This window comes from Streptomyces sp. NPDC002640 (assembly GCF_053592575.1).
Genome location: NZ_JBSFVZ010000004.1, coordinates 227,830 through 340,676, shown reverse-complemented (window position 1 = coordinate 340,676; position 112,847 = coordinate 227,830). Strand labels below are relative to the sequence as shown.

The 112,847-nt window shown below is 73.3% G+C and carries 96 protein-coding genes, 2 pseudogenes and 2 riboswitches (1 of these 100 running past the window's edge); of the genes and pseudogenes, 50 read left to right on the top strand and 48 right to left on the bottom strand.

The annotated features are described in order from the left end of the window. Both ACWD3O_RS08120 and ACWD3O_RS08115 read right to left on the bottom strand, forming a co-directional pair. Nucleotides 1-242, bottom strand: the beginning of a protein-coding gene (locus ACWD3O_RS08120; protein ID WP_451410430.1) for a response regulator. The gene continues 412 nt to the left of window position 1, outside the view; 242 of the gene's 654 nt are visible here — the first part of the coding sequence; the start codon lies at nt 240-242; the stop codon falls past the left edge of the window. A 4-nt stretch (nt 243-246) separates the two neighbouring features. Then, entirely contained in the window at nt 247-1,449 is a 1,203-nt protein-coding gene (locus ACWD3O_RS08115) for a sensor histidine kinase (RefSeq protein ID WP_451415205.1), read from the bottom strand. A gap of 165 nt (nt 1,450-1,614) precedes the next feature. On the opposite strand from ACWD3O_RS08115, the gene ACWD3O_RS08110 reads away from it, so the two are divergent. Beyond that, complete coding sequence (locus ACWD3O_RS08110) at nt 1,615-2,280, top strand: hypothetical protein (RefSeq protein WP_451415231.1); 666 nt, start codon at nt 1,615-1,617, stop codon at nt 2,278-2,280. On the opposite strand, the gene ACWD3O_RS08105 is transcribed toward ACWD3O_RS08110, so the two are convergent. After that, a complete protein-coding gene (locus tag ACWD3O_RS08105; RefSeq protein ID WP_451415204.1) occupies nt 2,197-2,769 on the bottom strand; it encodes a cob(I)yrinic acid a,c-diamide adenosyltransferase in 573 nt (190 codons plus the stop codon). The two genes, ACWD3O_RS08110 and ACWD3O_RS08105, sit on opposite strands and share 84 nt — an antisense overlap. Before the next feature lie 144 nt (nt 2,770-2,913). Here ACWD3O_RS08105 and ACWD3O_RS08100 point away from each other — a divergent pair, with 144 nt between their 5' ends. The 3 genes from ACWD3O_RS08100 to ACWD3O_RS08090 all read left to right on the top strand — a co-directional run bounded on the left by ACWD3O_RS08100 (nt 2,914) and on the right by ACWD3O_RS08090 (nt 7,250). Then, nucleotides 2,914-3,762 carry a 3-hydroxyacyl-CoA dehydrogenase family protein gene (locus ACWD3O_RS08100; RefSeq protein WP_451415203.1) on the top strand — a complete coding sequence of 283 codons (849 nt, stop codon included), beginning with the start codon at nt 2,914-2,916 and terminating at the stop codon, nt 3,760-3,762. Nucleotides 3,763-3,941: 179 nt separating this feature from the next. Continuing rightward, nucleotides 3,942-4,265 (top strand): STAS domain-containing protein, encoded by a 324-nt coding sequence (locus ACWD3O_RS08095; protein WP_356130645.1) that lies wholly within the window; start codon nt 3,942-3,944, stop codon nt 4,263-4,265. Nucleotides 4,266-4,574: 309 nt separating this feature from the next. Then, nucleotides 4,575-7,250 carry an ATP-binding protein gene (locus ACWD3O_RS08090; RefSeq protein WP_451415202.1) on the top strand — a complete coding sequence of 892 codons (2,676 nt, stop codon included), beginning with the start codon at nt 4,575-4,577 and terminating at the stop codon, nt 7,248-7,250. A 95-nt stretch (nt 7,251-7,345) separates the two neighbouring features. Here the strand turns inward: ACWD3O_RS08090 and nucS are convergent, their stop codons facing one another. Beyond that, the gene (gene nucS, locus ACWD3O_RS08085) at nt 7,346-8,017 is read right to left on the bottom strand and encodes an endonuclease NucS (protein WP_451410436.1); all 672 of its coding nucleotides are present in this window, start codon (nt 8,015-8,017) and stop codon (nt 7,346-7,348) included. A gap of 255 nt (nt 8,018-8,272) precedes the next feature. Here nucS and ACWD3O_RS08080 point away from each other — a divergent pair, with 255 nt between their 5' ends. Next, on the top strand, nt 8,273-8,662 hold the full coding sequence (locus tag ACWD3O_RS08080) for an SCO5389 family protein (RefSeq protein ID WP_451410437.1): 390 nt from the start codon (nt 8,273-8,275) through the stop codon (nt 8,660-8,662). An 82-nt stretch (nt 8,663-8,744) separates the two neighbouring features. Here ACWD3O_RS08080 and ACWD3O_RS08075 read toward each other — a convergent pair whose 3' ends face one another. Next, a complete protein-coding gene (locus tag ACWD3O_RS08075) occupies nt 8,745-9,773 on the bottom strand; it encodes an LLM class flavin-dependent oxidoreductase (protein ID WP_451410487.1) in 1,029 nt (342 codons plus the stop codon). A gap of 266 nt (nt 9,774-10,039) precedes the next feature. Here ACWD3O_RS08075 and ACWD3O_RS08070 point away from each other — a divergent pair, with 266 nt between their 5' ends. After that, nucleotides 10,040-10,396: an ATP/GTP-binding protein gene (locus ACWD3O_RS08070; protein ID WP_451410438.1), complete on the top strand. Its 357-nt coding sequence runs from the start codon at nt 10,040-10,042 to the stop codon at nt 10,394-10,396. A gap of 13 nt (nt 10,397-10,409) precedes the next feature. Here ACWD3O_RS08070 and ACWD3O_RS08065 read toward each other — a convergent pair whose 3' ends face one another. The 7 genes from ACWD3O_RS08065 to mce form a co-directional block, all read right to left on the bottom strand. Further along, nucleotides 10,410-11,225 (bottom strand): ABC transporter permease, encoded by an 816-nt coding sequence (locus tag ACWD3O_RS08065; protein ID WP_451415201.1) that lies wholly within the window; start codon nt 11,223-11,225, stop codon nt 10,410-10,412. Further along, entirely contained in the window at nt 11,222-12,274 is a 1,053-nt protein-coding gene (locus tag ACWD3O_RS08060) for an ABC transporter ATP-binding protein (protein ID WP_451415200.1), read from the bottom strand. The genes ACWD3O_RS08065 and ACWD3O_RS08060 overlap by 4 nt, the downstream gene beginning before the upstream one ends. Nucleotides 12,275-12,387: 113 nt before the next feature. Beyond that, nucleotides 12,388-13,155, bottom strand: a complete 768-nt coding sequence (locus ACWD3O_RS08055; protein WP_451410441.1) for an ABC transporter permease — start codon at nt 13,153-13,155, stop codon at nt 12,388-12,390. A gap of 2 nt (nt 13,156-13,157) precedes the next feature. Beyond that, nucleotides 13,158-14,111, bottom strand: a complete 954-nt coding sequence (locus ACWD3O_RS08050; protein ID WP_451410442.1) for an ATP-binding cassette domain-containing protein — start codon at nt 14,109-14,111, stop codon at nt 13,158-13,160. Between the two features lie 148 nt (nt 14,112-14,259). Continuing rightward, on the bottom strand, nt 14,260-15,189 hold the full coding sequence (locus ACWD3O_RS08045) for a cellulose-binding protein (RefSeq protein WP_451410443.1): 930 nt from the start codon (nt 15,187-15,189) through the stop codon (nt 14,260-14,262). Nucleotides 15,190-15,371: 182 nt separating this feature from the next. After that, the gene (gene scy / locus ACWD3O_RS08040; protein WP_451415199.1) at nt 15,372-19,154 is read right to left on the bottom strand and encodes a polarized growth protein Scy; all 3,783 of its coding nucleotides are present in this window, start codon (nt 19,152-19,154) and stop codon (nt 15,372-15,374) included. A gap of 205 nt (nt 19,155-19,359) precedes the next feature. Then, entirely contained in the window at nt 19,360-19,800 is a 441-nt protein-coding gene (mce, locus tag ACWD3O_RS08035; RefSeq protein ID WP_451410445.1) for a methylmalonyl-CoA epimerase, read from the bottom strand. Between the two features lie 145 nt (nt 19,801-19,945). Here mce and ACWD3O_RS08030 point away from each other — a divergent pair, with 145 nt between their 5' ends. Further along, on the top strand, nt 19,946-21,142 hold the full coding sequence (locus ACWD3O_RS08030) for an acetyl-CoA C-acetyltransferase (protein ID WP_451410446.1): 1,197 nt from the start codon (nt 19,946-19,948) through the stop codon (nt 21,140-21,142). A gap of 84 nt (nt 21,143-21,226) precedes the next feature. Beyond that, the gene (gene meaB / locus ACWD3O_RS08025) at nt 21,227-22,186 is read left to right on the top strand and encodes a methylmalonyl Co-A mutase-associated GTPase MeaB (RefSeq protein WP_451410447.1); all 960 of its coding nucleotides are present in this window, start codon (nt 21,227-21,229) and stop codon (nt 22,184-22,186) included. Between the two features lie 69 nt (nt 22,187-22,255). Here the strand turns inward: meaB and ACWD3O_RS08020 are convergent, their stop codons facing one another. The 4 genes from ACWD3O_RS08020 to ACWD3O_RS08005 form a co-directional block, all read right to left on the bottom strand. Then, a complete protein-coding gene (locus ACWD3O_RS08020) occupies nt 22,256-22,732 on the bottom strand; it encodes a MarR family winged helix-turn-helix transcriptional regulator (protein ID WP_451410448.1) in 477 nt (158 codons plus the stop codon). A 71-nt stretch (nt 22,733-22,803) separates the two neighbouring features. Further along, nucleotides 22,804-23,595 carry an AIM24 family protein gene (locus ACWD3O_RS08015; protein ID WP_451415198.1) on the bottom strand — a complete coding sequence of 264 codons (792 nt, stop codon included), beginning with the start codon at nt 23,593-23,595 and terminating at the stop codon, nt 22,804-22,806. Beyond that, a complete protein-coding gene (locus ACWD3O_RS08010) occupies nt 23,592-24,242 on the bottom strand; it encodes an AIM24 family protein (protein WP_451415197.1) in 651 nt (216 codons plus the stop codon). The genes ACWD3O_RS08015 and ACWD3O_RS08010 overlap by 4 nt, the downstream gene beginning before the upstream one ends. After that, nucleotides 24,242-24,874, bottom strand: a complete 633-nt coding sequence (locus ACWD3O_RS08005) for an AIM24 family protein (RefSeq protein WP_451410488.1) — start codon at nt 24,872-24,874, stop codon at nt 24,242-24,244. Before ACWD3O_RS08005 ends, ACWD3O_RS08010 begins: the two co-directional genes overlap by 1 nt. A 202-nt stretch (nt 24,875-25,076) precedes the next feature. On the opposite strand from ACWD3O_RS08005, the gene ACWD3O_RS08000 reads away from it, so the two are divergent. From ACWD3O_RS08000 to ACWD3O_RS07975, 6 genes and pseudogenes are all read left to right on the top strand, one after another. Next, on the top strand, nt 25,077-25,430 hold the full coding sequence (locus ACWD3O_RS08000; RefSeq protein ID WP_451410451.1) for a DUF3817 domain-containing protein: 354 nt from the start codon (nt 25,077-25,079) through the stop codon (nt 25,428-25,430). Further along, on the top strand, nt 25,427-25,723 hold the full coding sequence (locus ACWD3O_RS07995) for an MTH1187 family thiamine-binding protein (protein ID WP_361141230.1): 297 nt from the start codon (nt 25,427-25,429) through the stop codon (nt 25,721-25,723). Before ACWD3O_RS08000 ends, ACWD3O_RS07995 begins: the two co-directional genes overlap by 4 nt. Before the next feature lie 215 nt (nt 25,724-25,938). Beyond that, on the top strand, nt 25,939-26,703 hold the full coding sequence (locus ACWD3O_RS07990; protein ID WP_451410452.1) for a hypothetical protein: 765 nt from the start codon (nt 25,939-25,941) through the stop codon (nt 26,701-26,703). Further along, nucleotides 26,700-27,386, top strand: coding sequence for a DUF4166 domain-containing protein (locus tag ACWD3O_RS07985; protein ID WP_451410453.1), 687 nt, complete (start codon nt 26,700-26,702; stop codon nt 27,384-27,386). The genes ACWD3O_RS07990 and ACWD3O_RS07985 overlap by 4 nt, the downstream gene beginning before the upstream one ends. Beyond that, nucleotides 27,383-28,069, top strand: coding sequence for a TetR/AcrR family transcriptional regulator (locus ACWD3O_RS07980; RefSeq protein WP_451415196.1), 687 nt, complete (start codon nt 27,383-27,385; stop codon nt 28,067-28,069). Before ACWD3O_RS07985 ends, ACWD3O_RS07980 begins: the two co-directional genes overlap by 4 nt. A 271-nt stretch (nt 28,070-28,340) precedes the next feature. Further along, nucleotides 28,341-30,116: pseudogene (locus tag ACWD3O_RS07975) on the top strand (glycosyltransferase family 2 protein); the annotation flags it as partial. Nucleotides 30,117-30,817: 701 nt separating this feature from the next. Here ACWD3O_RS07975 and ACWD3O_RS07970 read toward each other — a convergent pair. The 4 genes from ACWD3O_RS07970 to ACWD3O_RS07955 form a co-directional block, all read right to left on the bottom strand. Beyond that, a complete protein-coding gene (locus tag ACWD3O_RS07970; RefSeq protein WP_451415195.1) occupies nt 30,818-32,125 on the bottom strand; it encodes a hypothetical protein in 1,308 nt (435 codons plus the stop codon). Further along, entirely contained in the window at nt 32,115-32,744 is a 630-nt protein-coding gene (locus ACWD3O_RS07965) for a DUF6114 domain-containing protein (protein WP_451410456.1), read from the bottom strand. Before ACWD3O_RS07965 ends, ACWD3O_RS07970 begins: the two co-directional genes overlap by 11 nt. Before the next feature lie 104 nt (nt 32,745-32,848). Continuing rightward, nucleotides 32,849-33,478, bottom strand: coding sequence for a DUF6230 family protein (locus tag ACWD3O_RS07960; protein ID WP_451410457.1), 630 nt, complete (start codon nt 33,476-33,478; stop codon nt 32,849-32,851). A 690-nt stretch (nt 33,479-34,168) separates the two neighbouring features. Next, nucleotides 34,169-35,149 (bottom strand): tetratricopeptide repeat protein, encoded by a 981-nt coding sequence (locus ACWD3O_RS07955; RefSeq protein WP_451415194.1) that lies wholly within the window; start codon nt 35,147-35,149, stop codon nt 34,169-34,171. 223 nt (nt 35,150-35,372) lie between these two features. Between ACWD3O_RS07955 and ACWD3O_RS07950 the strand changes: the two genes are divergently transcribed. The 4 genes from ACWD3O_RS07950 (at nt 35,373) to ACWD3O_RS07935 (ending at nt 38,758) form a co-directional block, all read left to right on the top strand. Beyond that, nucleotides 35,373-36,002: a TetR/AcrR family transcriptional regulator gene (locus ACWD3O_RS07950; protein WP_451410459.1), complete on the top strand. Its 630-nt coding sequence runs from the start codon at nt 35,373-35,375 to the stop codon at nt 36,000-36,002. 25 nt (nt 36,003-36,027) lie between these two features. After that, nucleotides 36,028-36,537, top strand: coding sequence for a MarR family winged helix-turn-helix transcriptional regulator (locus tag ACWD3O_RS07945; protein ID WP_451410460.1), 510 nt, complete (start codon nt 36,028-36,030; stop codon nt 36,535-36,537). Nucleotides 36,538-36,624: 87 nt separating this feature from the next. Next, nucleotides 36,625-36,966: a DUF3817 domain-containing protein gene (locus tag ACWD3O_RS07940; RefSeq protein ID WP_451415193.1), complete on the top strand. Its 342-nt coding sequence runs from the start codon at nt 36,625-36,627 to the stop codon at nt 36,964-36,966. Between the two features lie 91 nt (nt 36,967-37,057). Beyond that, nucleotides 37,058-38,758, top strand: coding sequence for an acyl-CoA mutase large subunit family protein (locus tag ACWD3O_RS07935; protein ID WP_451415192.1), 1,701 nt, complete (start codon nt 37,058-37,060; stop codon nt 38,756-38,758). A gap of 76 nt (nt 38,759-38,834) precedes the next feature. Here ACWD3O_RS07935 and pyk read toward each other — a convergent pair whose 3' ends face one another. From pyk to pta, 3 genes are all read right to left on the bottom strand, one after another. Continuing rightward, complete coding sequence (pyk, locus tag ACWD3O_RS07930) at nt 38,835-40,274, bottom strand: pyruvate kinase (protein ID WP_451415191.1); 1,440 nt, start codon at nt 40,272-40,274, stop codon at nt 38,835-38,837. 70 nt (nt 40,275-40,344) lie between these two features. Beyond that, nucleotides 40,345-41,574, bottom strand: a complete 1,230-nt coding sequence (locus ACWD3O_RS07925) for an acetate kinase (protein ID WP_451415190.1) — start codon at nt 41,572-41,574, stop codon at nt 40,345-40,347. Then, nucleotides 41,571-43,682 carry a phosphate acetyltransferase gene (pta, locus tag ACWD3O_RS07920; protein ID WP_451415189.1) on the bottom strand — a complete coding sequence of 704 codons (2,112 nt, stop codon included), beginning with the start codon at nt 43,680-43,682 and terminating at the stop codon, nt 41,571-41,573. The genes ACWD3O_RS07925 and pta overlap by 4 nt, the downstream gene beginning before the upstream one ends. Before the next feature lie 282 nt (nt 43,683-43,964). Between pta and ACWD3O_RS07915 the strand changes: the two genes are divergently transcribed. After that, nucleotides 43,965-44,990 (top strand): ATP-dependent 6-phosphofructokinase, encoded by a 1,026-nt coding sequence (locus ACWD3O_RS07915; RefSeq protein ID WP_451415188.1) that lies wholly within the window; start codon nt 43,965-43,967, stop codon nt 44,988-44,990. A gap of 130 nt (nt 44,991-45,120) precedes the next feature. Here ACWD3O_RS07915 and ACWD3O_RS07910 read toward each other — a convergent pair whose 3' ends face one another. Then, entirely contained in the window at nt 45,121-45,762 is a 642-nt protein-coding gene (locus tag ACWD3O_RS07910) for a helix-turn-helix domain-containing protein (protein ID WP_451415187.1), read from the bottom strand. Between the two features lie 204 nt (nt 45,763-45,966). Here ACWD3O_RS07910 and ACWD3O_RS07905 point away from each other — a divergent pair, with 204 nt between their 5' ends. Beyond that, on the top strand, nt 45,967-47,379 hold the full coding sequence (locus ACWD3O_RS07905) for a cation:dicarboxylate symporter family transporter (RefSeq protein WP_451415186.1): 1,413 nt from the start codon (nt 45,967-45,969) through the stop codon (nt 47,377-47,379). Between the two features lie 225 nt (nt 47,380-47,604). After that, complete coding sequence (locus tag ACWD3O_RS07900) at nt 47,605-49,836, top strand: HelD family protein (protein WP_451415230.1); 2,232 nt, start codon at nt 47,605-47,607, stop codon at nt 49,834-49,836. A 203-nt stretch (nt 49,837-50,039) separates the two neighbouring features. Here the strand turns inward: ACWD3O_RS07900 and glgB are convergent, their stop codons facing one another. From glgB to ACWD3O_RS07880, 4 genes are all read right to left on the bottom strand, one after another. Next, nucleotides 50,040-52,403 carry a 1,4-alpha-glucan branching enzyme gene (gene glgB, locus ACWD3O_RS07895; RefSeq protein ID WP_451415185.1) on the bottom strand — a complete coding sequence of 788 codons (2,364 nt, stop codon included), beginning with the start codon at nt 52,401-52,403 and terminating at the stop codon, nt 50,040-50,042. A 120-nt stretch (nt 52,404-52,523) separates the two neighbouring features. Continuing rightward, nucleotides 52,524-53,924: a maltokinase N-terminal cap-like domain-containing protein gene (locus ACWD3O_RS07890; RefSeq protein WP_451415184.1), complete on the bottom strand. Its 1,401-nt coding sequence runs from the start codon at nt 53,922-53,924 to the stop codon at nt 52,524-52,526. Nucleotides 53,925-54,019: 95 nt separating this feature from the next. After that, a complete protein-coding gene (gene treS / locus ACWD3O_RS07885; protein ID WP_451410471.1) occupies nt 54,020-55,720 on the bottom strand; it encodes a maltose alpha-D-glucosyltransferase in 1,701 nt (566 codons plus the stop codon). Further along, nucleotides 55,717-57,723, bottom strand: a complete 2,007-nt coding sequence (locus ACWD3O_RS07880) for an alpha-1,4-glucan--maltose-1-phosphate maltosyltransferase (RefSeq protein ID WP_451415229.1) — start codon at nt 57,721-57,723, stop codon at nt 55,717-55,719. The genes treS and ACWD3O_RS07880 overlap by 4 nt, the downstream gene beginning before the upstream one ends. A 1,045-nt stretch (nt 57,724-58,768) precedes the next feature. On the opposite strand from ACWD3O_RS07880, the gene ACWD3O_RS07875 reads away from it, so the two are divergent. Further along, a complete protein-coding gene (locus ACWD3O_RS07875) occupies nt 58,769-61,393 on the top strand; it encodes a glycosyltransferase family 1 protein (RefSeq protein ID WP_451415183.1) in 2,625 nt (874 codons plus the stop codon). A gap of 123 nt (nt 61,394-61,516) precedes the next feature. Here the strand turns inward: ACWD3O_RS07875 and ACWD3O_RS07870 are convergent, their stop codons facing one another. Beyond that, a complete protein-coding gene (locus ACWD3O_RS07870) occupies nt 61,517-62,029 on the bottom strand; it encodes a DUF1990 family protein (protein WP_451415182.1) in 513 nt (170 codons plus the stop codon). 82 nt (nt 62,030-62,111) lie between these two features. Next, nucleotides 62,112-63,775, bottom strand: a pseudogene (locus tag ACWD3O_RS07865) (M4 family metallopeptidase). Between the two features lie 485 nt (nt 63,776-64,260). On the opposite strand from ACWD3O_RS07865, the gene ACWD3O_RS07860 reads away from it, so the two are divergent. Then, nucleotides 64,261-64,884: a flavin reductase family protein gene (locus tag ACWD3O_RS07860; protein WP_451415181.1), complete on the top strand. Its 624-nt coding sequence runs from the start codon at nt 64,261-64,263 to the stop codon at nt 64,882-64,884. Between the two features lie 9 nt (nt 64,885-64,893). Here the strand turns inward: ACWD3O_RS07860 and ACWD3O_RS07855 are convergent, their stop codons facing one another. From ACWD3O_RS07855 to glgX, 6 genes are all read right to left on the bottom strand, one after another. Beyond that, nucleotides 64,894-65,460: a hypothetical protein gene (locus tag ACWD3O_RS07855; protein WP_451415180.1), complete on the bottom strand. Its 567-nt coding sequence runs from the start codon at nt 65,458-65,460 to the stop codon at nt 64,894-64,896. A gap of 142 nt (nt 65,461-65,602) precedes the next feature. Further along, entirely contained in the window at nt 65,603-67,390 is a 1,788-nt protein-coding gene (locus ACWD3O_RS07850) for an ABC transporter ATP-binding protein (RefSeq protein WP_451415179.1), read from the bottom strand. Continuing rightward, entirely contained in the window at nt 67,387-69,234 is a 1,848-nt protein-coding gene (locus ACWD3O_RS07845; RefSeq protein WP_451415178.1) for an ABC transporter ATP-binding protein, read from the bottom strand. Before ACWD3O_RS07845 ends, ACWD3O_RS07850 begins: the two co-directional genes overlap by 4 nt. Further along, nucleotides 69,231-71,135: an ABC transporter ATP-binding protein gene (locus ACWD3O_RS07840; RefSeq protein WP_451415177.1), complete on the bottom strand. Its 1,905-nt coding sequence runs from the start codon at nt 71,133-71,135 to the stop codon at nt 69,231-69,233. Before ACWD3O_RS07840 ends, ACWD3O_RS07845 begins: the two co-directional genes overlap by 4 nt. Continuing rightward, entirely contained in the window at nt 71,132-72,931 is a 1,800-nt protein-coding gene (locus ACWD3O_RS07835) for an ABC transporter ATP-binding protein (RefSeq protein WP_451415176.1), read from the bottom strand. Before ACWD3O_RS07835 ends, ACWD3O_RS07840 begins: the two co-directional genes overlap by 4 nt. Nucleotides 72,932-73,468: 537 nt before the next feature. Next, nucleotides 73,469-75,724, bottom strand: coding sequence for a glycogen debranching protein GlgX (gene glgX / locus ACWD3O_RS07830; RefSeq protein WP_451415175.1), 2,256 nt, complete (start codon nt 75,722-75,724; stop codon nt 73,469-73,471). Nucleotides 75,725-76,128: 404 nt separating this feature from the next. Between glgX and ACWD3O_RS07825 the strand changes: the two genes are divergently transcribed. From ACWD3O_RS07825 to ACWD3O_RS07810, 4 genes are all read left to right on the top strand, one after another. Next, complete coding sequence (locus ACWD3O_RS07825; protein ID WP_451415228.1) at nt 76,129-77,301, top strand: L,D-transpeptidase; 1,173 nt, start codon at nt 76,129-76,131, stop codon at nt 77,299-77,301. Between the two features lie 91 nt (nt 77,302-77,392). Beyond that, on the top strand, nt 77,393-78,160 hold the full coding sequence (locus ACWD3O_RS07820; RefSeq protein ID WP_451415174.1) for an enoyl-CoA hydratase/isomerase family protein: 768 nt from the start codon (nt 77,393-77,395) through the stop codon (nt 78,158-78,160). 212 nt (nt 78,161-78,372) lie between these two features. Continuing rightward, a complete protein-coding gene (locus tag ACWD3O_RS07815; protein WP_451412699.1) occupies nt 78,373-78,879 on the top strand; it encodes an ATP-binding protein in 507 nt (168 codons plus the stop codon). A 136-nt stretch (nt 78,880-79,015) separates the two neighbouring features. Continuing rightward, nucleotides 79,016-79,228: an EF-hand domain-containing protein gene (locus ACWD3O_RS07810; RefSeq protein WP_356136892.1), complete on the top strand. Its 213-nt coding sequence runs from the start codon at nt 79,016-79,018 to the stop codon at nt 79,226-79,228. A 112-nt stretch (nt 79,229-79,340) separates the two neighbouring features. On the opposite strand, the gene ACWD3O_RS07805 is transcribed toward ACWD3O_RS07810, so the two are convergent. Further along, entirely contained in the window at nt 79,341-79,901 is a 561-nt protein-coding gene (locus tag ACWD3O_RS07805; RefSeq protein WP_451412698.1) for a glycoside hydrolase family 25 protein, read from the bottom strand. 187 nt (nt 79,902-80,088) lie between these two features. Here ACWD3O_RS07805 and ACWD3O_RS07800 point away from each other — a divergent pair, with 187 nt between their 5' ends. The 3 genes from ACWD3O_RS07800 to ACWD3O_RS07790 all read left to right on the top strand — a co-directional run bounded on the left by ACWD3O_RS07800 (nt 80,089) and on the right by ACWD3O_RS07790 (nt 82,526). Then, nucleotides 80,089-80,628, top strand: coding sequence for a GNAT family N-acetyltransferase (locus ACWD3O_RS07800; RefSeq protein ID WP_451415173.1), 540 nt, complete (start codon nt 80,089-80,091; stop codon nt 80,626-80,628). Between the two features lie 51 nt (nt 80,629-80,679). Beyond that, nucleotides 80,680-81,270 carry a nucleosidase gene (locus ACWD3O_RS07795; RefSeq protein WP_451412695.1) on the top strand — a complete coding sequence of 197 codons (591 nt, stop codon included), beginning with the start codon at nt 80,680-80,682 and terminating at the stop codon, nt 81,268-81,270. 224 nt (nt 81,271-81,494) lie between these two features. Further along, nucleotides 81,495-82,526 (top strand): PP2C family protein-serine/threonine phosphatase, encoded by a 1,032-nt coding sequence (locus tag ACWD3O_RS07790; RefSeq protein ID WP_451412694.1) that lies wholly within the window; start codon nt 81,495-81,497, stop codon nt 82,524-82,526. A gap of 47 nt (nt 82,527-82,573) precedes the next feature. Here ACWD3O_RS07790 and ACWD3O_RS07785 read toward each other — a convergent pair whose 3' ends face one another. Then, nucleotides 82,574-83,350, bottom strand: a complete 777-nt coding sequence (locus ACWD3O_RS07785) for an IclR family transcriptional regulator (protein ID WP_451415172.1) — start codon at nt 83,348-83,350, stop codon at nt 82,574-82,576. A gap of 70 nt (nt 83,351-83,420) precedes the next feature. On the opposite strand from ACWD3O_RS07785, the gene ACWD3O_RS07780 reads away from it, so the two are divergent. The 3 genes from ACWD3O_RS07780 to dmpG are packed head-to-tail and all read left to right on the top strand — an operon-like array spanning nt 83,421 to nt 86,241. After that, nucleotides 83,421-84,224: a 2-keto-4-pentenoate hydratase gene (locus tag ACWD3O_RS07780; protein ID WP_451415171.1), complete on the top strand. Its 804-nt coding sequence runs from the start codon at nt 83,421-83,423 to the stop codon at nt 84,222-84,224. 32 nt (nt 84,225-84,256) lie between these two features. Beyond that, complete coding sequence (locus ACWD3O_RS07775) at nt 84,257-85,219, top strand: acetaldehyde dehydrogenase (acetylating) (RefSeq protein ID WP_451415170.1); 963 nt, start codon at nt 84,257-84,259, stop codon at nt 85,217-85,219. Beyond that, nucleotides 85,216-86,241, top strand: a complete 1,026-nt coding sequence (gene dmpG, locus ACWD3O_RS07770) for a 4-hydroxy-2-oxovalerate aldolase (protein ID WP_451412690.1) — start codon at nt 85,216-85,218, stop codon at nt 86,239-86,241. Before ACWD3O_RS07775 ends, dmpG begins: the two co-directional genes overlap by 4 nt. Nucleotides 86,242-86,312: 71 nt before the next feature. On the opposite strand, the gene ACWD3O_RS07765 is transcribed toward dmpG, so the two are convergent. The 6 genes from ACWD3O_RS07765 to gcvT form a co-directional block, all read right to left on the bottom strand. Beyond that, entirely contained in the window at nt 86,313-87,548 is a 1,236-nt protein-coding gene (locus ACWD3O_RS07765) for a hypothetical protein (RefSeq protein WP_451415169.1), read from the bottom strand. A gap of 150 nt (nt 87,549-87,698) precedes the next feature. Further along, complete coding sequence (locus ACWD3O_RS07760) at nt 87,699-88,415, bottom strand: histidine phosphatase family protein (RefSeq protein WP_451412688.1); 717 nt, start codon at nt 88,413-88,415, stop codon at nt 87,699-87,701. A gap of 138 nt (nt 88,416-88,553) precedes the next feature. Beyond that, entirely contained in the window at nt 88,554-89,921 is a 1,368-nt protein-coding gene (locus ACWD3O_RS07755) for an L-serine ammonia-lyase (RefSeq protein WP_451412687.1), read from the bottom strand. 177 nt (nt 89,922-90,098) lie between these two features. Next, nucleotides 90,099-91,370, bottom strand: coding sequence for a serine hydroxymethyltransferase (glyA, locus tag ACWD3O_RS07750; protein WP_451412686.1), 1,272 nt, complete (start codon nt 91,368-91,370; stop codon nt 90,099-90,101). Between the two features lie 5 nt (nt 91,371-91,375). Further along, on the bottom strand, nt 91,376-91,753 hold the full coding sequence (gene gcvH / locus ACWD3O_RS07745) for a glycine cleavage system protein GcvH (RefSeq protein ID WP_451412685.1): 378 nt from the start codon (nt 91,751-91,753) through the stop codon (nt 91,376-91,378). Between the two features lie 76 nt (nt 91,754-91,829). Then, the gene (gene gcvT / locus ACWD3O_RS07740) at nt 91,830-92,963 is read right to left on the bottom strand and encodes a glycine cleavage system aminomethyltransferase GcvT (protein ID WP_451415168.1); all 1,134 of its coding nucleotides are present in this window, start codon (nt 92,961-92,963) and stop codon (nt 91,830-91,832) included. Between the two features lie 42 nt (nt 92,964-93,005). After that, nucleotides 93,006-93,113, bottom strand: a riboswitch (glycine riboswitch). Continuing rightward, nucleotides 93,114-93,222, bottom strand: a riboswitch (glycine riboswitch). A 294-nt stretch (nt 93,223-93,516) separates the two neighbouring features. Here gcvT and ACWD3O_RS07735 point away from each other — a divergent pair. The 11 genes from ACWD3O_RS07735 (at nt 93,517) to ACWD3O_RS07685 (ending at nt 105,214) form a co-directional block, all read left to right on the top strand. Next, entirely contained in the window at nt 93,517-94,203 is a 687-nt protein-coding gene (locus ACWD3O_RS07735) for an AAA family ATPase (protein WP_451415227.1), read from the top strand. A gap of 80 nt (nt 94,204-94,283) precedes the next feature. Further along, nucleotides 94,284-95,057: an enhanced serine sensitivity protein SseB gene (locus ACWD3O_RS07730; RefSeq protein ID WP_451415167.1), complete on the top strand. Its 774-nt coding sequence runs from the start codon at nt 94,284-94,286 to the stop codon at nt 95,055-95,057. Nucleotides 95,058-95,212: 155 nt separating this feature from the next. Next, a complete protein-coding gene (locus tag ACWD3O_RS07725; RefSeq protein ID WP_451415166.1) occupies nt 95,213-95,989 on the top strand; it encodes an enhanced serine sensitivity protein SseB C-terminal domain-containing protein in 777 nt (258 codons plus the stop codon). 228 nt (nt 95,990-96,217) lie between these two features. After that, nucleotides 96,218-97,885 carry an ABC transporter substrate-binding protein gene (locus ACWD3O_RS07720; protein ID WP_451415165.1) on the top strand — a complete coding sequence of 556 codons (1,668 nt, stop codon included), beginning with the start codon at nt 96,218-96,220 and terminating at the stop codon, nt 97,883-97,885. Between the two features lie 108 nt (nt 97,886-97,993). Next, nucleotides 97,994-98,998 carry an ABC transporter permease gene (locus tag ACWD3O_RS07715; RefSeq protein ID WP_451412680.1) on the top strand — a complete coding sequence of 335 codons (1,005 nt, stop codon included), beginning with the start codon at nt 97,994-97,996 and terminating at the stop codon, nt 98,996-98,998. Nucleotides 98,999-99,006: 8 nt separating this feature from the next. Next, nucleotides 99,007-99,957 carry an ABC transporter permease gene (locus ACWD3O_RS07710; RefSeq protein ID WP_451412703.1) on the top strand — a complete coding sequence of 317 codons (951 nt, stop codon included), beginning with the start codon at nt 99,007-99,009 and terminating at the stop codon, nt 99,955-99,957. Nucleotides 99,958-99,963: 6 nt separating this feature from the next. Next, nucleotides 99,964-101,001, top strand: a complete 1,038-nt coding sequence (locus ACWD3O_RS07705) for an ABC transporter ATP-binding protein (protein WP_451412679.1) — start codon at nt 99,964-99,966, stop codon at nt 100,999-101,001. Beyond that, nucleotides 100,998-102,107 carry an ABC transporter ATP-binding protein gene (locus tag ACWD3O_RS07700; RefSeq protein WP_451415164.1) on the top strand — a complete coding sequence of 370 codons (1,110 nt, stop codon included), beginning with the start codon at nt 100,998-101,000 and terminating at the stop codon, nt 102,105-102,107. Before ACWD3O_RS07705 ends, ACWD3O_RS07700 begins: the two co-directional genes overlap by 4 nt. A gap of 203 nt (nt 102,108-102,310) precedes the next feature. Continuing rightward, nucleotides 102,311-102,988, top strand: a complete 678-nt coding sequence (locus ACWD3O_RS07695) for a trimeric intracellular cation channel family protein (protein ID WP_451412677.1) — start codon at nt 102,311-102,313, stop codon at nt 102,986-102,988. Between the two features lie 63 nt (nt 102,989-103,051). Beyond that, nucleotides 103,052-103,918 carry a thioesterase family protein gene (locus ACWD3O_RS07690; RefSeq protein ID WP_451412676.1) on the top strand — a complete coding sequence of 289 codons (867 nt, stop codon included), beginning with the start codon at nt 103,052-103,054 and terminating at the stop codon, nt 103,916-103,918. Nucleotides 103,919-104,044: 126 nt separating this feature from the next. After that, nucleotides 104,045-105,214, top strand: a complete 1,170-nt coding sequence (locus ACWD3O_RS07685) for a cysteine desulfurase family protein (RefSeq protein WP_451415163.1) — start codon at nt 104,045-104,047, stop codon at nt 105,212-105,214. Nucleotides 105,215-105,286: 72 nt separating this feature from the next. On the opposite strand, the gene ACWD3O_RS07680 is transcribed toward ACWD3O_RS07685, so the two are convergent. Beyond that, on the bottom strand, nt 105,287-105,961 hold the full coding sequence (locus tag ACWD3O_RS07680; protein WP_451412674.1) for an N-acetylmuramoyl-L-alanine amidase: 675 nt from the start codon (nt 105,959-105,961) through the stop codon (nt 105,287-105,289). Between the two features lie 61 nt (nt 105,962-106,022). Between ACWD3O_RS07680 and mnmA the strand changes: the two genes are divergently transcribed. Then, complete coding sequence (gene mnmA / locus ACWD3O_RS07675; protein ID WP_451415162.1) at nt 106,023-107,144, top strand: tRNA 2-thiouridine(34) synthase MnmA; 1,122 nt, start codon at nt 106,023-106,025, stop codon at nt 107,142-107,144. A gap of 266 nt (nt 107,145-107,410) precedes the next feature. On the opposite strand, the gene ACWD3O_RS07670 is transcribed toward mnmA, so the two are convergent. Beyond that, on the bottom strand, nt 107,411-107,860 hold the full coding sequence (locus ACWD3O_RS07670; RefSeq protein ID WP_451415161.1) for an SUKH-3 domain-containing protein: 450 nt from the start codon (nt 107,858-107,860) through the stop codon (nt 107,411-107,413). Nucleotides 107,861-107,885: 25 nt separating this feature from the next. Here ACWD3O_RS07670 and ACWD3O_RS07665 point away from each other — a divergent pair, with 25 nt between their 5' ends. Together ACWD3O_RS07665 and ACWD3O_RS07660 are read left to right on the top strand one after the other, a co-directional pair. Further along, a complete protein-coding gene (locus ACWD3O_RS07665; protein ID WP_451415160.1) occupies nt 107,886-108,011 on the top strand; it encodes a hypothetical protein in 126 nt (41 codons plus the stop codon). After that, entirely contained in the window at nt 108,008-108,661 is a 654-nt protein-coding gene (locus ACWD3O_RS07660) for a class I SAM-dependent methyltransferase (RefSeq protein ID WP_451415159.1), read from the top strand. The genes ACWD3O_RS07665 and ACWD3O_RS07660 overlap by 4 nt, the downstream gene beginning before the upstream one ends. A 45-nt stretch (nt 108,662-108,706) precedes the next feature. On the opposite strand, the gene ACWD3O_RS07655 is transcribed toward ACWD3O_RS07660, so the two are convergent. Together ACWD3O_RS07655 and ACWD3O_RS07650 are read right to left on the bottom strand one after the other, a co-directional pair. Further along, nucleotides 108,707-109,237: an SRPBCC family protein gene (locus tag ACWD3O_RS07655; protein ID WP_451415158.1), complete on the bottom strand. Its 531-nt coding sequence runs from the start codon at nt 109,235-109,237 to the stop codon at nt 108,707-108,709. Between the two features lie 125 nt (nt 109,238-109,362). Further along, a complete protein-coding gene (locus ACWD3O_RS07650; protein WP_451415157.1) occupies nt 109,363-110,289 on the bottom strand; it encodes a ketopantoate reductase family protein in 927 nt (308 codons plus the stop codon). Between the two features lie 180 nt (nt 110,290-110,469). Between ACWD3O_RS07650 and ACWD3O_RS07645 the strand changes: the two genes are divergently transcribed. The 3 genes from ACWD3O_RS07645 to ACWD3O_RS07635 all read left to right on the top strand — a co-directional run bounded on the left by ACWD3O_RS07645 (nt 110,470) and on the right by ACWD3O_RS07635 (nt 112,805). After that, the gene (locus tag ACWD3O_RS07645) at nt 110,470-111,447 is read left to right on the top strand and encodes an ABC transporter ATP-binding protein (RefSeq protein WP_451412669.1); all 978 of its coding nucleotides are present in this window, start codon (nt 110,470-110,472) and stop codon (nt 111,445-111,447) included. After that, nucleotides 111,444-112,190 carry an ABC transporter permease gene (locus ACWD3O_RS07640; RefSeq protein WP_451415156.1) on the top strand — a complete coding sequence of 249 codons (747 nt, stop codon included), beginning with the start codon at nt 111,444-111,446 and terminating at the stop codon, nt 112,188-112,190. Before ACWD3O_RS07645 ends, ACWD3O_RS07640 begins: the two co-directional genes overlap by 4 nt. Nucleotides 112,191-112,265: 75 nt before the next feature. Beyond that, a complete protein-coding gene (locus tag ACWD3O_RS07635) occupies nt 112,266-112,805 on the top strand; it encodes an LOG family protein (protein WP_451412667.1) in 540 nt (179 codons plus the stop codon). Nucleotides 112,806-112,847 lie beyond the last annotated feature (42 nt).

Genomic DNA, 112,847 nt, shown 5'->3' with positions numbered 1-112,847 from the left:
GTCAGGACCAGCACGTCGGCCAGGTGCTCGGCGGCGATCCGCCGGGTGGCGCCCACCCCGTCGAGCAGCGGCATCTGCACGTCCATCAGTACGACGTCGGGCCGCAGTTCGCGGGCGAGCTCCACCGCCCGCTCGCCGTCGGCGGCCTCCCCGACCACCTCGACGTCGGGGGCGCTGCGCAGGATCAGCACCAGTCCGGCCCGCACGGCCGACTGGTCCTCAGCGACCACCACCCGGATCACAAGATCACCCTTCCCCTTCCGGCACGGGAAGATGCGCCCGCACCACCCAGCGCCCGTCCCGCGGCCCCGCCTCGAACGTCCCGCCCACCAGCTGCGCCCGCTCCCGCATCCCGATCAGCCCGGCCCCGGCCCCCGGAGCCCGGGCGGGCTGCCCGTCCGGCGCGCCGTGGACGTTGGAAACCCGGATGTCGAGCGCGCCCGTGTCGAGCGAGAGCGCGATCGTCACCGGGCCCTGCGCGGCGTGCTTGAGGATGTTGGTCAGCGACTCCTGGACGATCCGGTAGGCGGCCAGCTCCACCGGCGAGGGCAGCCGCCGCGCCGCCCGCCCCTCGGCGGTGTCCGGACCGTGCCAGGGCCCCAGGTCGAGGTGGACCGGGAAGCCCGCCGCCCGCACCCCCTCGGCCAGCGGCGCCACGCCCTCCAGGGAGGGCGCCGCCGACGGCTCCAGGTCGTCGCCGCCGGCCCGCAGCAGGCCGATCAGCCGGCGCATCTCGGTCAGCGCCGCCACGCTGTTCTCCCGGATCACGCCCAGCGCCTGGCGGGAGGTGTCCGCGTCGTCCAGCGAGAGGGCCGCCGTCGAGTGCACCGCCACCGCGGACAGGTGCCCGGCGATCACGTCGTGCAGCTCCCGCGCCATCCGGGTCCGCTCGGCGGTGACCGCCTGCGCCCGGTCCAGCTCGGCCAGCCGGGCGGTCTGCTCGGCCTCCCGGCGCGCCGACCGGGCCGCGTCCCGGTGGTGCCGGACCAGCGCGCCGGTGGCGGCCGGGCTGAAGGCGGCCAGGCTCACCCCCAGGCCCAGCATCAGCGAGTACGCGTTCTGCCAGGTGAGCACGCCGAAGCCGATCGCGACCAGGCTCAGCGCGCCGGTGACCACCGGCAGCCGGCGGGCCAGACGCGCGCCGCCGTAGACGGCCGCCGCGTACATCAGGTCGGTGAAGAGCAGCACGGTCGCCAGGCTGCCGGTGGTGAACTGGTCCGCGACCAGGGCGACCGTGCCGCCGGCCAGGGCCGCGCGCGGGCGCACCCGGCGCAGCGGCTCCAGCGCCGAGATCACGGCCAGCGGCACCAGCACCCACCAGCCCGGCACGTCCCGCGCCGGGTACACGTCCAGGCCCACCGCCCACAGCAGCAGGCCCAGCGCCAGCCCGCCCACCGCCGCCGCCACGTCGAACGGGCGGGGGCGCCGCGGGGAGGTCTCGACGGTCATGGGTCCATCCAACACGTCACGGCCGCCCCGCACATGCGGCCGGACGCCACCTCCTCACGGCGCGCCTACATCGAAGGATGCAGACCGTTCTCGTCGCCTGGGGCGATGTGCGCGGACCCGCGCGGGAGGAGGGTGGAAGGCGACACCGAGGACGGAGGGACCGACGTGATCCTCGCACTGATCATCGCCTGTGAGGTCGGCTTCTGGGTGCTGCTGGCCGCCGGACTGGCGGCCCGGTACCTGCTGCGCAGGCAGCGGCTGAGCACCGTGCTGCTGCTGTGCGAGCCGGTGCTGGAACTGGTGCTGTTCGTGGTGACCGTGATCGACCTGCGCGGCGGGGCGGAACCCGACTGGCAGCACGGGCTGGCCGCCCTCTACATCGGCTTCACCGTCGGCTACGGGCACTACACCATCCGGTGGCTCGACGGCCACGCCGCGCACCGCCTGGCCGGCGCCCCGCCGCCGCGGAAGCCGCCGAGGTACGGCATGGCCCGCGCCGCCCACGAGGGCCGGCTCTGGCTGCGCACGGTCCTCGCCGCCGCCGTGGCCGCCGCGCTGCTCCAGGGCGGCATCTGGTACGTCGGCGACGCCGGCGACACGTCCTCGCTGCGGTCCTTCCAGTGGGGGGCGCTGAGGGTGGTGGGCATCCACGGCCTGATCGCCCTCAGCTACGCGCTCTTCCCCAAGAAGGACCCCGGCCAGGACGCCGGGAAGGGCCCCGGGCAGGACGCCGGGTCGGGCCCCGGGTCAGCGCTCCCCGCCGGGCACCCACAGGACGTCCCCGGTGGACAGGTTGGCCACCCGCGCAAGGATGAAGAGCAGGTCCGATAGGCGGTTGAGGTAGGTGGCGGTCAGGGGGTTCATGGTCTCGCCGTGGACCTCCATCGCCGCCCAGGTCGAACGCTCCGCGCGGCGCACCACCGTGCACGCCTGGTGCAGCAGCGCCGCGCCGGGCGTGCCGCCGGGCAGGATGAACGAACGCAGCTTCTCCAGCCGCTCGTTGAACCGGTCGCAGTCCTCCTCCAGCCGGTCCACGTAGAACTGCTCGACCCGCAGCGGCGGGTACTGGGGGTCCTCCACGACCGGCGTCGACAGGTCGGCGCCCACGTCGAAGAGGTCGTTCTGGACGCGGGTGAGGACCGCGACCACGTCCTCCTCGAGCCCGCCCAGGGCGACGGCCGTGCCGATCACGGCGTTGGCCTCGTTGGCGTCGGCGTAGGCGGAGATGCGGAGGTCCGTCTTCGGGACCCTGCTCATGTCACCGAGGTTGGTGGTGCCCTTGTCCCCGGTACGGGTGTAGATGCGCGTCAGATTGACCATGCGCACAGCCTAGGGAACGCCGTGTCCGCGGGCGCCGCGGGTGTGATGTCCGTCAAATGAGACGTGACGCGCGTTACTTAGCGGTCACGAGCGTCCTCGCGGGCGCTAATGTCCGGCCAGAGGACACGAGAACAGGGAGTGGCAGTGGCAGGAAAGCTCGCCGTCATCGGAGCCGGCCTCATGGGTTCCGGCATTGCCCAGGTCTCCGCGCAGGCCGGCTGGGACGTCGTCCTGCGGGATGTCACGGACGAGGCGCTCGACCGGGGTCTGGGCGGCATCCAGGCCTCCTACGACAAGTTCGTGAGCAAGGGCAAGCTGGACGCCGCCGACGCCGAGGCCGCGCTGGCCCGGATCACCGCCACCACCGACCTGGACGCCGTCGGGGACGCCGACGTCGTCGTCGAGGCGGTCTTCGAGAAGATCGAGGTCAAGCACGAGATCTTCCGCGCGCTGGACAAGATCGCCCGCGAGGACGCGGTGCTCGCCTCCAACACCTCCGCCATCCCGATCACCAAGATCGCCGCTGTGACGGCGCGGCCCGAGCGGGTCGTGGGCACGCACTTCTTCTCGCCGGTGCCGATGATGCAGCTGTGCGAGCTGGTCCGCGGCTACAAGACCAGCGACGAAACCCTGGCGCGTGCCCGGGAGTTCGCCGAGTCGGTCGGCAAGACCTGCATCGTGGTCAACCGCGACGTGGCGGGCTTCGTCACCACCCGGCTGATCTCCGCGCTGGTCGTCGAGGCCGCCAAGCTCTACGAGTCGGGCGTCGCCAGCGCCGAGGACATCGACATCGCCTGCAAGCTGGGCTTCGGTCACGCGATGGGCCCGCTGGCCACCGCGGACCTGACCGGCGTCGACATCCTGCTGCACGCCACCGGCAACATCTACACCGAGTCGCAGGACGAGAAGTTCGCGCCGCCGGAGCTGATGCGCCGAATGGTGGACGCCGGTGACATCGGCCGCAAGAGCGGGCAGGGCTTCTACAAGCACTGATCGAGGACGACCGCGGGTGAACACCCGCACGCCGTACCGAGATCACCCTTCGGGTCACCCGAGAGGGTGATTTCGGTATCGGTTCACTTACAGACGGCAACTTCTGGTTCCCCCACGGCGTCAGAAGTGGCATCACCGTACGCAGACGGTGATAGAAGACGCATTCCCGGGGAGCGCTTATGTTCATCAGGGGCGACCACGCCGAGCTGGTCGTCGGGGGCCGCCTCGACGTCCGCAGCGCGGCGGACGCCCGTACGGTCCTGCACTCCGCCGTCGACGACGGCGTCGGCGACCTGGTCCTGGACCTCTCGGAGCTCCACTCCTGGGACGCCACCGGACTGGGCGTGATCATGGGCGTGCACCGGCGGGCCGGGCGCGCCGGCCGCCGGCTCGTCCTGCGCGGCGTGCCGCCGCAGATGCAGCGCCTCCTGGTGGCCACCCGGCTGCACCGCATCCTCGCCATCGAGGGCGGCCTCGCCGCCGACAGCCTGCCGCGCGTCTGAGCGCGCCCGGCTGACGCGTCCGGCTGAGGCTTTTACGAGGCCCGGCAGCCCCTCGGACCCCCCGGTCGCACGCCGGTCCCACCCGTAGCGGGGCGGTCTGTCGCCCGCCGCGAATCCACATCAGACTGTGATGTCGCGGACGGACCCGTACCCCGGCTGTTCGGTGATACTGAGCGAGGTTTAAGGTTCGGTCGCCTGCCGACCCGACATCCGAACCATCCCTGCGGCGGCCCGGACCAGTGACGACTGCGCGGTGTGCGGCAAGGCCGGGAGGGGCTCGGCACACGACGCATGGGGGGCATTGGACCTATGGACCCGAACAGCCGTGGACCCGAGGAGCGCGGCCACGGAGGCGGCGGCCGTCAGCCGCGCCCCCGTCCGCCCCGGGACCCGCTCACGCCGGACTTCGGCCAGCACGCGCCGTCGGTGGCCCGCACCACCGAGGTGTTCACCGACGACCTGCTGCTGACCGTCAACCCCGTCGACGGCAGCGAGATCGAACTCTGCCCGCCCGAACGCACGCCCGAGCGGCCGGCGAAGCTCACCGTGGAGCAGCGCGCCGAGGCCGAGCGGGCCGCCGTCCGCGCCGCGGCCCTGCCGGCCGACGCGAGCGGATCCGGCCTGCCCGCACTGCCGCTGCTGGAGCGTCAGGAGGCGCGCGAGGAACTCGTCCGCCTGCTGGCCCGCGGCCGCTCCGTCCGCCTGGTCGGCCCGTCCGGCTCCGGCCGCAGCCGTCTGCTCGACGTCGTCGCCGAGGACTGCGCCGACCTCGCCCCCGACGGCGTGATCCGCCTCGGCGGCCTGGGCCGCAGCGCCGACGAACTCCTGGGCGACCTCTTCCACGCCGCCTACGGCGCCCAGCGCCGCCGCCCCTCCGAAGAGGAACTGCACCACCTCCTCGGCGAGATCGGCGCCGTGGTCGTCGTCGACGACATCACCTTCGGCGGGGCCGACCTCGCCCGGCTGCTCGAGGCCACCCCCGAGTGCGCGTTCCTGATATCCGCCACCCCGGACGTGCCGGAGCCCGCCGCCGAGGCGCTCACGGAGACGGTCGCCCTCGACGGCCTCACCCGCGCCGCCGGGCTCCAGCTCCTCGCCCACGCCGCCGGCCGCGACCTCACCGAGGAGGAGACGACCTGGGCGGGCGACCTCTGGTTCGAGTCCGAGGGCCTGCCGCTGCGGTTCGTCCAGGCCGGCGCGCTGCTGCGCCAGCGGGACCGGCTGCGCGCCGCCACCGACGCCGTGGACGAGGTCGGCGTCTTCGAGGACGCGGTGTCCGTCCCCGAGACCGGCCTGCCCTTCGACACCCGCGAGGATGCCGCCCCGCTGCCCTCGCTCGCCGAGGGCGCCGCGCCCGCGCCGCTGCTCGCCTCCCGGCTGTCCTCCTCCGCCCGTGACGCGCTGCGGTTCGCGGTCGCGCTCGGCGGTGAACTCCCGCACCCGGCGCACCTCCCCGCCCTGGTGGGCGACACCCACGCCGACGGCGCGCTGGGCGAACTCCTCGGCTGCGCCCTGGTGTCGTCCGCCGGCGGCCGTCACCGGCTGGCCGCCGGGGTGCTGGCCCAGCTGGAGGCGGCCGGCTACCAGGAGGGCGCCGAACTCCGCGTCCGTACCGCCGCCGAGCACTACGCCTGGTGGACCGGCCACCAGTCCGTCACCCCCGAGCGGGTGAGCGCCGAGGCCCCCGCGGTGCTGGCGGTGCTGGCCGCGCTGCCGCCCGCCGACGACGGGCTGGTGCTGCGGCTCGCCCGCAACGCCGCGCCCGCCCTCGCCGCCGGCCTTGCCTGGGCCGCGTGGGAACAGGTCCTGCGCAGCGGCTCGGAGGCCGCCCGGCTGCTCGGCGAGGTCGCCGAGCAGGGCTACTTCCACCACGAGCTGGGCGTGCTGGCGCTCTGTCAGGGACGCCACGAGCGGGCACGCACCGAGCTGGACACCGCGGTCGCGCTGCGGGCCACCGCGGGCGACAAGCGGGGACTGGTCGCCGGCCGCCGCGCGCTGGCCCTGGTCGCCGACCGCACGGGCGACCTGCCCGGCGTGGACGGCGCCGCCCCGGCGGACGGCGGCGCCACCGCGGCCGCGGGCGCGGCGTCACTCGCGGCCCTCGCCGCCTTCGAGGCGTTCGGCTCCGGCGACGGCGACCGGGACACGCGCCGCGACGTGCCCGCCGCCCTGGCGCAGCCGGGCGCGAGCGTCTTCCCCGGCGACACCCCGGTCACCCGGCGGCCCGGACCCGCGGCCGGCAAGGGCCGCGACGGCGGCGTGCTGGGCGGCGCCCGCAAGAACCTGGTCGCCGCCGGCGCGGGCGCGCTGCTGGTCGCCGTGCTGGGCACGGTGGTGACGCTGGGCGCGGCCGGCGGCGACAAGGACGTGCCCACCGAGGGCACCGGGCCCAACCCGTCGGCCAGCCAGGGCTACGGCGACGAACTCGGCGCCGACGAGGCCGCGGACGACGGCGACACCGGCAGGGCCACCAGCCGCCCGACCGACCCGGGCCCCGACGGGGTGCTCGGCACGCCCGACGACGTCGCGCCCCCGCCCGCCGACGACGACGCCCCCGCCACGGGCGGGGACGAGGACGAGGACGAGGAGACCACGTCCGGGGGCGGCGGCAGTACGTCCAAGCCGCCGACCTCCAAGCCTCCGGCCTCGAGCAAGCCGCCGACGGGCGGTTCGGGCAGCCCCAGCGGCGGTTCCGGGGGATCGGGCACGCCGGGCAGCCCGTCGGGCGGGACCGACGCGGGCACCACCGACGGGACGACCGGCGGCCCCACCGACGGCGGCACGACGGACGGCGGCGCCACCGACGGCGGCACGACCGACGGCGGGGCCGACAGCGGCGGTACCACCGAGGGCGGCGCGGACGGCGGCACCACGGACGGCGCCGACGGCGGTGCGAGCACCACGACCTCCGGCGGCCAGGGCTCCTCCCCGTCGCTGACGAGCGCCCCCGAACCCAGCGCCTCGCCGGCCCCCACCGTGGCCTGACGCGCCGCGCGGGCCGCTGGGGACCGCGACACCGGACCGCCCCCACGGCGACCTGGCCGTGGGGGCGGTGGCGTCCCGCGGGGCGGGGCGGAGGGTCAGAACAGGCGGAGCTTGTCGTCCTCGATGCCGCGCAGGGCGTCGTAGTCGAGGACCTGGCAGGCGATGCCGCGGTCCGTCGCCAGCACCCGGGCCTGCGGCTTGATCTCCTGCGCCGCGAACACGCCCCGCACCGGCGCGAGCAACGGGTCGCGGTTCAGCAGTTCCAGGTAGCGCGTCAGCTGCTCCACGCCGTCGATCTCGCCGCGCCGCTTGATCTCCACGGCCACCGTCCGACCCTCGCCGTCCCGGCAGAGGATGTCGACCGGGCCGATCGCCGTCATGTACTCGCGGCGGATCAGGGTGTAGCCCTCGCCCAGCGTCTCGATGCGGTCCGCGAGCAGCTCCTGCAGGTGTGCCTCCACGCCGTCCTTGATCAGGCCGGGGTCCACGCCGAGCTCGTGCGAGGAGTCGTGGAGGATCTCCTCCATCGTGATGATCAGCTTCTCGCCGGCCTTGTTGGTCACCGTCCAGACGCCGGAGTCCTCGCCCGTGCCCTCCTTGAGGGCGCACGGCGGCGACATCCAGTTCAGCGGCTTGTAGGCGCGGTCGTCCGCGTGGATCGAGACGCTTCCGTCCGCCTTGACCAGGATCAGGCGGGGAGCGGACGGCAGATGTGCGGTGAGGCGCCCCGCGTAGTCGACGGAGCAGCGGGCGATGACAAGACGCATGGTCCGCAACGCTACTCGACCCGCGGGACTCCACGCGATTCGCCCCTGAAGCCGGTTGTTCGGTTCTGGCTGATTGTGAGCGGAACCGAGCGATGCGAAATCGGTCAAGTACGCAGTCTCCTGGTGCGCGGGACCTTCGGATGCCTACCGTAGTGAACGGGCGGTCGTGGCACGGGTACGGAGCGTGTCCGTCGTCCGCGACGTCCCGTTCCCGTCCGGCAACCCCCTCGACGAGGGGGTGCGAGAGGAGTACTCATGTCGCTCGACGTCTCACCGGCCCTGCTCGAACAGGCCGAGCGAGGCGAGGTCGACGAAGCGGCTTTCGTCGACTGCGTCCGGACCTCCCTGCCCTACGCGTGGGAGATGATCAGCTCCCTGGTGGCCCAACTGAAGGTGGACGGCGGACCGTTCGCCGACAACCAGACGCCGCCGCCGGACGAGCAGGCACGGGGTCAGCTCCTGCGCGCGCTCGCCAGCGACGCGATCCGGGGCGCCCTGCAGCGCCACTTCGGTGTGCGCCTCGCGTTCCAGAACTGCCACCGCGTCGCGGTGTTCCCGCTGGAGGGGAGCGACGAGAGGCTGGCCCGCTTCACCTCGGTGCGCGGCCAGCTGCTCAACCAGTCGCCCGAACTGAGGGACTGCTGACCCGATGGGCCGGCATCCGGCGTCCCGGCGGGGGTGCACATCTTGCACATCCCCTCGCCGGGACGCCGGACCGCCTCCCGGCTCACACCAGGCGCGGCAGCACCTCGCCGCCGAGCCGGCGCAGGTTCTCCTCGGTGGCCGCGAGATCCCCCGACCCCTCGGTGAGCAGGGCGAACCGCCTGATCCCGGTCCGCTCCGCGGTGGCCGCGAGGCGGTCGGCGCACAGCCGGGGCGTGCCCACCGGGTGCAGACCGCAGAGCATCTCCGTGTACGCGTACGGATCGCGCATCGCGCGCGCCCGGCCGTCCACCGTGACGTGCGCGGCAAGGCCCTGATCCAGCCAACCCGGCATCGCCTTCAGCAGCGTCTCCCTGGCGTCTTCCGGCCGGTCGGCGATCTGGCAGACGCCCGCCGACACATGGGCCGCGGAACGCACCTCCTCCTCGGGGCGGCCCGCCGCCCGCGCGTGCTCCCGCCAGGAGCGCACCATGGCGGCCTTCTCCTCGTCCCCCACGTGCATGCCCAGCAGCATCGGCAGCCCCCGCGCCCCGGCCAGCCGGACGCTCGCCGGAGAGGTGCAGGCGACCACGACCTCGGGGCCCGGACCGCCCTCCAGCGCCTCCGACGGCCGCGGCACCACCGGCACCTCGCGGAAGCGGAAACGGCCGTCGTCCGACCCCACGGACGGCTCGCGCAGCCAGCGCAGCAGCAGGTCGAGGGAGCCGGGGAAACCGCTCTCGTACGCCTCCAGGCCCGCGCCGAAGACCTCCAGGTCCACCCACGGGCCGCCGCGGCCCACGCCCAGCGAGAAGCGCCCGCCGGAGGTGACGTGCAGCAGGGCGGCCTGCTCGCCGAGGGCGACCGGGTGGACGGTCGGCAGCACGCTCACCGCGGTGCCCACCCTCAGCCGCCGGGTGCGGCCCAGCAGCGTCGCGGCGAGCGTCACGGCCGACGGGCAGACCCCGTACGGCACGAAATGGTGTTCCGCCAGCCAGACCTGGGCGAGCCCCGCCTCCTCGGCGACCTCCGCGGACCGGACGGCACGGTGCAGCGCCTCCGCGTGACCCTGGCCCGGGAACTGGGCGGCGACGACAAAACTTCCGAGGTGCATGGGCACTTCCTGCTTTCCTGGCTCCCGAATCGGAGCTCCCCCACGCGGCATAACCGCCTGACACGTGCCGAAGTCACGGCCGGGACCAGGACTTTGCCGATTGTCTGCTGAATGGGAGACGGTGTGGACCCGAGGTGGAGGAGAAGTGTCGGAGTCCGGTCGGGGCGCGTGCCTCCCGGCGGCCCTGCCAGGAGGCCGGCGCGGGTCCGCGTAGGCTTGGTGCGACCCCCGCTCGTCCCCGCCCGCCCGTCCTCGTGAGGTGAACCGTGTCCCCGCGCCGTAACCGACCCAAGGGTCCCTCGGGAGGGAACGGGCGAGGCGGTTCGTACGCCCACCAGGGGGACGAGGAGGAGCGCGGCGGCCGGTACGGCGGCTGGCAGTCGTCGGAGAGCTGGCAGGGCGAGGACTGGAGCGTGCGGCACGTCGCCGGGGCGAGCGCCGCCGGGAAGACCTACCGCTGCCCGGGCTGCGACCAGCTGATCCCGTCCGGGGTGCCGCACGTGGTGGCCTGGCCGTCCCACGGCGGTGTGGACGAGCGCCGCCACTGGCACAAGGCCTGCTGGAACGCCAGGGACCGCCGGACCTCGCGGGTCCAGCGGTCCCGTAACGCGCCGCGGTTCTGAGAGACCTCGGGGCTCAGACGTCCCGGTTGGCCTGGATGGCGAAGGCGCCGGCGCAGGCCACGGCGGTGACCACGGCGAGCAGGCCGATCTGCGCTCCGCCGGTTCCGGTGGACCGGTCGCCCTCGAAGATCAGCGACAGCGCGTTGATGGCGTTGTAGTCGCTCATGAACTGGGCCACCTCGACCAGGCCCTCGTTGAAGAGCAGGAACGCCGGCATGATCGCCGGCAGCAGCAGCACGCCCAGCATGGTGGTGATGGCGCCCGCCGAGTGCCGCATCATCGACCCCACCGCCAGCGCCAGCACGCCCATCAGCGACACGTACAGCGCGCCCTTGAAGACCGTCGGCAGCCAGGCGGCGTTGGTCCGGGCGCCCACCGTGGTCTGGGCGTAGAGGCCGACGACGGCGATCGCCACGGCCGCGGTCGCGAAGGCCACCGCGAAGAACACCAGGATCTTCGCCGCCAGCACCCGGTGCCGCTGCGGGGAGGCGGTGAAGGTGGTGCGGATCATCCCCGTGCCGTACTCCGAGGAGACCACCAGCACGCCGAGCGTCACCAGGCACATCTGGCCCAGCAGCAGACCGAAGAACGCGGGCATGGTGTACGGCGTGTTGAGGTAGGTGTCCGGGCCGACCAGCCCGGCCATCATGCAGCCGATCACGACGACCAGCGCGAGGAAGACGCCCAGCGTCCACAGCGTGGACCGCACCGAGCGGATCTTGGTCCACTCCGAGGCGAGCGCGTGCCCGAGGTGCGTGCCGCGGATCGCGATGGGCGAGACGTAGGAGGGGGTCCGCGGAACCTGGTCCGGGATCTGCTGGGTGCTCATCGGGCGTCCTCGGTGAGGGTCGGGCGGTCGGCGGCGGGGACGGGCTGCGGGGGAGCGGACCGGGCGGGCCCCGGGTCCCAGCCGTCCGCCGGGCCGGGCAGCGGCTCGGGCCGCATGCCCACCTGCGGGTCGGCGCTGGAGCGGTAGTCGACCAGGCCCTGCGTCAGGCGCATGTACGCCTCCTCCAGCGAGGCGTGGTGCGGCGACAGCTCCCACAGCCGGACGTCCGCCTCGTGGGCGACGTCGCTGATCCGGGGGAGCGGCAGACCGGTCACCCGCAGCGCGCCGTCCTGCTCCGGCAGCACCCGCGCGCCCGCCCGGTTCAGCGCCGAGGTGAGCCTGTCGCGCTCCTCGGGCCCGGTGTCCGGCACCCGCACCCGGGCGAAGCCGGCCGAGTTGGCGGCGATGAACTCCCGCACGCTCATGTCGGCGAGCAGCCGGCCCCGGGCGATCACGATCAGGTGCTCGGCGGTCAGCGCCATCTCGCTCATCAGGTGCGAGGAGACGAACACCGTGCGGCCCTCGGCGGCCAGCGACTTCATCAGGTTCCGCACCCAGAGGATGCCCTCCGGGTCGAGGCCGTTGACCGGCTCGTCGAAGAGCAGCACCTGCGGGTCGCCGAGGAGCGCGGCGGCGATGCCCAGGCGCTGGCCCATGCCCAGCGAGAACCCCTTGGTGCGGCGCCCGGCCACCTCCGACAGGCCGACCAGCTCCAGCACGTCGTCCACCCGGTGGGCGGGGATGCCGGAGAGCTGGGCGATGCACAGCAGGTGCCGGTAGGCGTCCCGGCCGCCGTGCACCGCCTTGGCGTCGAGCAGAGCGCCGACGTGGCGGGGGGCGTTCGGGAGCTGCCGGTACGGACAGCCGTTGACCGTGACGTGCCCGGAGGTGGGGGTGTCCAGGCCCAGGATCATCCGCATGGTCGTCGACTTGCCGGAGCCGTTCGGCCCGAGGAAGCCGGTGACCACCCCTGGCCGCACCTGGAAGGACAGGTCGTCCACGGCGGTCTTGTCGCCGTAGCGCTTCGTCAGGCCAACTGCCTCGATCATGCTCCACCCATCGTTCGGCCCCGCGTCGTGGCGGACGGGGACGCCGTGTCCCCCATCAGGGTTAGGAGAACATCAGCGGGGCCCGTGGTTCCAGGGTGGCGGCAGGAAAAGTGTCAGGCGTCCCGTCGCCTCAGCAGCAGGTAGCCGCCGATCAGCACCACCAGGCACCACAGGGCCATGATCCCCAGGCCGCCCCAGGGCCCGTACGGCACGTCGTCGTCGAAGGTGACCACCTGCATCACCCGCGCGCCGGCCTGGTCGGGCAGGTACTGGCCGACCTTCTTGGTCGCCTCCACCGTGCCGAGGATGGGGGAGAGCAGGAAGAACAGCGGCATCAGCACGCCGAGCGAGAGCATCGGCGAGCGCAGCATCGCCGCCACGCCCATCGAGAAGACGGCGATCAGCGTCATGTAGAGCGCCCCGCCGACCACCGCGCGCAGCACGCCCTCGTCGCCGAGGGAGGCGCGGTGCGGGCCCAGCATCGCCTGGCCCAGGAAGAACGAGGCGAACGCGGTCACCAGCGCGACCACGAACGCGGGCGCCGTCGCCACGGCCAGCTTGGAGGCGTAGAACACCCCCCGCTGCGGCACCGCCGCCAGCGAGGTGCGGATCATGCCGGTGCTGTACTCGTTGGACACCACCAGCACACCGAAGACGATCATGGCGAGCTGGCCGAGGCTCATCCCGGCGAAGCTGACGAAGGTCGGGTCGAAGGTGAGGCGGTCCCGTGCCGGCATGCTCCCGAACTCGCGGCGGGTGAGCCAGGAGATCAGCACGCCGAGGGCGACCGTCACCACCAGGGCGACGGAGAGCGTCCAGACGGTGGACGCCACCGAGCGGACCTTGGTCCACTCGGAGCGGACGACCTGCGCGACGGCCATGCTCATCCCTTCTTCCAGCCGGCGCCCCAGGACGCCTCCTCGCCGATCGCCGGGCCGCTGTGCGCGTGGTACTCCACGGACTCCGCGGTCAGCCGCATGAACGCCTCCTCCAGCGAGGCCTGCTGCGGGCTCAGCTCGTGCAGCACCAGACCGTGCCGGGCGGCCAGCTCGCCGATCTGCGGCGCGCCCACCCCGTCCAGCTCCAGCACGTCACCCGTCTCCATCGCGGTGAGGCCCGCGCCGCGCAGCACGTCCATGAACCGCTCCCGGTCGGGGGTGCGGACGCGGACGTAGGAGCGGGAGTTGCGCCGGATGAACTCCGCCATCGGCAGGTCGGAGAGCAGCCGGCCCTGGCCGATCACGATCAGGTGCTCGGCGGTCAGGGCCATCTCGCTCATCAGGTGCGAGGAGACGAAGACCGTGCGGCCCTCGGCGGCCAGGCGCTGCATCAGGGTGCGGATCCAGTGGATGCCCTCGGGGTCGAGGCCGTTGACCGGCTCGTCGAACATCAGGATCCGCGGGTCGCCGAGGAGCGCGGCGGCGATGCCCAGGCGCTGCCCCATGCCCATGGAGAAGCCCTTGGCCTTCTTCCTCGCCACCGCGGTCAGGCCGACGGTGTCCAGGACCTCGTGCACCCGCCGCTCGGGCAGGCCGTTGCTCTGGGCCAGGCAGAGGAGATGGTGGTAGGCGCTGCGGCCGCCGTGGTTGGAGGTGGCGTCGAGCAGGGCCCCGATGGTCCGCAGCGGGTCGTGCATCTCCGCGTAGCGGCGGCCCTCGATGCGGACGTCGCCGGAGGTGGGATGGTCGAGGCCCAGGATCATCCGCATGGTGGTGGACTTGCCGGCGCCGTTGGGGCCGAGGAAGCCGGTGACGATGCCCGGCCGGACCTCGAAGGTCAGGTTGTTCACGGCGACCTTCTCGCCGTACCGCTTGGTCAGCCCCTCCAGCGAAATCATGGCCCCCACGGTAGGGGGGCCCGGCATCCGGTGCCACCGGAACGTGCCGTTCGTCCCGCCCTCCGGGCGTGGGGCGCCGGGCGGGAGAGGGAAAAGGGCCGGGGCCCGCGCCGCCGTGCGGCGGCGCGGGCCCCGGGGGGACGAGAGGTCAGCGGGTCTGCTGGGCGGGGACGGTACGGGCCGGCTCCTCCTCCGGGGAGCTCGCGGCGGCGACCGCCGCACCCGTGAGCGTCGCCAGCATCTCGCGGACGTTCGTCAGCTGCGCGTTGATCGAGTCGCGACGGTTCGTCAGCGCCGCCAGCTCGCGCTCCGACTCGGACCGGATCCGGTCGGCCTTCGCGTTGGCGTCGGCCACGATGTCCTCGGCCTGGCGCTGCGCGGTCTCGACCGTCTGACGGGCACGGCGCTCGGCGTCGGTGCGCAGCTTCTCCGCCTCCAGGCGCAGCTGCTCCGCCCGGTGCTCGATCTCCGCGAGCCGCTTCTCGGCCTTGGCCTGACGGGAGGCCAGGTCCCGCTCGGACTGCTCGCGGCGCTTGGCCAGGTTGGTCTCGAAGTCGGCGGCGGCCTGCGCGGCCTTGGCGCGGGTGTCCTCGAAGAGGGCGTCCGCCTCCTCCCGCTTGGCCTGGGCGTCGCGCTGCGCGTCGGAACGCATCTGCGCGGCCTCGGACTTGGCCTTCTCGACGATCCGGAGACCCTCGTCCTCCGCCTTCGCCTTGCGCTCCACCGAGTAGGACTCGGCGTCGTTGCGCACCTGCTGGGCGGCGGCCTCCGCGAGCTCCCGGTGCTGCTCGGCGGCGCGACGGGCCTCCTCGCGCAGGTCCTTCGCCTCCTCCTCGGCCAGACGGAGGATCTTCTCGACGCGGGCGCCGAGACCGGCGTAGGACGGCTCCGACTCGTCGGGCTGGGCCTGGACGTTCTGCGTCTCGAGGTGGAGCTCCTCGATGCGCTTCTCCAGCGCGGTGATGCGGGCGAGCGCGCTGTCACGGTCGGAGACGAGCTTCGAGATCCGTTCGTCCACCTGAGCGCGGTCGTACCCACGCCGGACCAGTTCGAAGCCGTAGGGGGAAGTGTCGCTCATGGGGTTCCTGTCGAATGAGACCGGTGAGGTGATAGAGGGAATCCTAGGCCGCCGGGCGGCGTGTCATCGAGCGGAAAGCCCGATTCATCGGGAGAATGCCGCCCCTTTTGCGGGGAAACCGCCGGTTCTGGTGCGGGTACAACGGTGGGACCGTCCCAAGGACACCGAAATTCACCCTCCGGTCAGTTGTCGGACGACTTGCCACCCGATCGGGTGCTCCCGGCCGAGACTCCCGCCTTGACACCGGCGTCCTTGGCCGGTCCGGGCGCCTCGAAGGACTCCAGGGCCTCCAGCACGTCCTGGACCCGGGAGATCTCGGCGTTGATGTCCTCGCGGCGGCGCACCAGGACCTCCAGCTCCCGCTTGCCCTCCTCGACCGTGCGCTCGGCCTCGGCGACGGCCTCCGCCTTGATCTTCTCCGCCTCGGCGACCAGCGAGGCCTTCTTCTGCTCGGCCTCCTTGAGCAGCACCTCAGCCTTCTTCACCGCGGCGATGCGCACCTTGCCGGCCTCCGAACCCGCGTCCGCCAGGACCTCCTTGGCCTTGGCCTCCGCCGTGGCGAGCTGCTCCTCGGCCGCCTTGATCAGCGCGTCGCAGCGCTCGCCGGTGGACTTCATGGTCTCGGCGGCCTCACGGCGGGCCCGCTCGTGCAGCTCCTCCACCTCGGCCGTGATCCGGTCCCGCAGCTCCTCGGCGCGCTCCCGGATCGCCGTCGCGTCCCGGCGGGCGCCGACCAGCAGCTCGTCGGCGTCCCTGCGGGCCTTCTCCACGCGGGAGTTGCCCTCGACGGTCGCCTCGGCGACCAGCCGCTCGGCCTCCTGGCGGGCCGCGCCCACCATGGTGTCGGCCTGCGCCTCGGCGTCCGCGGTGGCCTGCAGGGCCTGCTGCCGCGCCTCGGCGAGCAGCTTGTCGGCCTCCGCGGCGGTCTCCGAGATCAGCGTGTCGACCTGCTCGGCCGCCTCCGAACGCCGCTTGTTGGCGTCCTGGCGGGCCTCGTCCAGGGTGCGCTCGGCCTCCTCGCGGGCCGCCGCGGTGAGCCGGTCGGCGTCCGCCTCGGCCTCCTCGCGCAGCCGGCGGGCCTCCTCACGGGTGCGCTCCGCGTGCTCCTGCGCCGAGGCCACCGTGCGGGACGCCTCGGCGCGCAGCCGCTCGCTCTCCGCCGCCGTCTCCTCGGTCAGCCGCTCGGCCTCGACGCGGGCCTCGCCGATCAGTGTGTCCGCCTGCGTGGCGGCCTCGCCCCGGATCCGGTTGGCGTCCTCGCGGGCCTCGGCACGGGCGCGTGACGCCGCCTCCTCGGCCTCCTCGGTCTTCGCGGCGGCCTCCTCGCGGGCCCGGCGGGCCGCGTCCTCCGCCTCCGTGCGCAGCCGCTCCGCCTCGGTCGCCGCCTCGGCGACCGTCCGCTCGGCCAGCGACCGGGCGGCGTCCGACTCCTCGCGGGCGGCGCCCAGGATCCGGCCCGCGTCCTCGGCGGCCCGCTCGCGCTCCGCGTAGGCGTCGGAGCGGACCCGGTCCGCCTCCTCCTCGGCCTCCTTGCGGGCACGGTCGGCCGCCACCTCGGCGGCGGTGCGCAGCCCCTGGATCTCCTCCTGGGCCTGCTCGTGCAGACCGGCCACCGACTCGCGCACCTGCTGCGCGTGCTGCTCGGCCGCCGACACCATCTCGCTCGCCCGGCGTTCGGCGTCCTCGACCAGGCGCAGCGCCTCGGCCTGCGCCTCCTCGACCCGCTTGCGCGCCGAGGCCAGCAGCTCCTCGCTCTGCTCGCGGGCCCGCTCGCGCTCCTGGTTCGCCTCCTCGCGGGCGGCGCCCAGCAGTTCCTCGGCCTCGCGGCGGCGGCGGGCGGCCTCCTCCTGCGCGGCGGCCAGCGTCTCGGCGGCCTCGGCGGAGATCCGTTCGGCGGCCGACCTGGCCTCCGCGCGGACCCGGTCCGCGGTCTCCTGGGCATCGGTCTTGAGCCGCTCCGCCTCGGCGGCGGCCTCCGACCGCAGCCGGACGGCGACCGACTCGCCCTCGGCGCGGGAGGCCGCGGCGTCGGAGGCGGCCTCGGTGCGCAGCCGCTCGGCCTCCTCCTCGGCCTGGGCGCGCAGCGCGGCGATCCGCTCGGCGGCCTCGGCGCGCAGCCGCTCGGTCTCGTCGGCGGTCTCCCGGCGCAGCCGCTCCGCCTCGGCGCGCGCCTCGGTCAGCGCCTCCTCGGCGGCCGTGTGCCGCTCCTCGGTCTCGGTGCGCAGCCGGGCGAGCTCCTCGGCGGCCTCGGCCTTGCGCGCCTCGACGGCGGACTCGGCCTCCTCGCGCACGGTGCGCGCGGCCTCCTCGGCCTCGGCGCGCACCTCCTCGGCGCGCTCGGCGGCCTCCGCCTTCAGCCGCTCGGCCTCGGCACGGGCACGCTCCAGTGCCTCGTCGGCCTGGCGGCGCAGCGTGGTGGCACGGGTGAGGGCCTCGGTGCGGACCTTCTCGCTGTCCGCGGTGGCGGTCTGCCGGAGCTCGTCGGCGTCCGCCTTGGCCTTGGCCAGCAGCTCCTCGGCCGTCCTGGCGGCCTCCTCGATCTGCTGGACGGCCTCCTTGCGGGCCTCCTGCCGGATCCGCTCGCCCTCGGCGACGGCGTCCGAGCGCAGCTGCTCGGCCTCGCCGCGCAGCCGGCGCGCCTCCTCCTGCAGCTCGACCGTGCGGGCCCGGTACTCCTCGGTGTCGTCCTTGGCGCTGCCCTTGAGCTGCTCGGCGATCTCGTGCGCCTCGGCGCGCAGCCGGTCGGCCTCCGCCTCGGCCTCGGAGCGGATCCGCTCGGCCTCCTCGGCGGCGGCCCGGGTGGTCTTCCCGGCGTCCTCGGAGGCCTTGGTGAGGACCTCCTCGGCGGTGCGGGCGGCCTGCGCGAGCTGGGTGGCGCTCTCCTCGGCGGTGACCGCGCGGGCCTTCTCGGCGGCCTCGGCGACGATCTTCTCGGCCTCGGCGCGGGCGGCGGCGACGATCTGCTCCGCCTCGGCCTTGGTGGTCTCGGCCTCCTCGGTGGCCTCACCCACCAGCCGGGCGACCTGCTCCTTGGCCGTGCGGATGCGCTGCTCCTGCGCGGCCTCGGCGCCGGAGATCGCCTTGGCGGCGGCCTCCTTGGCCTCGGCGACGACCTTGTCGGCCTCGGCGCGGGCGGTGCGCAGGGCCTCCTCGGCCTCCGCCATCCGCTGCTCGGCGGCGCGGCTGAGCTCGGTGGCCTGGCGGCGGGCGGCGTCGGACTCGGTGACGGTGGTGGTGCGCAGCCGCTCGGCGTGCTCGGTGGCCTCCTGGGCCTGCGCGGAGGCGGCGTTCAGCAGGCGCTCGGCGTCGGCGCGGGCGCGGCGCAGGATCTGGTCGGCCTCGGTGCGGGCGGCCTCCGCCTCGCCGGACAGCCGCTGGCGGGCCTCGGCGACCAGGCGTTCGGCCTCGGCGCGGGCGGCGGCCATGGCCTGCTCGGCCTCGGCGCGGGACTCCTCCAGCAGCCGGCGGGCCTGCTGCTCGGTGCGGGAGCGGAGCTGCTCGGCCCAGGCGACGTTCTCGTTGACGTGCGACTCGACGGTGGCGCGGCGCTCGGCGAGCTCCTGGTCGAGCTGCTGGCGGCGGGTGACGGCCTCGGAGTGCAGCTCGGCCTGGAGGCGGGCGGCCTGCTCGGCGTGCTCCTGGAGGATCCGCTGGGTCTGGGCGCGGACCTGGCTGAGCTCCCGCTCGGCGTCCTGGCGGAGCTGGTCGGCCTGCATCTGGGCGTTCCGCAGGAGCTGTTCGGCGTGGTAGCCGATGTCACCGCCCTCGAAAGGGGGCCGGAACATGAGGGTCCGGCGCGCCTCGTGGAGCTTCGCGCGCAGCACCTCGACCTGGTAGCCGAGGTCCTCGGCGTGCTGGATCGCCTTCTCCCGCTCGGTCTTCAGCCGCTTCATCTCGGCCTCGAACCGAGTCAGGTGGTCGACGTCATCCGCCGGTTCCCGCTCCTGGCTTTCGTAGCCCCGCACAGCGCGGTCCCATCCGTCCCCTGGTCGCAAGCGTGTCACCGAGCTCCGTCCATCGGTCGGACGGGGCCCCCGGGGAATGGTGTCGGACTCGCTGGGCAAGGGCTGCTGCCTGCCCGCGCGCCCCCCGATACCCGGACCCCGGCCCGCGGTCGTCCCTCCGAGAAGAGACGACCGCCCCCACCCTACCGGCCCCTTTCGGGGGAGGTCAGTGGTCCGTGGACTCGGAAGGGACGGAAGTGACCAGTTCTGTCAGGACTCCGTGGCAGTCCTTGGGGTGGAGGAAGGTGATCCTGGAGCCCATCGAGCCCCGCCGCGGCTCGTCGTAGAGGACGCGGACGCCCTTCTCCCTGATGTCGGCGGCGTCCGCGTCGACGTCGGCGGTGCCGAAGGCGATGTGGTGGACGCCCTCACCGTTCTTGGCGAGCCACTTGGCGACGGCGGAGTCCTCGCGGGTGGGCTCGAGGAGCTGGAGGTAGGAAGCGCCGCCGTCCGACGTATCGTTGATCTTGAGCATGGCCTCGCGGACCCCCTGTTCCTCGTTGATCTCGGAATGGAAGACCTCGAAGCCGTACGTGGCCCGGTAGAACTCCACGGTCCGATCCAGGTCGAAGCAGGCGATTCCGATGTGGTCGATTCGCGTCAGCATGCGGTCCAGTGCAGCGCGCACGGAGCGGTTACGCAACGTGCGCGCGATCACACCGACGGCCCGATGACGCCCCGACTACCGCTCAGTACATTCGGAGAAACCCTCGTCATTTCCACGGCTGGAAGGCCGGAAGGGACGCCATTCCATGTCCGGAACGAATAGCACGGTGATCGTCGCGGGCGCGCGCACGCCCATGGGGCGACTGCTGGGCTCGCTGAAGAACTTCACCGGTGCCGACCTCGGCGGCATCGCGATCAAGGCCGCCCTCGACCGTGCGGGGATCGCGGGCGACCAGGTGCAGTACGTGATCATGGGGCAGGTGCTTCAGGCCGGTGCGGGCCAGATCCCTGCGCGCCAGGCCGCCGTCAAGGCGGGCATTCCGATGAACGTGCCGGCGCTGACGATCAACAAGGTCTGCCTCTCTGGCCTCGACGCCATCGCGCTGGCCGACCAGCTGATCCGGGCCGGCGAGTTCGACATCGTCGTGGCCGGCGGCCAGGAGTCGATGACCAACGCGCCGCACCTGCTCCCGAAGTCCCGCGAGGGCTTCAAGTACGGCGCCGTGCAGATGCTCGACGCCATGGCGCACGACGGCCTCACCGACGCCTTCGAGGACATCGCCATGGGCGAGTCCACGGAGAAGCACAACACGCGCCTGGGCATCGGCCGCGCCGAGCAGGACGAGATCGCCGCCCTCTCGCACCAGCGGGCCGCCGCCGCGCAGAAGAACGGCGTCTTCGAGGCCGAGATCACCCCCGTGGAGATCCCGCAGCGCAAGGGCGAGCCGGTCGTCTTCGGCAAGGACGAGGGCATCCGCCCGGAGACCACCGCGGAGTCGCTGGGCAAGCTGCGCCCGGCGTTCTCCAAGGAGGGCACCATCACGGCGGGCTCCTCCTCGCAGATCTCCGACGGCGCCGCCGCCGTCGTGGTGATGAGCCGGGCCAAGGCCGAGGAGCTGGGCCTGGAGTGGATCGCCGAGATCGGCGCCCACGGCAACGTCGCCGGCCCGGACAACTCGCTGCAGTCGCAGCCGTCCAACGCCATCGCGCACGCCCTGAAGAAGGAGGGGCTGGAGGTCGCCGACCTCGACCTGATCGAGATCAACGAGGCCTTCGCGGCGGTCGCCGTGCAGTCAATGAAGGACCTCGGCGTTTCCTCGGAAAAGGTGAACGTCAACGGCGGCGCCATCGCGCTGGGCCACCCGATCGGCATGTCCGGCGCGCGGCTGGTGCTGCACCTGGCGCTGGAGCTCAAGCGGCGCGGCGGCGGTGTCGGCGCGGCCGCGCTGTGCGGCGGCGGCGGCCAGGGCGACGCGCTGATCCTGCGCGTGCCGAAGGCCTGACCGAGGGCCTGACCGCAGGCCCGACCGAAGGCATCGCGCCTTCAATCCCGTTGGTCCCTCTCGCAAGCTGAACGGAGCTGTTGGATGCAGGACGTCGCCTCGCTGGTCGCCCAGGCACGGGAGGGCCGGCCGCGGGCCGTGGCCCGGCTGATCTCCCTGGTGGAGGGGGCGTCGCCGCAGCTGCGGGAGGTGATGGCCGCGCTGGCGCCGCTCACCGGCGGCGCCTACGTGGTCGGCCTGACGGGATCGCCGGGGGTGGGCAAGTCGACGTCCACCTCGGCGCTGGTGACCGCGTACCGGAAGCAGGGGAAGCGGGTCGGCGTGCTCGCCGTCGACCCGTCCTCCCCGTTCTCCGGCGGCGCGCTGCTCGGTGACCGGGTGCGGATGTCGGAGCACGCCTCCGACCCCGGCGTGTACATCCGGTCGATGGCCACCCGCGGGCACCTGGGCGGCCTGGCCTGGGCCGCGCCGCAGGCGATCCGGGTCCTCGACGCGGCCGGCTGCGACGTCGTCCTGGTCGAGACGGTGGGCGTCGGGCAGTCCGAGGTGGAGATCGCCTCGCAGGCCGACACGTCCATGGTGCTGCTGGCGCCGGGCATGGGCGACGGCATCCAGGCGGCCAAGGCCGGAATCCTGGAGATCGGCGACGTCTACGTGGTCAACAAGGCCGACCGGGACGGCGCCGACGCCACGGCGCGGGAGCTGAACCACATGCTGGGGCTCGGCGAGTCCCGGCAGCCCGGGGACTGGCGGCCGCCGATCGTGAAGACGGTCGCCGCGCGCGGGGAGGGCGTCGACGAGGTCGTCGAGGCGCTGGAGAAGCACCGGGCGTGGATGGAGGAGCACGGGGTGCTGGCCGCGCGGCGGCGGGCCCGGGCCGAGCGGGAGGTCGAGACGATCGCCGTCACGGCGCTGCGGGAGCGGATCGGGGACCTGCGCGGGGACCGGCGGCTGGGCGCCCTGGCGGAGCGGATCGTCGCCGGGACGCTCGACCCCTACCGGGCCGCCGACGAACTCGTCGCGGGCCTCACCGCCACGGCCTGACACCTGCCGCGGGCTCCCGCCTCCGGCGCACCACGCCCCGTCCGACCGGACCGGTCCCACGGACAGGTCCTACGGGCGGGCGCGGTGGGTGCGGAGGTGGGCGGCGATGGGGGTGAGGGCCGCGGAGAGGGCGTCCAGGGCCTCGGGCGGGAGCAGGCCGAGGAAGTGGCGGCGTACGGAGGCCACGTGGTGCGGGGCGACCTTGCGCATCGTCTCCAGGCCCTGGTCGGTCAGGACCGCGAACAGCCCCCGCCGGTCCGACTCGCAGTTCTCCCGCCGTACCAGCCCCGCGTTCTCCATCCGCGTGATCTGGTGCGACAGCCTGCTCTTGGACTGCAGCGTCGCCGCCGCGAGGTCGCTCATCCGCAGCCGCCGCCCCTCCGCCTCGGAGAGGTTCACCAGGATCTCGTAGTCGTTCATGGTGAGGCCGAAGGGCTGCAGGTCACGCTCCAGTTGGTACGTCAGCAGCCGGTTGACCTCGAGATGCGTGCGCCAGGCGTGCTGCTCCTCGGCGGTGAGCCACCGCGGGTCCGTCTCGCTCTCCATGGCCACGAGTTTACCCAATGGTTGAAATCTGGACTACTGGGTGGTGTGAGCGAGGGGGAAGCGAGGTGGTCTCACAGCCCGAACCGCCGCTGGAGGTCACCGAGCTGCCCCGGCATGCGCGGCATCCCCGAGCCCGCCGGGCCGTGCCCTCCGGACCCCTGGTGCCCGGATCCCCCGCCCGGTACACCCGGCTCGTGCGGCACCGCCCCCGTGGCCTGGTCCGGCATCAGCGTCTCGCTGGACTGCAGCAGCACCGTGCCGGCGCCGACGAACTCGAACTGGTGCTCCTCGCCGCTGGACCCGCCGATCCCGGTGAGCGCCCGCAGCCCGCCCATCACCCCCCGGACGTACCCGTGGTCGTAGTGGTGGCAGGGGGAGGGGCAGTCGGCCCAGCCGACCAGGGCCTGCGGGTCCACGCGGAGCGGAGGCTCCATGAAGACGACCGGGCCGTTGGAGGCGGCGACGAACTTCCCCGTGCCGAGCAGGGTCAGGAACCCCGGCACGATCGACTGCTTCAGCGCCAGGCTCGGCTGGTAGGCGAGGAGGTTGCCGGCCCGGATGGTGAGGTTGCCGTCCTCGAGGTCGAAGGAGTTCACGTCGAACGCGCGGTCGGCCAGCAGCATCTTGCCGGAGCCCTGCGCCACCACCCAGTCGGCCGCGTGCAGCGGCGAGTGGAAGCTGGTGCGCACCAGGCGCTCCAGCGCCCCGTGGCCGATGCCGTCGAACTCGATCTGCCCGTAGTAGGCGATCATCTTGCCCTTCTGCAGGAACCACTGGGAGCCCTTGAGCTCCACGCAGAAGGTGTACGGGTTGACGTTGTCGTCCGCCGGGAGCGTGGCGGGGTCGAAGACCGGGACGGTCACAGCTTCTCCTCCGAGGCCTGGACGTACACCGTGCCGCTGCCGCTGAGCTCCAGCTGGAAGGCCTCGCCGGAGCCGCGGCCGACCATGTCCCGCCAGCCCAGCGCGGTGGACAGCCTGTTCCGCAGGTCGCCGCGGTGCGCCACGTAGGCCTGCGGGTCGACGTGGACCGGGCGCTGCGGGGTGACCTGGAGCTCGAAGACGCCGCCGTGGGCCAGCACCGCGGCCCCGCCCTGCCCCTGGAGGGTGGTGGTGAACAGTCCCTGGCCCGTGACCTGGCCGCGGACCATGCCCATGACGCCGCCCTGGGCGCCCATGAACATCGTGCCCTGGCGGAGCGTGCCGTCGAAGGCCAGCAGCCGGTCGGCCTCGACGTGCAGGGTCTCGCCGGTGAGCTGTACGACGTGGACGTGGTGGCCGCCGTGGCCGAAGTACACCGTGCCGTCGCCCTCGACCGTCATCAGGGGCGTCGCCTCGTCGGCGACCCGGCGGCCGATCATGGACATCAGGCCGCCCTGCCCGCCCTGCAGGTTCGGCGTGAAGGTGACCTCGCCCCGGTACGCCAGCATGGCGCCGCGCTGGCTGAACATCGTCTGGCCGGGCCGGACCGTCGCCTCGACCATCTTGGAGTTGACCTCGCGGAACGGCATCAGACGTCCCCCGCGACCGTGTTGCGCTCGCTCGGCTGCACGTACACCAGGCCGTCCCCCTCGAACCGCATCTGGAAGGCCTCGCCGCCGCCCTCGCCGAGGAAGGTGCGGAAGGTCACCCCCGACTGGAGCGTCTGCCGCAGGTTCCCCTGGTGGGCGACGTACGCGCCCGGGTCCACGGAGAGCGGGTACTGCGCGGAGACCCGCAGCACCACCGCCGGCCCGTCGGAGAGCAGGGCCGCCCGGCCGTGGCCCTCCAGGGTGGTGGTGAACAGCCCGTTGCCCTGGGAGGCGCCGCGCAGGCCGGTGAAGGTGGTGCCGCTGCGCAGTCCGGCGTCGGCGGCCAGGAGGTTGCTGGACTCCACGTACAGCGTCTCGCCCCGGAGGTCGACCAGGTTGATCTCGGACGCCCGGTCCGCGAACCAGCAGGTCCCCCGCCCCTTCACCTCCATCAGCGTCATCTGCTCGCCGGTGAGCCGGCGGGTCACCATGCCGCGCAGGCCCTCGCCCCCGCCGCTGAGCTTCTTGAAGGCCATCTCCCCGTCGTAGGCGACCATCGACCCGTTCTTCGCGCGCACGGAGTCCCCGGTCATCTCGACGGCGAGCACCTTGCTCCCCTGAAGTCGGAACATCGCCACCTGGTGACCGTAACCGCAGGCGGGGCCCCGTGGACAGGCTCCGAGGAGGTACATGGCCCTGAAATGCCCCTTAGGGGACGAACGGGGAACCTGACGGGCCCCCCGGCCGTTGAGCCGTCCGGGGGTGCCACAATGGGCCGAGCCCGCTTGTGCGCACATTCACAAGCCGTGACGACCCTCCGACCGAAGGTGACCCGTGGACCTCAAGACCGCTGCCGCCCTCCGCCGCCTCCGCCTGGTGTCGGCGCCCGAGGCGGTGTCCTTCCTCCTGCTGCTGGTGGCCTCCGTCCTCAAGCGCACCACCGAGTTCAACGCGGTGCCGGCGCTGGGTGCGATCCACGGGTTCCTCTGGGTGCTCTTCGTGCTCTTCTGGGCCGACGCCTGGTACCGCGCCCGGTGGTCCTTCAAGGTCGGCGCCCTCTACTTCCTCTGCGGCGTGGTGCCGTTCGGCGGCTTCTACGCCGAGCGCAGGCTGCGCCGTGAGTCCGAGGACGCGGTCGTCGCGGCCCGCGCCCGCAAGGAGATCCGCCCGGAAGGGGCCAAGGCATGATCGTCGCCTTCTCCGTGACACCGCTGGGCGTGGGCGAGGACGTCGGCGAGTACGTTGCCGACGCCGTCCGCGTGGTCCGCGAGTCCGGCCTGCCGAACCGCACCGACGCCATGTTCACCTCCCTCGAGGGCGAGTGGGACGAGGTCATGGACGTGATCAAGCGCGCCGTGGCCGCCGTGGAGGCGCGCGCCCCGCGGGTGTCCCTGGTGCTCAAGGCGGACATCCGCCCCGGTGTGCGCGACGGTCTGACCTCCAAGGTCGAGACGGTGGAGCGGCACCTCGCCGCGGACTGATCAGCCTCCGGACCGACGGCGAAGGCCGGCGAACCCCGGCGACGCCTGACGAGACCCGACGAAGCCCCGGCCGGAGCGGCCGGGGCTTCGTCATGTCCGCGGTCGGAGGAAACCTCCGCGTCCACCGTATTGAGCGACTGCTCAAACAGGTGTACGTTGCGGTCCTGGGTGGTTGAGCGATCGCTCAACCAGGGGTGGGGACGGGGGAGTTCGCCATGGGCATCTACGTGGAGGCCAAGGTCCGCGGGGACCTCGACGAGCTGTGGCGGCGCACCCAGGACCCGGCCTGCCACCAGCGCTGGGACCTGCGCTTCACCGAGATCGAACCGCTGCCCGCCCCCACCGGGGGACCGGCGCGCTTCCGCTACGCCACCCGGGTGCTGCCCGGACTCACCGTGGCCGGCACCGGCGTCCACGCGGGGGAGAAGGAGCGCGGCGACGGCACCCGCACCTCCGCCCTCCGCTTCGACTGCCCGCACCCGCTCTCCCCGCTCGCCGGCGGCAGCGGCTACTGGCGCTACGTCCCCGACGGGGACGGCATCCGCTTCCTCACCGGCTACGACTACCGGGCCCGCTGGGGGCGCCCGGGCGCCCTCCTCGACCGGCTGACGCTGCGCCCGCTGATGGGATGGGCCACCGCCTGGTCCTTCGACCGGCTCCGGCTCTGGCTGGAGCACGGGATCACCCCGGAGCGGGCCCTGCGGAACTGGATCGCCGAGATGGTGGTGCGCACGCTGGTGATCGCCGCCTCCTGCGTGGTGCTGCTGGCCGGTCCGCCGCGCCTGGGCGCCGTCGTCGGCCCGCTCGGCCCCGAGGCCGCCTTCACGCTCCCCCTGCTGGCCGCGCTCGCCATCACGCTCGCCCTGATCAAGACGCCCCTGTCCGGCACGCCCGCCGCCCGCCGCTGCCTGCGCACCCCGCCGCTGCGCAGCCGCGCGCCCCAGTCCGCCGCGCTCGTCCTGGAGGGCCCCGCGTCATGAGCCGAGGATCGATCTTCCGCCGGGTGATGGGCGCCGAGTTCGGCCGGCTCCACCCCGAGCTGCGCCGCCGCTTCTCGGTCGGGCTGGAGAGCGGCGAGGCGTGCACGGGCACGGGCGTGATGGACCGCGTCTGGCACGGGCGCCGCGTCGTCCGGCCGTTCCTGGCCCTCGGCGCCACCCGCAACATCCTGGTCCCGCGGCAGGGGCGCGACGTGCCGTTCGTGATCGAGAACGTGCCGTACGCCGACACCTTCGGCCGGGAGACGGTCAGCTTCGTGCGCACTTTCCACCTGCCCGACGGGCCGCGCCGGTTCGACGCGCAGATGGTGACCGCGCCGGAGGGGGACCGGATCCTGGACTACCTCGGCACCCATCAGCACCTGGCCAGCGACCTGCACCTCACCGCGGGCGACGGCGGGGAGCTGATCATCCGCTCCGGCGAGCACCGGTTCCGCGAGGGCCCGCTGGACGTGCGGGTGCCCGCGGTGATCGGCGGGGACGCGGAGGTGCGGGAGTCGTTCGACGAGGACACCGGGCGCTTCCTGATCCGGGTCCGGGTGGTCAACCGGTACGTCGGGCCGCTCTTCGGCTACGAGGGCTCCTTCACCGCCGAGTACACCGACGCGAGCCGGTGCGGAGTGCGGCCCGGCCTGCGGCCCGTGCGCGAGGAGGCCCGCGCGTGAGCCCCGCCGGCCGGGCCGGGCCGCCCGCGCCCGACACCCGTACCCGGTTGCTGGAGGGGACCCTGCGCACCCTCGCCGAGCAGGGGATCGCCAAGGTCTCCGCCCGCACCGTGGCCGCCGCGGCGGGGGTCAACCAGGCGCTCGTCTTCTACCACTTCGGGTCGATGGACGAGCTCCTCGCCGCCGCCTGCCGCCACGGAGCCGAGGAGCGGGTCGCCCGGTACCGCGAGCGCCTGGCCGAGGTGACCTCCTTCTCCGGGCTGCTGGCCATCGGACGGGAGATCCACGAGGCCGAGCGCGCGGCCGGCCACGTGGCGCTGATCGGACAGATGCTGGCCGGCGCCCAGACCCACGCGCGCCTGGGACCGGCCACCGCCGCCGGTCTGGACCTGTGGATCACCGAGATCGAGCAGGTGCTCCGCCGCGTCCTTGAGGCCACCCCGTTCGGCGCGTTCACCGACCCCGAGGGGCTGGCCCGGGCGATCGCCGCGTCCTTCGTCGGCCTGGAGCTCTACGAGGGCGCCGACCGTGAGGGCGCGGCCCGCGCCCTGGACGCCCTCCAGGGGCTGGCCGACCTGGCGGCCGCGGTCGACGGGCTCGGCCCGGTCGCCCAGCGCGCGGTCCGCGCCCACCTCCGCCGTGCCGTCGCTCGCCCGGTGAGGTCATCCCGCTCGGCCGAATGAGCGGATTCCGGCCACGGTTCGACCGACACGCCGACGCGTCGGGAACCTCGCCGGAACACCACGGTTTCCGGGCCGTCGCCGACCTTCCGTGCCCCCGGAACCCCTTCCCGCGGCCCACCACGCCCGGACGCGCCCAAGTCGACAGCTCCCGGAATATCCACTTTTGTGTGGATAGCATCTTGTCCGGTCCTGATCGCCGATCTTCGATCTCCGAACCCCGATCTTCGATCTTCGATCTCCGAAGGCGCGGATTCGATCATTGGAGGGTGCTGTGTTGCCGGAGGGCTACGACTACGACACCCACAGCCGACTGGCGGGGCCGCTCACCGAGCCCCCCGCCGACCAGCCCTGTCGAGTGCGGTACACCTCGCTGCTCTCGCGTGAGCCCCACCGCATGAGAGCGGTCGCCATGATGGCGCTCGCGCCGCTCCTCACCGGTCTGCTGCTGGTCTACCTGGTGTGGCCCAGCCACTGGGTCGAGCGGGACGAGAGCCAGACCTGGCTGGCCCTCCTCGACACGGCCATGCTGATAGGGATCGGCCTGATCGAGTTCTTCATGGTCGTCAACGTCTTCTCCGTCGCCCACGCCACGATGGTCGCCCGCGACCCCGTGCCCGTGACCCCCGAACCCGGCACCCGGGTCGCCTTCATCACCACCTACGTCCCCGGCAAGGAGCCCCTGTCGATGCTCCGCGCCACCCTGGAGGGCGCGGTCCGCGTCACCCACGACGGCCGCGTGGACGTCTGGCTCCTCGACGAGGGGGACGACCAGGAGGCCAAGGACCTCTGCCGGGAACTCGGCGTCCGCCACTTCTCCCGCAAGGGCGTCGACCGCTGGAACCGCCCCACCGGCCACCACAAGGCGAAGACCAAGCACGGCAACTACAACGCCTGGCTCGACGCCCACGGGGACGAGTACGACTTCTTCGCCTCCGTCGACACCGACCACATCCCGCTCCCCAACTTCCTGGAGCGGATGCTGGGTTACTTCCGCGACCCGGACGTCGCCTTCGTGGTCGGCCCGCAGGTCTACGGCAACTACACCAACCCGGTGACCAAGGCCGCCGAGTCGCAGCAGTACCTCTTCCACGCGCTGATCCAGCGGGCGGGCAACCGCTACCGGGCGCCCATGTTCGTCGGCACCAACAACGTCGTGCGGATCTCCGCCGTCAAGCAGATCGGCGGCCTGTACGACTCGATCACCGAGGACATGGCGACCGGCTTCGAGCTGCACCGCACCGTCAACCCGCGCACCCGGCGCCGCTGGCAGTCCGTCTACACCCCCGACGTGCTCGCGGTGGGGGAGGGGCCGACCTCCTGGACCGACTTCTTCACCCAGCAGATGCGCTGGTCCCGGGGCACCTACGAGACGCTCTTCAAGCAGTTCTGGAAGGCGCCGTTCTCCATGCCGTACGGCCGGCTCTTCCAGTACTCGCTGATGGTCTGCTACTACCCGATGACCGCGGTCAACTGGTTCCTGGGCATCTTCAGCTGCGTCCTGTTCATGTGGTTCGGCGCCTCCGGCACCTCGGTCTCCACGTCGGTCTGGCTGATGCTCTACAGCGACGCCGCCGCCCTCCAGATCGGCCTCTACCTCTGGAACCGGCGGCACAACGTCTCGCCCCACGAGCCGAAGGGGTCCGGCGGCCTCGCCGGGATGGCGATGTCGGCGATCTCCGCGCCGATCTACCTGAAGTCCTTCACCGCGGCCCTGCTGCGCCGCCCGTGCCGGTTCGTCGTCACGCCCAAGGGCGGCGACAGCAGCGCGGACCGGCTGCTCACCTTCCGGGTGCACCTGTTCTGGGCTGCGGTGCTGGTGGCCTCGCTGGCCGCCTCGGCCGTGCTCGGCAACACCCACGCCGCGATGCGGATCTGGGCGGTGCTGGCGCTGGTGATCGCGCTCTCGCCGGTGGCGGTCTGGCGGTACACGGCCGCCGTCGAGGCCCGCCGCCGCAAGGCCACCACCCCGGTCACCGTGCCGGTCACCCTCGCGGAGGCCGCCCCGGTCACCGCGGCGGACGTGGTCACCGTGCCGGCCGCGGCGGACGCGGACTCCGCGGACACCGCGGACGCGGACACCGCCGGGGCTCCGGAGCGCGAGCCGGTACCCGTCGGCGCGGACACGGAGCGGGCCGGCGAGCCCGCACCGGACGACGCCACCGCGCCGTCCGCCGAGCCCGCGCGGGAGTCCGAGCCGGCCGCCGAGCCGGTGCGCGAGCCCGAGCCCGCCCGGGAGCCGGAGCCGGAGCCGGTGCGCAAGCCCGCGCCGGTGCGCAAGCCCGTGCCGGTCGCCGAGCCCGGCCCCGTGCCGGTGCTGGTCCCCGCCGGTGCGGCCGCGCGGGAGGAGGCCCCGGCCCCCGAGCCGGTGCCCGAGCCCGTCGTGCCCGTGGAGGTCCGCCCGGTGCAGCCGGCCGTCCAGCCGCTGCAGCCCGTGCTGCCCGCCATGTACCCGGTGCCCGCCTTCCAGGCGGCCGCCCTCCCGGTGCACGCCCTGCCCGAGGGAGCCGTCGGGGCGACCACGGGCTCGGCGGTCGCGACGGTCGCGGCGGTCGCACCGGTGGCGACGGCGACCGCGCACCACCCGGCGCCGACCCCCCATCCCACCCCCCACCCCACCCCCCTCACGGGAGGTGCCCAGGACGGGAAGCCGACCATGATCTGACTCGGTGGATCCGGTCGGCCCCGACACAGGAGTGCCCCCGCTGCCCAGGGCAGCGGGGGCACTCCTCGTCCCGTTCGGGTCCCGGCCTAGTCGATGTACTGACGCAGTCCCGGGATCGTCAGGTCGCCGCCGAACTGGCCGGCCTGGACCACCTTCACCTTGGTGAAGTAGATGATCGGGATGTCCAGCGGCGGCGGGCTCTCGGGGGAGAAGGTCACCGGGAGCAGACCCAGCAGGTTGCCGGATATGGACTCGGTGTACATCACCGTGTCGCCGCCGCGGATGGTGGAGGTGGTCCCCTTCGCCGCGACCGCGTGGTGCGTCTTCCCGTTCTCCTTGTCGTGCACGACCTGGTGCAGGTCGCCGATGTCGGTGCCGCCCGAGACGACGTACTTCAGCACCTCCTTGACGGTGCCGTTGGCCGTCTTGACCTTGACGATGCCCTCGTACTTGGCGCCCTTCAGGAGCAGCGAGCTGGCCTGCAGCTCCCAGGCGTGGTCGGGCAGCGCGACGATGCCCTCGAGGCCGCCCTCCTCGTCGGTGGCGGCGGGGCAGTCCTCGGGGTCGACCGCGGGGGCGGTCGTCTCCTCGACGGGCTCGCCCTTCCCGGCGGCCTCCTCGGCCTTCTCCAGAGCCTCGGCGGTCTCCTCGACGGCCTCCTTCGGGGCCCGGGCGGCCGGCTCGGTCTTCTCGCCGTCCTCCGCCCCGTCCTTCGTGCCGTCCTCGGCCCCGTCCTTCGTGCCGTCCTCGGCCCCGTCCTTGGTGCCGGGGTCGGTCTCCGGCTCGTCGGCCGCGGTCTCCTCCTCGGTCCCGGCGGCGGGCTCGTCGGCCGCCGGCTCCTCCTCGGGAGCGTCGGGTCCGTCGAGCAGGTCCCCGAGCGCGTCGCCGATGCCCTCGAGCAGGTCCGGCTTCTCGGGCTCCTCCTCCGCGGGGGCCTCGGGCTCCTCCGGCTCGGGCTCGGCCGGGGCCGGCTCCTCGGGCCCGGGCTCGGTCGGCTCGGGCTCCTCCGGCTCCTCGGTGGCCGGCGGCTTGTCGCCGCCCGTGCCGCCCTCGTCGTCGGGAGCGGGCTTGTCCTCGCCGCCGGTGCCCTCGTCGGGGGCCTTGTCCTCCTCGGCCGCACCGCCCTTCTCGGCCTCCTCGAGCACCTCCACGCAGGCCTGGTACTCCTCGGCCGTGAGCGTGCTCTTGGGAACCGCGGGCCGGTCGTCGGCCTGTGCGAGCGTCGGCGTGAAGCTCATGCCCATGAGGACCGCCGTGGGCATGGCGGCGATGGCCATGCCGCGCGGAATGTGGAGCCGGGCGCGCAACGGCTTGCGCGGCGCCGCGTGCCGCGGCCCTGATCTCGCGTCCGACGCGTCCACGGCCGGGCCGTGGACCTCCTCGTCAGCCGGCACTGTGCCTCCCGTTCACCTCGTTGGCCGGGTTGGTGCTTGACAGTTCGTTCCACTCGCCGGCGGGCTCGTCGCCGCGACGCGGCTCGGGAAGCCGGGCGTTCACGGTGCCGGACGCGTACTCGTCCTCCACGGCGCCGGCCTTGGCGAACGACACGGTGGCGGTGCGCTCCGGCTCACCGGCGAGCGGTTCGGCGCCGTCCGCCGTGGCGGCCTCGTCCGGCCGGCCCGGCGCCCAGGCGATCGCCATGGCGCCACCGATCAGCGCGAACAGGAAGCCGACGAAGAACCCGCCGAGGTTGGACACCGGGATGGAGACCAGGCCCAGCAGGATCGCGGCGACACCGCAGAAGATCTGGATGTGCCTCTGGAACCAGAGGCACAGACCCAGCACGCCGAGCAGCACGCCGATGATCAGCGAGCCGGCCCCGGCCGTGGTGGCCATGGTCATGGTGAGGTTGCCGATGTGCAGGTCGGCGTAGGGGAAGTACCCGATGGGCAGACCCGCGAACATGACGAACAGGCCGGCCCAGAACGGCCGCGTGCCCCGCCACGTGCGGAAGTTCCGCCGGATGACCCGAAGGCGTTCGCGACCGGGCGCGGCAGGAGTCTCGGCGCTCATGGAAAAACAGCTCCCTGGAACGGCTTTGCCGTGATGAGTGTGGTGGTGCGTGGGGCTGGGACGAGCGGGGGAGCCGGGCGGCTCCCTCGCTCGTCAGCGAGTGCCTAGTAGCACTCGTGGACACCCGTCTTCAGCGACATGTTCAGGTTGCTGAGGTTGAAGGTGCCGGCGGTGGTGGCCCACGCCGTCTGCTTGACGCCGGTCAGCGTGACCGAGTCGGCCTGCTGGGCGAAGCCGTTGGGGTTGGCCCCCGCGGAGAGCTCCGGACCCTTGGTGGACTGGCCGGCCGCCACACCGATGTCGATGTTCTTGAACTGCGCCGCCGTCGTCTGGAGGCTCTCGACGTCGATGTACAGGTTCTCGGCCTTGACCGGCGTGTCACCGGTACCCGCGGTGAGCCGCAGGCTGATGTTGCCGAAGACCGGAACGTGCGGCGTCACGACGGACTGGCACATGTTCTGGATCGTCGCCGTCTTGAAGGCGGAGACCGCGACCGGGTGGTACGTCTCCTTGCCCTCGAGGGTGACGCCCTTGTCCATCGAGCCGTACTGGTTGAAGCCGGTGCCGTCGAGACGGTCGGCGGTCACCTTGAACGACTGGCCGGAGACGCTGAACGACGCGGCGAGCGCGCCCTGCGACAGGCCGACGCCTATCGCGGCGGTGGCGGCGATGCTGGGCACCATGACGACGGCGAACCGCTTCCATCTGGTACCGCCACGCAGCTGGGACTGCATATGTCCTCCTTCTCGGACGTACATCTCCTGGTCCCGGCTGCCACTGAAGGCGGCTCGGGCCGGGCAGGGATGGGAGAAGTGCTACGTCCTCGGGAAGGAGAGCGCCTGTTCTCGTACGGCGCGGTACGCGCCCGAATCACCGGCGATCACCCCCGAGCGACAACCACTGGCCGCACCGGACAGGTGATCCCGTGCGACCTTTTCGGACAGGCTCCGCCACGGGCGAAGACCCCCCTGTCCTAGGCACGGCGTCACGGTGACGCCGCCCATGCCCGGTGGGGACCCTGGTTCCCGTGCGCACGATTGGTTGTCGGGCGTACGGAACAGGACCGAGCGTCGCCGATCGTTGTGCATTCTGCGCGCCCCCGCAAGGGGTCTCGTTACCCGCTGGTAACGGCGCGATGGCCGGGGATCACCCGTCCCGTCGGACTCCGCGACGCAGGGTTGCCCGGCAAATCGGGGCAAAGGGGGGTGAATCGCGGCGGACTCGGGCGGATCGCAGGCAGGCATTTACTGCCAGTAACCCCTGGGCGGTGTGCCAAGATTTGGTAAAGCGTGGCCGCAACGCAGCTCTGGAGCGGGCCGGAGCGGGCTCCTTCACGGCGGCGCCATGTCTTCCCCGCGTCCCGGCCGCCGAAACGCCGAAGGGCGGTGCCGGACAGGTTCCGGCACCGCCCTTCGGGTCCGCCGCTAGAACAGCGCGCGCGCCAGCGCACGCCGCGCGGCCACCACCCGCGGGTCCTCGCCGCCGACGACGTCGAACAGCTCCAGCAGCCGCAGGCGCAGGGCCTCCCGGTCCTCACCGGCGGTCCGCCGCACGGCCTCCGTCAACCGACCGAAGGCGTCCGCGACATGACCGCCCACCATGTCCAGGTCGGCCGCGGCGATCTGGGCCGCCGGGTCGGCCGGCTTCTCGGCGGCCTCGCGGCGCACCGTCTGCGGGTCCATGTGCTGGACGCGCTCGAGCAGCCGCGCCTGGGCCAGGCCCAGCTTGGCCTCCTCGTTGCCCGGGTCGTCGGAGAGCACGTTCTCGTACGCGCGGATCGCCCCGCCCAGGTCCCCGGCGTCCAGCGCCGAGGCCGCCGCCTCGAGGGTCGCGTCGTGCGGGCCCTGGGGCACCGCCGCGGCGGCGCCGGCCCCGCCGCCGCCCGGCTCGGCCTCCGGGTCGACGGTCAGGCCGGTCAGGCCGAACCGCTGCTCGCCGACCGCGATCAGCTGGTCGAGGGTCTCGCGGATCTGGGTCTCGGGGGCCGCCCCCTGGAAGAGCGGCAGCGCCTGGCCGGCGACCACCGCGAAGACCGCCGGGATGCCCTGGATCCCGAACTGCTGCATCAGCATCTGGTTGGCGTCGACGTCCACCTTGGCCAGCACGAACCGGCCGTTGTACTCGACGGCCAGCCGCTCCAGCACCGGGCTGAGCTGCTTGCACGGCTGGCACCACTCGGCCCAGAAGTCGAGGACGACGGGCACCTCGGTGGACTTCTGCAGGACGTCGCGCTCGAAGGCGGCCTCGTCGACGTCGTATACGAGGTCGGCGGGGGAGACGGCTCCGCCCCCGCCCTGGCGGGCGGCCTGGGCGCGCGCCTGCTCCGCCTTGGCCTTGGCCTCCTGGGCCGCCTTGACGGCGGCGAGGTCGACGACTCCGCTCATGGACATGTTCCGTGGCTGCATGCGCCTATCCTCCCCCGACGGCGCACCCCGGTGGTAACCGTTCGCCGTCGGCGGCCGGGCGTATCGCCCTGGTGTTCGGCACCGGGTCCCCACCTGGCGCCTGACGTGGTTGTCGCTCGCCGGGCGGACCCGGCTTTCGCTACGAGTCGTAGCGTAACGATTCGGCGGCCGGACGCCCATCGCGCCCGTCGTGATCGGCCTCACGGCCGTATCGTCGTGTGCCATGTCCAGCCGTAGCCGTACGCCCGCCTCCCGTACCGGCCGGCCCCGCAGCGCGGCGGCCGACGCCGCGATCCTCGCCGCCACCCGCGAGGCGCTGGTCGAGCTCGGCTGGTCGCGGCTCACCCTCGGCGACGTGGCCCTGCGGGCCGGCGTCGCCAAGACCACCCTCTACCGCCGCTGGCCCGGCAAGAACGACCTGGTCGTGGACGCGGTGGCCGAGCTCTTCGACGAGCTGGAACTCCCCGACCGGGGCAGCCTGGCCGCCGACATCGAGGGCGTGGTCCTGCGGTTCGCCCAGATCCTCGCCCGGCCGGAGGCGCGCAGCGGGCTGATGGCCCTGGTCGCCGAGTCGACCGTGGACGCGTCGCTGCGCGAGCGGATCCGCACCTCGATCGTGGAGCGGCAGAAGCGGCTGGTCCGGGAGGGCAGGAGCCGGGCCCAGCGGCGCGGCGAACTGCCGGCGGATCCTGACCCGCGGGCGGCCGAACGCTCCGTCGACCTGGTCTTCGACGTGGTGGCCGGGGCCGTGGTGCACCGCGGTCTGGTGAGCGCCGGGCCGGTGGACGCGGCCTGGGCCCGGGACTTCACCGCCCTGCTGCTGGCCGGCCTGGGCTCCCCGCCCTCCCCGTGACGTACCTGCGGGTATCGTCGGCCCCGTGCCGAAGCCGCTCAGCCTTGCCTTCGACCCCATCGCGCGCGCCGACGAACTGTGGAAGCAGCGGTGGGGCGGCGTGCCCTCGATGGGCGCCATCACCTCGATCATGCGCGCCCACCAGATCCTGCTGGCCGAGGTGGACGCCGTCGTCAAGCCCTACGGGCTGACCTTCGCGCGGTACGAGGCGCTGGTGCTGCTCACCTTCTCCAAGAGCGGGGAGCTGCCGATGTCCAAGATCGGCGAGCGGCTGATGGTCCACCCGACCTCGGTGACCAACACGGTGGACCGCCTGGTCCGCTCCGGACTGGTGTCCAAGCGGCCCAACCCCGACGACGGCCGCGGCACCCTGGCGGGCATCACCGACAAGGGCCGCGAGGTGGTCGAGGCGGCCACGCGCGACCTGATGGCCATGGACTTCGGGCTGGGCGTGTACGACGACGAGGAGTGCGGCGAGATCTTCGCGCTGCTGCGGCCGCTGCGGGTCGCGGCGGGGGATTTCGAGGACGCCTGACCGTCCGTCCTCCTTACGGGGGGGTACGGGGGGTGGGTACGGGGGGTGGGTCAAGATCGCGCAAAATCCGCGGTTACTCTCGTAGGCATGAAGAAAGCCGTGCTGACCCGTTACCGCGCGATGGCCTACATCACGGGTGTGCTGCTGATCCTGCTCTGCGTCGGCATGATCGCCAAGTACCTGCTGAAGATCGACGGCGCCGACGGCTTCACCTACGTGGTGAGCCTCGCCCACGGCTGGCTGTACGTGGTGTACCTGATCTTCGCCTTCGATCTGGGCTCCAAGGCGAAGTGGCCGGTGACCAAGCAGCTCTGGGTCCTGCTCGCGGGCACGATCCCCACCGCCGCCTTCTTCGTGGAGCGGAAGATCGTCAAGGAGCTGGAGCCGCGGATCGCCGACGCCGGCGCCCCCGCGCCCGCCAAGGTCTGACCGCACCGGCAACCCCCTCCTTCGGGCCGCGCTCACCCGGGCGCGGCCCTGTGCGTCGACATTTACTAGGACGTCCAAGTAACTTGTAGGTATGGACGCTGACGCCATCGAGGAGGGCCGCCGTCGCTGGCAGGCCCGGTACGACGCCGCCCGCAAGCGGGACGCGGACTTCACCACGCTCTCCGGGGACACCGTCGAGCCGGTCTACGGACCGCGCCCGGGGGACGTCTACCAGGGCTTCGAGCGGATCGGCTGGCCGGGTGAGTACCCCTTCACCCGGGGCCTCCACCCGACCGGCTACCGGGGCCGCACCTGGACCATCCGCCAGTTCGCCGGCTTCGGCAACGCCGAGCAGACCAACGAGCGCTACAAGATGATCCTCGCCAACGGCGGCGGGGGCCTGTCGGTGGCGTTCGACATGCCGACCCTGATGGGCCGGGACTCCGACGACGCCCGCTCGCTGGGCGAGGTGGGCCACTGCGGCGTCGCCATCGACTCCGCCGCCGACATGGAGGTCCTCTTCCGGGGCATCCCGCTGGGCGACGTCACCACCTCGATGACCATCAGCGGCCCGGCCGTCCCGGTCTTCTGCATGTACCTGGTGGCCGCCGAGCGCCAGGGCGTCGACCCGTCGGTGCTCAACGGCACGCTGCAGACGGACATCTTCAAGGAGTACATCGCGCAGAAGGAGTGGCTCTTCGAGCCCGAGCCCCACCTGCGCCTGATCGGCGACCTGATGGAGTACTGCGCCGAGCGGATCCCGGCGTACAAGCCGCTCTCCGTCTCCGGCTACCACATCCGCGAGGCCGGTTCCACGGCCGCGCAGGAGCTGGCGTACACGCTGGCCGACGGCTTCGGCTACGTCGAGCTGGGCCTCAGCCGCGGCCTGGACGTGGACGTGTTCGCGCCCGGCCTCAGCTTCTTCTTCGACGCGCACGTGGACTTCTTCGAGGAGATCGCGAAGTTCCGCGCCGCCCGCCGCATCTGGGCCCGCTGGATGCGCGACGTCTACGGGGCGAGGACCGAGAAGGCCCAGTGGCTGCGGTTCCACACCCAGACCGCCGGCGTCTCGCTCACCGCGCAGCAGCCGTACAACAACGTGGTCCGCACGGCCGTCGAGGCCCTGGCCGCGGTCCTCGGCGGGACCAACTCGCTGCACACCAACGCCCTCGACGAGACCCTGGCGCTGCCCAGCGAGCAGGCGGCGGAGATCGCCCTGCGCACCCAGCAGGTGCTGATGGAGGAGACCGGCGTCGCCAACGTGGCGGACCCGCTGGGCGGCTCCTGGTACGTGGAGCAGCTCACCGACCGCATCGAGGCGGACGCCGAGAAGATCTTCGAGCAGATAAGGGAACGCGGCCTGCGGGCCCACCCCGACGGCAACCACCCGATCGGCCCGATCACCTCCGGCATCCTGCGGGGCATCGAGGACGGCTGGTTCACCGGCGAGATCGCCGAGGCGGCCTTCCGCTACCAGCAGTCGCTGGAGAAGGGCGAGAAGAGGGTCGTCGGCGTCAACGCCCACACCGGCTCGGTCACCGGCGACCTGGAGATCCTGCGGGTCAGCCACGAGGTGGAGCGCGAGCAGGTGCGCGCGCTCACCGGGCGGCGCGCCGCCCGGGACGAGGCGGCCGTGCGCACGGCGCTCGACGCGATGCTGGCCGCGGCGCGCTCCGGGGCCAACATGATCGAGCCGATGGTCGAGGCGGTCCGCGCCGAGGCCACGCTGGGCGAGATCTGCGACGTGCTCCGCGACGAGTGGGGCGTCTACACGGAGCCGGCGGGCTTCTGACCCCGACGGCGCCGACGCCCCCGCCGCCCGGAGAGGGCGGCGGGGGCGTCGGCGGACCGGTGCCGGGGGAGCGGCGTCAGTTCGCGGCGTCGGCGCCCTCGGCGCCCAGGTGGTGCACCCGGACCATGTTGGTGGTGCCGGGGACGCCGGGGGGCGAACCGGCCGTGATGACCATGGTGTCGCCGGAAGCGAAGCGGTTGAGCCGCAGCAGCTCCCGGTCGACCAGCTCGACCATCTCGTCGGTGCTGTTGACGAACGGCACCACGTGCGGCTCCACGCCCCAGCTCAGGCAGAGCTGGTTGCGGGTCGACTCCTCGGTGGTGAAGGCGAGGATCGGCTGCGCGGCCCGGTAACGGGACAGGCGGCGGGCGGTGTCGCCCGACTTGGTGAAGGCGACCAGGCCCTTGCCGCCGAGGAAGTCGGCGATCTCGGCGGCCGCCCGGGCCACCGAACCGCCCTGGGTCCGCGGCTTCTTGCCCGGCACCAGCGGCTGCAGGCCCTTGGAGAGCAGCTCCTCCTCGGCCGCCTGGACGATCCGGGACATGGTCCGCACCGTCTCAACCGGGTACGAGCCCACGCTCGACTCGGCGGAGAGCATCACCGCGTCGGCGCCGTCCAGGATCGCGTTGGCCACGTCGGAGGCCTCGGCGCGGGTCGGACGGGAGTTGGTGATCATCGACTCCATCATCTGGGTCGCCACGATCACCGGCTTGGCGTTGCGGCGGCAGAGCTCCACCAGGCGCTTCTGCACCATCGGGACCCGCTCCAGCGGATACTCCACGGCCAGGTCGCCGCGGGCCACCATCACGCCGTCGAAGGCCGCCACCACGGCCTCCATGTTCTCCACCGCCTGCGGCTTCTCCACCTTGGCGACGACGGGGACCCGGCGGCCCTCCTCGTCCATCACCTTGTGGACGTCGCGCACGTCGTCGGCGTCCCGCACGAAGGAGAGGGCGACCAGGTCGCAGCCCATCCGCAGGGCGAACCGCAGGTCCTCGACGTCCTTCTCGGAGAGCGCCGGCACGTTCACCGCCGTGCCCGGCAGGTTGATGCCCTTGTGGTCGGAGATCACCCCGCCCTCGATCACGATGGTCCGCACCCGCGGACCCTCCACGTCCAGGACCTTCAGCTCGACGTTGCCGTCGTTGATCAGGATCTGGTCGCCGCGGCCGACGTCACCGGGCAGGCCCTTGTAGGTCGTGCCGCAGATCGACCTGTCGCCCGGCACGTCCTCGGTGGTGATGGTGAACTCGTCGCCCCGCACCAGCTCCACGGGGCCTTCGGCGAAGGTCTCCAGCCGGATCTTCGGGCCCTGGAGGTCGGCCAGGACGCCCACCGGGCGGCCGGTCTCCTGGGATGCTGCGCGCACCCTGTCGTAGCGGCCCTGATGTTCCGCATGGGTGCCATGGCTGAAGTTGAAGCGGGCGACGTTCATCCCCGCTTCGATCAGCGCGACCAGTTGCTCGTGGGAGTCGACCGCGGGGCCGAGAGTACAGACGATCTTGGAACGGCGCATGGAAGGAATCCTATCCGTTTGTTTCGCAGCGGAATAAATACCCGGGGGTAGCTTGCGGCCGCACCCGCTCTCACAGTGTCTGCGGGACGCCCGTCACCAGTTCGTAGGTCCGGGCCGCGATCTCCAGCTCCTCGTCGGTGGGCACCACGGCGACCGCGACCGGGGTGTGCGGCGGCGAGATCAGCCGGGGGCCGTCACCGCGGGCCTGGTTGCGCTCCTCGTCCACCGCGAGGCCCATCCCCTCGAGCCCGGCCAGGGCGGCGGCCCGCACCGGCGCGGAGTTCTCGCCCACGCCGGCGGTGAAGGCGACCACGTCCACGGTGCCGAGTACCGCGTAGTAGGCCCCGATGTACTTGCGCAGCCGGTGCACGTAGATGTCGAAGGCCAGGGCCGCGGCCTCGTCGCCCGCGTCGACCCGCCGGCGGATCTCCCGCATGTCGTTGTCGCCGCAGAGCCCCACCAGCCCGGACCGCTTGTTCAGCAGCTCGTCGATCTCGTCGGCCGTCATGCCGCCCACCCGCATCAGGTGGAAGACCACCGCCGGGTCGAGGTCCCCGGACCGGGTGCCCATCACCAGGCCCTCCAGCGGGGTGAGCCCCATCGACGTCTCCACGCACCGTCCGCCGCGCACCGCCGACGCCGAGGCGCCGTTGCCCAGGTGCAGCACGATCACGTTGACCTCGGACGGCTCCTTGCCGAGCAGTTCGGCCGCGGCGCGCGAGACGAAGGCGTGCGAGGTGCCGTGGAAGCCGTAGCGGCGCACCCGGTGGCGGTCCGCCGTCTCCACGTCGATGGCGTAGCGGGCCGCGGCCTCCGGCATGGTGGCGTGGAAGGCGGTGTCGAAGACCGCCACCTGCGGCAGGTCCGGCCGCAGCTTCTGGGCGGTGCGGATGCCGGTCAGGTTGGCCGGGTTGTGCAGCGGGGCCACCGGGGAGAGCCGCTCGATCTCGTCGACCACCGCGGTGTCGATCAGCGTGGGCTCGGTGAAACGCTTCCCCCCGTGCACCACACGGTGGCCGATGGCGGCCAGGTCCGGGGAGTCCAGCCCCAGCCCGTCCCGCGACAGCTCCTCGGAGACGGCCTCCAGCGCGGCCCCGTGGTCCGGCACCGGCCCGGTGGTCTCGCGGGTGCGCGCCCCGCCCCCGGGGCCGTGCACCAGCGTGTGCTTGATCCGGCCGTTCTCCTCGCCGATCCGCTCGACCAGTCCGACCGCCAGACGGCTCCGGTCGGACATGTCCAGGAGCTGGTACTTCACCGAGGACGAACCGGTGTTGAGGACGAGGACACGGGTGGCGGTCATGAGCGGCTCCCCTTCCGCGGGCGGTCGGTGTCGAGTGCGGCGGGCTGCTGCGCCTGGACGGCCGTGATCGCGACGGTGTTCACGATGTCCTGCACCAGGGCGCCCCGGGAGAGGTCGTTGACCGGCTTGCGCAGGCCCTGGAGCACCGGGCCGACGGCGATCGCGCCGGCCGAGCGCTGGACCGCCTTGTAGGTGTTGTTGCCCGTGTTGAGGTCAGGGAAGATCAGCACCGTGGCCTGGCCCGCGACGGGCGAACCGGGCAGCTTGGTCGCCGCCACCGTGGGCTCCACGGCGGCGTCGTACTGGATCGGCCCCTCGACCGGCAGGTCGGGGCGGCGCTCCCGGACGATCTCGGTGGCCCGGCGGACCTTCTCCACGTCCGCGCCCGAGCCGGAGGCGCCGGTCGAGTACGAGAGCATCGCGATCCTCGGCTCCACCCCGAAGTGGGCGGCGGTCTCCGCCGACTGCAGGGCGATGTCGGCGAGCTGCCGCGCGTCCGGATCCGGGTTGACCGCGCAGTCGCCGTAGACCAGCACCCGGTCGGCCAGGCACATGAAGAAGACGGAGGAGACCAGGTCCGCGTCGGGGCGGGTCTTGATCACCTCGAAGGCGGGGCGGATGGTCGCCGCGGTGGAGTGCACCGAGCCGGAGACCATGCCGTCGGCGAAGCCGTCCAGCACCATCAGGGTGCCGAAGTAGTTGACGTCGGCGACCACGTCACGGGCCAGGTCCACGTCGACGCCCTTGTGGGCGCGCAGCCCGGCGTACCGGCGCGCGAAGGACTCGCGCAGCTCCGACGTCTCCGGGTCGACCAGCTCGGCGTCGGTGATGTCCAGGCCCAGGTCGGCGGCCTTCCTGCGGATCTGCTCGGCCGGCCCCAGCAGGGTCAGCTCGCACACCCTGCGGCGCAGCAGCACCTCGGCGGCGCGCAGCACCCGCTCCTCGGTGCCCTCCGGGAGCACCACCCGGCGCTTGTCCGCGCGGGCCCGCTCGATCAGGTTGTGCTCGAACATCATCGGCGTGACCCGGCCGCTGCTGGGCGCGGAGACCAGCGAACGCAGCCGGCCGATGTCGACGTGACGCTCGAAGAGGCCCAGCGCGGTCTCCGCCTTGCGCGGGGTGGCGGCGTTGAGCTTCCCCTCCAGCGTGAACAGGCGCGCCGCGGTGGGGAAGCTGTTCTCCCGGACGGAGAGCACGGGAGTGCCGGGGGCGAGGCGGGCGGCCAGCGCCATCAGGTCCGGATCGGGGTGCATGCCGAGGGTGAGCAGCACGCCGGCGATGGGCGGGGAGCCTGCGCTGTGCGCGGCCAGCGCGCCCATCACCAGGTCGGCGCGGTCGCCGGGGGCGATGATCAGGCAGCCGGGGGTGAGGGCCTTGAGCAGGTTGGGCAGGGTGGCGCCGCCGAAGACGAAGCCGAGCGCGTCGCGGGCGAGGCCCGCCGCGTCACCGAGCAGCACCTCGGCGTCCAGGGTCTGGACGATCTGCCCCACGGTGGGGGCGGCCAGGGCGGGCTCGTCCGGGATCACGTAGCCGGGCAGACCGAGCCGCGCGTCGAGCAGGGACGCCACGGCGTCGCGGTCCTCCGGGGTCACCCGATTGGCGATCATGGCGAGCACGTCGCAGCCGAGGTCCCGGTAGGCGCGGGAGGCGTTGCGGACCTCCGCCGCCACCGCCTCCGCGGGATGGCCCCGGCCGCCCACCACACCGATCACCGAGGCGCCGAACTCGTTGGCCAGGCGGGCGTTGAGGGCCAGCTCGTCGGGGATGTTCTCGGCGGCGAAGTCGGTGCCGAGGACCAGGACGACCTCGTACGCCTCCGCGGCGGCGTGGAACCGGGTGACCAGCGCGGCGACGAGTTCGTCCATGCCGCGTTCCGCCTGGAGGGTGGACGCCTCCTCGTAGGACATGCCGAAGGCGGTGGCCGGGTCCTGGCCCAGCCGGTAGCGGGCGCGCAGCAGTTCGAAGAGGCGGTCGGGGCCGTCGTGGACGAGGGGGCGGAAGACGCCGACGCGGTCGACCTGGCGGGTGAGGAGTTCCATCACCCCCAGGTCCACGACCTGGCGGCCGTCCCCCCGGTCGATGCCGGTCACGTACACGCTGCGCGTCACGCGGTCTCCGTTCCTGTGCGGTTGGCGCCTGGCTCCGGTTCCGGTGCCTCTGGGCCAGCCTGTCAAACATCGTCCCCCGCCGGGGGGCTGGGGGTGGGCCCGCCTACGCCGGGCGGGGGACGGCTCCCCGCGTACGGGGGCGGGGCGTGCGGCGCCGTCGGGGCGGGGCGGCGCGACGGTTCGCGGAACCGGTGGGGCGAGGGATACGCGTCGTGGGGTCGGGTACTCGCGGGCCGCGTGGAAGAATCGGGATCGGCGGAACCGGCGAGACGCGGGAGCGGCATGCGCATCGGAGTACTTACCGCCGGCGGCGACTGCCCCGGCCTCAACGCGGTGATCCGTTCCGTGGTGCACCGCGCCATCTCCCAGTACGACGACGAGGTCATCGGCTTCGAGGACGGCTACGAGGGCCTGCTGGACGGGCGTTACCGCAACCTCGACCTGGACGCCGTCAGCGGCATCCTGGCCCGCGGCGGCACGATACTGGGCTCCTCCCGGCTCCCCAGGGCCCGGCTGCAGGAGGCCTGCCGCGAGGTCCGCGAGACCGCCAACCGGTTCGGCATCGACGTGCTGATCCCGATCGGCGGTGAGGGCACCCTGACCGCCGCCAGCATGCTGGCCGAGGCGGGCATGCCCATCGTCGGCGTGCCGAAGACCATCGACAACGACATCTCCTCCACCGACCGCACCTTCGGCTTCGACACGGCCGTCACGGTCGCGACGGAGGCGATGGACCGGCTGAAGACGACCGCGGAGTCCCACCAGCGGGTGATGGTCGTCGAGGTGATGGGACGTCACGCAGGATGGATCGCGCTGGAGTCCGGCATGTCGGCCGGCGCCCACGGCATCTGCCTGCCGGAGCGTCCGTTCGACCCCGCCGACCTGGTGGAGATGGTCGAGGCGCGGTTCTCCCGGGGCAAGAAGTTCGCGGTGATCTGCGTCGCCGAGGGCGCCCACCCCGCCGAGGGGAGCATGGACTACCGCAAGGGCGAGATCGACCAGTACGGCCACGAGCGGTTCCAGGGCATCGGCACCGCCCTCGCCCGCGAGCTGGAGCGGCGCCTGGGCAAGGAGGCGCGGCCGGTGATCCTCGGCCACGTCCAGCGCGGCGGCACCCCCACCGCCTACGACCGGGTGCTGGCCACCCGGTTCGGCTGGCACGCCGTGGAGGCGGCGCACCGCGGGGTGTCCGGCATGATGACCTCCCTGCGCGGCACGGAGATCGTGATGGTCCCCCTGGCGGAGGCCACCGCCGAGCTGAAGCACGTGCCGGCGAGCCGGATGGAGGAGGCCGAGTCGGTCTTCTGACCGGCCTCCCGGGCCGCGCCCCGCCGGGGTCGCGCCCCGCCGGGGTCGCGCCCCGCCGGGGTCGCGCCCCGCCGGGGTCGCGCCCCGCCGGGGCCGCGCCCCCGCCCGGGGCGCGGCCCTTCTCCTCTGTCTAGGCGCTCGCCCGGACCGCCTCCCAGAAGCGGTCCACCGCCTGCGCGGCGAAGGCCTCCGGGTCCGGCGCCGCGGTGTGCCCGGCCCGCAGCCGCCGCAGGGCCGCGTCGACGACCCGGCGGTCCAGCGAGGCGGTGCGGGCCACGGCGCGGGCGGTCCCCGAGCCGCGGGCCGTGAAGGTCTCACGGAGGAGGAGTGAGAGTTTCGCGTGGCGGCCGCAGATGCCGACCAGGTCAGCCTGGCCGAGCCGGAACAGCCCGCGCAGCAGCTGGGTCGGCCGGTCCCCGCCGCGCCAGACGTTCTCCTGCTCCATGCGGAGGTAGGCGAGGACGTCCAGCCCGATCGCCGACGCCACCTCCTCCGGGGTGAGACCGCGGGCGAGCCGGTGCTCGCGCAGGGTGCGCGGACGCCCGGCCAGGTCGGCGGGGGAGCACCAGAGCATTCCGGCGAGCCCGGTCAACTCGTCCCGCCCGGGCCGGACTTCACCCCGTTCCCAGGCGGTGACCAGCTCGGGCGTCACATGACCGAGACCGAAGGCGGTGCGCATGCCGTGGGCGACCTCCTCGGGACCGAGCCCGAGGGCGGTGCGGATGCGGTGCGCGGCGGCGGCGTCGAAGGAGGCGGCGGTAGATCTGTGCACGCTGCACACGCTAGGAGCGGGCGGATGGCCTCACGACCCGTTGCTCATATCTGATTACTTCCGGTAAGGATCTGTCTCGTCATGGACAGGGGTCCGGCCGCGCGAGCCGCTCCCGCGCCACCTTGGGTGATCGTCCGGCGCTGCATGTCATGTGCAAGCATCGTCGGACGCTTTTCCCCCACAAGGTTGTCCAGGAGGCCTTCCATGACCAGCACGCCGCCCGCCCAGGGCTCGGCCGGCTCGGCCGGCTCGGCCGAGAAACCCCGACGGGACCGCACGCACTACCTCTACATCGCGGTCGTGATCGCGGTGGTGCTCGGCATCACCCTCGGGCTCGTCGCCCCCGACATCGCCGTGGAGCTCAAGCCGATAGGCACCGCCTTCGTCGGGCTGATCAAGATGATGATCTCCCCGATCATCTTCTGCACCATCGTGCTGGGCATCGGCTCGGTGCGGAAGGCGGCCAAGGTCGGCAAGGTGGGCGGTCTCGCCCTCGGCTACTTCGTGACGATGTCCTTCGTCGCGCTCGCCATCGGCCTGGTCGTCGGCAACGTCGTCCACCCGGGCGGCGGCGTGGAGCTCACCGAGGCGGCCAAGGGCATCGGCCAGGAGCAGGCCGCGGCCGGCTCCGAGACCACGATGACCGACTTCCTGCTCGGCATCATCCCCACCACGCTGGTCTCCGCCTTCACCGAGGGCGTCGTCCTGCAGACCCTGCTGGTCGCCCTGCTCGCCGGCTTCGCGCTGCAGACGATGGGCGGCGCGGGGGAGCCGATCCTGCGCGGTGTCGAGCACATCCAGCGGCTGGTCTTCCGCATCCTCGCCATGATCATGTGGGCGGCTCCGGTGGGCGCCTTCGGCGCCATCGCCGCGGTGGTCGGCGAGACCGGCGTCGACGCCCTCAAGGCGCTGGCCGCCATCATGATCGGTTTCTACGTCACCTGCGCGCTGTTCGTCCTGGTGGTGCTGGGCGCGCTGGTGAGAATCGTCGCCAAGGTCAATCTGTTCAGCCTGCTGAAGTACCTCGGCCGCGAATTCCTGCTCATCTTCTCGACCTCCTCCTCCGAGTCGGCCCTGCCGCGACTGATCGCCAAGATGGAGCACCTGGGCGTCAGCCGCCCGGTGGTCGGCATCACCGTGCCGACCGGTTACTCCTTCAACCTCGACGGCACGATGATCTACCTGACCATGGCGTCGCTGTTCATCGCCGAGGCCATGGGCGACCCGATGACGATCGGCCAGCAGATCACGCTGCTGCTCTTCATGATGGTGGCCTCCAAGGGCGCCGCCGGGGTGACCGGCGCGGGCCTGGCCACGCTGGCCGGCGCGCTGCAGTCGCACAAGCCCGAGCTGGTGGACGGCGTCGGCATGATCGTCGGCATCGACCGCTTCATGAGCGAGGCCCGCGCGCTGACCAACTTCGCCGGAAACGCGGTGGCCACGCTGCTGATCGGCACCTGGACCAAGGAGGTCGACAAGGACCGGGTCCGGCGCGTCCTCGCCGGTGAGCTGCCCTTCGACGAGCGCACCCTGCTCGACGGTCACGACGGACACGGCGCCCCGGCGAACCCGCCCGCGGCGGCGGCCGACGACGACAAGGCGCTCGCCAAGGCCTGACGCGCGCCCGGTCCGCCCGGCCGGCGCACAGAAAATCCCCCGGGAATTGGTCCCGGGGGATTTCGTCGTCTATCTTTGTTCATTCGCGACTTCTTCAATGAATTCGCGACGCAAGTCTACTGAGCGAAGTGTATCCGGGCGGGAGTGGCATTGTCAAACACGGCACATTCGTACGACGGGGAAAACGCGGAGAACGCGGAGAGCGCGGAATCGCAGGACCTCGAATTGCTGCGCGAGCAGGAATTCGTCGACGGGCTCCACGAGCGCGTCGAGGCCCTGCGCGAGGACGCGGACCGTGCCGTCAAGGACGCGCTGGCCCAGGGGAACACCCCCATGCAGGCGCGTCTGGAGCGCGACATCCTGGTCGCCGAACGCTCGGGACTGCTGGCCGCGCTGAACGCCGTGGACGGCGCGCTCTGCTTCGGCCGGATCGACCTCACCGACGGCGCCACCCACCACATCGGCCGGATCGGCATCCGCGCCGACGACACCGAGCGCACACCGCTGCTGATCGACTGGCGGGCCGACGTCGCCCGGCCCTTCTACCTGGCCACCGGCCACAGCCCGATGGGACTGCGCCGCCGGCGGCACATCTCCAGCCAGGGCCGGAAGGTGACCGCCCTCCACGACGAGATCCTCGACCTCGGCGACACCACCCGCACCGGCCACGAGGACCCCACCGGCGACGCGGTGCTGCTGGCGGCGCTCGACCAGGCCCGCACCGGGCGGATGGGCGACATCGTGCGCACCATCCAGGCCGACCAGGACCGCATCATCCGCGCCCCGCACCACGGGGTGCTGGTGGTCGAGGGCGGCCCCGGCACCGGCAAGACCGCCGTGGCCCTGCACCGGGCCGCCTTCCTGCTCTACGAGCACCGGGAACTGCTGGCCCGGCGCGCGGTCCTCATCGTCGGCCCCAACCCGGCGTTCCTCGGCTACATCGGCGAGGTGCTGCCCGCGCTCGGCGAGACCGGGGTGCTGCTGGCGACCGTCGGCGAGCTCTTCCCCGGCGTCACCGCGCGGGCGGCCGACACGCCGGCCGCGGCGGCCGTGAAGGGGCGCGTGGAGATGGCGGAGGTGCTGGAGCGGCTGGTCCGCGACCACGAGCGGCTGCCCGACCCGGTGCTCACCGTCGAGCACGACCGGCAGGTCGTGATGCTCGACGAGGGCCTGGTGCGGGTCGCCCGGGACCGGGCGCGCTCGACGGGACTGCCGCACAACCTGGCGCGCGAGTACTTCGAGGGATACCTCCTCAACACCCTCACCGACCTGGTCGCCGAGCAGATCGGCACCGACCCCTACGACGGGACCAACCTGCTGGACGACAGCGACGTCTCCGCGATCCGCGACGAGCTGGCGGACAACCCGGCGGTGTGGGACGTCATCGACGAACTGTGGCCGGTGCTCACCCCGCAGCAGCTGGTCGCCCGCCTCCTCGCGGAGCCGGACGGCTACCTGTCCCCCGAGGACGCCGACGCGGTCCGGCGGCCGGTGACCACCGGGTGGACGGTCGCGGACGTGCCGCTGCTGGACGAGGCCGCGGAACTCCTCGGAGAGGACGAGCGCGCCGAGCGGGACCGCGCGGCCCGCGAGCGGCAGGCGCGGATCGCCTACGCGCAGGGCGTGCTGGACGTCGCCTACGCCTCGCGCACCTACGAGTTCGAGGACAAGGACGACGAGGACGCGGAGGTGCTCGGCGCGCAGGACATCATCGACGCGGAACGCTTCGCCGAGCGGCACGAGGAGGCCGACCACCGCAGCGCGGCCGAGCGGGCGGCGGCGGACCGCACCTGGGCGTTCGGCCACATCATCGTGGACGAGGCGCAGGAGCTGTCGCCGATGGCGTGGCGGCTGCTGATGCGGAGGTCGCCCACGCGGTCGATGACGCTGGTGGGGGACCCCGCGCAGACGGCCGAGGCGGGGGGCGTCGGCTCCTGGGCGGGCATCCTGGAGCCGTACGTCGAGGACCGGTGGGTCCACACGCGGCTGTCCGTGAACTACCGGACGCCGGCCGAGATCATGGACGTCGCGGCGGCGGTGGTGCGGGCAGAGGACCCGGTCTTCGAGCCGCCGCGGTCGGTGCGGGAGACGGGGGTGCGGCCGTTCGCCGTCGCCGTCCCCGCGGCCGAGGCCGGGGGGCTGGCGTCGGCCGTCGCCAAGGTGGCGGGGGAGCTCACGCCCGAGGAGGGGCGGGTGGCGGTGATCGCGCCGCGGGCGCTGCACGGGGAGCTCGGCGCGGCGTTGGGGGTTCCGGTCACCGGGGTGCCCGACCTGACCCGGCGGGTCGTGCTGGTGGACCCGCGCGGGGCGAAGGGACTCGAGTTCGACTCCGTGGTGGTGGTCGAGCCGGCCGAGTTCGGGCTCAGCGACCTGTACGTGGCGCTGACCCGCGCCACCCAGCGGCTCGCCGTGGTCCACGCGGCGCCGCTCCCGGCGGCCTTGGCGGCGGCGATGTAGGGCCTGACCGGGTTCCTCCGCGGTGCCGCGGCCGGGTCACGTGCGTACGGTGCGGTCGGCCTGCGCCCTGAGCGGCACCGGCCTGCGCCCTGAGCGGCGAGCCGCTCGCCGCGGGCGCAGGCCGGTGTGTACGCGGCGGGCGGCCCGCCCCACGCCGCCCGGGCCGACGGACCGTGCGCGGGGGACCGGTACGTCCGCGGGCGCTACGCCGGGGTCAGCCAGACCGTGGAGAGCGGGGGCAGCGTGAGGCGGAGGCTGGCCGGATGGGCGTGCCACGGCTGCGGCTCCGGCTTGAGCGGGCCGACGGACCGGGCCCCGGACCCCCCGTACCGTTCCGCGTCCGTGTTCAGGACCTCCGCCCACGCGGGCACGTCGTCCGGCACCCCCACCCGGTAGCCGTCCCGCACCACCGGCGAGAAGTTGCACACCGCCAGCAGCGGTGACCCCTCCGCGTCGAAGCGGAGGAACGCCAGCACGTTGTCCGCCGCCCCGTCCGCCAGCACCCACCGGAACCCGTCCGGCGCGACGTCCCGCTGCCACAGCGCCGGCGTCCGCCGGTACACGGCGTTGAGGTCGCCCACCAGGTCCCGCACGCCCCGGTGGTCCGCCGCCGCCCCGTAGGACGGGTCCAGCAGCCACCAGTCGGGCCCGTGCGCCTCCGACCACTCGGCGCCCTGCGCGAACTCCTGGCCCATGAACAGCAGTTGCTTGCCGGGATGGGCCCACATGAACCCGAGGTAGGCCCGCAGGTCGGCCCGCTGCCGCCACCAGTCGCCCGGCATCTTGGAGACCAGCGACCGCTTGCCGTGCACCACCTCGTCGTGCGAGATCGGCAGCACGTAGTTCTCGCTGTACGCGTACACCATGGAGAACGTCATCTCGTCGTGGTGGTACGCCCGGTGGACCGGGTCGTGCGCCATGTACTGGAGCGAGTCGTGCATCCAGCCCATGTTCCACTTCAGCCCGAAGCCCAGGCCGCCGAAGCCGGAGGGGCCGACGTGGTGGGTGGCGCGGGTGACGCCGTCCCAGGCGGTGGACTCCTCGGCGATGGTCACCACCCCCGGCACGCGGCGGTAGACGGTGGCGTTCATCTCCTGCAGGAAGGCCACCGCGTCCAGGTTCTCGCGCCCGCCGCGCTCGTTGGGCGTCCACTGCCCGTCCTCGCGGGAGTAGTCGAGGTAGAGCATGGAGGCGACGGCGTCGACCCGTAGGCCGTCGATGTGGAACTCCTCGCACCAGTACACGGCGTTGGCGACCAGGAAGTTGCGGACCTCGCGCCGCCCCAGGTCGAACTCCAGCGTCCCCCAGTCGGGATGGGCGGCCCGCTGCGGGTCGGGGTGCTCGTAGAGCGGGCGGCCGTCGAACTCGGCCAGGGCCCACGCGTCGCGCGGGAAGTGGGCGGGCACCCAGTCCATGATCACGCCGATGCCGGCCCGGTGGAGGCTGTCGACCAGGTACCGGAAGTCGTCGGGGGTGCCGAGCCGCGCGGTCGGGGCGTAGAAACCGGTGACCTGGTAGCCCCAGGAGCCGCCGAAGGGGTGTTCTGCCACGGGCATCAACTCGACGTGCGTGAAGCCGAGTTCCGCGACGTAGGCGGGGAGCTGCTCGGCGAGCTGCCGGTAGCCGAGGCCGGGCCGCCAGGACGCCAGGTGCACCTCGTAGACGGAGAACGGCGCCTCGTGGGCCGGGACCTCGCCGCGCCGGGCGAGCCACTCGTCGTCCCCCCACGTGTACTCCGAGCTGGTGATCACCGAGGCGGTGTCCGGGGGGCACTCGGTGCGGCGGGCCATCGGGTCGGCGCGCAGGGTGCGGGTGCCGTCGGGGCGGGTGATCTCGAACTTGTAGAGCTCGCCCTCGCCGATCGCGGGCACGAACAGCTCCCACACGCCGGTGCCGCCCAGCGAACGCATCGGGAAGCCGGTGCCGTCCCAGAAGGCGAAGGTGCCGGTCACCCTGACGCCGCGGGCGTTGGGCGCCCACACGGTGAAGCGGGTGCCGGTCACGCCCTGGTGGGTCATGGGGTGGGCGCCCAGGGCCTTCCACAGCTCCTCGTGGCGTCCCTCGCCGATCAGGTGCAGGTCGAGGTCGCCGAGCGCGGGCAGGAAGCGGTAGGCGTCCTCGGTGTCGTGGGTGCCGTTCTCGTAGCCGACCAGCAACCGGTAGGCGGGGAGGGACCCCTCGGCGGCGAGCGGGACGCGGCCGGAGAAGAACCCGTCGCCGTCGTCGTGGAGTTCGGCCCGCAGGCCCTCGGCGACCACGGTGACCGAGCGGGCGTGCGGGCGCAGCGCGCGGACCACCACCCCGCCGTCCACGGGGTGGGCGCCGAGCACGGCGTGCGGGTCGTGGTGGGTGCCGGACAGCAGCCGCTCGCGGTCCTCGGGGGAGCAGGGCGCGGGGACCACGGAGGGCACCGGCCGCGCGGGCGACGCGGGCGGGGGCCCGTCCACCGGGGTGCGCTGCTGCGGCGGCCGGGCGGCGGGCGTCCGGCCGGCGGCGGCCGCCCGCCGGACACCCGCGGGGCGGCCGCCGGAGGTCGGACGGGCGGGCGGTTGGCTGGGCTTCACCACGGGGGCCTCCTCGGAGACGAACGCACGACGGTTCAACGGGCGGGGCGGATCACGATCACGGCGGTGCGGCGGGCGATACGGCGGCGGGTGGTGCCGCGGTGGGCGGTCCGGGCGGGCGGCTCACGGCACGGCCCCCGCGGCCCCGGCGGACAGGCGCTGTATGGCGGCCAGCGGGACCCGCAGCCAGTCCGGCCGGTGCCGGGCCTCGTAGACCACCTCGTAGACGGCCTTCTCGGTCTCGCAGGCCCGCAGCATCACCGGGTCGGTGCGCGGGTCGCTGCCGGTGGCCTCGGCGTAGCCGGTGCAGAACGCGGCCCGGCAGGAGTCCGCCCAGCCCGGTGGCCAGGGACGGCCGGCGTGGGCGGCGTAGTCGAAGGAGCGGAGCATGCCCGCGACGTCCCGGACCGCGGGCTGCTCCAGGCGGCGCTCGGCCAGCGGCCGGGACGGTTCGCCCTCGAAGTCGATCAGCGACCACTCGCCGTCCGGGGTGCGCAGGCACTGCCCGAGGTGGAGGTCGCCGTGGATCCGCTGGGCGGTCCAGGTGCGGCCCTCGGAGGCCAGGTCGGCGAGCGCGGTGTAGGCGGAGCGCAGCCCGTCGGCGTACGGGACGAGGGCGGGGACGGCCCTGACCGCGGCGTCGAGGCGTTCGCACATGCCCTCCACCATCTGCGCGAGCTGGGCCCGCCCGAGGGTGACGGTGGGCAGGGCGCGGGCGAGGGAGAGGTGCACCTCGGCGGTGGCGCGGCCGAGGGCACGGGCCTCCGCGGTGAAGTCCCGGTCGGTGGCGAGGCGGGCCAGGGCGAGCTGCCAGCCGTCGTCGGCGTCGCGCAGGAAGGGCTGGAGGACGGCCAGCACGTAGGGGTCCGGCTCGCCCGGCAGATCGGCGGTGAGCCAGCCGGCGGGGGCGGGCACCCGGGCGCAGCCCTCGCGGGCCAGGGCGAGGGGGAGTTCGAGGTCGGGGTTGATGCCGGGGGTGACCCGGCGCAGCAGCTTGAGGATCAGCGCGTCGCCGTAGACGACGGAGGAGTTGGACTGTTCGGAGGTGATCAGCCGGGGGGTGGCGTCCAGGATGAACGGTTGCTCGTTCTCTCGTTCGAAACGCAGTCCGCCGACCCGGGCGCGGCTGCGCAGGGCCTCGAGCAGCAGGCCGGTGGCGCGCGGGTCGTGCAGCGCGTCGTAGACCGTGGTCCCGGCGAACGGGCCGTGGTGCAGGTGCCCGATCAGGGCGGGCGCCAGATGGGGCGGCAGGGTGCGGCGGACTCCCAGGAGCAGCTGGTAGCAGTCCCCCGGGGCGTGTCCGGCGCGGATCAGCAGGTGCAGCAGTCCGGGCTGGTTGCCGGAGGCGGGCAGCGGCAGCAGCTCGGTCTCGGCGACCACGCCGAGGTGGGTGAGCGGGCTCCCCTTGCCGGCGAACCAGCGGCGGCGGGGCAGCCACTCCAGCAGCAGCGGTTCCAGTGAGGCGGGCAGGCCCTGCGCGGGCGCGGTGGCGCGGGCGGGGGCGTACGGCGAGGCTTCCGACATGACGTCGCGTCCTTTCCCCTGGCGGTCGGGGGAGGGGGTGTTTTCGCGTGCCCGTCGCGAGGCGGCCGAAACCGCCTCGCGACGGAACTGGCCCGTTATGTCAGGTCCTTGCGGAGGCGGAACCAGTAGAAGCCGTGGCCCGCCAGGGTCAGCAGGTACGGCAGGTCGCCGATGGCCGGAAAACGCACCCCGCCGATGAGCTCCACCGGGTGCAGGTCGGTGAACTCCCGCAGGTCCAGCTCGGTGGGCTGGGCGAAGCGGGAGAAGTTGTGCACGCAGAGCACCGTGTCGTCCTCGTACTCGCGCAGGAAGGCGAGCACCGCGGGGTTGGAGGACGGGAGTTCGGTGTAGCTGCCGAGTCCGAACGCCGGGTTCTGCTTGCGGATCTCGATCATCCGGCGGGTCCAGTGCAGCAGGGAGGACGGCGAGGCCATGGAGGCCTCGACGTTGGCGACCTGGTAGCCGAAGACCGGGTCCATGATGGTCGGCAGGTACAGCCGCCCCGGATCGCAGGAGGAGAAGCCGGCGTTGCGGTCGGGGGTCCACTGCATGGGGGTGCGGACGGCGTCGCGGTCGCCGAGCCAGATGTTGTCGCCCATGCCGATCTCGTCGCCGTAGTACAGGACGGGCGATCCCGGCAGGGACAGGAGCAGGGCGGTGAAGAGCTCGATCTGGTTGCGGTCGTTGTCGAGGAGGGGCGCGAGGCGGCGGCGGATGCCGATGTTGGCCCGCATGCGCGGGTCCTTGGCGTACTCCGCGTACATGTAGTCGCGTTCCTCGTCGGTGACCATCTCCAGGGTCAGCTCGTCGTGGTTGCGCAGGAAGATGCCCCACTGGCAGTTCTGCGGGATCGCCGGGGTCTTCGCCAGGATCTCGGACACCGGGTAGCGGGACTCGCGCCGGACCGCCATGAAGATCCGCGGCATCACCGGGAAGTGGAAGGCCATGTGGCACTCGTCGCCGCCCGAGGTGAAGTCGCCGAAGTAGTCGACGACGTCCTCGGGCCACTGGTTGGCCTCGGCCAGCAGCACCGTGTCCGGGTAGTGGGCGTCGATCTCCTTGCGGACCCGCTTGAGGAACTGGTGGGTGGCCGGCAGGTTCTCGCAGTTGGTGCCCTCCTGCTGGTACAGGTACGGCACCGCGTCCAGCCGGAACCCGTCGATGCCGAGGTCCAGCCAGAACCTCAGCGCGGAGATGATCTCCTCCTGCACCGCCGGGTTCTCGTAGTTGAGGTCCGGCTGGTGGGAGAAGAACCGGTGCCAGTAGTACTGCTTGCGCACCGGGTCGAAGGTCCAGTTGGACGTCTCGGTGTCGACGAAGATGATCCGGGCGTCCTGGTACTGCTTGTCGTCGTCGGCCCAGACGTAGTAGTCGCCGTAGGGGCCGTCGGGGTCCTTGCGGGACTCCTGGAACCACGGGTGCTGGTCGCTGGTGTGGTTCATGACGAAGTCGATGATCACGCGCATGCCGCGCTGGTGCGCGGCGTCGACGAACTCCACGAAGTCGGCCAGGTCGCCGAACTCGGGCAGGACGGAGGTGTAGTCGGAGACGTCGTACCCGCCGTCGCGCAGCGGCGACTTGAAGAACGGCGGGAGCCAGAGACAGTCGACGCCGAGCCACTGCAGGTAGTCCAGCTTGGCGGTGATGCCCTTGAGGTCTCCGACGCCGTCGCCGTTGGAGTCCTGGAAGGAGCGGACCAGCACCTCGTAGAAGACGGCGCGCTTGAACCAGTCCGGGTCCCGGTCCCGGGCGGGCGTGTCCTCGAATTTGTCCGGGACGGGCTCGTTGACGATCATATGGCGGGTGACCCTCCGATCTGCGGTGAGGACGGTCGCAGGGCGTCGTCGCCGGAGGCGCCCACGGTCAGCACATGTGCTCCCCCGGGCCCGAGACGTACGTAGTTGGCCCTGCCCCAGTGATAGGTCTCACCGGTGAGCTCGTCGCGCACCGGTACCGACTCGTGCCAGTTCAGGCCGAGTTGCGGCATGTCCAACGACACCGTGGCCTCGTGGGTGTGGTGCGGGTCCAGGTTGGCCACCACCAGAACCGTGTTCGAGCCGTGCCGCTTGGAGTAGGCGATCACCTCGTCGTTGTCGGCGTGGTGGAACCGCAGGTTGCGCAGGTGGTGCAGGGCGGGGCTGGAGCGGCGGATCTCGTTCAGCCGGGTGATCAGCGGGGCGATGGTGCGGCCCTCGCGTTCGGCGGCCTCCCAGTCGCGGGGGCGGAGCTGGTACTTCTCGGAGTCCAGGTACTCCTCGCTGCCCTCGCGGACCGGGGTGTTCTCGCACAGCTCGAAGCCGGCGTAGACGCCCCAGGTGGGGGAGAGGGTGGCGGCCAGGACCGCGCGGACCTCGAAGGCTGGCCGGCCGCCGCGCTGCAGGTAGGCGTGGAGGATGTCCGGGGTGTTCACGAACAGGTTGGGCCGCAGGTAGTGCGCCGTCTCCCCGCTCAGCTCCGTCAGGTACTCGGTGAGTTCCTCCTTGGAGTTGCGCCAGGTGAAGTAGGTGTACGACTGCTGGAACCCGATCTGGGCGAGGGCGCGCATCATCGCCGGACGGGTGAAGGCCTCGGCCAGGAAGATGACGTCCGGGTCGGTGGCGTTGATCTCGCCGATGACCCGCTCCCAGAAGACGACCGGCTTGGTGTGCGGGTTGTCGACGCGGAAGACGCGGACGCCGTGCTCCATCCAGAAGCGCAGGACGCGGACGGTCTCCTCGACCAGGCCGGGCATGTCCTGGTCGAAGGCGATGGGGTAGATGTCCTGGTACTTCTTCGGCGGGTTCTCGGCGTAGGCGATGGACCCGTCGGGGCGGTGGTGGAACCAGTCCGGGTGCTTCTCCACCCACGGGTGGTCGGGGGAGCACTGGAGCGCGAAGTCCAGCGCGATCTCCAGGCCGTGGTCGGCGGCCTTCGCCACGAACGCGTCGAAGTCGTCCAGCGTCCCGAGGTCCGGGTGGACGGCGTCGTGCCCGCCCTCCGGGGAACCGATGGCCCAGGGCACGCCGACGTCCCCCTCGTGGGCGGTCAGCGTGTTGTTGCGGCCCTTGCGGTGGGTGAGGCCGATCGGGTGAATGGGCGGAAGGTATACGACGTCGAAACCCATCGCCGCGACGGCCGGCAGCCGCTCGGCCGCGGTGCGGAACGTGCCGCTGACCGGCGGACCGTCCTGCGGGACCACCGCGCCCTCCGAGCGGGGGAAGAACTCGTACCACGCCCCGTACAGGGCCCGTTCGCGCTCCACCAGCAGGGGCAGGGGTTCGGCGGGGCTCACCAGTTCGCGCAGCGGATGGTCGTCCAGGGCCTCGGTCACCTCGGGGGCGAGGGCGGCGGCGAGCCGGGAGGCCACCGGGCGGTCCTCGTCGCGCAGCCCGGCCACGGCGGCCAGCACGGCGTCGCGGGCGGGGCCCGGCGGGAGGTTCCCGGCGGCGCGTTCGTGCAGGCGGGCGCCCTCCTCCAGGACCGGTCCGGTGTCGATCCCGGCCGGGACCTTGATGCCCGCGGTGTGCCGCCAGGTGCCGATCGGGTCGCTCCACGCCTCCACGGTGAAGCTCCACCGGCCCGGGCGGTCGGGGGTCACGGTGGCGGCCCACAGGTCGGTGCCGGGGGCGACCTCGCGCATCGGCGTCCACGGGCCGGGGGTGCCGTCCGGGTCGGTCAGCACGACGTTCGCGGCGACGGCGTCGTGGCCCTCGCGGAACACGGTGGCGGTGACCTCGAAGCTCTCGCCGGTCACCGCCTTGGCGGGACGCCGGCCGTCCGCGACGCGGGGGCGGACGTCCTCCACCGGGATGCGGCCCACGGTCGGCGGGAGGGCGCCGGCCGTTCGGGCGGCGCCCCGGGGAGCCCGGGCCCCGGCCTTCCCCGCCTTCGGCTTCGCCTTGACCGGGGACTTCGCCTTGGCGGACGCCTTCGCCTTGGCCGGGGGTTCGGCGCCGCCGACCTGGGCTTCGGCCTTCTTGCGGGGCTTGGCGTCGGCGGGGGCTCCGGCCTTGCTTCGGCTTTTCGCGTCGACTTGGGCTCCGGCCTTGCTGCGGGGCTTGGTGTCGGCCGGAGCATTGGCCTTGGTGGCCTTGGTGGCCTTCGCCCTGGCCGGAGCCTTCGCGTCAGCCGGTGGCCCCGCTTCGGCCGGATCCTCCGCCCCGGCCGGGGTACCGGCCCCCGGCGCGGCGGAAGGGGCGTCCGCGGGACCCCGGGACGCGGCTCCGCCGGGGTCGCCGGGATGGTGGGCGGCCCCGCCCTCCGCCGCGGCGTCGTCGGCGGGGGTGTGCTGCGGGGCGGGATCCCCAGGCGGGGTCGCGCCCCCGGCGCGCGGGGGCGGGGTGTGCGCCGGGGCCGAGCCGTCGGCCGCGGGAGCCGCGCGGGGCGGCTGCGGCCGGGGGCGGGTCGCGGCGTCGGGTTCCTGGCGGTGGGCCGTCTGACGATGTGTGGCGGGCATGACCACTCCTCCGCGTCAACGTGGGTGGGCGGATGGGGAGATGCTGGGCGGGTGGGGGGAGGTGGTTCCCGCGAGAGCCACCGAAAGGGGTACGGGGGAGCCTTCCCACCCTCTTCGGGTGAGCAATCCGGCGCTTTGTTAACTACTCATGGCCTTTCGGGAGCACAAGACCGGTCCCGTACCGGATCCAGACGAGACGGACGTGTACGCCGATCGTCGTATGCCCGTCCGCGCCCCGGCTATTTCACCCGCATGCCCCGCGTTTCACGCTCCGTGTGCCCCGGCGGCACGCCGGAGAACCGTGCGCCGTGGTTGATCCGCCGTCACGCGGATACCGTCAAGGGTGACGACGGGGACGCATTCATACGGATGTGTCCCCCCTTTCCGCACGCCCAGCCGAGGTGGAAACGTGAAGGCGATCCGTCGATTCACCGTCCGTCCCGTCCTCCCCCGACCCCTCCGGCCGCTCAGCGATCTGGCGCGGAACCTGCGCTGGTCCTGGCACGCCGGAACCCGCGACCTGTTCCGGTCCGTCGATCCCGAACGCTGGGCGGCCTGCGGCGGCGACCCGGTGCGGCTGCTGGGGAGCGTCCCGCCGGCCCGGCTCGCCGAGCTGGCCGCGGACGACGCGTTCCTGGCCCGGCTGAACGCCGCCGCCGAGGACCTCGCCGAGTACACCGGCGGTGGCCGCTGGTACCAGGAGCAGTCCGGCGGGCTGCCCGCCGCCGTGGCCTACTTCTCGCCGGAGTTCGGCATCACCGCCGCCCTGCCGCAGTACTCCGGCGGTCTCGGCATCCTGGCCGGCGACCACCTGAAGGCCGCCAGCGACCTCGGGGTCCCGCTGATCGGCGTGGGACTCCTCTACCGGCACGGCTACTTCCGCCAGTCGCTCTCCCGCGACGGCTGGCAGCAGGAGCACTACCCGGTCCTCGACCCCAACGAGCTGCCCCTCGTCCCGCTCGCCCGGCCCGACGGCACGCCCGCCCACGTCTCGCTGGCCCTGCCGGGGGGCACCTCGCTGCGGGCCCGGATCTGGGTCGCCCAGGTGGGCCGGGTCCCGCTGCTGCTGCTCGACTCCGACGTCGAGGACAACGGGGCCGGCGAGCGCGGCGTCACCGACCGCCTCTACGGCGGGGGCAGCGAGCACCGGCTGCTGCAGGAGATGCTGCTGGGCATAGGAGGTGTCCGGGCGGTGCGCGCGTACTGCGAACTCACCGGCCATCCGCAGCCCGAGGTGTTCCACACCAACGAGGGCCACGCCGGCTTCCTGGGCCTGGAGCGGATCCACGAACTGGTGCGCGAGGGACTGGACTTCGACTCGGCCCTGGAGGCGGTCCGGGCCGGAACCGTCTTCACCACCCACACGCCCGTGCCGGCCGGCATCGACCGCTTCGACCGCAACCTGGTCGCCCGGCAGTTCGGGCCGGACGCCGAGCTGCCCGGGATCGACGTCGACCGGGTGCTCCGGCTCGGCGCCGAGACCTACCCCGGCGGCGACCCGGGCGTCTTCAACATGGCGGTGATGGGCCTGCGGCTCGCCCAGCGGGCCAACGGCGTCTCCGTCCTGCACGGCAGGGTCAGCCGGGAGATGTTCGCCGGGCTCTGGCCGGGGTTCGACCCCGAGGAGGTGCCGATCACCTCCGTCACCAACGGGGTCCACGCGCCGACCTGGGTGGCCCCCGAGGTCCTGCGGCTCGGCGCCCGCGGCGTCGGGGAGAGGCGGGCCGAGGAGGTGCTGAGCGTCGGCGGCTCCGAACGGTGGGACGCCGTCGCGGACATCTCCGACGAGGAGATCTGGCAGCTCCGGCGCTCCCTGCGCGGGCAGTTGGTCGACGAGGTGCGGCGGCGGCTGCGCGACTCCTGGCGCCAGCGCGGCGCGGGCGACGCGGAGCTCGGCTGGATCGACGGGGTGCTCGACCCCGACGTGCTGACCATCGGCTTCGCCCGCCGGGTGCCGTCCTACAAGCGGCTCACCCTGATGCTGCGCGACCAGGAACGCCTGCGCTCGCTGCTGCTGCACCCCGAGCGGCCGGTGCAGCTCGTGGTGGCCGGCAAGGCCCACCCGGCCGACGAGAGCGGCAAGCGGCTGATCCAGGAACTGGTGCGGTTCGCGGACGACCCGCGGGTGCGCCACCGGATCGTCTTCCTGCCGGACTACGGCATGGGCATGGCGCAGAAGCTCTACCCGGGCTGCGACATCTGGCTGAACAACCCGCTCCGCCCGCTGGAGGCGTGCGGCACCAGCGGGATGAAGTCGGCGCTCAACGGCGGGCTCAACCTGTCGGTGCTGGACGGCTGGTGGGACGAGTGGTACCAGCCCGACTTCGGCTGGGCGATCCCCACCGCCGACGGCACCGGCACGGGCCCCGAGCGGCGGGACGACCTGGAGGCCGCCGCCCTCTACGACCTGATGGAGCGGCGGGTCACCCCGCGCTTCTACGAGCAGGGCGGCGACAGCGGGCTGCCGGACCGGTGGATCGAGATGGTCCGGCACACCCTGACCCACCTGGGCCCGAAGGTGCTCGCGGGCCGGATGGTGCGGGAGTACGTGGAGCGGCTGTACGCGCCGGCGGCCCGGTCGCACCGGGCCATGACGGCCGACGCGGCGACCGAGCTGGCCTCCTGGAAGGCGCGGGTGCGCGGCGGCTGGCCCGCCGTGCGGGTCGGCCACGTGGAGACCTCGTCCGCGGCGACCACCGCGGAACTGGGCGCCACGCTGACCCTGCGGGTGCGGGTCGGGCTCGGCGGCCTCGCCCCGGAGGACGTGGAGGTCCAGGCCGCGGCGGGCCGGGTCGACGCGGAGGACCGGCTCACCGCCCCCACGACGGTCCCGCTGAAGCCCACCTCCACCGGCCCGGACACCGAGGGCAACTGGGTGTACGAGGGCCCGCTGACCCTGGACCGGACGGGGCCGTTCGGCTACACCGTGCGGGTGCTGCCCGCGCACCGGCTGCTGGCCTCCGGCGCGGAACTCGGGCTGGTGGCGCTCCCCGCGGAGGAGATGGTCGAGGCGCCCGGGGTGCTGATGCGCTGACGGCCCCGGCCGCGCCGGCGGGGGCCGCGAGCGGTCCCCGCCGCCCTCGGCCACCATGGACGGCCCCGGCCCGCCCACGGCCGCCGCGGGCGGGCCCCGGTGCCCTGGACGGGCCGCGCCGCCTCAGAACTCCTGCGGCGGGTCCGCGAGGCGGCGCAGCACCACCCCGCAGCGCCTGGCGTAGGCCTGCTGGAACCCGCGTACGGCCGGGCCGCCCGCCTTCGCGTACCACTTGGCGGGGCGGGAGAACGCGGTGACCGTGAGCCAGACCGTGCCGTCACCCGTGCGGGTGACCACGAACGCCTCCTCGCCGGACTCGGGGTGCCCGGGGAGCGTGCCGTACGCCCACCCCACGCGGCGCGGCTCGTCCGCCGTCCACACCACCCGGCAGGGGGCCTTGAGGATGCCCGCCAGGGTCACCGTGACGTCCACGCCCGGTGCGGCCCGCTCGGCGGAGGCGGTGATCCCCACGCCCATCTCGCGGTGCATCCGCCAGGTGGTCAACGCCTCGGCGGCACGGCGGAAGACGTCCTCGCCCTCGCCGATCCGGGTGCGTTCGTGCACGGAGTGGTAGCCGGGCGGGCAGGGGACGCCGCCGTCGCGTGTGGCGCCGACGTCCTCGTAGGTGAAGGACATGGGGCCCACACTAAGCGGCACCCGGGGGCATATGCCTGCCGGGTGCCGCTCAATCGTTCGGCAATTCAGCGGTGCTCGAGGGTCACTTCACGTTGACCGCGGCCCAGGCGGCGTTCACCGCGGTGTACTCGGCGCTGCCGGAGCCGTAGAGGGACGTGGCGGCGTTGAGCGTGGCGGTGCGGGCGCCCGCGTACTTGGTGGTGGAGGTCATGTACGTGGTGAGCGCCTTGTACCAGATCTGGAGCGCCTTGGCCCGGCCGATGCCGGTGACCGCGGCGCCGTTGTAGGTGGGCGAGTTGTAGCTCACGCCGTTGATCGTCTTGGCGCCGCTGCCCTCGGACAGCAGGTAGAAGAAGTGGTTGGCGGGGCCGGACGAGTAGTGGACGTCCACGCTGTTGGTGGAGGTGGACCAGTAGTCCTGGGACGCGCCGTCCTTGCTCGGCTTGTCCATGTACCGCAGCGGCGTGCCGTTGCCGTTGATGTTGATCTTCTCGCCGATGAGGTAGTCGCCCACGTCGGTGGAGTTGGCGGCGTAGAACTCGGTGCCGGTGGCGAGGATGTCGGAGGTGGCCTCGTTGAGGCCGCCGGACTCGCCGCTGTAGTTGAGGCGGGCGGTGACCGAGGTGACGCCGTGGGTCATCTCGTGCGCGGCCACGTCCAGCGAGGTCAGCGGGCGGGTGTTGCCCGCGCCGTCGCCGTAGGTCATGCAGAAGCAGGAGTCCTGCCAGAAGGCGTTGACGTAGGCGTTGCCGTAGTGGACCCGCGAGTAGGCGGCCTTGCCGTCGTTCTTGATGCCGCTGCGGTTGAAGGTGCTCTTGTAGAAGTCCCAGGTCTTCTGCGCGCCGTAGGCGGCGTCCGCGGCGGCGGTCTGGTCCGTGGAGGAGCTGGTGGCGACTCCGGTGCCCCAGATGTCGTCCGCGTCGGTGAAGAGGGTGCCGGTGCCGGAGGTGCCGCGGGCCAGGTTGTACGTCTTGTGGCCGCCGCGGGTGGCGTCGGTGAGCTGGTACGTCGAGCCGGAGAGCGTGGTGCTCAGCGTGACGCTGCCGGAGTACATCGTGCGGCCGGTGCCGGTGTGCACGCCCTGGAACTCGTAGATCTTCTCGCCGGTGGCGGCGTCGGTGATCACGTGCAGCTCGTTGGGGGTGCCGTCGGACTGGAAGCCGCCGATCACGGTCTCGTAGGCCAGCCGGGGCTCGCCGTCGGCGGCCCAGACCACCTTGCGCGGGGCGTGCTCCACGGCGGTCTTCTCGGAGCCGGAGGCCTCGGAGGCGGACAGCGCCTGCTTCTCGGCCTTGCCGGCGGTGACCTCGGCCGAGAGGTCGGCCTTGATCTCCGCCTTGGTGGCCTTGGTGACGCCCTTCCGCTCGCCGGAGGAGAGGTGTGCACGACCAGGTCGCCGCCGAGCACGGGGAGGCCCTGGTAGGTGCGCTCGTAGCGGGTGTGCAGGCTGCCGTCGCCGTCCTGGACCACGTCGCGGACGACCAGCTTCTCCGAGGAGGCCAGGCCTATCGCCTTCGCGGTGTCCGCCGTGCGGCCCTCGGCCGCCTTGAGCAGGGCGGTGCGGGCGGCGGGGGAGAGCTGCACCGGCATCGCGGCGGGGACGGCCGCGGCCTTCGGGGCGGCGGAGGCGGCCGAGTTCTCGGGGGCGCCGGTGGCGGTGCCGGCGGTGATCAGCAGGGAGCCTGCGGCGAGCGCGACGGCGGTGGCCAGGGCGGTGCGCCGATGACGCGCGTAGAGAGCGGACACGCGATCTCCTCGTGTGGGGGCCGGGGCCGGCGTGGTCGCGCCGGTCCGGGGGAGTGTCGGGGGGTGGCAGGTGCGGGTGGTGCCGGTGCGGTCGGGCCGCGGTGGAACTGTGGCACCGGCACCACGTTGATGTCATGACCACGACGACAGGTTGGCCGGAAGGTGGCAGGTGGGCGAAGGTCCGGGGTGGGCGGGGAGGGTCGGGGGAGGGCAAAGCGGCGGCCAAGGGCAGCCCGGTCGCGCGTAAAGGCGGGTCAAAGTCCCGGCCCCCGTTCCCTCTCTGCCCCTTGGGGTGCCGGGGCCTGTTGAGGGGGAGGGGTCATGGCTCGGTAAACCGGCCTCGGGGACGCCGGCCGGGTGGACGCGTCGAGGGCGCTTGGCCTAAAAGCGACGCAACCCGCGTCCCTGTCGCACGGGGGCGACGGCGGGGCCGGGCAGGGGACGGCGAGGGGGACGGGGCGAGGCGGCGGGGGATACTGGCCGGCATGCGTGTCGACTTCGCTCCCGATGCCCTGGAACCCGGCGCCTTCTACCGGCTGTTGACGGCGGTGGTGGTGCCGCGGCCGATCGCCTGGGTGTCCACGCTGTCCGCCGAGGGCGTGGCCAACCTGGCGCCGCACAGCTTCTACACCGTGGCCTCGACACAGCCGCCGGTGGTCCAGTTCACCTCGGTCGGCACCAAGGACACGCTGCGGAACGTGCTGGCCACCGGGGAGTTCGTGGTGAACTTCGCCGCCGAGGGGCAGTTCGCGGCGGTCAACGACACGGCCACCGACTTCCCGCCGGGGATGGGGGAGTTCGAGGCCGTGGGGGTCGCTCCGGAGCCCTCCGCGACGGTGGCGCCGCCGCGGGTGGCGGGCTCGCCGGTGGCGATCGAGTGCGGGCTGTACGACACGACGGCCATCGGCGACTGCACGGTGGTTTTCGGCCGCGTGCGGCACGTGGCGGTCGCGGGGGAGGCACTGGACGAGCACGGGCACCCGGAGGTGAGCCGGCTGCGGCCGCTGTCCCGCCTCGGCGGCAACGAGTGGGGTGCGACCACGGTCGTCCACGACCGGCGGAGGATCCGGTACCAGGACTGGGCCGGCGGGGAGCGGACCGGGGGCTGAGCCCGCGCGTCAGGCGCGCGGGCCGGCCACCCGGGAGCGGAGGCGGTACGCGTACCAGGCCGTGGCGAAGCAGATGCCGAGGTGGAGCACGACGGCCTGGAGCGCGAAGTTGCCGTAGTGGAAGGCCCACGGGTGTCCTCCGGCCTCGACGACGGAGGCCGGGTTGTCCCGCATGTAGGGGCGGACGACGGCGACCAGGCCGCCGAGGCACTGGGCGGCGGCGTACAGGCCCACCAGCTCCCCTAGCACCCTCAGGTACCCGCGGCGGTCCTCCCTGACCGTCGCGCGGACCGCGCGCCGCGCCGTGCCGGGAAGCCAGGCGGGCGCGGCCGGGGCGACCCGCGCCGAGACCTCCGGCACGTACACGACGGCCGCGACCACCAGGACGGCCTGCGCGGTGGCGACCACGCCCGTCAGCGCTTCCCCGCCGCCCTCGAACCGGCTGCGGCCCCACGGGAGCAGCAGCACGGCGAGCAGCGGGAGGTGGGTGAGGAGGGCCGCGGCGTAGGTCCGGGTGAGGGCGTGGCCGAGGAGGCGGGGGCGCGGCTGTCCGCTGCGCGTCGTCGCGGTCGTCATACCCGGATACAACCAGCGGGCCCCCATTGCCACCATCGGCCCAGCGCCACCCCCCGGGGGTGTCCCCAGCCCCACCATGGGGGAGCGCCGCGCCCGGGGCCCCGCCGTCACCGCCCGGTGTGGCCCCGGGGGCCGGGGTCGGTCAGGCGGAGGTGGTGGGGGTGGCGTGCCAGGTGCGCCAGAGGGAGGCGTACGCGCCGCCCGCGGCGACGAGTTCGTCGTGCGGGCCCAGTTCCGTGAGGCGGCCGTCGCGCATCACGGCGACCCGGTCCGCGTCGTGGGCGGTGTGCAGGCGGTGGGCGATCGCGATCACCGTGCGCCCCTCCAGGACCGCCGCCAGCGCCCGCTCCGCGTGCCGTGCCGTCGCCGGGTCGAGCAGCGCGGTGGCCTCGTCGAGGACCAGGGTGTGCGGGTCGGCCAGCACCACCCGGGCCAGCGCGAGCTGCTGCGCCTGCGGACCGGACGCCCGGTACGCGTCCCCGCCCAGCACCGTGTCCAGCCCGTCCGGCAGCGCGGACACCCACTCCGCGCCGACCGACCTCAGCGCCGCCCACAACTCGGCGTCCGACGCCTCCGGTCCGGCGATCAGCAGGTTGTCCCGGACGGTGCCCAGGAAGACGTGGTGCTCCTGGGTGACCAGCACGACCTGCCGCCGCAGCCGCTCCGGGGTCAGCGACACCACCGGCACCCCGCCCACCGTCACGGAACCCGCCGTGGGCGCGTCGATCCCGGCGATCAGCCGGCTGAGCGTCGTCTTGCCCGCCCCGGACGGCCCCACGACCGCCAGCCGCTCACCGGGGCGCACCACCAGGTCGACCCCGCCGAGCACCTCCGGCCCGCCCGGGTAGGCGTACCGGGCGCCCCGCACCTCGATCCGGTCGTCCTCCGGCTCAGCGGACAGCTCCTCGCCGTTGCTCCTCGGCGCCCCGGCCAGGCCCTCCACCCGGGCGAACGAGGCCCCGCCGGACTGGAGTTGTTCCACGTGGCTGAGCACCTCGTCGAGCGGCGCCTCGATCTGCCGCATGTAGAAGGCGGCCGTCAGCACCGTCCCCAGGGTCACCGCGCCCCGCAGGTGCAGCCACCCGCCCACCAGCAGCACGGTGATCAGCGGGAGGCTGTACGCGATCTCCACCGCCGGGAAGTACACGTTGCGCAGCAGCAGGGTCCGCATCCGGGCGGCGCGGGCGACGGTCAGCGCCTCCCGCCCCGCGCGAAGGCGGGCGTCGCCCAGCCGGAACGCCTCGACGGTCCGGGCGCCGGCCGAGGTGGCGGACAGGATCTCCGCCACGCCGGAGTCCGCCGCGCCCTGGGCCAGGTAGGCGGCGCGCGCCCGGCGCAGGTACCAGCGGGTGGCGAGGTGGGCGGCGAACAGCCCGGTCAGCGCGCAGCAGCCGAGCAGCGGGTCGGTGGCCACCGCGGCGCCCAGCAGGAACAGCAGTTGCGCCGAGGCGATCACGATCTGCGGCCCGGAGTCGCGCAGGGTGGTGCCCACGGCCGCCACGTCCGCGGTGCCCCGGGTGGCGAGGTCGCCGGTGCCGGCCCGCTCCACCACGGAGGCGGGCAGGGCGAGACACCGGTCGACGAAGGTCTCCCGCACGCGGGCCAGCGTCCGCTCGCCCATCCGGTGCGCGGCGTACCGGGCCCAGCGGGAGAGCAGCAGCTGCACCACCGCCGCGGCCACGATGGCGAGGGCCAGCCGGTCCACGACCGCCACCCCGGCCCCCGCGCGGACCTCGTCGACGATCCGCCCCAGCAGCCACGGGGCGGCCAGACCGGCCAGCGCGGCCGCGGAGTTGAGGGCCACGACGCCGACGAAGGAACGCCGGTCCTGCCGGATCAGCCGGGCCGCCGCCCTGCGGACGTCCGCAGGCCCGGCCACGGGGAGGGCGTGCGCGTCGGCCGGAGGACCGTCCAGAGGTGCGGTGGTCATCGGGCCAGTTCCTCGCTCTCGGTCGGACCCCCGCCGCCGGGCCGCTCCCCGCTGCCGGGCCGCTCCCCGCCGCCGGGCCGTTCCCCGGCGCCGGCCTGCCCGTCGGCGCCCGGCTGCCCGCCGGACTCGCGGGCGACCAGGGAGCGGTAGCGGGGCTCGGTGGTGAGCAGCGCCCGGTGCGGGCCGGAGGCCACCACCCGGCCGCCGTCCAGGAGGTGGACCACGTCGGCGCGGTCGAGCAGCAGCGGCGAGGTGGAAGTGACCACCGTGGTCCGGCCGGCGCGGGCGGCGCGCAGCCGCTCGGCCACCAGGTTCTCGGTGTGGGCGTCGAGCGCCGAGGTGGGCTCGGCGAGCAGCAGGACCTCGGGGTCGGCGACCAGCGCCCGGGCCAGCCGGATCCGCTGGCGCTGCCCGCCGGACAGGTTCCGGCCCTGGGCGTCGATCCGGGAGTCCAGCCCGTCCGGCAGCCCCCGCACCACGTCCTCGGCGGCGGCCGCCCGCAGGGCGCCGGAGAGCGCGTCGTCCGTGTTCCGCTTCCCGCCCCCGGCGAGGAGCGCGCGCAGCGGTCCGGTGAACAGGTCGGCCTCGGACTCGGCGACCAGGATCCGCTCCCGCACCCGCGCCTGGGCGATCGCGTCCAGGGGAGCGCCGCCCCAGGTGGCGGAGGTGGCGGTGTAGCCGCCCAGCCGGTCCAGGACCTCCACGCCGTCGGCCGGGTCGGCGCAGGCCAGCGCGGTCAGCACGCCGGGCCGCACGGTGACGCCGGAGTCGGGGTCGTGCAGCACGGCCGGTCCCTCGGGCGCGTCCAGCGCCTCGGCCGGGGGCGGCCCGGAGTCGGGCTCCAGGCCGAGGAAGGCGACCACCCGCCGGGCGGCCACCACGCCGCGGCTGAGCAGCTGGGTCCCCTCCACCAGGAAGAACACCGGGTAGATCAGGGCGAGCACGTAGCCGTAGACGGACACCAGCTGGCCGACCGTGATCTCGCCGAGGGCGGCGGGCCGGGCGGCGGACCAGACCACCGCGGCCAGCAGCACGGCGGGCAGGCCCAGGGCGAGGGACTGCATCCAGCTGGTGACCGCGCCCACCCGGAAGCCCTGCTCCCGCAGCCGTGCCGAGTCCTGGCGGAAGGCGTCCGCGAACAGCCCCTTGCCGCCGAGTCCGTTGAGCACCCGCAGGCCGCCCGCCAGGTCGCCGATCCGCGCGGTGAGGGCGTTCTGCCGCTCCCGGTAGACCGTCTCCGCCGACTGGAGGCGGGCGGTCAGCGGGCCCAGCAGGACGGCCAGCGCGGGCACCCCGAGGAGCGCGACCACGGCCGGCAGCGGGGCGACCGAGAACAGCAGCGCGGCCACCAGCAGGTAGGAGGCGATCGCGCCGACGCCCGGTCCGACCACGGTCAGCGCCCCGGCGATGGTCTGCACGTCGCCCACGCCGATGGTCATCACCTCACCGGCCGAGACCCGGCGCGACAGGGCCGGGCCCAGACGCACCGACTGGCCCAGGATCAGGCGCACGGTGCGGAAGTTGGCGTCCATCCGCACCTTGGTCATGGTGCGGTGCCGCACCAGGCTGACGGCGGCGCCGGCCACCGCGGCGCCGAACAGCGCCGCCGTCCAGCCGAGCAGCGCGCCCGTGTCACCCTTCACCAGGCCGTCGTCGACGGCACGGGCGAGCAGGTAGGGGGCCACCGCGAAGAGGCCCATCCAGAGGATCGACCAGACCGCTCCCGCGGCCGACCGTCCCGGCTGGCGGGCCACCAGCCACCACAGGTACCGGACCCCGCCGCCCAGGTCCGGGGTGCCCGGATCCCCGTCCACGTCGACGTCGCGGCCCAGCAGCCACCTCACGCGAGGCTGTCCCGCCAGGCGCGGTGCAGGTCGGCGAACCGGCCCTCGCCGCCGATGAGTTCGGCGGGCGAGCCGTCCTCGACGATCCGGCCCTTCTCCATCACCAGGACCCGGTCGGCGATCTCCACGGTGGACAGCCGGTGCGCGATGACCACCGCCGTGCGTCCCTTGAGCACCGTCGACATGGCCCGCTGCACGGCCTGTTCGCCGGGCACGTCCAGCGAACTCGTCGCCTCGTCGAGGATCAGCACCGCCGGGTCGGCCAGCAGGGCGCGCGCGAACGCGACGAGCTGGCGCTGCCCGGCGGAGATCCGGCCGCCGCGCTTGCGGACGTCGGTGTCGTAGCCGTCGGGCAGCGCGGCGACGAAGTCGTGCGCCCCGATGGCCCTGGCGGCCCGTTCGACCTCCTCGCGGGTGGCGTCGGGCCGGCCGATGGCGATGTTCTCCGCGACCGTGCCGGAGAACAGGAACGCCTCCTGGGTGACCATGACCACCCCGCGCCGCAGGTCCGCGTTGGCGAGGTCGCGCAGGTCGACGCCGTCCAGCAGGACCCGCCCGTCGGACGGGTCGTAGAACCGGGCCAGCAGCTTGGCCAGCGTGGACTTGCCCGCGCCGGTGGAACCGACCACGGCCACGGTCTGCCCGGCGGGCAGCGTCAGGTCGAAGCGGGGCAGCACCTCGCCGCCGGTGCGGTAGGCGAAGCGGACGCCGTCGAAGACCACCTCGCGGCCCGGGTGGCCGTCCTCCGTGGGCGGCAGCGCACGCGGGGCGACCGGCTCGGGGACGGCCGGGACCTGCGCCAGCAGACCGGCGATCTTCTCCAGCGAGGCGGCCGCGGACTGGTACGAGTTGAGGAACATGCCCAGCCGGTCGATCGGGTCGTACAGCCGGCGCAGGTAGAGCACCGCGGCGGCCAGCACGCCCAGGGCCAGCGAGGAGTCCGCCACCCGGTAGGCGCCCCACAGCACGATGCCGGCGACGGTGACGTTGGCGACCAGCCGGGAGCCCACCACGTAGCGGGCCATCTCCAGCAGGGCGTCGCCGTTGGTCCGCTCGTGCCGCTTGTTGAGCGGGGCGAACTCGGCGTCGTTGGCGTCCTCCCGGCGGAAGGCGCGGACCGGGCGGATGCCGTTCATGGTCTCGGTGAACTTCACGATCACCCCGGCGATGGCCGTGGACCGCTCCCGGTAGATGCGGCCGGCCCGGTCCTGGTAGCTGCGGACCAGCAGCGCCAGCGGCAGGAAGGAGGCGACCGCCACCGCGCCCAGGCCGAGGTCGAGCCAGAGCAGCAGGGCGGAGATGTAGACGAAGGAGACGATCACCGTGATCAGCTCCTGCAGCCCCTCGCTGAGCAGTTCGCGCAGCGACTCCACGTCGGTGGTGGCACGGGAGATCAGGCGTCCCGAGGTGTACCGCTCGTGGAAGTCGACGCTGAGCGCCTGCGCGTGGCGGAAGATCCGGCCCCGCAGGTCCAGCAGCGCGTCCTGGTTGACCCGGGCGGAGCTGGTGATGAAGGCGTACTCCAGCACGCCGCCCGCGGACGCGGCCAGCAGGTAGCCCACCGCGACCAGCAGCAGCGGCCCGTGGTCGCTCGTCCGGAAGGCGGGCACCGCCGTGTCGATGGCGTACGCCACCAGCAGCGGCCCGGCCTGCACGGCGGCCTGCTGGAGCAGCAGCAGGACCGCGGCGAGCACCACCCGGGCGCGCAGCGGGGCGAGCAGCGAGCGGAGCAGCGCCAGGGTGGCGCCGGGCGGGGTGGGCAGGACGTCCCGGTCGAAGGCGTCGCGGCCGTCGGCCTCCGCCGCCTCCGACCCCTCCGGCGCCTGCGCGCCGTGCCGCTCGGCGGCCTTGCGGCGGTCGCGCTTCCTCTCGTCGCGCTGCTGCGCGGTGGGAGCCGTCATCGGCGGGCCTCCTCGGGCTCCAGGGCGCCGGACATCAGCCAGGCGTACTCGGCGTTGGTCCGCAGCAGTTCGTGGTGGTCGCCCACGGCGGCGATCCGGCCGCCGGAGAGCAGCGCCACCCGGTCGGCGAGCAGGACGGTGGACGGGCGGTGGGCGACGATCAGGGCGGTGGTGTCGGCGAGCACCTCGCGCAGGGCCGCCTCCACGGCGGCCTCGGTGTGCACGTCGAGCGCCGACAGCGGGTCGTCGAGCACCAGGAAGTCGGGGCGGCCGACGACCGCGCGGGCCAGCGCCAGGCGTTGCCGCTGACCCCCGGAGAGGCTCAGGCCCTGCTCGCCGACCTGGGTGTCCACGCCCTGCGGGAGGGCGTGCACGAACTGCGCCTGGGCGACCGCGAGGGCGCGCTCCAGGTCCTCGGGACCGGGGTGTCCGGCGGCGCCCATCAGGACGTTCTCGCCGACCGTGGCGGAGAACAGGGTGGGGTCCTCGAAGGCGACGGCCACCCGGGAGCGCAGTTCCTCGCGCGGCATGGTGGTGATGTCGACGCCGTCCAGCGTGATCCGGCCCTCGGTGACCTCGTGGAGCCGGGGCACCAGGGAGGTCAGGGTGGTCTTCCCGGAGCCGGTGACGCCCACCAGGGCCAGCGACTCGCCGGGCCGTACGTGCAGGTCGACGCCGTCCAGCACCGGCGGGGCGTCCTCGGGGGCGTCGGGGAAGCGGAACCGGACGCCCTCCAGCCGCAGTCCGCCGTGCTCCTTCACCGTGAGGGCGGCCTTCGGGGTGGCGGCCGGGGCGGCGGCCCGCGACTCGGGCTCGGTGTCCAGCACCTCGAAGTAGCGGGCGGTGGCGGTGGCCGCCTCCTGGCTCATCGCCAGCAGGAAGCCGATCGAGTCCACCGGCCAGCGCAGCGCCAGGGCGGTGGAGAGGAAGGCCACCAGGGTGCCCGCGGAGAGCGTGCCGTCGGCCACCCGCATGGTGCCGAGGACCAGGCAGGCGGCGATGGCCAGCTCGGGCAGGGCCACGATGACGGTCATGATCGCGCCCAGCAGCCGCGCCTTGCGCAGCTCGGTGCCGCGGAGCCGGCGGGTCAGTTCCCGGAAGGCGTCGGCCTGGCTGCGGTGGCGGCCGAAGCCCTTGATGACCCGGATGCCGAGGACGCTCTCCTCCACCAGGGTCGTCACGTCGCCCACCTGGTCCTGGGCGGTGCGGGCGGCCTCGGAGAAGCGCTTCTCGAAGATCGAGCAGACGACGATCACGGGAATCACGGGGACGAGCACCACGAGCCCCAGCGCCGGGTCCATCACCAGCATCACGATGACGCCGACCAGGATCGTCACCCCGTTGACCAGGAGGAAGGTCAGCGGGAAGGCGAGGAACATGCGGATGATCATCAGATCGGTGGTGGCCCGGGAGAGCAGCTGCCCGGAGGCCCAGCGGTCGTGGAAGGCGATCGGCAGCCGCTGGAGCCGGCGGTAGAGCGCCTCGCGCATGCCGGCCTCCACACCGGACAGCGGGCGGGCCACCATCCAGCGGCGCAGGCCGAACAGCAGGGCCTCGGCGAGACCGAGCAGCAGCACCCACAGCGCGCCCAGCCAGACCCCCGCCGTGTCGCCGTCCGCGATGGGGCCGTCGACCAGCCACTTGAGGACCAGCGGGATGACCAGGCTGATCAGCGAGGCGAGGACCGCCACGACGGCGGCGCCGCCCAGGCGCGCCCGGACGGGCCGGACGAACGGCCACAGACGGAGGAGGGTCTGGACGGCTGGGGAACGCTCGGCGGCGGTGGTCCTGGGCATCAGCAGCGAGCCTAGGCTTTGATGCTGACATCGCCCACCGATTTTTCCGGCGGCGGCGGGGGCGCGGGAGGCGTCGGGGGGCGTTCCCGGGGGCACGGGAGGCGCGAGCCTGCCGCACGGTGCCGTCCCCCCCGGTCCGCCCACTACCGGGGTCCGGGCGCCGTGCGCGGCCTGCGGCCGTGCGGGGGCGAGCACCGGCCGCGCGGGGAGCGGCCACCTCGGTCGTGCCGGGAAGTGACCGCCGCCTGTGCCGGGGTGCGGCCACTCGGTCGTGCCGGGAAGTGACCGCCGCCTGTGCCGGGGTGCGGCCACTCGGTCGTGCCGGGAAGTGACCGCCGCCTGTGCCGGGGGGCGAGCACCGGCCGTGCCGGGAAGTGACCACCGGCCGTGCCGGGGGGCGCGACCACTCGGCCGTGCCGGGGGGCGAGCACCGGCCGTGCTGGGTATTGACCACCGGCCGTGCCGGGAAGTGACCGCCGGCCGAGCCGGGGGCTGACCGCCGGGCCCGGCTCCGTGGGGGTGGCGGGCGGGAGCTCGTTACCGCACCCGCAGGAGCAGCACGGTGCGGGGCGGGACGTGGATCGTGTCGCCCGCGGTGTGCGAGGCGGCGGGCGGCCGTGCCTGGTCCTCGAGGCCGGTGTCGACCACCACCTCGTAGCGGTCGGCCCAGGGGCGGCCGGGGAGGGTGAAGGCGACGGGGTCGTGGTCGGCGTGGAGGACCACGAGGAAGCTGTCGTCCACGACGGGCGCCCCGCGCTCGTCGCGTCCGGGGATGTCCCGCCCGGACAGGTACATCCCCAGCGTGGCGGTGGGCGCGAACCAGTCCCCCTCGGTCATCTCGGCGCCGTCCGGGGTGAACCAGGCCAGGTCGCGCAGCCCGTCGGCGCCCTGCGCGCGGCCGGAGAAGAAGGCGCGCCGCCGCAGCACCGGGTGGCGGTGGCGCAGCGCGACCAGCCGGGAGGTCAGCTCGAACAGCTGCCGCCAGCCGGGCTCCTCCAGCAGCGACCAGTCGACCCAGCCGATCTCGTTGTCCTGGCAGTACGCGTTGTTGTTGCCGCCCTGGGTGCGCCCCATCTCGTCTCCGGCGACCAGCATCGGCACGCCGGTGGAGAGCAGGAGGGTGGTCAGCAGGTTCCGCAGCTGGCGGCGGCGCAGCGCGTTGACCTCGGCGTCGTCCGTCTCGCCCTCGGCGCCGCAGTTCCAGGACCGGTTGTCGCCGGTTCCGTCGCGGTTGCCCTCGCCGTTGGCCTCGTTGTGCTTGTGGTGGTACGAGACCAGGTCGCGCAGGGTGAAACCGTCGTGGGCGGTGACGAAGTTGACCGAGGCGTAGGGCCGCCGGCCGCCCCAGGCGTAGAGGTCGCTGGAGCCGGAGAGGCGGTAGCCGAGGTCGCGGACGTCCGGCAGCGCGCCGCGCCAGTAGTCGCGCACGGCGTCCCGGTAGCGGTCGTTCCACTCCGTCCACAGCGGCGGGAACGCCCCCACCTGGTAGCCGCCGGAGCCCACGTCCCACGGCTCGGCGATCAGCTTCACCCGGCGCAGCACCGGGTCCTGGGCGATCACCGCGAGGAACGGCGAGAGCATGTCGACGTCGTGCATGGAGCGGGCCAGCGCCGCCGCGAGGTCGAAGCGGAAGCCGTCCACGCCCATCTCGGTCACCCAGTAGCGCAGCGAGTCCGTGATCAGCCGCAGCACCTGGGGGCGCACCACGTGCAGGGTGTTGCCGCAGCCGGTGTAGTCGGCGTAGCGGCGGGCGTCGCCCTGGAGGCGGTAGTAGCCGCGGTTGTCGATGCCCTTGAGGGACAGGGTGGGGCCGAACTGTCCGGCTTCCGCCGTGTGGTTGTAGACGACGTCGAGGATCACCTCGATGCCCGCCGCGTGCAGGGCGCGCACCATCCGCTTGAACTCGCCGACCTGCTCGCCGCCGGTGCCGGTGGCCGCGTAGGCGGCGTGCGGGGCGAAGTAGCCGATGGAGTTGTAGCCCCAGTAGTTGGTCAGGCCCCGGCGCAGCAGGTGGTCCTCGTGGGCGAACTGGTGCACCGGCAGCAGCTCCACGGCGGTCACGCCGAGCCGGGTCAGGTGCTCGATCGCCGCGGGGTGGGCGAGGCCCGCGTAGGTGCCGCGCAGCTCCTCGGGCACGCCGGGGTGGCGCTGGGTGAAGCCGCGGACGTGGAGTTCGTAGATGACCGAGTCGGCCCAGGGGGTCTTGGGCCGGCGGTCGTCCGCCCAGTCGTCGTCGTCGTGGACCACCACGCCCTTGGGGACGAACGGCGCGGAGTCCCGGTCGTCGCGCACGGTGTCCGCGACCTGCTGGTCCGGCCAGTCGCGGACGTGCCCGTACACCTCGGGCGGCAGGGTGAACTCGCCGTCCACGGCCCGCGCGTAGGGGTCGAGGAGGAGCTTGGCGGGGTTCCAGCGGGCGCCGGTCCACGGGTCCCAGCGGCCGTGCACCCGGAAGCCGTAGCGCTGCCCGGGGTGGATCCCGGGCACGAAGCCGTGCCAGATCTCGTGGGTCAGCTCGCTCAGGAGCAGCCGCCGTTCGGTGCCGTCGGCCTCGAAGAGGCAGAGTTCCACCGCCTCGGCGCCGCCCGCCCACAGGGCGAAGTTGGTGCCGGCGACCCCGTCGGGACCCACCCGGTAGCGGGCGCCCAACGGGGTGGACGACCCCGGCCACACGGGGGGCGCGGGCGCCGTGAGGCGCGCGGTCCCGTTCAGTCCGACGGCCGCGAGGGCGTCGTGGTCCGCGTCGGCGGCGTGCTGGTCCGCCACCGTCTCCTGCTCGGCTGCGCTCGACACCGGTCGGCCTCCCGCGGTTCGTGGGGCGACAACGGGCGAGGGGGCGCGGCCGTCCCGGCGCGGCCACCCCGGCGCGTCGTCCTACCCCGGGTTCATGCCCATCCCGGGCCTCCCGCTCACGTACCCGGAGGACGTGCCGACGGCAACGCTCCGGAAGTTTTCGCCCTCTGACAGGTTTGGAACCGAAGTTGGGACGAAACGGTGACCTTTCCGGTCGGGGGAGAGGCATGATCCTGCCCTTACGATTCGTCATGGCGCGCGTGACGCGCCGGGAGGGGGTCTGACCAGGCCCGATGAGGGGAAGAGGGGGAGCACACGTGAACGTGTGGCCGACAAGGGGAACGACGACCGGGCGGCGCTCCGGGGGACGGCGTGGCGGCGCCGCGGCCCTGCTGGCGAGCCTGATGCTGGTCGCCGTGACGGCCTGCGGTGGCGGGGGCGGAACGGACGCCAAGGGTGGAGGCGCCGGCGAGGGGACCGGCGGGGGCGCCGCGACGGCCGCCCCGGCCGCCAAGCAGTCCGAGGCGGTCGTGACGATCAGCCCGGACGACGGCACGAAGGACGTGAAGACGACCGGCGCCCTCAAGGTGACGGCCGAGAAGGGCAAGCTGACCAAGGTCGAGGTCAAGGACGACGACGGCACCGAGATCGCCGGCGACATCTCCGCGGACGGCGCCGCCTGGGTCCCCGCGACCCACCTCGCCTCCGGCGCCAAGTACCACGTGCACGCCGAGGCCAAGGACGCCGACGGCCGGGTCGCGGTCAAGGACACCAGCTTCACCACGCTGACGCCCGCCAACACCTTCATCGGCCACTTCACCCCGGAGGACGGCTCCACCGTCGGTGTGGGCATGCCGTTCTCCATCCGCTTCACCCGCGGCATCACCGAGCCCGACGCGGTGGAGAAGGCGATCCGCGTCAAGACGGACCCGCCGGTCGAGGTCGCGGGCCACTGGTTCGGCAACGACCGCCTGGACTTCCGCCCCGAGGAGTACTGGAAGGCCGGCACCAAGGTCACCGTCACCCTCAACCTCGACGGCGTCGAGGGCCGCCCGGGCGTCTACGGCAGCCAGGCGAAGACGGTCTCCTTCACGATCGGCCGCGCCCAGGTGTCCACCGTGGACGCCAAGAAGCTGACCATGAAGGTCGTGCGCGACGGCAAGCTGGTCAAGACCATCCCGGTCACCACCGGCGCCCCCGGCTCCGCGACCTGGAACGGCAAGATGGTCATCAGCGAGAAGTACCGGGTGACCCGGATGAACGGCGACACCGTCGGCTACGAGGGCGAGTACGACATCGAGGACGTGCCCCATGCCATGCGGCTGTCCACCACCGGCACGTTCATCCACGGCAACTACTGGGGCGGCGACGCCTTCGGCAACTACAACGCCAGCCACGGCTGCATCGGCCTGCGCGACACCCGCGGCGGCTGGGACAAGTCCGCGCCCGGCGCCTGGTTCTTCACCAACTCGCTGATCGGCGACGTGGTCGAGGTCAAGAACAGCGACGACGCGGTGATCGCCCCGGACAACGGCCTCAACGGCTGGAACATGTCCTGGGAGGACTGGAAGAAGTAGGGCCGCGGAGCGGCAGAGCGGCGGAGCGGCCGGCCCGGTGTGACACAGCGCACCGGGCCGGCCTGCGCGTTCGGGCCGTAACCTGCTGCGCATGACCGTTCATCTCGAAGTCGCCGAAGGCGTCGGCACGATCCGGCTCGACCGCCCGCCCATGAACGCCCTGGACATCGCGACCCAGGACCGCATCAAGGAACTCGCCGAGGAGATCACCGGGCGCGACGACGTCCGCGCCGTGGTCGTGTACGGCGGGGAGAAGGTGTTCGCGGCCGGCGCGGACATCAAGGAGATGCGGGCCATGGATCACGCGGCGATGGTCGCCCGGGGCCGGGGCCTCCAGGACTCCTTCACCGCGGTCGCCCGGATCCCCAAGCCGGTCGTCGCCGCGATCACCGGCTACGCGCTGGGCGGCGGCTGCGAGCTGGCGCTGTGCGCGGACTACCGCATCGCCGCCGACAACGCCAAGCTGGGCCAGCCCGAGATCCTCCTCGGCCTGATCCCCGGCGCCGGCGGCACCCAGCGCCTGGCCCGTCTGATCGGCCCCTCCCGCGCCAAGGACCTGATCTTCACCGGCCGCCACGTGCGGGCCGACGAGGCGCTGAGCCTGGGCCTGGTGGACCGGGTCGTCCCGGCCGCCGACGTCTACACCGAGGCCCACGCCTGGGCCGCCAAGCTGGCCCAGGGCCCGGCCGTCGCGCTGCGCGCCGCCAAGGAGTCGGTGGACGCGGGCCTGGAGACCGACCTGGACACCGGCCTCGCCATCGAGCGCAACTGGTTCGCCGGGCTCTTCGCCACGGAGGACCGGGAGCGGGGCATGAAGTCCTTCGTCGAGGAGGGCCCTGGCAAGGCCAAGTTCCTGTAGGGACGGTCGCCTTGGGGCAGCGTGCGTGGAGGGGGTGATTCCGGAGCGGCCGGAATCACCCCCTCCATCACCTCTCTCCGTAAAAGCTCTGACCAGGGCTCATGCATGGCTGTCTGGCATATGTCACCCGAACGAACGGAATCGATCGCTCCGGTGTGCGGATTCCTGCGGAACCGCCCCCGAGGCACCCTTCGGGCCGCCATGATGGGGGCATGGCGGGGCTGGAGGGCATCGAACAGTCGAAGGGGCCTGGCGGCGTCCCCCTGACGCGCTGGTCGCCCGCGGTCGAGGACGAACGTGCCCTCGCCGCCCTCGCGGCCTACGGCAACCCGGCGGAGGCCGAGGTCGTCCTGCCGGCCTGGCCCGAGACGTGCGGCACCGCGCGGCGCCTGGTGCAGGTCGTCGTCCTGCGCCACTGGGCGCTCGGCCCCAAGCTGGCCGAGGACTGCACGCTGCTCATCTCGGAACTCGAGGGCAACGCCGTCCGGCACACCGGCGCCGCCCAGTTCGGGCTCCGGATGAGGCGCCGCCGCGGCTGGATCCGCCTGGAACTGCGCGACCCGTCCCGCGCCCTGCCCTGCCTGATGCCGGTGCAGCCGATGGACGAGAGCGGCCGGGGCCTCTTCCTCGTCGACCGCATGGCGGACCGGTGGGGGGTCGACCTGCTGCCGCGCGGCAAGCGCACCTGGTTCGAGATGCGGGTCTCCGACCGGGTGTAGGCCATGTCCGCGCGAGGGGACGGTCGCCGCTCCGCGCCCCCGCGCGGCCGGATAATCTGACCTCCGTCAATCAAGCAGAGACGCAGGCGTCACCATGGACGTGGACGCGCGCATGGCACGAAGGGGAGGGTCCCACATGGCGGACATCCAGGAAGCACGCAAGGAGTTCGACCGGCTCGACGCCGACGGGGACGGCCTCGTCACCGCCGCCGAGTTCAAGCGGGCGCTCGCGCAGGCCGGTGACTGGAACGTCACCGACACCGTCGCGGAGTCGATCATCGCCTCCCGTGACCTGGACGGCGACAAGCTCCTCTCCTTCGACGAGTTCTGGGCGTACCTCTCCAAGTGACGTCCTGACCGGCGCCCGGAGCCGTCCCGCACCCCACGGTGCGGGGCGGCTCCCGCGTTCCGCCGCGTCCGGTTCCCGACCCGCCCCCGTCGTGTGCCGCCCTGGTCCGGTCTCACGCCCCCTCGGCCCACTCCCGCATCGCCCGGCGGCTGTCGAACCGGGCCACGTTCTTGTCCAGCGGGTCGTCCGTGTACTGGTGGATCGTCCACTTCGCCTTGATCCGCGGCTTGCCCTTCGCGACGCCGTACTGCGCGATCCACAGGCCGTCGCCGGCGTACGACGTCCGGTCGTGGCTCAGCCAGAACGTGCGGTTGCAGTACAGCAGCACCCGGTTGCGCGGCTTGAGCGACTTCACCTTCCGGATGAACCGGTCCTTCTCCGCGTTGCTCGCCCGGGTCCCGCGGCTGGTCGTCTCCCAGTCGCAGGCCAGCAGGTCACCGGGCTGGGCGGGGGCCTTGTCGGCGAAGAACTCGGCCTGCTCGGTGATGTGGTCCGGCCAGAGGAAGTGGTAGAAGCCGACCACCAGCCCGGCCTCCCGGGCGCGTTCGACCTGCGCCTCCATTCTCGGGTTCACATAGGTACGGCCCTCGGTCGCCTTGACGATCACGAAGGCGAGTCCGTCGGTGTCGTAGGAGGCGGACTGGTGCGAACTGACGTCGATGCCCTGCAGCATGTGGGGGTCTCCCTCAAGTGGCCTCGCGATGAGAGGGGTTGAAGGGAGCATTCCCCTTGACAACCTCCCTGACCCCCATCAACCGGTACATGTCACCCTATCCGGTCGTGCGCGGGCGCGTGTCCTCTCCACCCTCGCCCTGAACGGGCCTGCTGGCAGCCGGTGTTGCCTCTGTCAGCGTGCGCGGATGGAAGACCTGGGACCCGTGGTGTGGCCGCCCGAGCCGATCAGGACCGGGAGGCTCGTGCTCCGCGAGCCCGAGGCCCGTGACCACCCGGCGTTCGTCGGACTGCTCGCCTCGCCGGAGGTCCACACCTACCTCGGCGGCCCGCGCCCTCGCGCCGAACTCGAGCGTGAGCTGCCCGCGGTGCCCGAGCGGTGGCCCGGCAGCTTCGTCGTCGAACGCGACGGGGAGATGATCGGCCAGGTCCTGATCAGGAGGGCGGCAGCACACCGACGCCCGCCCGCCGCGGGCAAGGTCGACCTCGGCCACCTGTTCCTCCCCCGCGCGTGGGGCTCCGGGTACGCCCACGAGGCCTGCGCGGCCGCCCTCGGCCGGGTCGCCGACGCCCTCCCCGGCGAACCGGTGATCCTCACCACCCAGTCCGCCAACGCCCCCTCGATGCGCCTCGCCGCGAAGCTGGGCTTCACCGAGGTGGACCGCTTCGTGGTCTGGGACGCCGAACAGTGGCTCGGCATACGACCCCCGACGGCCGGGGACCCCTGACGGCACCGTCCGGCTGATGCCGTCCGCGGTCCTCCCCGTACCGTTGACGCCATGGAACTGATCGGTGAGATGAACCCCGACCGCCCCCTGTTCGTGCTCGCGGTCAAGGAGGAGGCGGCGGAGCTGCGGGCCGGTGGGGCGCCCGTGCTGCTGACCGGGATGGGGAAGGTCAACGCGGCCGCCGCGCTCGCGGGGGCGCTGGGGCGCGGGGTGCTGCCGCGGGAGATCGTGAACCTCGGGACGGCCGGGGCGCTGCGGCCCGGGTTGACGGGGACGCACGTGGTGTCGCGGGTGGTGCAGCACGACCTGGACTGGCGGCTGCTGGAGGGGCTGACCGGCGAGGTCTACGGGGCGCCGATCACCCTGGGCGAGGGCGACGCGGCCGGCCCGGTGCTGGCCACCGGGGACAGCTTCATCTCCGACGACGCGACCCGGGACCGTCTCGCCGAGCAGGCCGCGCTGGTGGACATGGAGGGGTACGCGCTGGCGTCGGTGGCGCGGCGGGCCGGCGTGCCGATCCGACTGGTCAAGCACGTCAGCGACGACGCGGGGGACGGGGCGGCCCGGACCTGGCGCGAGTCGGTGGCCGCGTGCGCGGTGGAGCTGGCCCGCTGGGCGGAGCGGCACGTGGCCCTCGCCTGAGCGCAGCGCCGCGGCTTGCGCCCCGCGACTGGGGCGCCGCGGCCTGAGCACCGCGTCCCCCGGTCCGTCGGGTCGTCCCCTCCCGGACGTGCAGCTCACTCATTCGAATGAGAAGTCCGGAAGATCCTTTCCGGGCGGAGGGGCCGACGGCGAGAATCGGACCGGTTCCGTCCACGCCGTTCCGCCCGACCGGGCCCGAGCAGCCCGACGAGGGGGTCAGCGGCATGTTCCGTCTCACAGCGCAGCGCCGGACGCTCGCCCTGGGGCTGACCGCTCTGTGGGGCACGGTCGTCGCCGGGCACTGGCTGATCGCCGAGGTCACCGGGGAGAGGAGCGCCGCGTGGGTCCGGCCGGTCACCACGGCCGCCCTCCTCGGCGTCGGCACGGGCATGATCCTCCACACCCGCCGGGCGCTGCTGCGGGAGCTGGACCGGTCCTGGGACATCGCCGCCACCGCCCAGGGCGTCCTGGTGCGCCCCCTGCCACCCCGCGTCGGCGGCCTCGGCGTGGCGGCGGTCCAGCGCTCCGCCGACCCCGGCGCGGTGATCGGCGGGGACGTCTACGAGGTGCTGGATACCGAGCACGGTGTGCGCGCCCTCATCGGCGACGTCCGCGGCCACGGCCTGGACGCCGTCCCCGCCGCCGCCGCGGTGCTCGGCTGCTTCCGCGAGGCGGCGCACGAGGAGCACCAGCTGTGCGGGGTGCTCCGCCGCCTCGACCGGGCTTTCGCCCGCCACCTGCGGCGCCGCGCGCAGGAGGGGCAGCACCCCGCGGGCGAGGAGTTCGTGACGCTGCTGCTCCTGGAGATCCGCGGGGACGGCGTGCTGCGCGCGGTCAACTGCGCCCACCCGTGGCCGTACCGGGTCGGGGTGGGCCCCACCCGCCCGCTGTCCGAGGCCGAACCGCTGCCGCCGCTCGGGGTCTTCCCCCTGCCGGAGCACGTTCCGGTCACCCACTGCGGCCGGATGCGCCCCGACGACGCCCTGATCCTCCACACCGACGGCGTCACGGAGGCGCGGGACGACCGGGGCCGGCTCTTCCCGCTGCCCGAGACCCTGACCGGCGCGGCCCGCGGCCGTCCGGTCACCGCGCGGTACCTCCTCGGCTCCCTGGAGTCCGCGCTGCTCCACCACACCGGGGGCCGCCCCGCCGACGACACGGCCCTGCTGGTCCTGCACAACGACGCGCATCTCTTCGCCTCGCTGCCGTCCCAGCCCAAGGGCCCCGCCCCGCCGGTCGCCCACCCGGTGCCGTAGCGGGGCGGCGGCAGGACAGGCCGGCCGATCCCGTGCCGTGGCGGAGGTCAGGTGCGGTGGCGGGGGCGGGTGGCGAGGACGGCTGCGAGGGCCGCCGCGGCCGACCGCACCGTGTTGGCGTGGGCCTCGGGCCGGAACCGTCCCACCGGCCCGGTGACGCTGACGGCGGCCACCGCCGTGCGACCGTCCGGCCTCAGCACCGGCGCCGCCACGCACAGCAGCCCCGGCGTCGACTCCTCCCGCTCGTAGGCGACCCCCGTCTCCACCGCCTTCGCGAGCTGCCGCCCCAGCATCCCCGGCGCGACCACCGTCCGCGGCGTGCGCCGCTCCAGCGGCCCCGCCAGCACCGCCGCCCGCTCGTCCTCGTCCGCGTGGGCCAGCAGCACCTTGCCGATCGCCGTGCAGTGCACCGGCATCCGCCCACCCGTGCGCGAGGGCGCCTTCGCCTGCCGGTGACCGCCGATCTTCGTCAGGTACAGCACCTCGCCGCCCTGCCGCACCCCCAGGTGCACCGTCTCGTGGGTGCGCTCGTACAGGTCCTGGAGGAACGGCATCGCCAGCTCCACCAGGGTCCGCTCCGAGGCGGCGCGCAGTCCCAGCTCGAACAGCCCGCCCGAGAGCTGGTAGCCGTGCCCGGTCCTGTCCAGCAGCCGGTGGTGCACCAGGTCCCCGGCGACCCGGTGCGCGGTGCCCTTCGCGAGACCGGTGCGCCGCACCAGCTCGGCCAGCGGGAGCACCGAGTCGGCCGGGCCGAACGCCCGCAGGATCGCCAGCGCCTTGCCCAGGACGGTGTCGTTGTCGTCCCTGGTCCGGCGGTCTTCCATACGGAACAGCGTACCGCTGAGTGGAACGCCGCCATGGAGAACGGCCGCCCGGTGGAGCAGATTGGACGCCATGCCCCACACCCAGCCCGCTGTCGGCCCCGACAGCATCGCCGCCGCCGCTGCCCGGCTCCGCGAGGCGGCCGCCACCGGCGTACCCGCCGCCCCCGTCCGCGACCTGATCGGCCGGGACGACGTCGAGGCCGCCTACGCCGTGCAGTCCGCGCTGGCCGCCGAACGCGTCGCGGCGGGCGCCACCGTCGTCGGCCGGAAGATCGGCCTGACCTCCACCGCCGTCCAGCGGCAGCTCGGCGTCGACCAGCCCGACTTCGGCGTCCTCTTCGACGACATGGAGTACGCCGACGGCGCCGTCGTGCCGGCCGCGGCGATCCTCCAGCCCCGGGTCGAGGCCGAGATCGCCTTCGTGCTCAAGGCCGACCTGGCGGAGGGGCCGCTGGACGACGCCCAGGTCCGCGAGGCCGTCGACCACGCCGTCGCCGCCCTCGAGATCTGCGGCAGCCGGGTGGCCGGCTGGGACATCAGCTTCGGCGACACCGTCGCCGACAACGCCTCCGCCGGCGGCTACGTGCTCGGCACCCGCCGCGTCCCGCTGGACGACTTCGACCCCGTGACGGCCGAGATGGCCATGACGATCGACGGCGAGACCGTCTCCACCGGCGACGGCGCCGCCTGCCTCGGCGACCCGGTCAACGCCCTGGTCTGGCTCGCCCGCCAGGCCCGCGACCTCGGTTCCCCGCTCCGCGCGGGCCAGGTCGTCCTCTCCGGCGCCCTCGGCCCCATGCGCCCCGTGACGGCGGGCAACGCCGTGCGCGCCACGGTCACCGGCCTCGGCCCGGTCTCCGTCACCTTCAGCTGACCCCCCACACCTTCCCCGCGAGGAACACGACGATGAGCAAGACGAAGGTCGCCGTCATCGGGTCGGGCAACATCGGCACCGACCTGATGATCAAGATCATGCGCACCGCGCAGCACCTCGAGATGGGCGTCATGGTCGGCATCGACCCGGCGTCCGACGGCCTGGCCCGCGCCGCCCGCCTCGGCTTCGAGGTCACCCACGAGGGCGTGGACGGACTGCTGAGGTCGCCGCAGATCGACGAGATCGGCATCGTCTTCGACGCCACCTCGGCCGGCGCGCACCGGACCAACGACGCCAGGCTCCGCCCGCTCGGCATCCGCATGATCGACCTCACCCCGGCCGCCATCGGCCCGTACGTGGTCCCCGCGGTCAACCTGGACGAACACCTGGACGCGCCCAACGTCAACATGGTCACCTGCGGCGGCCAGGCCACCATCCCCGTCGTCGCCGCGATCAGCCGCGTCGTCCCGGTGGCCTACGCGGAGATCGTCGCCTCCATCGCCTCCCGGTCGGCCGGCCCCGGCACCCGGGCCAACATCGACGAGTTCACCGAGACGACCTCCGAGGCCGTCGTGCGGGTCGGCGGCGCGCGCCGCGGCAAGGCGATCATCATCCTCAACCCGGCCGAGCCGCCGCTGATGATGCGCGACACGGTGTTCGCCCTGGTCACCCTGGACGACGGCGAGGACACCGCGGACCTGGAGCGGCGGATCACGGAGTCCGTCGAGAAGATGGTCGCCGACGTCGCCGCCTACGTCCCCGGCTACCGGATGGTCCAGGACGTCCAGATCACCGCGATCCCCGCCGACCAGCCCGTGGAGACGCTCCTCGCCGACGGCGACACCGCCCGGCCCACCCACCAGGTGTCCGTCTTCCTCAAGGTCGAAGGCGCGGGCATGTACCTGCCGGAGTACGCCGGGAACCTCGACATCATGACCTCGGCCGCCGTGCGGATGGCCGAGCGGATCGCCGCCGCGAAGGAGACCGCGAAGTGAGCACCGAGATCTTCGTCCAGGACGTCACCCTCCGGGACGGCATGCACGCCGTCCGGCACCGGATCACCCCCGAGGACGTCAAGCGCATCGTGCTGGCGCTCGACGAGGCCGGCGTGGACGCCATCGAGGTAGCGCACGGCGACGGCCTGGCCGGCGGATCGCTCAACTACGGCCCCGGCTCGAACACCGACTGGGAGTGGATCGAGGCCGCCGCCTCGGTCCTGAAGAACGCCCGCCTCACCACCCTGCTCCTCCCGGGCGTCGGCACCATCGACGAACTGAAGCACGCCTACGACCTCGGCGTGCGCTCGGTCCGCGTGGCCACCCACTGCACCGAGGCCGACATCTCCGCGCAGCACATCGCCGCCGCCCGCGAACTGGGCATGGACGTCTCCGGCTTCCTGATGCTCTCCCACATGGCCGCGCCGGAGCAGCTGGCCCGGCAGGCCGGGCTGATGGAGTCGTACGGCGCCCACTGCGTCTACGTCACCGACTCCGGCGGCCGGCTGACCATGAACGACGTCGCCGCCCGGGTCCGCGCCTACCGCGACGTCCTCGACGCGGAGACCGAGATCGGCATCCACGCCCACGAGAACCTCTCGCTGTCCGTCGCCAACTCGGTGGTGGCGGTGGAGAACGGCGTCCGCCGCGTCGACGCCTCCCTCGCCGGCCACGGCGCGGGCGCGGGCAACTGCCCCCTCGAGGCGTTCGTCGCGGTCGCCGACCTGTCCGGCTACGCGCACGGCTGCGACCTGTTCAAGCTCCAGGACGCCGCGGACGACATCGTCCGCCCGCTGCAGGACCGTCCCGTCCGGGTCGACCGGGAGACCCTCACGCTCGGGTACGCGGGCGTCTACTCCAGCTTCCTGCGCCACGCCGAGGTCGCCGCCGCCCGCCACGGCGTCGACGTCCGCGACATCCTGATGGAGTGCGGCCGCAGGGGGCTGGTCGGCGGCCAGGAGGACATGATCATCGACATCGCCCTCACCCTCGCGGCGGCCCGCCGGGCGCCCGCGGCGTAACCGGACCCGCGGGCGGCCGTGCGGCCCGGCGGCCCGGCAGCCCGGCAGCCCGGCGGCCGGGCGGCGGACGGTCAGGAGCCGCCGCTCCGCAGCCGCACCACGACCGGCGCGGAGAAGGGCCCGCCGGACCGGTCGACCCGCACGTGTCCGGCGGCCAGCCACTCGCCGGTGCCGGGGACCCGCTGCGTCCCCTCGACCCGCAGCGACTGCTTCGACGTCCCGCCCGCCCCGGTGGACGCCGGCAGGCGGGGAAGGCCGATGCGCACGCACCGGCCGTCGCCGGTCAGGTACCGGTGGCCGTCGACCAGCAGCCCTCCGTCGACGCGCGCCACCGGGGCGCGGTCGCAGCGGCCGGGCGGGGGCTCCTGCCCGACCCACCGGGAGTCGTCCCACCGCAGGCGGATGTCCTCGCTCCGCGGCTCGTTCTCCAGTTCGCCGTGGTTGAACGTGTGGCTTCCCCGGGCGATGACCTCGCCGCCGTCGAGCGCCAGCACCCGGTCGAGGCTCGCGCCCGGCTCGGCCGGGAGCGGTTCGTCGAAGCGGTACCGGGGGGTCTCCACCGGCTTCCACGACGTGCCGTCCCAGTGCGCCGAGGCGGGCTGCGCGTACGGCAGACCGGCCACGTACTCGGTCCCCGGCCCCGTGGTGCGGTGGCCGACCGCCCAGACGTCGTCCGGCCCGGCCACCGCCAGGTCGGCGGCGGGGTGCGGCAGCCGGGTCGGGGTCCAGCGCCCGCCGTCCCAGTGCACGGCGGTGTGCGGGCCGGCCAGCACCCAGGCGTCGTCCGGACCCGCCACCTCGATGTCGGGGCCCGCCGCCGGGAGCAGGTGGAGCGCGGCGTCGGCGTCCCGGGGCGGACCGGGCAGGGCGGACCAGCGCGCGCCGTCCCAGCGCGCCCAGGACGGGTTGCCCGCGCTGCCCGCGGCGGGCACCAGCCACACTTCCTCGGTGCCGGCCGCCTCGAGCCGCGGCGGGTACCGGACGTCACCCAGGGCCTCGGGCAGCGGCTCGCGGGTCCAGCGGGCACCGTCGTGGTGGAGCAGGACGACGGCCTCGCCGTCGTCCTCGGTGCCCACCGCCCAGACGTCGTCCCCGGCCAGGGCGGCGACATCGGTCAGACGCCCCCGGAAGTCCGCGACGTGCAGGAACTCCCACGACGGCGCGGCGGCCGCAGCGGCGTCGGCACCCGACGCGGCGGGCCGGTCCGGCGGCGCGTCCGGCCCGCATCCCGCGGCGCCGAGCACGGTGGCCAGGACCGCCGCGGCCACCGTCGTCCGTCGCTGTGCCGTTCCCCTGGCTCCGTGCATGCCCGCGTTCCCTCCCGTGCCGCCCGTCGGGGGCGGCCCCGGCGGGAGCGTACCGCCGCCGTCGGCGCGGCCCGCACCGGCCCGGGGGTCACCCGCCGCCCGGCGGGGTCGGACGGGCGGGGTCAGCTCGGCGGCGTCGGATCGGCGGCGTCAGACGGGCGGTGCCAGATGGGCGGTGTCGCCCCAGAGCACCGGACGCAGCCGGTGCCCGTCGCCGCGCCAGTGCGACACCGAGGCGTTGGGCACCGGCGGCAGGTGCTCGGGCGGGTCCGCGCCGACGCCGGCGAGGACGTGGCGCAGGGCGGCGAGGACGCCGTCGTGGGCGACGAACAGGACCCGCCGGCCGGGTGCCGCCCGGCTCAGGTCGGAGACCAGCTGCCCGACCCGGACGGCGACGTCGGTGAAGGCCTCGCCGCCGGGCGGCCGGTAGTACCAGTCGCCCAGCAGTTCGCGCCGCGCCGCCTCCTCCGGGGCGCGGGCGCGCAGCGCGGGCGGCGGGTGCAGCTCGAAGACCCCCATCTCCCGGTCCCGCAGCCGCTCGTCGACCACGGTCTCCAGGGGTGGCACGCCGAGGGCGGCGGCGTGGGCGGCCATCAGCTCCCAGGTCTGCCGGGCGCGCAGGTAGGGGGAGCAGACGACCAGGTCGGGCCCGCCTTCGGACCACCCGGCCAGCACCCTCCCCAGTGCCGTCGCCTGCTCGACGCCCGCCGCGGAGAGCGGGACGTCCCGGTCGCGGCCCGGGACCGGCCGGGTGGAGCCGGACTCCGCCGCCGCGGCGAAGGCGAGGTTGGCCGTGCTCTGCCCGTGCCGCACGGCCCACAGTTCGGCCAGGGCACAGGGCGGCACGAGGCCGGCGGGCGGACGCATGGCGCGCTCCTCACGGTGGGAGACCGTCGCAGCCAGCCTAGGCCGGGGCGGGCCCGTCCGGGGGGTGGAAACGGCGGCGCGGGCGGACGCCGGTCGGGGCGTCCGCCCGCGCGGGGCACGGCCGGTCGGTACGGCCGGTCAGCACTCGATGATGTTCACCGCGAGCCCGCCCCGCGCCGTCTCCTTGTACTTGACCGACATGTCCGCGCCGGTCTCCTTCATGGTCTTGATGACCTTGTCCAGGGAGACCTTGTGCGAGCCGTCGCCCCGCAGCGCCATCTTCGCGGCGGTCACGGCCTTCACCGCGGCCATGCCGTTGCGCTCGATGCAGGGGATCTGCACCAGGCCGCCCACCGGGTCGCAGGTGAGGCCCAGGTTGTGCTCCATGCCGATCTCGGCGGCGTTCTCGACCTGCTCGGGCGAGCCGCCCATGACCTCGGCGAGGGCGCCGGCCGCCATCGAGCAGGCCGAGCCGACCTCGCCCTGGCAGCCGACCTCGGCGCCGGAGATGGAGGCGTTCTCCTTGAAGAGCATGCCGATCGCGCCCGCGGCGAGGAGGAAGCGGACCACGCCGTCCTCGTCCGCGCCCGGAACGAAGTTCAGGTAGTAGTGCAGGACCGCCGGGATGATGCCCGCGGCGCCGTTGGTGGGGGCGGTGACGACCCGGCCGCCGGCCGCGTTCTCCTCGTTGACCGCCATGGCGTAGAGGGTGATCCACTCCATGGAGTGGGCCAGCGGGTCGCCGGCCGCGCGGAGCTGGCGGGCGGTGACGGCGGCGCGGCGGCGGACCTTCAGGCCACCGGGGAGGATGCCCTCGCGGGACATGCCGCGGTCGACGCACTCGCGCATCACCCGCCAGATGTCGAGCAGACCGGCGCGGATCTCCTCCTCGGTGCGCCAGGCCTTCTCGTTCTCCAGCATCAGGGAGGAGACGGACAGGCCGGTCTCCTTGGTGAGGCGCAGCAGCTCGTCGCCGGTGCGGAAGGGGTGCTTCAGCACCGTGTCGTCCAGCTTGACGCGGTCCGCGCCGACGGCCTCCTCGTCGACCACGAAACCGCCGCCGACCGAGTAGTACGTCTTGTGCAGGAGCTCCTCGCCGGACGGGCCGTACGCGGCGACGGTCATGCCGTTGGCGTGGTACGGCAGGGTCTCGCGGCGGTGCAGGACCAGGTCGGCGTCGAAGTCGAAGGGGATCTCGTGGTCGCCCAGCAGGCGCAGGAGACCGGTCTCCTTGATCTTCTCCACGCGCTCGTCGGCCGACTCCACGTCGACCGTGCGCGGCGAGTCGCCCTCCAGGCCGAGCAGGACGGCCTTGGGCGTGCCGTGGCCGTGGCCGGTGGCGCCGAGGGAGCCGTAGAGCTCGCAGCGGACGGAGGCGGTGGCCTCCAGCAGGTCCTCGTTGCGCAGGCGGGCGGCGAACATGCGCGCGGCGCGCATCGGGCCCACCGTGTGGGAGCTGGACGGGCCGATGCCTATCGAGAACAGGTCGAAGACCGAGACGGCCACGTCGACTCCTCGTTGAATCGTTGGCGGTGCGGGGGTGGGGGGAAGGCGCGAGGGGCGTCACGCCCACCGGACGGTGGCGGGCGGGACGCCCCCGGCACATACGGGAATCGTACGTAAAGCCCCAGGCGGTACGAAATTCATACGCGCCGTGCGGGGCTGCTCACGCCGTCGCGAAGGTCACAGCGACGGGTAGAGCGGGTGCTTCGCGGCCAGGGCCTCCACCCGGCCCCGCAGCGCGGCGGCCGTGTCGGCCGGGAACGGCGACGGGGCCTTGAGGGCCTCCGCGATGACGTCCGCGACCTCGGTGAAGTCCTCCGCGCCGAAGCCGCGGGTGGCCAGCGCCGGCGTGCCGATGCGCAGGCCGGAGGTCACCATCGGCGGGCGCGGGTCGTTCGGGACCGCGTTCCGGTTGACGGTGATGCCGATCTCGTGGAGCCGGTCCTCGGCCTGCTGCCCGTCCAGCTCCGAGTCGCGCAGGTCGACGAGGACCAGGTGGACGTCCGTGCCCCCGGAGAGGACCGAGACGCCGGCGGCGGTGACGTCGTCCCGGACCAGGCGCTCGGCCAGGAGGCGGGAGCCCTCCAGGGTCCGCCGCTGGCGGTCCTTGAACTCCTCCGACGCCGCGACCTTGAAGGCCACCGCCTTGCCCGCGATCACGTGCTCCAGCGGGCCGCCCTGCTGACCCGGGAAGACCGCGGAGTTGATCTTCTTGGCCAGCTCGGCCGTGGAGAGGATCACACCGCCGCGGGGGCCGCCCAGCGTCTTGTGGGTGGTGGTGGTCACGACGTGGGCGTGCGGCACCGGGCTCGGGTGGAGGCCCGCGGCCACCAGGCCGGCGAAGTGCGACATGTCGACCATCAGGTACGCGCCGACCTCGTCCGCGATCCGGCGGAACGCGGCGAAGTCCAGCTGCCGCGGGTAGGCGGACCAGCCGGCGATGATCAGCTTCGGCCGCGCCTCCTTGGCCAGGCGCTCGACGTCGGCCATGTCGACCTGGCCGTCCTCGCCGACGTGGTACGGGACCACCTCGTAGAGACGACCGGAGAAGTTGATCTTCATGCCGTGGGTCAGGTGCCCGCCGTGGGCCAGGTTCAGGCCCATGATGGTGTCGCCCGGCTTGAGCAGGGCGTGCATCACCGCGGCGTTGGCCTGGGCGCCCGAGTGGGGCTGCACGTTGGCGTGCTCGGCGCCGAAGAGCTCCTTGAGGCGGTCGATCGCGATCTGCTCGATCACGTCGACGTGCTCGCAGCCGCCGTAGTAGCGGCGGCCCGGGTAGCCCTCGGCGTACTTGTTGGTCAGGACCGAGCCCTGGGCCTCCATGACGGCGACCGGAGCGAAGTTCTCCGACGCGATCATCTCGAGGGTGGACTGCTGGCGGGCCAGCTCGGCGTCGATCGCCGCGGCGACCTCGGGGTCGAGCTGGTGCAGGGGCGTGTTGAGCGTCGACATCAGGCTCAGTTCCCGGCGAACTCGGTGTACTCGTCCGCGGTGAGCAGGTCGCCCGGCTCCTCGGAGACGCGGACCTTGAACAGCCAGCCGCCCTCGAAGGGCTCGGAGTTCACCAGGGACGGGTCGTTGACGACGTCCTCGTTGATCTCGGTGACCTCGCCGGAGACCGGGGAGTACAGGTCGGAGACCGACTTGGTGGACTCCAGCTCGCCGCAGGTCTCGCCCTCGGAGACGGTCTCGCCGACCTCGGGGAGCTGGGCGTAGACGACGTCACCGAGGGCGTCGGCCGCGAACTTGGTGATGCCGATGGTGGCGACGCCGTCCTCGACGGGCGACAGCCACTCGTGCTCCTTGCTGTAACGCAGGTCCGTGGGGTTGCTCATGGCTGAGATTCTCCTGTACGCGGGGAGTTTCCGAAGGGTCCGGAAGAACCGGGAAAAGGAAGGGTGCGGCGGAAGGCTACTTCTGGCGCCTGTAGAACGGCAGCGCGACGACCTCGTACGGCTCGTGGGTGCCCCGGATGTCCACGCCCACGCCGGCCGTGCCGGGCTCGGCGTACGCGGCGTCGACGTAGGCCATCGCGATCGGCTTCCCCAGCGTCGGGGAGGGCGCGCCGGAGGTGACCTCGCCGACCACCTCGCCGTCCGCCACCACCTGGTAGCCGGCGCGCGGGACCCGGCGGCCCTCGGCGACCAGGCCGACCAGCTTGCGCGGCGGGTTCGTCGCGGCGCGCTCGGCGGCCTCGGCGAGGGCGGCGCGGCCGACGAAGTCGCCCTCCTTCTCGAACTTCACGACCCGGCCCAGGCCGGCGTCGAAGGGCGTGAGGGAGGTGGAGAGCTCGTGGCCGTACAGCGGCATGCCGGCCTCCAGGCGCAGCGTGTCGCGGCAGGACAGGCCGCACGGGATCAGGCCCTCGGGCGCGCCCGCCTCGGTCAGCGCCCGCCACACCCGCTCGGCGTGGACCGGGGCGGTGAACAGCTCGAAGCCGTCCTCGCCGGTGTAGCCGGTGCGGGCGATCAGCGCCGGGACGCCGGCCACGGTGCCGGGCAGGCCCGCGTAGTACTTCAGGCCGTCCAGGTCGGCGTCGGTGAGGGAGGCCAGGATGCCCGGGGAGGCGGGGCCCTGCACGGCGATCAGCGCGTAGGCGTCCCGGTCGTCGCGGACCTCGGCGTCGAAGCCCGCGGCGCGCTCGGTGAGGGCGTCGAGGACGACCTGGGCGTTGGAGGCGTTGGCGACGACCATGTAGTGCGGGAAACCGGCCTCGGAGTCACCCAGGCGGTAGACGATCAGGTCGTCGAGGATGCCGCCGTCCTCCCGGCAGATCATCGTGTAGCGGGCGCGGCCGGTGCCGACCGTGGCGATGTTGCCGACCAGCGCGTGGTTCAGCAGCGCGGTGGCCTGCGGGCCGGTGACCGTGATCTCGCCCATGTGGGAGAGGTCGAAGAGGCCGGCCCGGGTGCGCACGGCGTTGTGCTCGTCACGCTCGGAGCCGTACCGCAGCGGCATGTCCCAGCCGGCGAAGTCGGTCATGGTCGCGCCCAGCGAGCGGTGCAGGGCGTCGAGCGCGGTGTGACGGAGGTCGGAACTGCTCATGGGCAAACTCCCGGTACGGGCGAAGGCATGACGACGGAGTGTTCCTCCCCATCTGTCATCGGAACCTGAGAGGTTCGCCATGACCGCCGGCCGGGGTCAGGGCTTGCACCGTGGGTGGGCCCGCCGGGGCGGACCGCTTTTCAGATGTGCCTCGCCCGCGCGGTGACTGGGCCTGAGAGATTCAAGGGAGGGACTTGCTCCTTCGGCGCCCGGGACAGGACATGGTGTCCGTCACCCGGGACTCTCCCGCGCGGATTCAAGCGGCCGGTATGCAGTTGGCGCGCTCATCATCGCACGGCCTCCCCGGGCCTGGCGGACCCCCCGTGTGTTGCGGGACTGTGGCGGGAACCGGGCGGAAATGAGACGACCGGCGCATTGCCTTCTCTTTACACTCGGGGGGGATGCTCCAGGTCCCGAACCCATGGGGGAGGACGACCACGTGAAGAGGACGATCGCCGGCGCCGGCCATGCCGTGCCCGTGACCGGCCCCGGGGCGCGCCACCGGGCGCGTTCCTGGGCGGGGACACGGGCGGGGACACGGGCGCAGGGGGCGGTGCGCGCCCAGGGCGCGGACCGGACGGCGCGGTGCGCGGCCGCGGGGACCGTGGCGGACGGGGTGTGCGACCTGCGGGGCGGCAGCGGCGTGGGCGGCGCCGCGGTCGGCGCGCGGCTGGTCTTCGGGCCGCGCGACGTGGTGGTGGTCACCGGGCTGCCGGGCAGCGGCAAGTCCACGATGATGCGGCGGACCGTCGGACCGGACGCGGTCCGGATCGACTCCCAGGACACCCGGGACCGGTGGGACGCGCGGATGCCCCAGGCCATGCCGTACGCGGTGTACCGGCCGCTGGTGCGGCTCGACCACTACGCCGGGCTGCGGCGCGCCCTGCGCGGGACGGCGCCGGTGGTGGTGCACGACTGCGGCACCCAGCGGTGGGTCCGCTCCTGGCTGGGCCGGGCCGCCCGGCGGCGGGGCGGGACGCTGCGGCTCGTGCTGCTCGACGTCACCCCCGCCGAGGCCCTGCAGGGGCAGCGGGCCCGCGGCCGCGGCGTGTCCCGGTACGCCTTCGCGCGGCACCGCAAGGCGGTCGGGCAGCTCCTCGCCGACGTCGTCGCCCGGGGCCGGCTGCCGCGGGACTGCGGTTCGGCCGTGCTGCTGGACCGCACGGCGGCGCGCGTCCTCGACGGGATCGGGTTCGCCCCGCACGGCGCGCGAGGCGTCCGGCGGCCGGGCGTCCCGTAGTCTGACGTGCCGCGGACGGCCGCGGACGGCGGCGGACCAGCGGACAGACAGCGGCAGCGCGGGAACTCCAGGCGGTAACCATGAACTTCGCGACGGACGACCAGACCCTCAGGGGCGGATGGCCCGGCAACGAGCTGGAGGAGGTGCTGGCGGCCTCGGCCGCCGCCCCGGGCTCGGAGTCGGCCGGCGGCCGGGTCCTGGAGGTGCTGACCCGCAGCCATGTGTGGATCCCGCTCCCGGCCGGCGGCGACCGCGACAGCCGGACCCTCGACCTGCCCACCGTGGAGCTGGGCGGGCAGATCTTCGTCCCGGTCTTCAGCTCCCAGGAGCAGCTCCGGCGCGTGGCCGGCCCCCACATGTCGTTCTCCGTCGCGCCGGTCGTGGAGTTCGCGCGCGGGCTGCCGCCCGAGGTGGGCGTCGTGGTGAACCCGGACGGCGCGGTGGGGCTTCCGCTGACCCCGGCCGCCGTCGCCGAACTCTGCCGTGCCGCGGGACCCGAGGGCGCGGGCCGCGGCGGACGGGTGCGGCTCTGGGAGCCGGACTGGCGGGAGGACCCGGTGGACTTCCTGCGCGCCGCCTCCGAGGAGTTCGCCGCCGTCGGGGTGGTCGCCACCGCGCGCCGCTGCCTGGCCGCCGTCGAGACGGCGGAGCCGGCGATGTTCGTCGGCGTCGAGCTCGCCACCTGGGACGCCCCGTCCGGCGACGCCCGCGCCCTGCCGCTGGAGGCGCTCGGCCGCGCCCTGGGCCGCCACCCGGTGCGGTGGCCGGTGAACCTGGTCCTCCTGGACGCCGTCCCGGACCCGGTCTGCGACTACCTGCGCGCCAAGGTGCCGCCGTTCTACGGCGCGGTCTGATCCCCCGCCGCGCCCGCGGGAACCGGCCGGGAGGTTTCCGCTCGCTCCAGGTGGTGTCTGCCGCGCCGCTTAAGCTGGTTTCATAATCCCGGTCGAACACTCGCTGTCGGACGTCGATGGGGCGGAACCAATGTCTTCGCGAAGGGCTGGTTGAGGTGAGCGCGTCGGGCACGGCCGCCGCCGGGCACGTGGAGCAGATGCTGCGCCAGGTCACGCCCGGGCGTTATGACGCCTACGAGGCGCTGCTGCGCGCGCTCGCGACCCCGTCCGCCGGTCAGGTGTGGATGCTGCTCTGGCACGGCCTGGCCGGCGCCCCCGACGCGCAGTACGGGAGCATGGAGGTCGACGGGTACGCCTACGCGCCCTGCGTGACGTCCGCCCAGGAGCTGTCCGCGAGCGGCTGGAGCCGCGGGTACGAGGTGACCGACGCCATCGAGGTGGCCCGTGCCCTCTACCCGGGCCACCACGGCCTCTGGCTCAACCCGCACGCCCCCGGCGGCGGCGTCGGCGTCCCCTGGCTGGACCTGCGCCGCATCGCCACCGGCCTGGACCGCCAGCCCGCCGGGCCGCTGCGGCTGTCCGAACCCGCCATCGAGGTCCCGCAGCTCTACGCCCTGCTGGCCCAGAACGCCCACCGCACCCCGGCGGTGCGCGCGCTGCGCCGCGCCTGGGTGCAGCCGGCGCTCGGCACGCCCTACCTGGCCATCGGGCTCGACGTGTACGAGGCGTCGCCCGCGGCGGTGGAGTCGGTGCGGTCGATGATGGGCCAGTCCGTCGGCGTGGTGCCGGACGGACTGGCGGTCTCCACGGTCGCCATGGCCGATGACCACGACCCCGTCGTCCTCTGGATGCGGGCCAACGCCCGCCCCTTCTACGACCGCGACGCCCACGGCCCGGCGCGCGGCGGATACGGCTACCCGGCCGTCAACTGAACCTCCGCCGCAGGACGTTCGCCCAGTTCGGGCGGAGGTTACGGCTGTTTCCCCCGTGTTTCGCAAGGGAGTTGGGGACGCGTCCGGCGAGGCGATATGCCGGGTTCGTCAGCTGTTCAGATCTCAGCTAGGTATCACCACTATGCGGACTGTTCTCCCCGCGTAGCGGGCTGAGTAATGTTCGGCCGGTCAGTACGCACCCACCAGTGAACCCCGGAGTGGCCCCGTATGCGCATAGTCAAATCCCGCGTCGCTCGGGCGATAACGGCCGTCTTGGCGGTCGGAATGATCGCGTCGGCGTGCACGAGCGAGCGCGACAAGGAAGGCTCCGGCGACGGCGCCAAGGACACCTTCGTCTTCGGCGCCCCGGGCGACCCGAGCTCGCTCGACCCGGCGCTCGCGAGCGACGGCGAGACGTTCCGCGTCACCCGTCAGGCCTTCGAGGCCCTGCTGGAGCACGAGTCCGGCGGCAGCAAGCTGGTGGGCGGCCTGGCCGAGACCTGGGAGTCCAACGACGAGGGCACCGTCTGGACCTTCAACCTCCGCAAGGGCGTGAAGTTCCACGACGGCGAGGCGTTCAACGCCGCGGCGGTGTGCGCCAACTACGACCACTGGTTCAACTGGACCGGCACCTACCAGTCCAGCGCGGTGTCCTACTACTGGCAGACCGTCATGGGCGGCTTCGCCAAGAACGAGGACAAGGAGGCCCCCGAGGCCAACTACAAGTCCTGCACCGCGAAGGACGAGAACACCGCCGTCATCGAGGTGAAGAAGCCCTCCGCCAACCTCCCCGGCGGCTTCTCGCTCAACGCGCTGGCGATCCACTCGCCCAAGGCGATCGCGGAGTACAAGAACCAGGCGGCGACCGCCAAGGGCGACGCCATCACGTACCCCGAGTACAGCCAGAAGGCCGGCACGGTCGCCGGCACCGGCCCGTACAAGATCAAGGGCTGGAACAAGGGCAACAAGGAAGTCACCCTCGAGCGTTTCGACGACTACTGGGGCGACAAGGCCAAGGTCAAGAACATCGTCATCCGCACGATCGACACCGAGGAGGGCCGCCGCCAGGCGCTCCAGGCCGGTGACATCGACGGTTACGACCTGGTCGCGCCGGCGGACGTGAAGACCCTCGAGAACGAGGGCTTCGTGGTCCCGACCCGTGGCGTCTTCAACCTCTTCTACGTGGGCATGTCCCAGGGCGCCGAGCCGGCGCTGAAGAAGAAGGAGGTCCGCCAGGCGATCGCGCACGCCGTCGACCGCGAGAACCTGGTCGCCACCCAGCTGCCCGAGGGCGGCAAGGTCGCCACGCAGTTCATGCCGGACACCATCGCCGGCTACTCGGACCAGGTGAAGCAGTACCCCTTCGACACCGCCAAGGCGAAGGACCTGCTGAAGGAGGCCGGCGAGGAGAAGCTCAAGATCGAGTTCTGCTACCCGACCGAGGTCACCCGCCCGTACATGCCTGCCCCGCAGGACCTGTTCGAGCTGATGAAGGCCGACCTCGAGAAGGCCGGCATCACCGTCACCCCGAAGCCGATGAAGTGGGCCCCGGACTACCTGGACGCCACCGAGGCCGGTTCCTGCGCCCTGCACATGCTCGGCTGGACCGGTGACTTCAACGACGGCTTCAACTTCATCGGCACCTGGTTCGCCGAGTACGACAAGCAGTGGGGCTTCAAGGACAAGGAGCTCTTCGAGGCCGTCAACGCGGGCTCCACGCTGACCGGCGACGAGCGCACCGAGGCCTACAAGAAGGCCAACGAGGCGATCATGGAGTACCTGCCGGGTCTGCCGGTCTCCTCCTCGCCCCCGGCCATCGCGTTCGGCAAGAACGTCAACCCGCCGAAGGTCTCGCCGCTGACGCAGGAGAACTTCGCCGAGGTCTCCTTCAAGTAAGCCGCGGTACCCAGGCACCGCAACCCCGCTCCGCCCGGCCGCCGCACCCAAGGCGGCCGGGCGGACGCGTCCATCAGGCAACACGTACGTCAGAAAGGGGCATGCGCGGTGCTGCGTCTCGTCGCACGAAGACTGCTCCAGCTCATACCCACGCTGCTGGGCCTGTCGGTCCTGCTCTTCGTCTGGCTCAACCGGCTTCCGGGCGGCCCCGCTTCAGCGATCCTGGGCGAACGGGCGACCGAGGCCGAGATCACGAGAATCAACCGGCTGCTCGGCCTCGACCAGCCGCTCTACGTCCAGTACTGGCGCTTCCTCAAGCGCATCGCGGAACTGGACCTGGGCACCTCGGTGCAGACCGGACAGCCGGTCTGGGACGAGTTCACCCTCCGCTTCCCGGCCACCGTCGAACTCTCCCTCATGGCGATGCTGTTCGCCGTCGTCGTCGGCGTCCCGCTGGGCTACCTCGCCGCGAAGCGGCGCGGCGGATGGCTGGACGTGACCGCGGTCTCCGGCTCGCTGGTCGGCATCTGCATCCCGGTCTTCTTCCTCGCCCTGCTCCTCAAGCAGGTCTTCGCCGTCCACCTGGGCTGGTTCCCCAGCTACGGCCGCCTCTCCACCGGACTGAACGCCACCGAGGTGACCGGCTTCGCCACCCTCGACGGCATCCTCACCGGCGAGTTCGACGCCACCTGGGACGCCCTCGTGCACCTGGTGCTGCCCGCGCTGGCCCTCGCCTCCATCCCGCTCGCCGTGATCGTGCGCATGACGCGGGCCAGCGTCCTCGAGGTGCTCGGCGAGGACTACGTCCGCACCGCCGAGTCCAAGGGCCTGCACCCCCGCGTCGTGCGCGGCCGCCACGTGCTGCGCAACGCGATGCTGCCGGTCGTCACCGCGGTCGGCCTGCTCACCGGTTCCCTGCTCTCGGGCGCCGTGCTCACCGAGTCGGTCTTCTCCTTCGGCGGCATCGGCTCCTTCATCCGCACCGCCATCGACGACCGTGACTACCCGGTCCTGGTCGGCTTCATCATGTTCATCGCGATGACGTACGTCCTGATCAACCTCCTGGTCGACCTCGCGTACAGCCTCATCGATCCGAGAGTGCGGGTGCACTGACCGTGAGTATGACCAAAACCGAGAAGATCCAGCGGCTCGCGGAACTCACCGCCCGGGACGAGGGCACCAGCGGCGCCAGCCTCTGGAAGGAGGCGATGCGCCGGCTGCGGGGCAGCAAGATGGCGCTCATCGGCGGCGCGATCATCCTGCTCTTCCTGATCGTCGCCGTGATCGGCCCGTGGATCGCCCCCTACTCGCCCACCGCGCAGACCTGGCGCAACGAGGTCTTCTCCAACCAGGGGAAGTTCGTGAACCCGCGCGCCGAGAACTGGTTCGGTCTCGACCACCTCGGCCGCGACCTGTTCTCCCGCTTCCTGGTCGGCGCACGGCAGACCCTGCTGGTCGGCGTGGTCTCCACGCTGATCGGTCTGATCGTCGGCGCGGTCATCGGCGGCCTCTCCGGTGCCGCCGCCACCCTCGGCGGTGACACCGGCCGCCGGGTCGACTCGGTGATCATGCGCTTCATCGACATGATGCTGGCGCTGCCCTCGCTGCTGCTCGCCGTCTCCGTCGCCGCCGTGATGGGCCAGTCCCTCACCACGGTGATGATCGCCGTCGGTGTCGTCCAGGTGCCGATCTTCGCCCGCCTGCTGCGCGGCGCCATGCTCGCCCAGGGCGGCGCGGACTACGTGCTGGCGGCCCGCGCCCTCGGCATCCGCAAGCGGCGCATCGTGCTCACGCAGATCGTGCCGAACTCGCTGAGCCCTGTCATCGTGCAGACGACCCTCACCCTGGCCACCGCGATCATCGAGGCGGCCGCCCTGTCCTACCTGGGTCTCGGCAACCCCGACCCGGCGGTCCCCGAGTGGGGCGTGATGCTCTCCCAGGCGCAGCGGTTCTTCGACAACGCGCCGCTGATGGCCGTCTTCCCGGCGGTCGGCATCATCATCACCGCCCTCGGCTTCACCCTGCTCGGTGAGGCCATGCGGGAAGCCCTCGACCCGAAGCTGCGAGGCTGAACCACCATGCCACTTCTCTCCGTCGACGAACTGACGGTCACCTTCACCGGAGCCCACGGCCGCAGGGCCAACCGCGCGGTCGACGGTGTCTCCTTCCAGGTCGACCAGGGCCAGGTCGTGGGCCTGGTGGGCGAGTCGGGCTGCGGCAAGTCGGTCACCTCGCTCGCCCTGATGGGGCTGCTGCCCCGCAAGGGCGTCGAGCTGGGCGGCCGCGCCGACCTCGCCGGTGCCGCCGGCGGGCCGCAGAACCTGCTCACCCTGAGCCGCGGCAAGCTGCGCGACCTGCGCGGCCGGCGGATGGCGATGATCTTCCAGGACCCGCTGTCCTCGCTGAACCCGGTCGTGCCGATCGGCATCCAGGTCACCGAGATCCTGGAGCGCCACCGCGGACTGAAGGGCGAGGCGGCCCGCAAGCGCGCCGCCGAGCTGCTCGACCGGGTCGGCATCCCCGACCCGACGCGGCGGCTCAAGGAGTACCCGCACCAGCTCTCCGGCGGCATGCGCCAGCGCGCCATGATCGCCATGGCCGTCGCCTGCGCCCCCGAGCTGCTGATCGCCGACGAGCCGACCACCGCGCTCGACGTGACCATCCAGGCGCAGATCCTGGAGCTGCTCAAGGAACTGGTCGACCAGGAGGGCACCGCCCTGCTGATGATCACCCACGACCTGGGCGTGGTGGCCGGCCTCTGCGACCAGGTCAACGTGCTCTACGCGGGCCGGGTCGTGGAGTCGGCCGGCCGCCGGGAGCTGTTCGCCCACCCCTCGCACCCGTACGCCAACGGGCTGCTCGGCTCCATCCCCCGCCTGGACGCCCCGCGCGGCGAGCCGCTCACCCCGGTCCGCGGCTCCATCAACGACCGGATCGCCTGGGCCGACGGCTGCGCCTTCGCCCCGCGCTGCGACCGGTACGAGCTGGACTGCCTCGGCGGGGCTCCCGCCCTGCGCGAGCCCCGGGCCGCCGGCCACCAGGTGCGCTGCCTGCACCCGGTGCTGCACGGCAACGGCGAAACCGACGATCTCCGGACCGAGGAGGTCCCCGCATGAGCCTGCTCGAACTGGACGGAGTGAAGGTCCACTTCCCCGTCAAGAAGGGCCTGATCTTCGACCGCGTGGTGGGCCACGTGCACGCCGTGGACGGGGTCTCCCTCAAGGTGGAGGCCGGCCAGACCTACGGCCTGGTCGGCGAGTCGGGCTGCGGCAAGACCACCCTGGGCCGGGCCGTGCTGCGGCTCGTCGACATCACCGAGGGCGAGGTCGTGCTGGACGGCACCGACCTGGCCAAGCTGCCGCCGGAGGAGATGCGCCGGTTCCGCAGCCGGCTCCAGATGGTCTTCCAGGACCCGCTGGGCTCCCTCAACCCGCGGCAGAACATCGAGTCGATCCTCTCCGAGGGCATGGCCGCCCACGGCATCGGCGCCGACCGCGACGAGCGCCGGGAGAAGATCAAGGCCATCCTGGCCAAGGTCGGCCTGCCCTCCGACGCGCTCTCCCGCTACCCGCACGAGTTCTCCGGCGGCCAGCGCCAGCGCATCGGCATCGCCCGGGCGCTGGTCCTCGAGCCCGACGTGATCATCTGCGACGAGCCGGTCTCCGCGCTCGACGTGTCCATCCAGGCGCAGGTGATCAACCTGCTGGAGGACCTCCAGGAGGAACTGGGCCTGACCTACCTGGTCATCGCCCACGACCTCGCCGTCGTCCGGCACATCTCCGACGTGGTCGGCGTGATGTACCTGGGCGCCCTGGTCGAGGAGGCGCCGAGCGACGCGCTCTACGCCGAGCCGCGCCACCCGTACACCAAGGCCCTGATGTCCGCGGTGCCGGTGCCGGACCCGGAGGTGGAGGAGAAGCGGGAGCGGATCCTGCTCACCGGCGACCTGCCCTCCCCGGCCGACCCGCCGTCCGGGTGCCGCTTCCGCACCCGCTGCCCGTGGGTGCAGGACCGGTGCGCCTCCGAGCGGCCGCAGCTGCGGGACGTCGGCGACGGGCACCGGGTGGCCTGCCACTTCGCGGAGGAGATTGCCGCGGGCGAGCTGGAGCGGACCAGCGGCGAGGTGGTCGCGGCGGCGCGGCCCGAGGACCCGGAGGCGGTCCCGGTGACGGGCGACGAGCCGGGCCCGGCGCCGGACGCGGGGGTCGTCACCGCGAAGTGACCGCGGGTCCCGGGGAGGGGGGCGGCGTCCTTGTGGCGCCGCCCCCCTTCGCGTGCCCGCCCGGGAGGTCCGCCCCCGGTCCGGGCGTGCGGGCGTGCGGGCGTCGCCATGCCGCCGGGAACGTGACGCATTGAACGCCAGGTATCTCGCATGCTGGACCTTTCAATGCAAGGCCGATGCCGCGTACCCGTCACACTATTGAGGTGTCTCCCCAACTGTTCAGCCCGGGCGTGCAGCACACGCTCGAACTGGTCGGCATCTTCGTCTTCGCCATATCCGGCGCTCTGCTCGCCGTGCGCAAGAACTTCGACGTCTTCGGCATGGCCGTCCTCGCCGAGGTCACCGCGCTCGGCGGCGGACTCATCCGCGACGTGGTGATCGGCGCCGTGCCGCCGGTCGCCTTCACCGACCTCGGGTACTTCCTGACGCCCCTGGCGGCCACCGCCCTGGTCTTCTTCCTCCATCCCCAGGTCGAGCGGATCCAGAACGCGGTCAACGTCTTCGACGCGGCGGGCCTCGGCCTGTTCTGCGTCGGCGGGACGCTCAAGGCCTACGAGTACGGCCTGGGGCTCACCGCCTCCGCCACGCTGGGCATGGCCACCGCCGTCGGCGGCGGTGTGCTGCGGGACATGCTGGCCAACGAGGTGCCCTCGCTGCTGCGCTGGGACCGCGACCTGTACGCGGTGCCGGCCATCGTGGGCTCGACGCTGGTGGCCGTCTGCATCAAGCTGGACGCGCTCACCCCGGCCTCCATGGGGGCGGCCGTCCTGGTGGCCTTCGTGCTGCGGCTGCTGGCCATGCGGTTCCACTGGCGCGCGCCGCGCGCCTGGCATCGTCGGTCCACCGTCAAGGAGGTCCCCGCGGAGGAGATGCTGGTGTGAGGTGGGCCACGGCCGGGGCGTGAAAAGCTACCGCTCAGTAACGTGTCGTTGTACCGTACTCCCATGTCAGATGCAGCCTCCGCCCAGGCGACCCGGGCCACGATCGGTGACAGCGAGTTCGACCGGGACAGCGCGGTCACCCGCCGCGAGCCCGGTGTGTACGACATCGACCTCTCCGCCGGCTGGACGATCTTCAACGCGGTCAACGGCGGCTTCCTGCTGGCCGTGGCGGCCCGCGCCCTCTCCGACGCCCTGCCGCACGGCGACCCGTTCTCCGTCACGGCCCACTACCTGACGGCCTCCACCCCCGGCCCGGCCGTGGTGCGCACCGAGGTGGTCCGCACCGGGCGCAGCCTCTCCACCGGGCAGGCCTCGATCTACCAGTACGACACGGAGGGCAACGAGGTCGAGCGGATCCGCGTCCTCGCCTCCTACGGCGACCTGGACGCGCTGCCGGACGACGTCCGCACCAGCGCGGTGCCGCCCGCGTTCCCGCCGATCGAGCAGTGCTTCGGGCCGGAGGACTCCCCGGAGCCGCTGCCGGGTGCGTCCGCGATCACCGACCGGCTGTTCATGAAGCTCGACCCCGCGACGCTGGGGTGGGCGCTGGGCGCGCCCTCCGGCAAGGGCGAGGTCCGGGGGTACTTCGGGCTGGCCGACGGGCGGGACGCCGACCCGTTCTCGCTGCTGCTGACGGTGGACGCGCTGCCGCCGACCGCGTTCGACCTGGGGCTGTCGGGGTGGGTCCCGACCGTGGAGCTCACCGCCCACGTGCGGTGCCGGCCGGCGCCGGGGCCGCTGCGGGTGTCCATCACCACGCGGAACCTCGCGGGCGGCTTCCTGGAGGAGGACGCGGAGGTCTGGGACACGGCCGGCCGTCTCGTCGCCCAGTCCCGCCAGCTCGCGCGCGCCCGGCTCGACCGGGGCTGAGTCCGGGGGCCGGGGCCCGGGAAGGGCCCCGGTTCCGGGGAGGGGCGGGGTGAGGAGGGGAGCTCCCCGGCGGCGGTACCCCGCCGCCGGGGGGCAATCCGCACCGCCCCGTAGAATCGAGGCACCATGGCATACCTCGACCACGCGGCGACCACCCCCATGCTGCCGGAGGCCGCCTCCGCGCTGACCGCCCAGCTGGCCGTCACCGGCAACGCGTCCTCCCTCCACGCAGCCGGCCGCCGCGCCCGCCGCACCGTCGAGGAGGCCCGCGAGACCCTCGCCGAGGCCCTCGGCGCCCGCCCCAGCGAGGTGGTCCTCACCTCCGGCGGCACCGAGGCCGACAACCTCGCCGTGAAGGGCCTGTACTGGGCCCGCCGCGACGCCGACCCGGCCCGCACCCGCGTCCTCGCCAGCCCCGTCGAGCACCACGCCGTCCTCGACGCCGTGCACTGGCTCGCCGAGCACGAGGGCGCCACCGTCGAGTACCTGCCCGTCGACGCCCACGGCCGGGTCCACGCCGACGCCCTGCGCGAGGCCATCGCCCGCGACCCCGACGACGTCGCCCTGGCCACCGTGATGTGGGCCAACAACGAGATCGGCACCCTGATGCCGGTGCGGGAACTCGCCGACGCCGCCGCCGAGTTCGACGTGCCGCTGCACGCCGACGCGGTGCAGGCCTTCGGCCAGGTCCCGCTCTCCTTCGCGGACTCCGGCCTCGCCGCCGCCACCGTCTCGGGCCACAAGATCGGCGGCCCCTACGGCATCGGCGCCCTGCTGCTGCGCCGCGAGTACACGCCCGTCCCCGTCCTGCACGGCGGCGGGCAGGAGCGTCACGTCCGCTCCGGCACCCTCGACGTCCCGGCGGTCGCCGCCTTCGCGGTCGCCGCGCGGCACGCCGCCGAACACCAGCCGCTGTTCGCCGAACGGATCGGCGCGCTGCGCGACGAGCTGGTCGCGGCCGTCCGCGCCGCCGTGCCCGACGCGATCCTCGGCGGCGACCCCGACCCGGCCGGCCGGCTCCCCGCCAACGCGCACTTCACCTTCCCCGGCTGCGAGGGCGACTCCCTGCTCCTGCTGCTGGACGCCCAGGGCATCGAGTGCTCCACCGGCTCGGCCTGCACGGCCGGTGTCGCGCAGCCCAGCCATGTGCTGCTGGCCACCGGCGTCGACCACGACCTGGCCCGCGGCACGCTCCGCTTCTCCCTCGGCCACACCTCGACACCCGCCGACGTGGAGGCCGTCGCCAAGGCGATCGGCCCCGCCGTGGAACGCGCCCGCGCCGCCGGCCTCAGCTGACCGCCCGCGGCGACCGCGGAGGAACCGGCGCCAGGTGTGTCAGACCGTCAGGCCGTCAGGCCGGTCACGCCGTCAGGCCCGGTTCCTGAGGGCCTCCCGCACCAGCTTCATGTACCGGTCCCAGTCCCAGTGCGGCCCCGGATCCGTGTGGTCCGCGCCCGGCACCTCGTGGTGGCCGATGACGTGCTCGCGGTCCACCGGGATGCCGTAGCGCTCGCATATTCGCGCCGTCAGCCGCGCCGAGGCCGCGTACATGGCCGGGGTGAAGTCCTGCGGCCGGTCCACGAAGCCGACGTGCTCGATGCCGACGCTGCGCTCGTTGTAGTCCCGGTTGCCCGCGTGGTACGCCACGTCCAGCTCGCGGATCATCTGGGTGACCCGGCCGTCCTGCTCCACGATGTAGTGCGTCGCCGCGCGGTGGGACGGGTCCTTGAAGACCCGCACGGCGCTGTCGTAGCCGCCCTGCGTGACGTGCACGATCACCAGCTCGACCGGGTAGTCGTCGGGCCGGTCGGCCCGCCGGAAGTTCGCCTCCGAGGCGGCCGTCCAGCGCGCGCCGCCGAAGTCCACGGCGCCCTCGACGCGCGGCTTCTCCACCCCCGGCACCCGCCACCACACCCGCGACAGCTCGTCGCGGCCCAGCGCGGCGACGCCGACGGCCGTCGCCAGGCCGCCGATCAGCAGCCCGCGGCGCCCGACGCGTCGCTCGCGCTTCCCGGCCCGGTGGGCCCCGGTCTTCTCGTCCACGATGTCCACAACGCATATCGGGGGGCGTCGGTTCCCGGGCGCCCCGTACCCTGGAGGGGCTATGACCGATACCCCGCAGCGCCCCCTCCGCGTCCTCGCCGCCATGTCCGGCGGTGTCGACTCCGCCGTCGCCGCCGCCCGTGCCGCCGAAGCGGGACACGAGGTGACCGGAGTGCACCTCGCGCTCTCCGCCAACCCGCAGTCCTTCCGCACCGGAGCGCGCGGCTGCTGCACCGTCGAGGACTCCCGCGACGCCCGCCGGGCCGCGGACGTCATCGGCATCCCCTTCTACGTGTGGGACCTCGCCGACCGGTTCAAGGAGGACGTGGTCGACGACTTCGTCGCCGAGTACGAGGCCGGCCGGACCCCCAACCCGTGCCTGCGGTGCAACGAGAAGATCAAGTTCGCCGCGCTCCTCGACAAGGCGCTGGCCCTCGGCTTCGACGCGGTCTGCACGGGGCACTACGCCAAGGTGATCGTCCGCGAGGACGGCTCCCGCGAGCTGCACCGCGCCTCCGACATGGCCAAGGACCAGTCCTACGTCCTCGGCGTCCTCGACGACCGGCAGCTCGCCCACGCCCTCTTCCCGCTCGGCGACACCGTCACCACCAAGGACGAGATCCGCGCCGAGGCCGCCCGCCGCGGCCTCGCGGTGGCGAAGAAGCCCGACTCGCACGACATCTGCTTCATCGCGGACGGCGACACCCAGGGCTTCCTCGCCCAGCGCCTCGGCAAGGCCGAGGGCGACATCGTCGACGAGTCCGGCGCCAGGCTGGGCACCCACGACGGCGCGTACGGCTTCACCATCGGCCAGCGCAAGGGCCTGCGCATCGGCACCCCCGCCCCTGACGGCAAGCCGCGCTACGTCCTGGACATCTCCCCGGTGAACAACACCGTCACCGTCGGCCCCGCCGCCGCCCTCGACGTCACCGCGCTCACCGCGATCAAGCCCCGCTGGTGCGGCACCGCCCCCACCGGCCCCGGCTCCTACACCGCCCAGCTCCGCGCCCACGGCGACGAGACCCCCGTCACCGCGGAGCTCGTGGACGGCGAACTCCACGTCGCCTTCGCCGAACCGGTCCGCGGCGTCGCCCCCGGCCAGGCCGTCGTCCTCTACGACGGCACCCGCGTCGTCGGCTCCGCCACCATCGCGTCGACGGTGCGGGCGACGACGGCGGCGTAGCCCGCGTCGAGAGGTCCCGCGTATCCGCCTCAGTGCGGACGTAGACGCGTGCTCACGTCCTCCGGCCACACGTCTCGGTACGTCTTGAGGCGTGTGGTGCGGGTCACCCGCATGGAACGCCACGCCGTGCTGCTCGGCTTCCGGTGCACGGGGGTGATCCGGGGGGCGCCCGGCCCCCTCCCGGGCGGTGTCACCCAGCAGTCGGCGCTCACCATGGTGCACGCACAGCAGGCGCCCGTTCTCGTCGACCGCGAGCAGGCCGTCCGTCAGACGGAATGGTCCTCCGCGTCGTCCATGTCACCGCTGGTGAGGCTGATCATGGCTTCGTACTTCTCCCTGCCAAGGTGGTAGTGCCCGGTGTGGTGGGAGAAGAAGAAGCGGCCGGTGCGGTCCATCAGGACGCTCGCGCCGTCGTACGTGTCGTAGGCCACGGGGAAGACGCCGGTGCCGAGGTTCTCGGCCAGATCGGTCAGCCGCTCGGCGTCTCCGGGGTACACCAGGGACGGCGTGAAGACCGCGTAGTTCTCCGGCTGGGTGTCCATCACGGCTTTCAGGAAGGCGTGTTCACGGATGAAGGCCAAGGCAGGGCCGGACGGTTCGATGTCCACCCCGTAGTTCCCGTACTGCTGGATCACGGCGTCCACGGCCTCCGCCGCCGCGGCCTTCCCGACGTCGCGGCCCGGATGCCAGCCGGCCTCCGTGAGCCAAGCGTCCACTTCCTCCGGTGTGGAAAGAAGAGTCATGACCACCCGCTCGTGCTCGCCGTGCTACCTGTGCGCCGTGATGCCGATCATAGGCAGGAGCGTCGAGCAGGAACGGGCGGCGCGGAGGGTGGTGTCGGTGTCGGGTGTCACCATGGCGGGATGACCGAGTCCTCCGCCGTCGCCGCCTACTGGGACGCCGCCGCACCCGCCTTCGACCAGGAGCCCGACCACGGGCTGGGGGCGGAGGCGACCCGGGCCGCCTGGGACCGGCTGCTGCGGCGGTGGGCTCCGCCGCTGCCGTGCGATGCCCTCGACCTCGGCTGCGGTACGGGTTCGCTCGCCGCGCTGCTGGCGGGCGCCGGACACCGGGTGACCGGTGTGGACCTCGCGCCCGCGATGGTGGAGGCCGCCCGCGCCAAGCTGGCCGCCGCCGGCCTGCCCGGGCGGTTCCTGGTCGGGGACGCGGCCGCGCCCCCGGTGGGGGAGAAGCGGTTCGACCTGGTGCTCGTGCGGCACGTCATGTGGACGCTGCCCGACCCGGAGGCCGCGCTGCGGGAGTGGGCGGGTCTGATACGCCCCGGCGGCACGCTGGTGCTGGTCGAGGGCCGCTGGCGGCAGTCCGCGGACGCGACCCCGTACGTGCCGGGGGCGAAGACGCTGCCGTGGACCGGCGGCGTGCTGCCGGAGACGCTGCGTGCGGCCGTGGAGCCGTACGCGCCGGAGATCACCGTGGAGGACCTCACCGCGGACCCCGACCTGTGGGGACGCGAGGTGGACGACGTCCGCTACGCGCTGGTCGCGCGGGTCGGGTGAGCCGTCGGGCCGGGCGGCCGGACGCCCTTTCCGGCCGCGCGCCGCTCAACCCGCCTGCTCCGCCGTCTCCTTGATGGCCTTCAGCGTCGCCTCCATGCCCTCGCCCAGCTCGCGGAGGCGGTAGTCGATCACGTACTCCTCCTTGTCCGGCATCCTGGCGATCACGGCGGTGAGGCCCGAAGGGCCCGGACCGAGTGTCGTGGACTGCCGGAGCAGGGTCCCGCCGTCGACCGGCGTGAGGCTGAACGACCAGGTGGCCATGCGCCGTTCCAGTTCCTCGGAGGGGTCCCCGAAGCGGCCGTCCACGTCCAGGACGGCCCAGGTGAGCCGCCGTTCCGGCTCGAACTCCGTGATGTGGGCCAGGGTGCGGCCCTTGCCGACCATCGGGTGCTCGTTGTGGCCGACGTACCGCGCGCCGGCGGCCGGGCCGGTCGCCCCGTCCAGCCACTCGGTCCGCCGCAGCTCCGGGCTGCCCTTGGCCATGTCGTCGAGGTCGCCGACCACCGCCCACACCCGGCCGGGCTCCGCGGCGACGAAGATCTCGCGCTCCGTGGCAGGTCCGTCGGAATAGCGCACGTTCCCCCCCATCCGGGGCACGGTCGCTCGCCGGCCCCGTTGGGCGATGCTAGACCCGTCAACTCCGCCCGGAAGGTGTGCGGTTGACCACAAGGAGCGCCTGGGGCGGCAGGGCAGGTCCGGCGTCAGACCTGCGCACCGGTCCGCTCCGCGACCTCCGACACCAGCCGTGCCGTCACCGGCGCCGGCACGCCGTGCCGCTCCGCCGCCCGCAGGACCGCCCCGCCGATCGCGTCGAGCTCCAACGCCCGTCCCGCCTCGGCGTCCCGCCGCATCGAGCTCCGCATGCCCGGCGGGCAGGCGTCGTACATCGACAGGCTCTTCGCCGGGTCCAGGGGCGCCCCGCAGGCGGTGGCCACCGCCGCGATCTCCTCGGTGAGGGCCACCAGGTCCGCCCGGTGGGTGGTGCGCACGCCCTCCGCGTCGGTCAGGTGCCGGGTGGTCAGCAGGGCGAACGGGGCGAGGAAGGCCAGCTTGCCCCAGAGCGCCGAGGCCTCGGAGGAGGCGATCCGCGGCCGCACCCCGGCGGAGTCCAGCAGGTCGGCGACGGGGCGGAGCGCGGACTCCGGCAGCCCGGCCAGGTCGACGTCGCAGAAGGGGCTGCCGTGCTCGACCACGCCCGGCGCGACGCGCGTCGCCTCGACCCGGATGACCCCGGCGGCGACCCGCCCCGCGCCGTACCGGCCGCGCAGCAGCGCGACGTGCTCCACGCCGTTCAGCAGCGGGACGACCACCGCGTCCGGCTTCAGCATCCCCTCCGGCACCCGCTCCAGCGCGTCCTCCAGCGAGGTCTGCTTCACCGCCACGACGCACAGGTCCACCGGCTCCCGCAGCTCGGTGTCGGCCTCCACGGCGGCGGTGAACTCCCCGAACGCCCCGCTGTGGATGGTGATCCCGCGCTCCCGCAGCACCGACGCCGTCTCCTCGCGGGCCAGGCAGATCACCCGGTGCCCGGCCCGGGAGAACACGGCGGCCAGCAGCCCGCCGACCCCGCCGGGGCCGAGCACCGCGACGGTGGCGGGGGTGGAGGGCGCGGGGGTGGAGGACGGCATGGACGGGACTCCTTCCGGACGGGTGGGGCCGGGAACACGGTCCCACCGAGATGATCAGCTCTTCCCCGACCCAGGCACAAGCCCAGGGACCAGGCCGTACAGCCAAGGGAAAGCTGGGGTCCGAAGGGCAGTTCGGATTTTCCCGGGCGGGGCGCGAAGATCGCCTTTAGAGTGCGGGCCATGACAACTCAGCGGGGGGAAACGCCGGTTGTGGCGTTCGGGGGCGTCGTCAAGGAGTACGGCGCGGTACGCGCCGTGGACGAGCTGGACCTGCGGTTCGCGGCGGGGGAGCGGGTCGCCCTGCTGGGGCGCAACGGCGCCGGCAAGTCCACCTCCATCGCGCTGATGCTGGGCCTGGAGGAACCCACCTCCGGCACGGTCGAACTGTTCGGCGGGCCGCCGCGCCAGGCCGTGGAGGGCGGCCGGGTCGGCGCGATGCTCCAGGACTTCACGCCGGTCTCCCGGCTCACCGTGCGGGAGCTGATCGGCTTCGTCGGCTCCACCTACCCCCGCCCCCTGCCGGTCGCCGAGGTCCTCGACCTGGCCGGCATCACCCACCTCGCCGGTCGCCGGGTCGAGAAGCTGTCCGGCGGGCAGATCCAGCGGGTCTGCTTCGCGGTCGCGCTGGTCGGCGACCCGGACCTGCTGATCCTCGACGAGCCCACCGCGGCCCTCGACGTGCAGGCGCGGCAGGAGTTCTGGACCTCGATGCGCGCGCTCACCGAGCGCGGCAAGACCGTGCTGTTCTCCACGCACTACCTGGAGGAGGCCGACCGCAACGCCGACCGCATCGTGGTCGTCGACCACGGGCGGCTGATCGCCGACGGCACCGGAGCCGAGATCAAGCGGACCGTGGGCACCGGCCTGGTCGCCTTCGACGCCGTCGACGGCACGCTCCCGGACGGCGCCGGCGCCCTCCCCGGGGTGCTGTCCGCCGAGGTCGCCGACGGCCGGGTGCGGCTGCGCACCACCGACCCGGACGCGACCACCGTCGCCCTGGTCGGCCTGCTCACCCCGCGCGGCCTGGAGGTCACCCAGGCCGGCCTCGAGGAGGCGTTCCTCACCCTGACCTCCGAGCCCGACGCGACCCCTGCCGCGACCTCTGCCGCGGCCCCCGTCGCGGCCCCCGCCGCGGCAGCGAAAGGAACCCTGCGATGAGCGCCGACGCCGCGGCCGTCTCCCGTTACGTCGGCCTGGAACTGCGGCGCACCTTCCGCGACGTGGGCTTCGTGATCTTCGGCATCGGCACCCCCGTGCTGATGTACGTCATCTTCACCTCGGTCGGCGACCGGGGCCCCATCGCCGACGAGTGGGCGGTCGTCGCCATGGTCGGCATGGCCTCCTACGGTGCGCTCGGCGCCGCCCTGACGGCCGGGTCCGCGGTCGCCGAGGACAAGGCCAAGGGCTGGCTGCGCCAGCTCCGCGTCACCCCGCTCACCCCCGCCCAGGTGGTCGCCGGACGGACCCTGACCGGCTCGCTGATGGTGCTGCCCGCGGTCGTCGTGGTGCTGCTCACCGCCCGGCTGCTCAACGGCGTCGACCTGGCCCTGTGGCAGTGGCTCGCGCTGGCCGTGCTGCTCTGGCTGGGCTCGCTGCCGTTCACCATGCTGGGCATCGCCAACGGCTACCTGCTGACCCAGCAGACGGCCAACGTCACCAACGTCACCTGCAACCTGGCCTTCGCCCTCGTCGGCGGCCTCTGGTTCCCGCTCTCGGAGTTCCCCTCCGGGCTCGCCGCGGTCGCCGAGTGGAGCCCGGGGTACCTGTTCGCGCAGCTCGGGCACGAGACCGTCGCCGGACACGCCCCCGGCCTGAGCACGGTGCTCGCGCTGGCCGGCTGGCTGCTGCTCTTCGGCGCGTACGCGGCCCACGGCTACCGCAGGGCGGGACGGCGGGCCTGACCTGCGGACGGGCCGCGGTGGCGGTGCCCGGAAAGCGCCGGGGCGCCTCCGGGCGGAGCTAGTACGGTGAGCGGTATGAACATCTGCGTCTTCCTCTCCGCCGCCGACCTCGACGAGAAGTACACCCGGCCCGCCAGGGAGTTCGCCGAGCTCATCGGCCGGGGCGGCCACACCCTCGTGTGGGGCGGCTCCGATTCCGGGCTGATGAAGGTGGTCGCGGACGGCGTGGAGGAGTCCGGCGGACAGCTCTACGGCGTCTCCGTGGACTTCCTCGCCGCGAAGGCCCGGCCCGGGCTCGACACCATGGTGGTCGCCAAGGACCTCGCGGAGCGCAAGCGGCTGATGCTGGAGCGCGCCGACGCCGTCGTGATCATGGTGGGCGGCACCGGCACGCTGGACGAGGCCACCGAGATCATGGAGCTCAAGAAGCACGGGCACACCGAGATGCCGATCGTGCTGCTCAACACCGCCGGTTTCTACGACGGCCTGCACCAGCAGTTCCTGCGGATGGAGGCCGAGGGCTTCCTGTTCCGGCCGCTCACCGAGATGATCCTCTTCGCCGAGGAGCCGCTGGGCGCCATGGCGTACCTGGAGGAGAGCCTCGGGCACGCCTGAGCCCCGGGCACGCGTGAGCCCCGGCCACACGTGAGCCCCGGG

What these genes read in the sequence shown, in the direction of transcription:
- ACWD3O_RS08115 (WP_451415205.1), bottom strand. Translation starts at nt 1,449, where the DNA reads ATGACCGTCGAGACCTCCCCGCGGCGCCCCCGCCCGTTCGACGTGGCG.
- ACWD3O_RS08105 (WP_451415204.1), bottom strand. Translation starts at nt 2,769, where the DNA reads ATGGTCAATCTGACGCGCATCTACACCCGTACCGGGGACAAGGGCACC.
- ACWD3O_RS08095 (WP_356130645.1), top strand. Translation starts at nt 3,942, where the DNA reads ATGTTCATCAGGGGCGACCACGCCGAGCTGGTCGTCGGGGGCCGCCTC.
- ACWD3O_RS08090 (WP_451415202.1), top strand. Translation starts at nt 4,575, where the DNA reads ATGGACCCGAACAGCCGTGGACCCGAGGAGCGCGGCCACGGAGGCGGC.
- nucS (WP_451410436.1), bottom strand. Translation starts at nt 8,017, where the DNA reads ATGCGTCTTGTCATCGCCCGCTGCTCCGTCGACTACGCGGGGCGCCTC.
- ACWD3O_RS08080 (WP_451410437.1), top strand. Translation starts at nt 8,273, where the DNA reads ATGTCGCTCGACGTCTCACCGGCCCTGCTCGAACAGGCCGAGCGAGGC.
- ACWD3O_RS08075 (WP_451410487.1), bottom strand. Translation starts at nt 9,773, where the DNA reads ATGCACCTCGGAAGTTTTGTCGTCGCCGCCCAGTTCCCGGGCCAGGGT.
- ACWD3O_RS08065 (WP_451415201.1), bottom strand. Translation starts at nt 11,225, where the DNA reads ATGAGCACCCAGCAGATCCCGGACCAGGTTCCGCGGACCCCCTCCTAC.
- ACWD3O_RS08060 (WP_451415200.1), bottom strand. Translation starts at nt 12,274, where the DNA reads ATGATCGAGGCAGTTGGCCTGACGAAGCGCTACGGCGACAAGACCGCC.
- ACWD3O_RS08055 (WP_451410441.1), bottom strand. Translation starts at nt 13,155, where the DNA reads ATGGCCGTCGCGCAGGTCGTCCGCTCCGAGTGGACCAAGGTCCGCTCG.
- ACWD3O_RS08050 (WP_451410442.1), bottom strand. Translation starts at nt 14,111, where the DNA reads ATGATTTCGCTGGAGGGGCTGACCAAGCGGTACGGCGAGAAGGTCGCC.
- ACWD3O_RS08045 (WP_451410443.1), bottom strand. Translation starts at nt 15,189, where the DNA reads ATGAGCGACACTTCCCCCTACGGCTTCGAACTGGTCCGGCGTGGGTAC.
- mce (WP_451410445.1), bottom strand. Translation starts at nt 19,800, where the DNA reads ATGCTGACGCGAATCGACCACATCGGAATCGCCTGCTTCGACCTGGAT.
- ACWD3O_RS08030 (WP_451410446.1), top strand. Translation starts at nt 19,946, where the DNA reads ATGTCCGGAACGAATAGCACGGTGATCGTCGCGGGCGCGCGCACGCCC.
- meaB (WP_451410447.1), top strand. Translation starts at nt 21,227, where the DNA reads ATGCAGGACGTCGCCTCGCTGGTCGCCCAGGCACGGGAGGGCCGGCCG.
- ACWD3O_RS08020 (WP_451410448.1), bottom strand. Translation starts at nt 22,732, where the DNA reads ATGGAGAGCGAGACGGACCCGCGGTGGCTCACCGCCGAGGAGCAGCAC.
- ACWD3O_RS08010 (WP_451415197.1), bottom strand. Translation starts at nt 24,242, where the DNA reads ATGCCGTTCCGCGAGGTCAACTCCAAGATGGTCGAGGCGACGGTCCGG.
- ACWD3O_RS08005 (WP_451410488.1), bottom strand. Translation starts at nt 24,874, where the DNA reads ATGTTCCGACTTCAGGGGAGCAAGGTGCTCGCCGTCGAGATGACCGGG.
- ACWD3O_RS07995 (WP_361141230.1), top strand. Translation starts at nt 25,427, where the DNA reads ATGATCGTCGCCTTCTCCGTGACACCGCTGGGCGTGGGCGAGGACGTC.
- ACWD3O_RS07990 (WP_451410452.1), top strand. Translation starts at nt 25,939, where the DNA reads ATGGGCATCTACGTGGAGGCCAAGGTCCGCGGGGACCTCGACGAGCTG.
- ACWD3O_RS07985 (WP_451410453.1), top strand. Translation starts at nt 26,700, where the DNA reads ATGAGCCGAGGATCGATCTTCCGCCGGGTGATGGGCGCCGAGTTCGGC.
- ACWD3O_RS07965 (WP_451410456.1), bottom strand. Translation starts at nt 32,744, where the DNA reads ATGAGCGCCGAGACTCCTGCCGCGCCCGGTCGCGAACGCCTTCGGGTC.
- ACWD3O_RS07960 (WP_451410457.1), bottom strand. Translation starts at nt 33,478, where the DNA reads ATGCAGTCCCAGCTGCGTGGCGGTACCAGATGGAAGCGGTTCGCCGTC.
- ACWD3O_RS07955 (WP_451415194.1), bottom strand. Translation starts at nt 35,149, where the DNA reads ATGCAGCCACGGAACATGTCCATGAGCGGAGTCGTCGACCTCGCCGCC.
- ACWD3O_RS07950 (WP_451410459.1), top strand. Translation starts at nt 35,373, where the DNA reads ATGTCCAGCCGTAGCCGTACGCCCGCCTCCCGTACCGGCCGGCCCCGC.
- ACWD3O_RS07940 (WP_451415193.1), top strand. Translation starts at nt 36,625, where the DNA reads ATGAAGAAAGCCGTGCTGACCCGTTACCGCGCGATGGCCTACATCACG.
- ACWD3O_RS07935 (WP_451415192.1), top strand. Translation starts at nt 37,058, where the DNA reads ATGGACGCTGACGCCATCGAGGAGGGCCGCCGTCGCTGGCAGGCCCGG.
- pyk (WP_451415191.1), bottom strand. Translation starts at nt 40,274, where the DNA reads ATGCGCCGTTCCAAGATCGTCTGTACTCTCGGCCCCGCGGTCGACTCC.
- ACWD3O_RS07925 (WP_451415190.1), bottom strand. Translation starts at nt 41,574, where the DNA reads ATGACCGCCACCCGTGTCCTCGTCCTCAACACCGGTTCGTCCTCGGTG.
- ACWD3O_RS07915 (WP_451415188.1), top strand. Translation starts at nt 43,965, where the DNA reads ATGCGCATCGGAGTACTTACCGCCGGCGGCGACTGCCCCGGCCTCAAC.
- ACWD3O_RS07905 (WP_451415186.1), top strand. Translation starts at nt 45,967, where the DNA reads ATGACCAGCACGCCGCCCGCCCAGGGCTCGGCCGGCTCGGCCGGCTCG.
- ACWD3O_RS07890 (WP_451415184.1), bottom strand. Translation starts at nt 53,924, where the DNA reads ATGTCGGAAGCCTCGCCGTACGCCCCCGCCCGCGCCACCGCGCCCGCG.
- treS (WP_451410471.1), bottom strand. Translation starts at nt 55,720, where the DNA reads ATGATCGTCAACGAGCCCGTCCCGGACAAATTCGAGGACACGCCCGCC.
- ACWD3O_RS07870 (WP_451415182.1), bottom strand. Translation starts at nt 62,029, where the DNA reads ATGTCCTTCACCTACGAGGACGTCGGCGCCACACGCGACGGCGGCGTC.
- ACWD3O_RS07860 (WP_451415181.1), top strand. Translation starts at nt 64,261, where the DNA reads ATGCGTGTCGACTTCGCTCCCGATGCCCTGGAACCCGGCGCCTTCTAC.
- ACWD3O_RS07855 (WP_451415180.1), bottom strand. Translation starts at nt 65,460, where the DNA reads ATGACGACCGCGACGACGCGCAGCGGACAGCCGCGCCCCCGCCTCCTC.
- ACWD3O_RS07850 (WP_451415179.1), bottom strand. Translation starts at nt 67,390, where the DNA reads ATGACCACCGCACCTCTGGACGGTCCTCCGGCCGACGCGCACGCCCTC.
- ACWD3O_RS07840 (WP_451415177.1), bottom strand. Translation starts at nt 71,135, where the DNA reads ATGACGGCTCCCACCGCGCAGCAGCGCGACGAGAGGAAGCGCGACCGC.
- ACWD3O_RS07835 (WP_451415176.1), bottom strand. Translation starts at nt 72,931, where the DNA reads ATGCCCAGGACCACCGCCGCCGAGCGTTCCCCAGCCGTCCAGACCCTC.
- ACWD3O_RS07825 (WP_451415228.1), top strand. Translation starts at nt 76,129, where the DNA reads ATGCTGGTCGCCGTGACGGCCTGCGGTGGCGGGGGCGGAACGGACGCC.
- ACWD3O_RS07820 (WP_451415174.1), top strand. Translation starts at nt 77,393, where the DNA reads ATGACCGTTCATCTCGAAGTCGCCGAAGGCGTCGGCACGATCCGGCTC.
- ACWD3O_RS07815 (WP_451412699.1), top strand. Translation starts at nt 78,373, where the DNA reads ATGGCGGGGCTGGAGGGCATCGAACAGTCGAAGGGGCCTGGCGGCGTC.
- ACWD3O_RS07810 (WP_356136892.1), top strand. Translation starts at nt 79,016, where the DNA reads ATGGCGGACATCCAGGAAGCACGCAAGGAGTTCGACCGGCTCGACGCC.
- ACWD3O_RS07805 (WP_451412698.1), bottom strand. Translation starts at nt 79,901, where the DNA reads ATGCTGCAGGGCATCGACGTCAGTTCGCACCAGTCCGCCTCCTACGAC.
- ACWD3O_RS07800 (WP_451415173.1), top strand. Translation starts at nt 80,089, where the DNA reads ATGGAAGACCTGGGACCCGTGGTGTGGCCGCCCGAGCCGATCAGGACC.
- ACWD3O_RS07795 (WP_451412695.1), top strand. Translation starts at nt 80,680, where the DNA reads ATGGAACTGATCGGTGAGATGAACCCCGACCGCCCCCTGTTCGTGCTC.
- ACWD3O_RS07790 (WP_451412694.1), top strand. Translation starts at nt 81,495, where the DNA reads ATGTTCCGTCTCACAGCGCAGCGCCGGACGCTCGCCCTGGGGCTGACC.
- ACWD3O_RS07785 (WP_451415172.1), bottom strand. Translation starts at nt 83,350, where the DNA reads ATGGAAGACCGCCGGACCAGGGACGACAACGACACCGTCCTGGGCAAG.
- ACWD3O_RS07780 (WP_451415171.1), top strand. Translation starts at nt 83,421, where the DNA reads ATGCCCCACACCCAGCCCGCTGTCGGCCCCGACAGCATCGCCGCCGCC.
- ACWD3O_RS07775 (WP_451415170.1), top strand. Translation starts at nt 84,257, where the DNA reads ATGAGCAAGACGAAGGTCGCCGTCATCGGGTCGGGCAACATCGGCACC.
- ACWD3O_RS07765 (WP_451415169.1), bottom strand. Translation starts at nt 87,548, where the DNA reads ATGCACGGAGCCAGGGGAACGGCACAGCGACGGACGACGGTGGCCGCG.
- ACWD3O_RS07760 (WP_451412688.1), bottom strand. Translation starts at nt 88,415, where the DNA reads ATGCGTCCGCCCGCCGGCCTCGTGCCGCCCTGTGCCCTGGCCGAACTG.
- glyA (WP_451412686.1), bottom strand. Translation starts at nt 91,370, where the DNA reads ATGTCGACGCTCAACACGCCCCTGCACCAGCTCGACCCCGAGGTCGCC.
- gcvH (WP_451412685.1), bottom strand. Translation starts at nt 91,753, where the DNA reads ATGAGCAACCCCACGGACCTGCGTTACAGCAAGGAGCACGAGTGGCTG.
- gcvT (WP_451415168.1), bottom strand. Translation starts at nt 92,963, where the DNA reads ATGAGCAGTTCCGACCTCCGTCACACCGCGCTCGACGCCCTGCACCGC.
- ACWD3O_RS07730 (WP_451415167.1), top strand. Translation starts at nt 94,284, where the DNA reads ATGAACTTCGCGACGGACGACCAGACCCTCAGGGGCGGATGGCCCGGC.
- ACWD3O_RS07720 (WP_451415165.1), top strand. Translation starts at nt 96,218, where the DNA reads ATGCGCATAGTCAAATCCCGCGTCGCTCGGGCGATAACGGCCGTCTTG.
- ACWD3O_RS07710 (WP_451412703.1), top strand. Translation starts at nt 99,007, where the DNA reads ATGACCAAAACCGAGAAGATCCAGCGGCTCGCGGAACTCACCGCCCGG.
- ACWD3O_RS07705 (WP_451412679.1), top strand. Translation starts at nt 99,964, where the DNA reads ATGCCACTTCTCTCCGTCGACGAACTGACGGTCACCTTCACCGGAGCC.
- ACWD3O_RS07700 (WP_451415164.1), top strand. Translation starts at nt 100,998, where the DNA reads ATGAGCCTGCTCGAACTGGACGGAGTGAAGGTCCACTTCCCCGTCAAG.
- ACWD3O_RS07690 (WP_451412676.1), top strand. Translation starts at nt 103,052, where the DNA reads ATGTCAGATGCAGCCTCCGCCCAGGCGACCCGGGCCACGATCGGTGAC.
- ACWD3O_RS07685 (WP_451415163.1), top strand. Translation starts at nt 104,045, where the DNA reads ATGGCATACCTCGACCACGCGGCGACCACCCCCATGCTGCCGGAGGCC.
- mnmA (WP_451415162.1), top strand. Translation starts at nt 106,023, where the DNA reads ATGACCGATACCCCGCAGCGCCCCCTCCGCGTCCTCGCCGCCATGTCC.
- ACWD3O_RS07665 (WP_451415160.1), top strand. Translation starts at nt 107,886, where the DNA reads ATGACCACCCGCTCGTGCTCGCCGTGCTACCTGTGCGCCGTGATGCCG.
- ACWD3O_RS07660 (WP_451415159.1), top strand. Translation starts at nt 108,008, where the DNA reads ATGACCGAGTCCTCCGCCGTCGCCGCCTACTGGGACGCCGCCGCACCC.
- ACWD3O_RS07650 (WP_451415157.1), bottom strand. Translation starts at nt 110,289, where the DNA reads ATGCCGTCCTCCACCCCCGCGCCCTCCACCCCCGCCACCGTCGCGGTG.
- ACWD3O_RS07645 (WP_451412669.1), top strand. Translation starts at nt 110,470, where the DNA reads ATGACAACTCAGCGGGGGGAAACGCCGGTTGTGGCGTTCGGGGGCGTC.
- ACWD3O_RS07640 (WP_451415156.1), top strand. Translation starts at nt 111,444, where the DNA reads ATGAGCGCCGACGCCGCGGCCGTCTCCCGTTACGTCGGCCTGGAACTG.
- ACWD3O_RS07635 (WP_451412667.1), top strand. Translation starts at nt 112,266, where the DNA reads ATGAACATCTGCGTCTTCCTCTCCGCCGCCGACCTCGACGAGAAGTAC.